A 115,343-nucleotide genomic window follows, 5' to 3' on the forward strand; every position below is an offset into this window, starting at 1 on the left:
CGAGCCGGTGCTTGAGGCTGCCGGTCGGGTGGGTGGACTCGTCCTTGAGATACAGGTCGATGCCCCACTTCTCCGGCAGCGGGAAGCGGAGCAGGTGCGTGTCGGCCGAGCGGTTGGCGTCGGCCTGGACCTTGCGGACGGCCTCTTTCAGCCAGCCGCGGTAGGCGGCATCACTGTGGTCGACGTCGAGGGTCACGCCGGTCGGGGTCTGTTCGGAGGTCTTCACGGCGCTGCTCCTCAGGGGTGTCGTCCACGGCGGTTCGCGCGGCCGTCGCACCGATCATAAGCAGGTTCTGCACGCTTCTCACCTGCATAAACGCAGCTTTGAGCACCTCAAAGGCCACGCTGGGGGTGGCACGGGGGGCGCATACGCGCAAGTGCCGCGGGCGCCCATGCCGACCGTGACGTGCGCACTGGTGCTCCGCGTCGGGTGCGGGCAGACTGCACCGGACGGGAGGCGGGCCCGGGCAGGACACCGGTCCGGAACGGGACTCGAGCCCCGTACGAGGACGCACACTGGATCGACGCACACTGGATCACGAAACGAGCCGGCCACTGCCCATGTGGGATCGCGGCCGGCACCGACGCGCACGAGGGGGCGGGACGGCATGGCGGAGCCGGAGTTCACGGCCACGGGCGTGCGGATCGGGAAGCGGCTGCGCTCGCTCACCCGGGCCGGACAGGTCCGGATCAGCGGCGGCAGGCTGGAACTGCTCACCAGTTACGGCAGCGAGATCGACAGCGCGCCGGTCCAGGCGGTGCGCGCGTCCCGGCCCTGGTTCGCCGCGGAGGACCGGGCACTGGCGGACCTCAACGGCAAGCGGTACCTGCTGACCCTCGGCGACCACGACCCCGCGCCGGGCGAGCCGGGTCCGCCCGCGGCACGCCGGTTCATCGAAGCGGTGCGCAGGGCTGCGGGGCGTAATCGCTGAGCTACGAAGAGTTGCGGTACGGCGTCCCTTGCGTCACGCTGGTCTCACGTCACTCTGGGTTTACCGGCGATAACGCTGCGAACCAGCCCGCCGGCCATGACAGCAGGCGGCAGTTTCACGCACGCATCCTGCTGGATCCGTACGTTCGTGTTCTTCCCACCTCACGTCGGGGAGTCGCAGCCGTGATCAGTCACCCAAGCAGACACTGCACGGTGGAGCTCCAAGCCCTGCCGTCGCGGATCGGACAGGTCCGCAGAATCGTATCGGCACAGTTGCGCTACTGGCATCTGGACACTCTGATCGACCGGGCCGCGCTCGGTGTGACCGAGTTGCTGACCAACGTCCACCAGCATGCGCAGCCCGACAAGATGTGCACCGTGGAGATAGAGCTGCTGCTCGACCGGCTCATGGTCTCGGTGCACGACCACGACCCGCGGCTTCCCGAGGTCGGCGACGCCGACACGCTCGCGACCTGTGGGCGCGGGCTGGCGATGGTGGCCGCCGTCAGCGAGAGCTGGGGGGTCAGGCCGGACGGGCAGTCGGGCAAGGTCGTGTGGTTCACGCTGCCGACGCCTGCGAGGGCGAGGGCGGAGGCGGGGGCGGCTTGTCCGCCGCGGCGGGTGGTGCGGGAGACGGCGGGGGCCGCTTTGGGGGAGGTTGAGCGGGTGGTTGATGCGGGGGTTTGAGGGGGGTGGGGAATTGCTTGGGCGCCGGGAAGGGCTCTATGCCGTTGTAGGGACGGCGATCTGGCTGTGGCCGTCGCGCTGTGTTGGATGGCTCGGTCGCCTTCGGGGGCGCTTGATGCCGGTGTCGAGACGGCGATCGTGCTCAGCGCTTCGCGCCTCCGCGCGTTCGCCGTCTCGACACCGGCGCGCCCCCTACGGCTCCCTCGCGGCCGACGCGTCGGACCAGTGCACGTTGGTGGGCCCTCGCCGTCAGTCGAGGCGAGGGCCCACTGGGCGTGACGTGAGCCCTTGTCGTTACTCGGTGGCGATTGCCCTCAGTACGTCCAGGCGGGCTGCTCGGCGTGCCGGGCGTAGGCCGGCCAGGGCTCCGGCTGCGAGGCCTACCAGAGCTACTACCGCCAGTTGCAGTGGGGGCAGTGCGAAGGCGAAGGCGCTGTCGCTTGCGCCGTCGGAGGCCTTGACCAGGACCCAGCCCAGGAAGGCGCCGAGGGTGAGGCCGCCGACTGTGCCGAAGGCGGCGACGAGGATCGACTCCCAGCGGACCATGGCACGCAGCTGGGGGCGGGTCTGGCCGACGGCACGGAGGAGGCCCAGTTCGCGGGTGCGTTCGTGGATCGCCAGGGTGAGGGTGTTGGCTATGCCCAGGAGTGCGATGAGGACGGCGAGGGCGAGCAGGGCGTAGATGAGGGTGAGCATCATGTCGATGCCGCCTGCCGCGGACTGCGCGTACTCGTCGCGGGTCTGGACTTCCGGGCTGCCGTACTGGTCGGCCACCTTCTGCACCGCGGCCTTGCCCGCGTCCGTGCTCACGCCGTCCTTGAAGGAGACGGCGAGCAAGGTGTCGGCGTCCTGGGTGCGGTGCGGGGACCAGGCGGCGCGGGTGATGACGTAGTCGCCTGCGATTTCGGACTGGCCGTAGACCGCGCGGACGGTGAAGGTCTCCTTCTTGCCGTCGGTGAAGGTGAGTTGCGTCTTGTCGCCGGTCGTGAGGTGCTGCTTGCCGGCCTCGCTGCGGGTGAGGGCGATGCCGTCGGTGCCGAGGTCGCGCAGGGAACCGTCGACCTTGCCGAGGTCGAAGGTGCGCTCCAGGGCGATCGGGTCGGTGACGGTCAACGCCCGTCCCTTACCGTCCACTTCGGCGACGCCGCGGCCGAGTCCTACGGCCGTGTCGACCTCGGGGAGGTCCTGGACGGCTCCGGCGAGACGGGGGCTCAGTCCGCTGCCGCCCGCCCCGAAGGACGGGGTGCTCACGGCGATGTCGCCGGCGAAGGACCGTGACACGGTCTGGTCCATGGTCGCCTTCAGGGAGGCGCCGAACACCGTGAACAGCGAGACCACCGCCACGCCGATCATCAGGGCACTGGCGGTCGCGGCCGTCCGCTTGGGGCTGCGCAGGGCGTTGCGCCGGGCGAGGCCGCCGGTGACGCCGCGGAGACGGTCGAGCGGTCCGCCGAGGATGCGTACGGCCGTGGAGGAGGCGACCGGGCCGAGGACCACGAAGGAGACCAGGGCCAGGACGGCGCCGGTGGCGGCCAGCCAGATGGACGGGGTCATCAGGACGCCGGTGAGCGTCACCGCGACGGCCAGGGCGGCGAGGCCCGAGCCGAGGACGGCGCGGAGGCGGGAGGCGCCCGAGTGGTCGACGGAGGTCTCGCGCAGCGCGGCCAGCGGTGCCGTGTGGCCGGCGCGTACCGCGGGCAGCAGGGCGGAGCCGAGGCAGACCACAATGCCCACCGCGAGCGGCAGCAGCATGGACAGCACGCTGATGACCAAGTCGCCCTCGGGGAACGGGAATCCGATCGCCGGGAACAGTGCCTGCAGTGCGGCCGCGATGCCGATTCCGCCCGCCAGTCCCGCCAGCGAGGCGGTCACGGCCACCACGGTCGCCTCGACCAGGGTCGACGCGGTCACCTGGCGGCGGGAGGCGCCGAGTGCGCGCAACAGGGCGTTTTCGCGGGTGCGTTGGGCCACGACGATCGCGAAGGTGTTGTGGATGGAGAAGGTGGCGACGAGCAGGGCGATGCCGGAGAACACCAGGAGGAGGCTGGTGAAGATGGACAGGAACTGGCTGGAGATCATCTCCGTGTTCTCCTCGGCCGACTCCTGACCGGTGATGGCCTCGACTCCGCCCGGCAGTACGGGAGTCAGTCTGTCCACCAGTTCTTGCTCGCTCACGCCGGGGCCTGCTCGCACCAGGATGCTCGACGCCTCACCTGGCCTGGCTGTCAGGTACTTCTCTGCGTCTGCGCGCGTCATGCCGGTGTAGGTCACCTGCGCCATGCCGTCCTCGCCGCCGAAGGTCGCGAGGCCGACGATCGTCACCTGTACGGGGTCGGGTGTGCGCAGGACCGTCGTGTCGCCGATCTTCAGGTCGCCGCGCTCGGCGGCGCCGCGGTTGACGACGACCTCGCCGGACTTCTCCGGGGCGCGGCCTTCGGCGAGTTCGTACGAGTTGAGGTCGGGGTCGGTGATCCAGTTCCCGGCGAGGGTGGGCGGGCCCGCGCCTCCGACGGGGTCGCCGTCCTTGCCGACCAGCTGGCCGGCGCCCTGGATGTCGGGCACGGCCGCCGCCACGCCCGGGACCTGCTCGACGCTGTCCACCAGGTCGGCGGCGACCGGCTCTCGCACGCCCTCGCTCTCGCCGGGTGTGGTGATCGCGTCGGCGCTGCGGACTACAGCGTCGGTTCCGCTCGTCGCGTTGCCGAACATGGTGTCGAAGCTGGCGCGCAGCGTGTCGCCCATGACGAGCGTCCCGGCCAGGAAGGCCACGCCGAGGAACACCGCGAGGAACGTACCGGCGAAGCGGCGCTTGTGGGAGCGCAGGGAGGACACGCTCAGACGTACTGAGGCGTTCATGAGGGCACCTCGAAGGCTTTCAATCGGTCCAGGATCTTGTCGGCGGTCGGCGATTCCATACGGTCGACCAGGCGTCCGTCGGCGAGGAAGACGACCTCGTCGGCGTGGGCGGCGGCGGCCGGATCGTGGGTGACCATGACGACCGTGCGGCCTATCTGCCGTACGGCGCGGCCGAGCAGGCCGAGGACTTCCTCGCCGGAGCGGGAGTCGAGGTTGCCGGTCGGTTCGTCGGCGAAGACGACGTCCGGTTGTCCGGCGAACGCCCGGGCCACGGCGACACGTTGCTGCTGGCCGCCGGAGAGTTCGGAGGGCCGGTGGTGCAGCCGGTCGCGCAGGCCGACGACGTCGATCAGCGCGTCGATCCACTCCGGGTCGCCCTTGGTGCCCGCCAGGTCCAGCGGCAGCGTGATGTTCTCGGCCACGGTGAGCGTCGGCACCAGGTTGAACGCCTGGAACACGAAGCCCACGCGGTCGCGGCGCAGGAGGGTGAGGCGGCGGTCGTCGAGGGAGCCCAGCTCGGTGTCGCCGATGAAGGCGGCTCCCGAGGTGAGGGTGTCGAGGCCGGCCGCGCAGTGCATCAGGGTGGACTTGCCGGACCCCGAGGGGCCCATGATCGCGGTGAAGCGGCCGGCCGGGAAGCCGACGCTCACGCCGTCCAGGGCGCGCACGGCGGTGTCGCCACCGCCGTACACCTTCACCGCGTCGACGACTCGTGCGGCCGTGCGCACGTCGGTCGTGACCGTCATGCCGCACCGCCCTTGCCCGCGTGGCGGCCGAACTGCTCGTCCAGGACGGAGAGCCGGCGCCAGTACTCGTCCTCGTCGATCTCGCCGGAGGCGAAGCGCCGGCCGAGCATGGCGATCGGCGAGTCGCCGGACGGGCGGTGGTCGTCCATCGGACGCCACGGTCCACGACGGCCGCGCCGGACGGTGCGGCGCAGGAGCGTGATGGCGCCGACGACGACGGCCGCCCAGATCAGCGGGAAGAAGAGGATCCACGGGCCGGGTCCGCCGTCCCAGTTCGCCAGGGTCTGCATTTCGGTTCATCTCCCTAGAGGGGTCTTCCGGTGATGTCTCGAGACTGGCTCCGGGGAGGGGTCCGGGTCGTCGTACGGCCAGCGGCAGTGCGTGTACCTCCCCGGGAGTACGGCGGCTCTCTCGTGCTGCTCCACAGGACCTCGACTTCTGTAACTACTAGTATGTACAGTGAGTGCATGAGCACCCCGGAGCGACTGATCGAGTCCACCCGTGAGCTGCTGTGGGAGCGCGGTTATGTGGGCACCAGCCCCAAGGCGATCCTGGAGCGCGCGGGCGCCGGACAGGGCAGCATGTACCACCACTTCAAGGGGAAGCCGGACCTCGCGCTGGCCGCGATCCGGCGGACGGCCGAGGAGATGCGGGCTACCGCCGAGGGAGTACTCGGCGGGCCGGGGACTCCGTACGAGCGGATCGAGGCGTATCTGCGGCGCGAGCGCGATGTGCTGCGCGGCTGTCCGATCGGCCGGCTGACGATGGATCCGGACATCATGGCCGAGGCCGAGCTGCGCGCGCCGGTCGACGAGACGCTCGACTGGCTGCGCGAGCGGATCGCCGGGATCGTCGAAGAGGGCCAGGAACACGGCCAGTTCGCGCCCTCGCTGAACGGCGAGGAGATCGCGGCGGCCGTCGTCGCGACCGTTCAGGGCGGTTACGTCCTGGCCCGCGCGTCCGGGTCGCCCGCCGCGTTCGACGCGGGCGTACGAGGGCTGTTGTCGCTGCTCGCGCGCGACGAGACCTGCTGAGGAGACGTCGATGCACGCGATGCAGTACGAGTTCACCCTGCCCGCCGACTACGACCTGGGCGTCATCCGCTCCCGGGTCGCCCGCGTCGGGCATCTGCTCGACGACTGGGAGGGCCTCGGCATCAAGGCCTACCTGATGCGCGAGCGCGGGGTGCATGGTTCGCCGGTCAACCAGTACGGGCCGTTCTACCTGTGGAACACCCTGCGGGGCATGAACAGCTTCCTGTGGGGTGGTGCCTTCCAGGGGCCGGTCGACGACTTCGGCCGGCCGCGGGTCCACCAATGGACCGGGCTCGCATACGAGGAGGGCGGCGCCGCCGACTCCCCCGCCGTGTCCGCTGTGCGGCGGCGCCGGCCGGTGCCGGACGGTGTGGAGTTGGCCGCGTTCATGGCGGACGCGGTGGGCGAGACCGAGCGGCTGGCCGCTCAGGACGGTGCGGTCCTGGCGGCGGCCGTCGTCGACACGCGCGCGTGGGAGCTCGTCCACTTCTCGCTCTGGGGGCACGACACGCCGAAGGCCGAGGGGGAGGTCTACGAGGTGCTGCATCTGTCGGCTCCGGGAAGGGGCGAGTTGCAGCGGGGGCGGCAGTGGTGACCGCGGTTCGTACGGTTCTCGGGGATGTGCGGCCGGAGGAGCTTGGGGTCGTCGACGCGCACGATCACCTGTTTCTCCGCAGTCCGCGACTGCCCGGCCAGGAGCTGAACGACGCCTCGGCGGCGCGGGCCGAGTTGGAGGCGTTCCGCGCGGTCGGTGGATCGGCCGTCGTGCAGTGGACGCCGTACGGCATGGGGCGGCGGGCCGCCGATCTGCCCTCGCTCTCCCGGGAGTCGGGGGTGCATGTCGTCGCCGCGACCGGGCTGCACCAGGCCGTCCACTACGACGACAGGATGCTCGCCGAGCTGCGCGGCAGACTCGCCGACGTCTTCTTCACCGAACTGACGGAAGGCATCGGGACGTCGGGCGTGCGCGCCGGGTTCATCAAGGTCGCGGGCGGGTTTCACGCGCTGGATGCGCACGCCCGCTGGGCGATGGGCGCGGCGGCCGAGGCGCATCACGCGACCGGTGCGGCCATCGCCGTGCATCTGGAGCTGGGCACGGGTGCGCTCGACGTACTGGACCTGCTGTGCGGCGAGTTGGCGGTACCGCCGGAGCGGGTCGTTCTCGGCCATCTCAACCGCTCCCCCGACCTCGTCGTGCACCGCGAGGCCGCGTCCGCCGGCTGCTACCTCGCCTTCGACGGGCCGTCACGCGCCAACCACACCACGGACTGGCGCATGCCGGACGCCGTACGGGCTCTCGCCGACGCCGGCTTCGGCGACCGCATCCTCCTCGGCGGCGACACGACGACGGCCGCCGCCCGCTCGGTCAACGGCGGCCCCGGCATGCCGTATCTGCTGCGCCGCGTGCGAACGCGGCTCGAAGTCGCGCTGGGCGCCGAGCTGGTGGGTCGGATCCTGACGGACAATCCGGCCCGCGCCTTCGCCCGGCCGGCATCGAAGGAGCACCGCTGACATGCCCCTCGTCCGCATCGACGCCCTCGGCGCCGACCCCGACCGCCTCGACGCGCTCGGCCGCGCCGTGCACGACGCCCTCGTGGAGACCATCGGCATCCCGTCCGACGACCGCTTCCAGATCCTGGTCGGCCATGACGGCACCACGAGCACGCTGCGCTACGGCGACTACTTCGGCGTCCACCGCGACGACGGCATCGTCTATGTCGCCATCACGCTGCGCGCCGGACGCACACCCGCGCAGAAGCAGTCGCTGTACCAGCGGATCGCCGAACTCGCCCACGACTACGCGGGCACCGAGCCGCGGAACGTGTTCGTCACCCTGACCGAGAACGCGTCGATCGACTGGTCGCTGGGGCACGGGGTGGCGCAGTACGCCGTACAGGACTAGGCCACGGCGATGTCCACGGACGGCCGGAGCTTCGCCGCCGCGGCCAGGGCCTCGTGGACGGGGTGGGTGTCGAAGGCCGTCAACAGGGCTGTGTCCGCCAGGTGTTGGGCGGCGGGGTAGGCGATCTGCTCGTATGCGGCCTGGAAGCGTGGGCCCCAGCGGCGGGCGCCGAGGCGGGCCGTGCGGGAGCAGTTGTCGACCATGTGGGCGACGTCCCGGGCGTGCATGTACGGGAGCAGCGAGTCGACGGCCTCGATGACCGACTCGTTGACGATCTCCGACCAGGGGTGGCCGCGCTCGGCGAACTCATCGATCTGCGCGGTCATGGTGGCGACGAAGACGCCGGCGGTGAACGGGTCCACGGGCAGGTCGCGTTCGGCCCGCCGGGACCGCACCCGCTCCCCCGCCGCCCACATCGGCGAGCCGCCGATCTCGCTCATCGGGCGGGCGCCGAGCCGCCGTTCGGCCAGGATCACGCTGCGCAGCTCGGTGCCGTCGGCGACCTCGTCGTAGATCTCCGCGACGATCTCACGGGCCGGTCGGTACGTCGCCGAGTACGCGCGGTCGAAAGCATCCCGTCCGGTCGCGTCCAGCCCCTCGCGCACCGCGCGCAATCCGGCGCGGGAAATCGTGCGGGCGATCGGGCCGGTGACGTTCTCGCAGGACCGTTCGTACGCCGTCACCTCGTCGTCCCCGGCGAGGCGGCAGCGGGTGTACAGGCTCTCGACGATGCCGTGGACGGCCCCGAGGAGGACGGCGCGTTCGCCGACGATGTCGGAGAGGTACTCGCTGTCCAGCGTGGTGCGAAAGGTGTACGGCGAGCCGAGCGCCACGGACCAGCCGAGCGCGAGGTCCGTGGCCCGGCCGTCGGGGTCGGCGTGCACGGCGAAACTGCTGTTGATCCCGGCACCGTTGGTCTCCGCGCCCTGCTGGTACAGGCGCCGCACGGAGTCGCCCATGCCCTTGGGGCACACGGCGATCACCGGGTGTCCGGGCGGGAAGTCGCCGCCGGTCTCGCGGAGATGGCCGAGCAGAAAGCCGTGCGAGAGGCCGATCGCGGCGCCCGGCTGCAACGCGCTGAAGATCTCCGGGTGATGGGCGGCGAGCGCGGCGTCCGCGATCAGTAGGATCACCAGATCGCTGTCGGCGGTCACCGCGAGCCAGTCGCCGAGCGTGCCGCTGTCCTCGGTGAAGCCGTGAGCGCGGGCGTCGGCGGCCGAGCGGGAGCCGGGGCGCAGTCCGACGGCGACCCGGATGTCCGTCCCGGCCAGCGAGTCCCTCAGGTTGAGGGCCTGGGCGCGACCCTGCGGGCCCCAGCCGATGACGCCGATGCGCCGCACGCCCGCGAAGGCCTGCGGCAGCAGCGGGAAGAGGTGCCGGCCGCCGCGCAGGACGGTCTCCGTGCCGCCGGGGACGTCCATGTTTTCGAGCGGGAAGACGCGGGAGGTGTGCGTGGTCGAGGTCATGGTGGAGTTTGTAGGCTCACGACGAATGTTGCGGCAAGCGCAACTTGTGCAGCGCGGTGTTGCGTGCAGCGAAAGGGCCAGGTGGCGGGGTGCGGGACGACCATCGGGAGCTGCGGCTCTTCCTGCATCTGGCGCAGACGCTGAACTTCGGCCGGACGAGCCTCGACTGCCATGTCAGTCCGGCGACGCTGACGCGGACCGTGCAGCGGCTGGAGGCCGATCTCGGGCACCGGCTGTTCGACCGGGGGCCGCGCGGGGTGGCGCTGACGGCGCAGGGGCAGCGGTTCCGTGAATACGCCGTCCAGGCACTGGAGTTGTGGCGCTCCTACCGGGAGGAGCATCCCGATCCGGCCGAACTGACCGGCCACCTGGCCGTGTTCGCCACGGTGACCGCCTGCCAGGCGCTGCTGCCCGACCTGCTGGCTCCGTTCCGCACGGCCCACCCCCAGGTGCGGCTCGATCTGCGGACCGGCGACGCGGCTGCCGCGCTGGCCCGTCTCGACGAGGGCGAGGTGGACGTGGCCGTCGCGGGGATCCCGGCCAGGCTGCCGGAGCCGCTGGTGAGCCGGACGGTCGCGGTGACCGAGCTGGTCCTGGTCACCGCGCGGGAGCGACCGGCCCCGGGGCTCGACGGGCCCTTCGTCCTGCCCCACCGCGGTCTGGTCCGCGAGGCCGCCGACCGCTGGTTCCGCGCCCGTGGGACGACACCCGACGTGGCCTGTGAACCGGACGGTCACGAGGGGCTGCTGACGCTGGTCGCCCTGGGCTGCGGCACGGGCGTGGTCCCGCGCCTCGTACTGGAACACAGTGCGGTGCGCGAGCGGCTGTCGGTGCTGCCCGCGGATCCGCCGCCGGAGCCGTTCCCGATCGGGTTGTGCGTGCGGCGGGCGGATCTGCGGCGGCCGTTGGTGGCGGCCTTGTGGAGCCTGACGGGCTGAGCTGTGGTCCGGCGGCCTACCAGGGCATGGGCCCGTCGATGTCGACGTAGCCGCCGGTCCGGCCGTCGGGGCCCGTCTGTGCCATGCGGACGATGATCTCGGCGCCTTCCTCGACGGTCTGGGTGCCGGCGTGCCCGTTGAGGTCCGTCGCGGTGAAGCCGGGCTCCACGGCGTTGATCCGCATCTCCGGGAACGCCTTCGCGTACTGCACGGTGATCATGTTGACCGTGGCCTTGGACGCCGGGTAGGCGACGCCCTGGTAGTGGTATGCCGGATCGGCCGGGTCGGCCACCCTGGTCAACGAGGCCAGGCCACTGCTGACGTTGACCACGACGGGGGCGGCGGAGCGCTGGAGCAGCGGCAGGAAGGCGTGGGTGACGCGGACGACGCCGAAGACGTTCGTCTCGAACACAGTGCGCAGCGTGTCGGCGGTGAGCTCCGCGGCGCCGGGCACGCTGTTGTCCTCGCCCCGCTGTTCGATGCCGGCGTTGTTGACCAGGACGTCGAGCCCGCCGTCGGCCTCGATGGTCTTCGCGGCTGCCTGGACGGAGGCGTCGTCGGTGACGTCGAGCTGGATGAACCGGGCGCCGAGCTGTTCGGCGGCGCGGCGACCGCGCTCGGCGTCGCGGGCACCGACGTAGACGGTGTGGCCTGCGGCGAGGAGTCGGCGGGCGGTCTCGAAGCCGAGGCCCTTGTTGGCTCCGGTGATCAGTGTCGTTGTCATGGCTCCACGTTCCGACGAGGCCAGGTGGACAGCCAGATGACGCTTCTTCCTGGGACTCCCAGTACCAGGCAACCGCTCGGCCGACGCGGTTGACTGGGGGCATGACGACGACGGAACTGGGGCGGGCGCTGCGCCGCTGGCGAGACCGGGTCGCTCCGGAGAGCGCCGGACTGCCCACCGGTGGTCAGCGGCGCGCGGCCGGGCTGCGTCGCGAGGAACTGGCCCTGCTGGCGGGGATCTCGGTCGACTACGTCACCCGCCTCGAACAAGGGCGGGCGGCCAACCCCTCCGGACAGATCGTCGAAGCCCTGGCCCGGGCGCTGCGGCTGACGGGGGACGAGCGGACGTACCTGTTCCGGCTGGCCCGGCTGGTGCCGCCGGGTCCCGAAACCGTGCCCGCGTACATCACGCCGAGCGTGCAGCGGCTGCTGGACCGGCTGGTGGACACCCCTGTCGGCGTCTCCGACGCGGCCATGACGCTGCTGGTGACCAACCCGATGTATGCCGCGCTGATGGGCGATCCCTCCGGCCGGCGTGGCTTCGAACGCAACGGGGTGTGGCGCAACTTCCTCGGCGCTCCCACCCGGGTCCGGCACACCCCGGACGAGCGGCGCGCGTTCGAGATCGGCATGGTCGCCGAACTGCGGGCAACGGCCAGTCGGTATCCCGCCGACCGGCAACTGCGGCGCCTGATCGCGGAGTTGCGTGCGGGCAGCGAGCGGTTCGCCGAGCTGTGGGACGCGGGTGTCGTCGGCCGACTCGAGGCCTCGCGCAAGACGATCGAGCATCCTCAGGTGGGCCTGCTGACTCTGGACTGCGATCTGCTCCGGGTCGAGGGCAATGATCTGCACATCCTCGTGTACTCGGCCGAACCGGGCACCGAGGCCGCCGAGAAGCTGGAGCTGCTCTCCGTCCTCGGCACCCAGTCACTCGCGGGCTGAGCGCTCCGCGGGAAGTGCCGCGATTGGCCGTCTGGCGTCCGCGGGACCAGTGTGGCTGGTCGCGCCCACGCGGCGGAGCCGCATGTTCAAAACAGCCCCGCGCCCCTTCGGGGCGCTGCCGAACCGCAGCCGACTCAACCGGAGCCGCTCAGGGCCCCCAGCGGATCGTCCAGCACCGGCTGCCACGCCAGCTCCGCCGCACCGACCAGGCTGTTGTGGTCGAGCGTGCACGCCAGGATCGGCACGCTGCCGCTCTGCCCCCACAGACTGCGGTCGGCGACGACGGCACGCAGCCGCTCCGGGTCGGCTTCGAGCAGGGTGCGGTGCAGTCCGCCGAGGATGATCCGGTCCGGGTTGAGGATGTTCACCAGGCCCGCGAGGCCGAGGCCGAGCCGGTCGATCAGCTCCTCGGTCGCCGTACGGACGGAGAGGTCGTCGTACTGGTTGCGGATCAGGTCGTTGGACTGCTGCACCAGCGACACCTCGGGGCCGGGTTCGCGTCCCGCCACGGTGAGGAAGGCCAGCGGGTCGGCCTCGACGTCGAGACAGCCGCGGCTGCCGCAGTGGCAGGGGCGGCCCTCCGGGTTGACGGTGAGGTGGCCGACCTCCAGGGCCAGGCCAGAACTGCCGGTGTGCAGACGGCCGTCGAGGACGAGTGCGCCTCCGACGCCCCGGTGCCCGGTGGCCACGCACAGCAGATCCCGGGCGCCGCGTCCCGCGCCGTGCCGGTGTTCGGCGAGCGCGGCGAGGTTGACGTCGTTGCCCGCGAACGCCGGTCCTGTGATCTGGGCGGCGCGTACGCACTCCGCGAAGATCCGGCGGACGGGCGCGCCCACGGGCCAGGCCAGGTGCAGCGGGTTCAGGGCCAGACCGTCCGGTTCGGCGACCGCGGACGGCACGGCGAGCCCGGCGCCCACGCAGCGTCGCCCGGTCGTGCGCAGCAGGTCGGCGCCCGCCTCCACCACGGATACGAGGACCTTCGCGGGGTCGGCGTCGACGGTCTCGCAGCCCGGCGCGGTGGCGACGATCCGGCCGCCGAGCCCGACCAGTGCCGCCCGGAACCCGTCGGCGTGCACCTGTGCGGCGAGGACGACCGGCCCGTCCTCGGCGACGGACAGCCGGTGCGAAGGCCGCCCCTGCGAACCGGCCGCGGCGCCGGGCCGGGCGTCGACCCGGATCAGCCCCAGCGCTTCCAGCTCGGCGGCCACCGCGCCCGCCGTCGCCCGTGTCACCCCCAGCTCCGCGGTGAGCACGGCCCGGGTCGGCGCCCGCCCGGTGTGCACGAGCTCCAGCGCGGGCCCGAGCGCACCCCGCCCCCGGTCCAACCGCGTCCTCGAGGTGGTCCCTTCCCCCGCCGGCCGGGGGTCCGCCTTCCCGCTCATGACGGCGAGTCTCCCATGATCCGCAGGTCGAGCGGCTACAGGCCACTGACTCTGAGCGTGACGTTCAACCGCCCGGTCAGGCCCAACTCGGGCGGTGCCGTGCCCGGGTACACCCGCGGCACTCCGTGGTAGGCGAGCCGGGACGGTCCCCCGAACACGAACAGATCGCCACTGCGCAGTTCGACGTCCGTGTACGGCCGGGCCCTCGTCTCGGTGTTGCCGAAGCGGAACACGCACGTGTCGCCGAGGCTGAGCGAGACCACCGGCGCGTCGGATTTCTCGTCGCTGTCGCGGTGCATGCCCATGCGGGCGTCGGCGTCGTAGAAGTTGATCAGTGCGATGTCACACATCACAGCCGGTTCGCCCAAGGCGTCGCGCACCGCCCGGCGCCCCCATTCGCCCAGCCACTCCGGGAACGGCTTCACGGGCGCACCGTCTCCGTCGACGACCGTGCGGGCATAGCCGTACGGATACCAGTGCCAGCCCAGGCAGACCTGCCGGGCGGTCATCGTGCCGCCCCCGGGTGTGCGGACCGTGCGGAGGCCGGCGGGCGGACGGGCCCACTCGCGGCAGGCATCCAGCAACTCGCGCTGGCGCTCCGCGTCCAGCCAGTCCGGCACGTGCACCGCGCCGGGCGCGACCTCCGTACGGGCCCTGGGGAACAGCTCGGGGTCCATGTCTCCATCCTGCCGGAACGGCGCGGGGCGCTCCGCGGGGAGTGCCGTGATGGGCCGTCTTTCGTCTGCGGGCTCGTCGTGGCTGGTCGCGCCCACGCGGCGGAGCCGCATATTGATGCAGCCCCGCGCCCCTTTGGGGGCGCTGCCCTACCGCAGCTGGCTTCACCAGGGGCGCTTAGTCTGGTCGCACGATGAACGACCGTATGACGACGCCCTGGGGCGAGCTCGCGCTGGCCCGCTTCCCCGAGGACCCGCGCGAGAGGCTGCGCGCGTGGGACGCCTGCGACGACTATCTGCTGAGGCACCTCGCGGACGAGGAGGTCCCGCTGTCCGGCACGGTCGTGGTTCTCGGCGACCGCTGGGGCGCCCTGGTCACGGCGCTCGCGGCGCATCGGCCGGTGCAGATCACGGACTCGTACCTCGGCCAGGAGGCGACCCGCGCCAACCTCGCGCGCAACGACGTCGAGCCCGGCGCCGTCACCCTCCTCACCACCCAGGATCCGCCGCCCGCCCGGGTCGACGTCCTCCTGGTCCGGGTGCCGAAGAGCCTGGCGCTCCTGGAAGACCAGCTGTCGCGTCTGGCGCCCGCGGTGCACGAGGGCACGGTCGTCGTCGGTACCGGCATGGTGAAGGAGATCCACACCTCCACGCTGCGGCTGTTCGAGCGGATCCTGGGCCCGACCCGCACCTCGCTCGCCGAGAAGAAGGCCCGGCTCATCTTCTGCACGCCCGAGGCCGCCCAGGAGCCGCCCGCCACCCCCTGGCCGCACACCTACACGCTCCCCGACGACATCGGCCCGGCTTCCGGTGCCACCGTCGTCAACCACGCCGGCGTGTTCTGCGCCGAACGGCTCGACATCGGCACGCGCTTCTTCCTGAAGCATCTGCCGAACGACACCGGCGGCGCACGCGTCGTCGATCTGGGCTGCGGCAACGGTGTCGTCGGCACGGCGATCGCGCTGGCCGATCCCGAGGCCGAGGTGCTGTTCACGGACGAGTCGTTCCAGGCCGTGGCCTCGGCGGAGGCGACGTACAAGGCGAACGGGGTATCGGGGCATGCCGAGTTCCGGGTCGGCGACGGGCTGGCGGGGGTGCCCGCCGACAGCGTCGACCTCGTGCTCAACAATCCGCCGTTCCACACCCACCAGGCGACGACCGACGCGACGGCGTGGCGGATGTTCAGCGAGGCGCGGCGCGCGCTGCGGCCCGGGGGTGAGCTGTGGGTGATCGGCAATCGGCACCTGGGCTACCACGTGAAGCTGCGGCGGTTGTTCGGCAACAGTGAACTGGTCGCCAGTGACCCGAAGTTCGTCGTGCTGCGAGCCGTCAAGGAGTAGGTGCCGTGGACGTGTCCGACGAATCGGTGCGGGACTTCTACGACGAGCTGGCCCCCGACTACCACCTGATCTTCCCGGACTGGGACGCGAGCATGGCGCGCCAGGCGACGGTGCTGGACGAGCTGATCCGGTCGCGTCCGGGAGCGGGACCGCGCAAGGTCCTGGACTGCTCCTGCGGAATCGGTACCCAGGCGATCGGGCTGGCGCGGCTGGGCCATCAGGTCGTCGGCAGCGACCTGAGCCCCGTGGCGGCCGCACGCGCGGTCGCCGAAGCCGCCGCTCGTGGCGTACGCCTTCCGGTGGCCGTCGCGGACATGCGGCGGCTGCCGTTCACGCCGTCCGCGTTCGACGTCGTCGTCTGTGCCGACAACGCGTTGCCGCATCTGCTGTCGGCGCGGGACGTCGAGGCGGCGCTGACGGGCATCCGCCGGGTGCTGCGCGAGGACGGGTTGCTGGTGCTCACCGTCCGGGACTACGACGAGGCCCGACGGACCAAGCCCACGGCGCCCCCTCCCCAAGTCTCGCGCACCGGGGACGGTGAGGTGATCACCTTTCAGCTGTGGCACTGGCACGAGGACGGCGAGCGCTACGACCTGGAACACTTCCAGCTCGTCCCGGCGGGCGACGGCTGGAGTGTGCGCGTGCGTCGAACCACCTACTGGGCGCTGACCCGCGGGCAGTTGACCGACCTGGTGACCGCGTCCGGCTTCACGGACGTCACTTGGCACGCTTCGTTCTACCAGCCGTTGCTCACCGCCCGCCCAGCACCCGGATGATCTCCGCGACCGTCCGTACCATCGCCTCCCGCCCCACACTCAGGTACTTCCGCGAGTCGACGGCCTCGGGGTGGGCGGCCAGGTACTCCCGTATCGCGCCGGTCATGGCGAGGTTGAGGGCGGTGCCGATGTTCACCTTGGCGATGCCGCCCGCGACGGCCGCGGTGAGTTCGGGGTCGGGCACGCCGCTGGAGCCGTGCAGGACCAGCGGGACGTCCAGGACGGCGGCGAGGCGTTCGAGGAGGGCGTGGTCGAGGGTGGCCGTGCGGGTGGTCATGGCGTGGGAGCTGCCGATGGCCACCGCGAGGGCGTCGACTCCCGAGTCGGTGACGAAGGCACGGGCCTGAGCGGGGTCGGTGCGGGCGCCGAGGGCGTGGGCGTCGAGCGGCGGCGCTCCGTCCTTGCCGCCCACCTCTCCCAACTCGGCCTCGATCCACAGCCCTTGGGCGTGCGCCCAGTCGACGGCGGCCCTGGTCGCCGCGAGGTTCTCCTCGTACGGCAGCCGCGACGCGTCGTACATCACGGAGCTGAACCCGGCACCCGGCGCCTGCCGCAGCAGGTCGTCGCTCTGGACGTGATCGAGGTGCAACGCGACGGGTACGGCGGCTCGTTCGGCGGCGGTGACGGCGGCGCGGGCGAGGGGAAGCAGGCGCCCGTAGCGGAACTTGACCGCGTTCTCGCTGATCTGGAGCACGACGGGAGCATCCACGGACTCCGCGCCGGCGATGACGGCCTCGACGTGTTCCAGCGTGATGATGTTGAAGGCGGCGACCGCGGAGTGGGCTGCGGCAGCCCGGGTGACGAGTTCGCCGGTGGTGGTGAGGGGCACGGTGGGTCCCTTCAGTCGGCGAGGATCACCGAGCGGGTGAGGTGTCGGGGCCGGTCCGGGTCGAGGCCGCGCGCCGCGGCGACGGCGACCGCGAGCCGCTGGGCGCGGACCAGTTCGGCGAGCGGGTCGAGATCGCCGGCCACCCACAGTCCGCCGGTGGCCCGCACCTGTTCGGCCAGGCCCTCGGGCGGCTCCCCGAGCATCCAGGTGGCGGTGCCATGGGTAGTGATGCTGATGGGGCCGTGCCGGTACTCCATCGCCGGATAGGCCTCGGTCCACGACAACGAGGCCTCGCGCATCTTCAGTCCCGCCTCGTTGGCCAGCCCCACGGTCCAGCCGCGGCCCAGGAAGGTGAACTGCGTGCAGTCGACGAGCCCTTCGGGCAGCGGGGTGGCGAGCGCGGTGCGGGCGTCGGCCACGACGGAGTCGGTGTGCAGGCCCAGGTGGGCGCGGAACAGGGTCAGCGCGGTGGTCGCGAACCGGGTCTGCACGACGGACCGTTCGTCCGCGAAGTCCAGGACTACGACGTCGTCGGCGGCCGTCATGACGGGCGTGCCGGGGTCCGCGGTGATGGCCATCGTGCGCGTGCGGCCCTTCAACCGCCCGAGCAGTTCCAGGACTTCGGTGGTGGTGCCGGAGCGGGTCAGGGCGACTGCACGGTCGTACGAGCGGCCGCACGGGAACTCCGAGGCGGCGAACGCGTCCGTCTCGCCCTGCCCCGCCCCCTCCCGCAGCCCCGCCGCCGCCTGCGCCATGAAGTACGACGTGCCGCACCCGACGATCGCGACCCGCTCCCCCGGCGCCGGAAGCACTTCTCCGTGCCGGCCGGCCTCCGCCGCGGCCCGCGTCCAGCACTCGGGCTGGCTGGTCAGCTCGTCCTCGACATGAGTCATGCCGTACCTCTCCCGCGCCTTGATTGTTCTTGCAAGATATAGCCAGTTTTCGAGCACAATCAAGCAATCGCGCGAGATGGGTGTGCGCTAAGGTCGCCGGAAGATCGAGGGACGGAGGGTGCGGATGTCGCGGGACGCCCGCTGGAAGGCGCTGCTGGAGCTGCTCGTCGAGCGCGGCCGGCTGGACGTCGAGGAGGCGGCGGCCGAGCTGGCGGTGTCGGCGGCGACGATCCGGCGCGACTTCGACCAGCTGGCCGAGCAGCAGATGCTCGTACGTACCCGGGGTGGCGCGGTCGTGCACGGGGTGTCGTACGAACTGCCGCTGCGCTACAAGACCGCCCGGCACGCCTCGGAGAAGCAGCGGATCGCCAAGGCGGTCGCCGATCTCGTCGCGCCCGGCGAGGCGGTGGGGCTGACCGGCGGCACGACCACCACGGAGGTGGCCCGCGCGCTGGCCGTACGCAGTGATCTCACGTCCGGCTCCCCCGCGCTGACCGTCGTCACCAACGCGCTCAACATCGCCAACGAGCTGGCCGTACGCCCCCAGTTCAAGATCGTGGTGACCGGCGGGGTCGCCCGGGCGCAGTCGTACGAGCTCATCGGGCCGCTCGCCGACGGTGTCCTCGGCCAGATCACGATCGATGTGGCCGTGCTCGGCGTCGTCTCCTTCGACGTCACCCATGGCGCCGCGGCGCACGACGAGGCGGAGGCCGCGATCAACCGGCTGCTGTGCGAGCGGGCCGAGCGCGTGGTCGTCGCCGCCGACTCCAGCAAGCTGGGACGGCGGGCGTTCGCCCGGATCTGCGCGGCCGACGCGGTGGACACGCTGGTCACGGACACGGCGGCCGGGCCGGAGACGGTGCAGCGGTTCGAGGAGGCCGGGATCCAGGTGATCGCCGTCTGACGCCGTGACCGATTGTCCCGACAGCGCGCACCGGACGGATCTAGGCTGACTGTGACGCGGTGCGAGCCGGGCCAGGGAGGCTGCGGTACGGGGCGGGCCAGGGAGGCTGTGATGGACGGGACACCGAGCGATCAGGGCGTACCGGGGACTTCGCGGTATCTGCCGATCGCCGAGCACGGGCTGATCGGCGATCTGCGCAGTGTCGCCCTGGTGGGGACCGACGGAACCATCGACTGGTACTGCTGCCCGTCCTTCGACGCACCCAGCGTCTTCGCCGCGATCCTGGACACGGAACGGGGCGGCGCCTTCGAACTCGCCGCCGCGGTGCCGGCCCAGACCAAGCAGTTCTACTTCCCGGACACGAACGTCCTGATCACCAGGTTCTTCACCGAGGAAGGCGTCGGTGAGGTACAGGACTTCATGCCGATCGGCCACGAGGCCGAGGAGGTCGCCCGGCACCGGCTGATCCGGCGGGTGCTGTGCGTACGCGGCTCCATCCCGTTCCGCGCGCGGGTGGCGCCCCGCTTCGACTACGGCCGCGCCCCGCACACCGTGCGCATGCAGGGCGACGTGGCGGTCTTCGCCTCCGACGGCCTGTCACTGGGGCTGACCGCGACCGTGCCGCTGGAGGCCGACGGCCTGGACGCGCGCGCCGACTTCAAGCTCGCCGAGGGCGAGTCGGCGGTGTTCGCGCTGGACCAGGTCGGCGGCACCGTGCATCCGCGCCGGTGCGCGCGCACCGAGGCTGAGAGCCAGTTCGACAGCACGGTGGCCTACTGGCGGCGCTGGCTGTCCCAGTCCGAGTACCGGGGCCGCTGGCGGGAGATGGTGCACCGCTCCGCGCTCACCCTGAAGCTGCTCACCTATGCGCCGACCGGGGCGATCGTGGCCGCGCCGACGACGAGTCTGCCCGAGCAGATCGGCGGCGAACGCAACTGGGACTACCGGTACGTGTGGGTGCGCGACGCCGCCTTCTGCGTGTACGCCCTGCTGCGGCTGGGCTTCACCGGCGAGGCCGAGGCGTTCATGAAGTTCGTGACCCGGCACGTCAGTCCGGGCGACGGCAAACCCTCGGGCCCGCTGCAGATCATGTACGGCATCGACGGGCGAACCGACCTCACCGAGCATGAACTCAACCACCTCGAAGGGCACTTGGGGTCCGCGCCGGTGCGGATCGGGAACGGCGCGGCCGAGCAGCTCCAGCTCGACATCTACGGCGCGCTCATCGACTCGATCTACCTCTACGACAAGTGGGCGAAGCCCATCTCCAGCGACCAGTGGGACGACGTGTGTGCCCTGGTGGACTGGGTCTGCGAGAACTGGGACCAGCCCGACGAGGGCATCTGGGAGACCCGCGGCGGCCGTAAGAACTTCCTGTACTCACGCCTGATGTGCTGGGTCGCGATCGAGCGGGCCATCCGCATGGCCAACCGGCGCGGTCTGCCCGCCGACCTGGTCCGCTGGCGCGGGCACCGGGACACGATCTACCGGCGGATCATGAAGCGCGGCTGGTCCGAGACACGGCAGGCGTTCGTGCAGTACGAGGACAGCGACGTACTGGACGCGGCCGTACTGATGATGCCGCTGACGAAGTTCATCGCCCCGACCGACCCGAAGTGGCTGTCCACGCTCGACGCCCTCACCCACGACCTGGTCTCGGACTCCCTCGTCTACCGCTACGACCCGCAGGTCAGCCCGGACGGACTGCGCGGCGACGAGGGCACGTTCTCGATCTGCTCGTTCTGGTACGTCGAGGCCATGGTCCACGCCGGCCGGATCGACGAGGCACGTCTGGCCTTCGAGAAGATGCTCACGTACGCCAACCATCTCGGCCTGTACGCCGAGGAGATCAGCCACACCGGCGAGCAACAGGGCAACTTCCCGCAGGCGTTCACCCACCTCGCGCTGATCAGCGCGGCCTTCAATCTCGACCGCGCTCTCGGCTGACTTCAGCCGTCCATACGCCGCACCAGGCTCTTGGGGCGCATGTCGGTCCAGTTGGCCTCGATGTGGTCCAGGCACTCCTGCCGGGGTGCCGGGCCGTGGACGACGCTCCAGCCGGCCGGTACCTCGACGAAGTCGGGCCACAGGCTGTGCTGGCCCTCGTCGTTGACGAGCACGGAGTAGACGCCGTCGGGGTTCTCGAAGGGGTTGGTCATGCCGGTTCCTTTCGTTGCAGGTGAGTTGTCTTCGGCTCTTCGGCAGCCCGGTCCACCAGCGCCCCCAGTGCCCGGAACCAGCCCTCGGCCAGGTCGCGTACGGCCTCCTCGGGCAGTACTCCGGGCGCGAAGGTCCAGTGGGCGGTCAGTTCGGGGCCTTCCGGCCGGTCCTCGGTCAGGGCGTTGACGGTCAGGGCGTGGGACAGCGGCATACCGGGGTCGGCTTCCAGATCCGCCGCGTCGGCCTCGGGGGCGTACGACCAGTCCGTGGCCTCGGGGACACCGAAGCGCCCCATGTAGTTGAACTCGATCTGCGGCCGCTCGAGTTCGGCCAGTACCGGCCCGGTCTCGGGGTTGAGATGCCGGAGCAGGCCGTGGCCGATGCCGCCCGTCGGCGCGGCGGCCAGGTGCTCGCGGATACGCGCCAGGGCCATGTCGAGAGCGGGTCCCCCGGCGAGCGCGTCGGCGAGGTCCAGCGTGCCGGTGTCCAGCCGGACCGGCACGACGGTGGTGAACCAGCCCACCGTGCGCGAGAGATCGGCCTCGCCCGCCAGCTCCTCCTCTCGCCCGTGCCCTTCGAGGTCCACGAGGACCGCACCACCGGACGCCGCCCCGCGCCATTCGGCGACGGCGAGCGCGAGGGCGGTCAGCAGGACGTCGTTGACGCTCGCCCCGAAGGTGGCCGGCACCCGGCTGAGCAGGGGTGCCGTACGGTCGGCGGGCAGGGTGAGGGACAGGTGCCGGGAGGCGGCGGTGACATCGCGTTCCGGGTCGAGGGGCCGCAGCAGCGGGAGGGGTTTCCCCTCGGCCAACACCGAGGTCCACAGTGGCAGTTCGTCCTCGCGGGCGGGGTCGACGGCGCGTGCAGCGAGCAGTTCGGACCAGCGCCGGAACGACAGGTCGACCGGTGCGAGCGCGGGCGTCCTGCCCTCGCTGACGTCGCGCCAGGCGGCGGCGAGGTCGGGCAGCAGTACGCGCCAGGACACGCCGTCCACGACCAGGTGGTGGATCAGCAGCAGCAACCGTCCGGGCGTGTCCGGACCGGCGTCGAACCAGACGCCCTGGATCATCCGCCCGGCATCCGGGTCGAGGCGGCTCTGCGCGGCACGGGCGTGTTTGGCGACCGTTTCCCGGAGCGCCGCCTCGTCCGCGCCCCGGACGTCGGCGCGGGCCACCCAGGAAGCTGCGGGCATGCTGCCCGGCGGCGGCACGTGCAGCGACCACCGTCCGGTCCGCTCCAGCCGGGCCCGCAGCAGGTCGTGCCGGTCGGTGACGGCCTGGAGCACGGTATGCAGCCCGGCCTCGTCCAGGGCGGCGGGGGTCTGTACGAAAGCGGCCTGGTGGTAGCCGGCGATCGGACCGCCCAGCTCCCGCAGCGCATGCATGATCGGCGTCAGCGGCACGGTGCCGGAGCCGTCGTCGTGAGCGGGCCGTGTGAGCTGCGCGGCGTCCAGTTCCACCGCCACGGCGGCCAGCGCGCCGACCGTACGGTGCTGGAAGACCTGCCGTGGAGTGATCCGCAGGCCGGCCGCGCGGACCCGGCTGACCAACTGCATGGCGACGATGCTGTCCCCGCCGAGAGCGAAGAAGTCGTCGTCGGCCCCGGCCCCCGGCAGGCCGAGCACCTCGGCGAAGCGGGCGCAGAGGGTGCGCTCGACGTCGTTCGCGGGCTCCCGGCCGCCGGTCACGAGCGTGAACTCGGGGGCCGGCAGCGCCCTGCGGTCGAGCTTGCCGTTGGACAGCAGCGGCAGTTCGTCGAGGACCACGACGGCGGCCGGGACCATGTAGTCGGGCAGCGCCGCCGCGGCATGGGCCCGCAGTTCGGCGGGATCGGGGCTCGGCACGCCGCCCGCCGGCACGACGTACGCGACCAGCTGCTTGGTCCTCGGCCGGTCCTCGCGGGCGACGACCACGACCTGGCCGACCGCGTCGTGCCGGTCCAACACGGCCTCGATCTCCGCGAGTTCGATGCGGAAGCCGCGGATCTTGACCTGGTCGTCGGCGCGGCCCAGGTATTCGAGCGTGCCCTCGGCCGTCCAGCGGGCCAGGTCACCCGTGCGGTACATACGGGAGCCGGGAGCGCCGAACGGATCCGCGGTGAACCGCTCGGCGGTCAGCCCGGGGCGCCCCAGATAGCCACGCGCCAGGCCCGCCCCCGCGAGGTACAGCTCGCCGGTGACGCCCGGCGGCACGGGCCGCAGCCGGCCGTCGAGCACATACGCCCGTGTGTTGCCGACCGGACGCCCGACCACCGGCCGCTCGCTCTCTCCGATCCGGGCGGCGAGCGCGTCGACGGTCGCCTCCGTCGGCCCGTAGAGGTTGAAGGCCTCCGTGCCGGGCAGCGCGGCCAGCTCGCTCCACAGCGCGTCCGGCACGGCCTCCCCGCCCACGCCCACCACCGCCAGCGGGCACTCACCGTCCTTGATCAGCCCGTACTCCGCCATCTGGGCCAGGAACGACGGCGTCACCTCGATGAAGTCGACGCTCTGGGCGCGGATGGCCGCGGCGGTCAGTTCGGGGTCGCGGCGCGTCTCGTCGTCGAGGATGTGCAGCGCGTGTCCGTCGAGCAGCCACAGCTGTGGCTGCCAGGAGGCGTCGAAGGAGAACGACCAGAAGTGCCCGACGCGCAGATGCCGACGCCCGGTGCCCGCCTTGGCGAGGTCGTGCAGGGTGCGGCGGTGGCTGTGGAAGAGGTTGACCACGCTGCGATGGCAGACCACGACGCCCTTGGGGCGGCCGGTGGAGCCTGAGGTGTAGATGACGTAGGCCGGGTGGTCCGGGTCAGGGCCGACCGGGTTGCCGCAGCCGGAGTGCGCGGCCAGTCGTACGACGGTCTCCTCCGCGTCGAGCGCCAGCCGAGCCACGCCGTAGCTGTCCGGCAGTCCCGCGGCGAGTGCCTCGGTGGTGAGAACCAGCCGGGCCCCGGCGTCGTCCAGCATGGCGAGGACACGCTCGGCGGGCAGGTCCGCGTCGAGCGGCAGATAGGCCGCTCCCGACTTGAGCACGGCGATCATCGCGACGATGAAGTCCGCGGTGCGGGGCAGCGTCAGGGCGACGATCTGCTCGGGTCCGGCGCCGTGCTCGGCCAGCAGCCGGGCCAACCGGTTTGCGTGGTCGTTGAGTTCGGCGAAGGTCAGCGTGACGGGGCCCGCGACCACGGCGACGGCGTCCGGGGTGGCGGCTGCCTGGGCCTCGAAGAGCCCGGGGACGGTGGTCGGGGCAACCGGGAGGGCGGTGTCGTTCCAGGTCTCCAGGAGGGTGTGGCGCTCCTCGGGGGTGAGGATGTCGACGCGGCCCACCGCCTGATCCGCATCGGCGGTCATCGCCTCCAGCAGCCGGACCATCGCCGCGCAGAGCCGTTCGGCCGCCGCGGTGTCGAACAGGTCGGTGCGGTACTCGGCGGTCAGTCGCAGCCGTTCGGCGGGCTCGACGGCCCAGGCGAAGGGATAGTGCGTCGAGTCCCGGTGGTCGCGGACCTCGGTCCGCAGCCCCTCCTCGGCCCCGAGTCCGGCTCCGCCCCCGTCGGGGTACGACTCGAAGACCACGAGCGTGTCGAACAACTCCCCCAGCCCGGCGCCCCGTTGGATGTCGGCGAGCCCGAGGTGCTGGTGGGCGATGAGCCTCGACTGCTCGTCCTGGAGCCGGTCCAGGAACGCCGCCAGCGTCTCGCGCTCGTCGATCCGGACCCGTACGGGAACGGTGTTGATGAACAGCCCGATCATCGACTCCACACCGCTCAGCTCCGGTGGCCGCCCGGAGACGGTCGCTCCGAACACCACGTCGTCGCGCCCGGTGAGCCGGGACAGGACGATGCTCCAGGCGCCCTGGACCAGTGTGTTGACGGTCAGACCGCGCGAACGGGCGAACGCGGTCAGCGCGTCGGTCACCTCCGGCGTCAGCAGCGTGGTGAGCGTCTCGGGAACGGCCGGGGCCCTGCCGGAGTCGGCGGGCACCAGATGCGTCGGCTCTGCCAGACCGTCGAGCGCCTCCGCCCAGGCCGCCGAGGAGGCGTCCGTATCCTGCCGGCCGAGCCACGCGAGATAGTCCTTGTACGGCACCGGGGCCGGGAGGTCGACTCCCGCGTACAGCTGGGACAGCTCGCCCAACAGCCGTGGCACCGACCAGCCGTCGAGCAGCAGGTGCTGGTGCGACAGCACGAGCCGGTACCGCTCGGGGCCGACCTCGACCAGCATCAGCCGCAGCAGCGGCGGCTCCGCGGGCTCGAACCGGCGGCGCTCCTGCGCCAGCAAGGAGGTCCACCGTTCCTCACGGGCCGCGGCGTCCAGCGCGCTCAGATCCACGTGCCGCCACGGCAGTACGGCTGTATGCGGTACGACGGCGACCGGGCGCCCCGAGGACAGGTACCGGAAGCCTGCCCGGAGGTTCCCGTGCCGGTCGAGCAGCGTCTGCCCGGCCCGCCGCAGTCGTACGGCGTCCAGCGGGCCGTCGATGTCGTACGCCACCTGCACGGTGTAGACGTCCGGCCCCTCGTCCCCGGAGTCGAACGCGGCGTGGAACAGCAGCCCCGCCTGGAGCGGCGACAGCGGCAGCACCTCCGCCGCACCCAACCCGGCGGTCTCGGCCCGCTCCTCGTCGCTGAGCGCGAGCAGCGAGGCGTCCGACGACGCCGTCCCGCCCTCGCCGTCGCCGTCGAGCACTCGGGCGGCGGCGGCCAGCCCCGCGGCGGTCTTGTGGCGGAAGACGTCCCGCGGGCTGACCACCAGCCCGGCCGTCCGCGCACGTGCGACCAGTTGCATGGCGACGATGCTGTCCCCGCCCAGCGTGAAGAAGTCGTCGTCCACTCCCACACGGCGCAGATTCAGCACGTCCGCGAAGAGACGGCACAGGAGTTCCTCGCGCGGGTTGCGTGGGAGGGTGTCGGTGGTCTCGGCCTCGAAGTCGGGGGCGGGCAGGGCCCGGCGGTCGAGCTTGCCGTTCGGAGTGAGTGGCAGTTCGTCCAGGGCGACGAAGGCCGCGGGGACCATGTGATCGGGCAGCGCGGCGGCGACGTGCGCCCGCAGCGCACCGGAATCCGGAGTACGGCCGGGGGCCGGGACGACGTACGCGACCAGCTGTTGCTCGCGGGCGACCACACTGACGTGGGCGACGGTGTCGTGGCGGGCGAGGGCGGACTCGATCTCGCCGAGTTCGATGCGGAAGCCGCGGATCTTGACCTGGTCGTCGGTGCGGCCGAGGTATTCGAGCGTGCCGTCGGGGGTCCAGCGGGCCAGGTCTCCTGTGCGGTACATGCGGCAACCCGGAGCGCCGTAGGGGTCGGCGACGAAACGGTCCGCGGTCAGGCCAGGCCGGTCCAGATAGCCGCGCGCCAACTGCACGCCCGCCAGGTACAGCTCGCCCGCCACGCCGGGCGGAACGGGACGCAGGGCCGCGTCGAGGACGTACACCCGGGTGTTCCACACCGGACGGCCGATCGAGACGTGATCGGTCACTTCGATGGCGGTGACGTCGACTGAGGCTTCCGTCGGGCCGTACAGGTTGTGCAACTCGGTCGGCGGCAGGGTGGTGTGGAAGCGGGCGGCGAGGTCGGAGGAGAGTGCCTCGCCACTGCACAGGACGCGACGCAGGCTGGAGCAGCTGGTGGCGGTGGGCTCGTCCAGGAAGGCGCGGAGCATCGAGGGCACGAAGTGGGCGGTGGTGATGCCCTCTTCCTGGATCAGCTCGGCCAGATAGGCAGGGTCCTTGTGGCCTTCGGGCTTCGCGACCACAAGGGTGGCGCCTGTGATGAGAGGCCAGAAGAACTCCCACACCGACACGTCGAAGCTGGACGGGGTCTTCTGCAACACCCGGTCGTCGGCGGTCATCCCGTACTCGCCCTGCATCCACAGCAGACGGTTGACAATGGCCGCATGCGGGACGACGACACCCTTGGGGCGACCGGTCGAACCCGACGTGTAGATGACGTAGGCGGGACTCAACTGATCGTAGGCGGAGGGCAGTTCACCGCCCGGTCCCTCCGGCAACCCGTCCCGGACGACACACACCGGACGAGCATCCGCCAGCATGAAATCAAGCCGCTCCTGCGGATATTCGACGTCCAGCGGCAGATAGGCCGCTCCGGCGCGATGCGTCGCCAGCAGGGCGACCACCAGATCGACCGAACGGGGCAGGGCCACCGCGACGGTCCGCTCGGGACCGGCCCCCATCCCGGCCAGTACGCGAGCGGTGTGGTCAACTCGCGCATCCAACTCCGCGTACGTCAGCCGCTGCTCACCGAAGACCAGGGCGACGGCCTCGGGTGTGCGTTCCACCTGAGCCCGGAACAACTCGGGGAGGCTGGTCGCGTGGATCTCACGGGCGGTGTCGTTCCACACCTCGACGACCGACCGCCGCTCCGACTCCCCCAACACCTCCACATCCCGCACCGGCACATCCGGATCGGCCGCCACCTGCTCCAGCAACCGCACCAGACGCCCCGCCAGCAGCTCGACCGTCTCGTGGTCGAACAGGTCGGAGCCGTACTCGATCCAGCCCTGGATACCGGACCCGTCCGACTGCTCGATGAAGTCGAAGCTCAGGTCGAACTTGGCGCTCTCCTGCCGGAGCGGTTCGCGGCGTGCGGACAGGCCCGGGAAGTCGGGGGTGCTGCCGGGGTCGCCGAGGTAGACGACCATGACCTGGAAGAGGGGATGCCTGGCCAGTGAGCGGGCCGGGTTGATGGCCTCCACGAGCCGTTCGAACGGCAGGTCCTGGTGTTCATAGGCGGCCAGGTCGGTGTCGCGTACCCGGTCGAGCAGGTCGGCGAAGGTGGGTGTGCCGGAGAGGTCCGTGCGCAGGACCAGCGAGTTGACGAAGAAGCCGACCAGGTCTTCCAGGCGTTCGTCGGCGCGGCCCGAGATGGGCGCGCCGAGCGGGATGTCGTCGCCGGCGCCGAGACGGTGCAGCAGCGCGGCGGTGGCCGCCTGGAAGAGCATGAACATGCTGACGCCACGCCGGTGCGCGAGGCCGCGCAGGTCCCGCTCCAGCTCACTGTCGAGGCTCAGCCCGACGGCTCCGCCCGCGTGGCTGCCCTCCTGTGGGCGCGGCCGGTCGGTCGGGAGGGTCAGCTCCTCGGGAAGTCCGGTCAACGTCTCCTTCCAGTAGGCGATTTGCCGTGCCTGGAGGCTGCCGGGGTCGGTGTCGTCGCCGAGCAGCCGGTGGTGCCACAGGGTGTAGTCGGCGTACTGCACCGGCAGCGGCGCCCACTCCGGCTCACGGCCCTCGCTGCGGGCGCGGTAGGCGATGGCCAGGTCCCGCCACAGCGGGCCGTCCGACCACTCGTCGCCGGCGATGTGGTGCAGGACCAGCAGCAGGACGTACTCCCGCTGCGTCAGCTCGAAGACATGGACGCGCAGCGGGAGTTCGCGGTCGATCTCGAAGCCACGCCCGGCGGCCTCGGCCAGTCGGTCGGGGAGGTCGGCCTCGGACACCTGCTCGTGGTGCACCGGTATCGCGACGTCGGCACCGTCCAGGACAAGCTGGCGGGCGACTCCGCCGTGTTCCGGGAAGACCGTGCGCAGGCTCTCGTGGCGGACGGCGAGATCCTGGACGGCGGCGGCGAGGGCGTCGCGGTCCAGATCGCCGGTCAGCCGCCAGGCCGCGGGGATGTTGTACGTGGCGCCGGGGCCCTCGATCCGGTGCAGCAGCCAGAGCCGTTGCTGGGCGAAGGACAGCGGCAGCGGCTCCGGCCGGTCCGGCTGATCAAGTGCCGGTCGTGCCATGTCACGTCCCGCGGAACCCGCCACGCGCTCGCCGAGCCGGGCCGGTGTGGACGCCTCGAAGACCGTACGGACCGTCAGTTCGGCGCCCAGCGCCGTGCGGACCCGGCTGACCAGCCTCATGGCGAGGAGTGAGTGACCGCCGAGCATGAAGAAGTCGTCGTCGACGCCGACCCGTTCTAGGCCCAGCACGTCCGCGAACAGCCCGCAGAGGATCTCCTCGTGCGGGGTGCGCGGCCGGCCGTCGCTCGTTCCGGTCGTGAAGTCGGGGGCGGGCAGGGCCCTGCGGTCCAGCTTGCCGTTCGGGGTGAGCGGCAGCGCGTCCAGGGTGACGAAGGCCGCGGGGACCATGTGTTCGGGCAACGTGGCGGCCGTATGCCGACGCAGTTCGCCGCGGTCGGGGGTGTGTCCGGCGGCGGGTACGACGTACGCGACGAGCCGTTGGTCGTGCGCGACTACGGCGGCCTGGGCGAGGCTGTCGTGCCGCATGAGCACGTCGGCGATCTCACCGAGTTCGATGCGGAAGCCGCGGATCTTGACCTGGTCGTCGGTACGGCCGAGGTATTCGAGCGTGCCGTCGGAGGTCCAGCGGGCCAGGTCGCCCGTGCGGTACATGCGAGAGCCCGGTACACCGAACGGATCCGCCGTGAACCGCTCCGCGGTCAGCCCCGGCCGGTCCAGATAGCCGCGCGCCAACTGCACGCCCGCCAGATACAGCTCACCCGCCACGCCGGGCGGAACCGGACGCAGGGCCGCATCGAGGACGTACACCCGGGTGTTCCACACCGGACGGCCGATCGCGACACGGTCCGTCACCTCGACGGCGGTGACGTCGACCGAAGCCTCCGTCGGCCCGTACAGATTGTGCAACTCAGCCGGCAGCAGAGCACGGAAACGGTCCACGACCGCCGCCGGAAGCGCCTCCCCGCTGCACAGCACCCGGCGCAGCCCGGTGCACGCGACCGCAGTGGGCTCCTCCAGGAACATCTGGAGCATCGAGGGCACGAAGTGCACGGTGGTGATGCCCTGTTCCTGGATCAGCTCGGCCAGGTAGGCAGGGTCCTTGTGCCCCTCGGGCTTGGCGACCACCAGCGTGGCACCGGTGATCAGCGGCCAGAAGAACTCCCACACCGAGACGTCAAAGCTGGAGGGGGTCTTCTGCAACACCCGGTCGTCGGCGGTCAGCCCGTACTCGCCCTGCATCCACAACAGACGATTCACGATCCCCGCATGCGGGACGACAACGCCCTTGGGACGACCGGTCGAACCCGAGGTGTAGATGACATATGCCGGACTCAACGGGTCGTAATCAGACGGCAGTTCACCCTCCGCCCCCTCCGGCAACCCCTCCCGCACCACACACACCGGACGAGCATCCGCCAGCATGAACTCCAGCCGCTCCTGGGGATAGTCCGCGTCCAGCGGCAGATAGGCGGCCCCCGCACGCTGCACGGCCAGCAACGCGACGACCAGGTCGACGGAGCGCGGCCGCGCGACCGCCACCGTGCGCTCCGGCCCCGCCCCCATCCCGGCCAGCACACGGGCGGTGCGCTCGACCCGCGCATCCAACTCCGCGTACGTCAGCCGCTGCTCACCGAAGACAAGCGCCACCGCATCCGGCGTACGAGCCACCTGAGACCGGAACAACTCGGGAAGGCTGCTCGCCTCCACCTCGTGCGCGGTGTCGTTCCACACCTCCACGACCGACCGCCGCTCCGACTCCCCCAACACCTCCACATCCCGCACCGGCACATCCGGATCGGCCGCCACCTGCTCCAGCAACCGCACCAGACGCCCCGCCAACTGCTCGGCTGTTTTCTCGTCGCACAGGTCGGCCGCGTACTCCAGCAGCAGCGTCAACCGGTCCGACTCGTCGACGAAGGTGAAGTGGAGGTCGAACTTGGCCATGCCGGTGTCCATGTCGAACCAGTCGGTCGGCATGCCGAGCACGTCGGGGTCGCCGTCGGGGCGGTAGTGGTAGCCGAGCATGACCTGGAAGAGCGGGTTGCGCCCGGCCGTCCGGGGCGGGTTCACGGCCTCCACGACCTGGTCGAAGGGGAGATCCTGGTACTCGAACGCCTCCAGTGCCGACTCGCGTACCCGACTGATGAGTTGACGGAATGTCGGTTCGCCGGACAGGTCCGTACGCAGCACGAGCGTGTTGACGAAGAATCCGACCAGGTCGTTCAGCGCGTCGTCCGTGCGGCCCGCGATCGGCGCTCCGAGGGGGATGTCGTCGCCCGCGCCGAGACGGTGCAGCAGCGCGGCGGTGGCCGCCTGGAAGAGCATGAACATGCTGGTGCCGGTCGCCGTGGACAGTTCGCGCAGTGCCCGGTCCATGTCGGCGGGCAGCTCCAGCCGGACCTTGCCGCCGCGCCCGGTGGGCTCGTCCGGGCGGGGGCGGTCGAGCGGCAGGTGCAGTTCTTCGGGCAGGCCGCGCAGGGTGTCGGTCCAGTGGGCGAGTTGGGTCTCACCGATCCGGCCGAGCAGGTCCTGCTGCCACAGGGTGTAGTCGGCGTACTGGACCGGCAGCGGCTCCCATGCTGGTGCCTGGTTCTGCCGCCGTGCCTGGTACGCGGTGGTGAGGTCGGCGAGGAACGGGCGGTCGGACCACTCGTCGGTGGTGATGTGGTGGAGTACGACGGCTACCACATGGTCGGCCGCGCCGAGCATCAACACCTCGCATCGCAGGGGCAGTTCCCGGCCGAGGTCGAAGGGGCGGCGCTGGGCCGTCTCGATCAGGGCGGGCAGTTCGTTCTCGGTGCAGTCGGTCACGGAGAACGCCGGTTCGGCGTCGGCCGCCGGGACGATCAGCTGGTACGGCTCGCCCGCGTGCTCGGGGAACACCGTGCGCAGGGCCTCGTGGCGGCCCGCCACGTCCCGTACGGCTGCTCGGAGGGCGTCGAGGTCGAGGTCGCCGTGGAGCCGGAAGACCAGGGGGAAGTTGTAGGCGACGCCGCTGCCGGTGATCCGCTCGACGAGCCACAGCCTGCGCTGGGCGGCGGACAGCGGGATGCGCTCGGGGCGAGCCGCCGGAGCGACGGCCGGGCGGGCGGGGCGTCCGCCGTCCGCGCGGAGCGCGAGCAGTTCGGCGGTGGGTGCCTCGAAGAGGTCGCGGATGGCCAGCTCGGCGCCCAGCTCCGTGCGGGCCCGGCTGATCAGCCGGGTGGCAAGCAGGGAGTGGCCGCCCAGGTCGAAGAAGCCGTCCTCGGCGCCGACTTCGGGCAGGCCGAGCACCTCGGCGAAGAGCCGGCAGAGCACCTCCTCCTGCGGGGTGCGCGGTCCGCGGCCGGTGCCGAGCGCGACGGCCGGTTCGGCGTCCGGCAGGGCGCGCACGTCCAGCTTGCCGTTGTCGTTCATGGGCAGCCGGTCGAGGGTGACGAAGGCGGCCGGGACCATGTAGTCGGGCAGGTGCTGCTTGAGGTCGTCGCGCAGCCGCCGGATCAGGCTGTTGGCGCCGCGCGCGGCGGTCGGCTCGTTGGCGTACGGGGCGGTCCCGCCGCCCGGCCGGTACAGCCCGGCGGTGACGCCGGGTGCCCCTTCAGCGTCGGGCAGGAACACAGCGTCGTAGGTGCCTGGTTCGCGGGACCAGGTGGTCAGCACGCACGCGCCGAGGTCATGCAGCGTCTCCGGGTCCACTCCCCCTGCGGCTCCCACGCGGGCGTCGGGGATGCCGGTGAGGCGCAGGGGTTCGGTCGTGCGGGCCAGGTCCGCCAGGTCGAGGCCGGCGCTGTACTCGATCACCGGGATCTCGTGCAGCCGCAGGTCCGGGTCGCCGGCGTACAGGATGGCGTCGTAGCGGTGGCGGGTGAGTTCGTTGTGGTGGCGGGCGCGCTTGGTGCGCAGGTCGACGCCGTGGCCGAGGGTGCTGAAGTAGTCGGGGTCGACGAGGAGTTCCTTCTCCAGGCGCAGGCCGCGCTCGACGGCCCGTTCCAGGCCGTCCTCGGGGACCCCCTTGGCCTTTTGGATCTCCGTCTGGAAGGTGCGGGCGAGCCGCAGGTTGCGCACGTCACCGACGAACAGTGCGCCGCCGGGTGCCAGTAGGCGCATGGCGCCCTGGATCACCGAGGTCAGGTAGTCGACGCTCGGGAAGTACTGGATGACGGAGTTGATGACGATCGTGTCGAAGTAGCCGTCGGCGGGCAGGCCGCTGCAGTCGTCGGCGGGCTGGGCGCGGAGAGTGACCTTGGCGGCCAGATCAGGGTCCTGGCGCAGCTCTTCGCCGATCTTGCGGATGACGGGGGCGGCGAAGTCCGTGGCCCAGTAGGCCTCCGCCTCGGGGGCCAGCCTGGACAGGAGCAGGCCGGAGCCGACGCCGATCTCCAGGATCCGGCGGGGCCCCAGCGAGCGGATCCGCGCGACGGTGGCCTCACGCCACTCGTGCATCTCCTCGAAGGGGATGGGCCGGCCGTCGTACGAGGAGTCCCAGCCGGCGTAGTCCTCGGTGAAGACGGCGGTGCTGATCTCCTCGTACTCGTCGGAGTAGATCTCCTGCCACTCGCCGACCTGGTCGCGCTCGGCGGTGTCCCGGTCGTCTCCGGTGAGCCGGGCGGGGACGACATAGCCGACGAGCCGTTCGTCGCGGACGAGTACGGCGGCGTGGGCGACTTGCGGGTGCCGGGCCAGCGCGGTCTCGATCTCGCCGAGTTCGACGCGGTAGCCGCGGATCTTGACCTGGTCGTCGGTGCGGCCGAGGAAGTCGAGGTTGCCGTCGGGGCGGCGGCGTACCAGGTCTCCGGTGCGGTACATGCGCTCGCCGGGTTCGCCGAACGGGTCGGCGACGAACCGCTCCGCGGTCAGTGCGGGCCGGTCGAGATAGCCGCGGGCCAGGCCGATACCGGCGATGTACAGCTCGCCGGGCACTCCTTCGGGCACCGGGCGCAGCCAGGCGTCCAGGATGTGGGCGCGGGTGCCGCGGATCGGCCGGCCGACGGTCGGGGTGGCGCTGTCGAGGGTGCCGCCGCCGAGCGTGTTGATGGTGTACTCGGTGGGCCCGTAGAGGTTGTAGCCGTACGTTCCCTCCGTGTCGCGGAGCCGGTTCCACACGGTCTCCGAGACGGCCTCGCCGCCGAGCAGCACGAGCGGCGGGCGGTGTCCCTCCAACAGGCCCTGCTCGATGAGCAGATGGGCGTAAGTCGGGGTGACGTTCACGACGTCGACGCGATGAGTCTCGCAGTACGCGACCAGGGCCTCGGCGTCGCGCCGCAGCTCCTCGTCGCAGATGTGCACCTCATGTCCCTCGACCAGCCAGAGCAGTTCCTCCCACGACATGTCGAAGGCGAACGACACGGTGTGGGCGATGCGCAACCGCCGTCCGCCCGCCGAGGCGATGGCCGGTGCGAAGATCTCCCGCTGGTGGTTGAGCTGCATGTTGGTCAGCCCGCGGTAGGGCGTGACAACGCCCTTCGGGCGGCCGGTCGAGCCGGAGGTGTAGATGACGTACGCCGGGTGTTCCAGGCTGAAGGTCCGCCGGTCCAAGTGGCCCGGACAGGACGCCAGTTCGGCGGCCACCGCCGGGTCGTCCAGTAGTACCCGCGGAGTGTCGGAGGAGGTCAGGCGCGCGGACACCTCGGCGTTCGACAGCAGCATGGCCGGGCGGGCGTCGTCGAGCATCACGGTGAGCCGGTCGTCCGGGTAGTCCAGCTCCAGCGGCAGGTACGCGGCGCCCGTGCGCAGGACAGCGAAGAGCGCGACGACCATCTCCAGGGAGCGGGGCAGGCCGAGGGCGACGACCCGCTCGGGTCCGGCGCCGCGGGCGAGCAGCAGATGGGCCATGCGGTTGATGCGGGTGTCGAGTTCGGCGTACGTGAGCGTCCGGCCGCCGAAGACGACGGCCGTGGCGTCGGGGGTGGCCGCGGCCTGGTCCGCCAGCAGGTCGGCGATGGTGTCCTCGGGGTCTGGCACCCGGCCTTCGGCTCGCTCGCGCTCCAACTCCCTGTGTTCCGCGGGCAGTAGAGGGTCGAGCCCGCCGACCGCGGCATCGAGATCCTGGGTGAGCCGGTCCAGGAGCAGGGTGAAGCGGTCGAGCAGGTTCTGGGCCTCGGGGCGGGCCACGACGTCGGCCCGGTGGGTCAGGGTCACCTGGATGGAGCGGCCCGGGGTGACCACGAGGTTGACGGGATAGTGGGTGGCGTCGACATTGGCGACGGCCGTGGCGCCGTGCCGGTCGCTCAGCTCGGCGAGCCGCTCCTCGGTGTCGCTGTTGCGCAGCACGAAGAGCGTGTCGAACAGCCGCCGGTGCCCGGTCTCGGCCTGCAGCACGCCCAGGCCGAGGTACTCGTACGGCATCACGTCCAGCCGCTCGTCCTGGATGCGGCGCAGCAGCCCGAGCACCGGTTCGGCGGGGTCGTAGGCGATCCGGGCGGGGACGGTGTTGAGGAACATGCCGATGACGTTCTCGATCTCCGGCACCTCGCTGGGCCGGCCCGCGACGGTGGTGCCGAAGACCACGTTGGTACGTCCGGTGGCGCTCGCCAGGGTCAGGCCCCAGGCGGCGTTGAGGACGGTGTTGAGGGTCAGTCCGTGGCGCCGGCCGATCTCGCGCAGCCGCTCGCCCACCTCATCGGGGACGGAGACCTCCAGGCTCTCCGGGATGTCGGGCGCGAGGCCCTGGTCGGTGGCTGCTAGCAGGGTGGGTTCGTCGAGTCCGGCGAGGGCGGTCCGCCAGGCGTCGGTGGCGACGGCGGTGTCCTGGACCTCCAGCCAGGTCAGGTAGTCCCGGTAGGAACCGGGGGCCGGCAGGTCGCTCGCGTCGCCTGCGGACTCGTACAGGGCGAAGAGCTGGTCGAGGAAGAGCCAGGCGGACCAGCCGTCCCACAGCAGGAGGTGCCGGCCGACGATCAGCCGGTCGCCCCGCTCGGTGCCGAGCCGGACGAGCAGCATCCGGAACAGCAGGGGCGAGGTCAGGTCGAAGCGGCGGGTGCGCTCCGCGTCCGTCAACTCCCGCAGCCGTACGTCCTGTTCGGCGGCGGTCAGCCCGGACAGGTCGACCTCCTCGAGCGGGATCTCGGGATCGCGCACGATGAACTGCACCGGCTGGAGCAGTCCTTCGCTGGTGAATCCGGCGCGCAGGCTGGGGTTGCGCTCCAGCAGCACGCGTACGGCGGTGCGCAGCCGGTCGGTGTCCAGCGGCGTGGCGAGGTCGAAGGATTCGTGGACGGTGTAGACGTCGAGGACGCTGTCGTCGTACGTGGAGTGGAAGAACAGCCCTTCCTGGAGCGGGGCCAGCGGCCAGATGTCCTCAACCGGGTAAGGGCTGAGGCGGTGGACGCGCTCGGTCTCCTCGGTGGTGAGGGCGAAGGAGGAGCGCAGCTCTCGCGCGGCGGTGACCGGTGTGGCCGCCGCGGCGAGGGCGGCGGGCGTGCGGTGTTCGAAGACGTCCCGCGGGCCCAGGTCCAGGCCCGCCCGGCGGGCGCGGCTGGAGACGCCGATGGAGGTGATGCTGTCGCCGCCCAGCATGAAGAAGTCGTCGTCGATGCCGACCTCGTCGAGCTTCAGCACGGCGGCGAAGATCTCGGTGAGCACACGTTCGTGCGCGTTGCGCGGGCCGCGCGCCTCCGCCCGTACCGCCTGCGGCGCGGGCAGCGCGGCTCGGTCGAGCTTGCCGCTGGGGGTGAGCGGGAGGGCGTCGAGGACGACGTAGGCGCCGGGCACCATGGGGGCGGGCAGTTCGGCGGAGAGGGCGGCCTGGAGGTCGGCAGGCCGGGGCTGGGCGTCCCGAGGCGGGACGACGTAGGCGACGAGCGCGCCGCCGGTGACGGTGACCGCGGACTGGGCGACGTCGGGGTGCCGGGCCAAGGCCGCCTCGATCTCGCCGAGTTCGATGCGATTGCCGCGGATCTTGACCTGGCGGTCGGTACGGCCCAGGTACTCGATCACGCCGTCGGCTCGGCGGCGCACGAGGTCGCCGGTGCGGTACATGCGCGTACCGGGCTCGCCGTACGGATCGGCCACGAACCGCTCGGCGGTCAGGCCGGGCCTGGCGTGATAGCCGCGGGCGAGTTGGACGCCCGTCAGGTACAGCTCGCCCGGCACTCCTTCGGGCACCGGGCGCAGGCAGGAGTCGAGGACACGCAGGCCGGTGTTCCACACCGGGCGGCCGATGGGCACGGTGGTGCCGGGGGCGCCGTCGTACGCGTGATACGTGACGTCGACCGCGGCCTCGGTGGGGCCGTACAGGTTGTGCAGCGGCACACCGGTCAGCTCCCGCCAGCGGGCGGCGGCGGCGCCGGGCAGGGCCTCGCCGCTGCTGAAGACGCGCCGCAGGGACGCGGCCCAGGCCGGATCGGCGGTGATCTCCTCGGACTGGAGGAAGGCCTCCAGCATCGAGGGCACGAAGTGCAGGGTGGTGATGCCCTGTTCCCGGATCAGCCCGGCGAGGTAGGCCGGGTCGCGGTGTCCGTCCGGGCGGGCGAGGACCACGGTGGCGCCCTCGCACAGCGCCCAGAAGAACTCCCAGACGCTGACGTCGAAGCTGGCCGGGGTCTTCTGGAGCACCCGGTCGTCGGCGGTCAGACCGTACTGGCCCTGCATCCACGCGAGCCGGTTGACGATGGCCCGGTGGGTGACGACGACGCCCTTGGGGCGGCCGGTGGAGCCCGAGGTGTAGATCAGGTACGCCGGGTCGTCGGGGTGCGCCGGGGTGGGGCGGGCGTCGGGCACGTCCGCGTCCGGGGCGTCGAGCAGCAGCGCTTCGAGGTCCGGGGCCTCTGGTCGCGCCGGAGCCGGGCGGGCGTCGGGCACATCCCCCGCCGGGCCGTCAAGCAGCAGCGCTTCGAGGCCCGGGGCTTCTGGTCGCGCCGGAGCCGGGCAAGCGTCGGGCACATCCCCCGCCGGGCCCTCAAGCAGCAGGGATTCGAAGCCCGGGGCCTCTGGTCGCGCCGGAGCCGGGCAAGCGTCGGGCACATCCCCCGCCGGGCCCTCAAGCAGCAGGGATTCGAAGCCCGGGGCCTCTGGTCGCGCCGGAGCCGGGCAAGCGTCGGGCACATCCCCCGCCAGGCCCTCAAGCAGCAGGGATTCGAAGCCCGGGGCCTCTGGTCGCGCCGGAGCCGGGCAAGCGTCGGGCACATCCCCCGCCGGGCCGTCGAGCAGCAGCGCTCCGAGGCCGGGGACGTCGGGGAGCCGGGTGCCGGTCACGGTGACGACCGTCGTGGCGCCGGAGTCGGTGAGCATGTGGGCCACCCGGTCGACGGGATAGTCCACGTCGACCGGCAGATAGGCGGCACCGGACTTCAGCACGCCGAGCAGCGCGACCATCAGCTCGGCCGAGCGCGGTACGGCGACGGCGACGACCGTGCCCGGCCCGGCGCCCCGGGCGGCGAGCCGACACGCCAACTCGCCTGCGCGATTGTCCAGTTCGCGGTAGCTGAGGGGCTCGCCCTCGTACACGACCGCGATGGACTGCGGGGTGCGGGCCGCCTGCGCCTCGATGGCCGCCGCAAGGGTCGTCTCGGGCACCTGACGCTGCTCGCCCGTCAGGTCGGCTTCGAAGAGCTCCTCCGCCGACAGGAGTTCCAGACCCGCGGCGGTCTGTCGCGGGTCCGTGGCCACGGAATGCAGGATGCGGGAGAGCCGGTCCGCGATCCGTTGCACGGCCACGTTGTCGAGTCGGCCCACGTGGTACTTGAGGCGCAGGTCGAGCCGGCGGCCCGGCTTGACGATCAGGGCGAGCGGATAGTGGACGGCGTCGTGGAACTCGTGGCCGGTGAGCCGCAGGGTGCCGCCCGGGTCGGCGAGGCCGTTCGCGTGCGGGTAGTTCTCGAAGACGACGAGGGTGTCGAAGAGGTCGCCCGCGCCCGCGAGGCCGGCGAGGCGCTGGAGTTCGGCGAGGCCGAGGTGCTGGTGGTCCAGCAGCCGGGCCTGCTCGTCCTGAAGGCGGCCGAGCAGGTCGGCGAGGGTGTCGGCGGGGTCCCAACGGAAGCGGGTCGGCAGGGTGTTGATGAACAGGCCGACCATGGACTCGATGCCCTCGACCTCGGCATCGCGGCCGGAGACGGTGGTGCCGAACACCACGTCCTGCCGGGCGGTCAGCCGTCCGACGAGCAGGCCCCAGGCGCCCTGGACGACGGTGCCGAGCGTCACCCCGTGCTCCCGGGCGCGGGCCGCCAGTCGCGCGGTGACCTGCTCGGAGAGCTCGACGCGGATCTGCGCGGGCTCGACGGGCGACCCGTCGGCGGGCGTATCGACCAGCCGGGTGGGCTCCTCGACTCCGGCGAGCGCGGCGCGCCAGGCCGCACGCGCGGCATTCTGGTCGGCGGCGGCCAGGCGGCGCAGATAGGCCTGGTACGGCGCCGGTTGCGGCAGCACGGCCGGCGTGTCCCCGTAGCAGGCCATCAGCTCGCGGTGCAGCACCGGCAACGACCAGCCGTCGGCCACGATGTGATGGAACGTCAGCAGAAGGCGGCTGCGGTCCCCGTCGAGCCGGACGAGTGCGCAGCGCATCAGGGGCGGACGGGCGAGGTCGAAGCGACGGGCACGCTCGTCGGCGGCCACCGCCTCGGCGAGCTGTTCGCGGACGTCGGCGGCCTGGGCGGAGAGGTCCACTTCGCGCCAGGGCATCTCCAGCCCTCCGGCCACGATCTGCACGGGCTGCCCGTCGCCGCGCCGGCGGAAGCAGGCGCGCAGCGGGGCGTGCCGGTCCAGGACGCGCTGGGCGGCCCGGCGCAGTTGCTCGCCGTCCACCGGTCCGGACAGTTCCAGGGCCTGCTGGACGACGTATGCGTCACGGTCGGCGCCGTCGAGGAGGGAGTGGAAGTAGAAGCCCTGCTGGAGCGGGCCCAGCGGCAGCAGTTCCTCCACGGTGACCGGGAACTCGCCCTGGAGTTCGGCGAGTTCGTCGGCGGTGAGGTGGACGAGCGGGGCGTGGTCGTCGGTGTTCTGCTGTACGACCTCTCCCGCCGCCTCGGCGAGTGCGGCGACCGTGCGGTGCCGGAAGACGTCGCGGGAGCTGAGCCGCAGTCCGGCCCGGCGGGCGTGGACGAGGAGTTGGATGGCGGTGATGCTGTCGCCGCCGAGGGCGAAGAAGTCGTCGTCGATGGTGGCCGAGCGCAGGCCGAGCACGTCGGCGTAGGCCGCGCACAGAAGTTCCTCGCGGGCGTCCCGGGGCGGACGGCCGGAGCTGGCGGCGCCGTAGTCGGGGATCGGGAGCGCGGCGGCGTCGAGCTTTCCGCTGGGGGTGACCGGGAGGCGGTCCAGGGGGACGACGGCCGCGGGGACCATGTACTCGGGCAGTTTCTCCGCCACGTACGAACGCAGCGCCCTCATCAGGGAGTTGACCTCACGGAAGGGCGCGGGGCGGTTGGCGTGCGGGGCGGCGCCGGACGACCGGTACAGGGTGCCGCCCGGTATGTCGCCCGGGGCGAACACGATGTCCAGGCTGCCGTCTTCGGCGGCGCCGTTCCAGGTGATGGCGGTCCGGTAGCCGTACCGGGCTCCGAGCGCGTGGAAGACCTCGGGGTCCGGGGCATCGGCGGTACGGCTGCTGTCGTCGAGGGCGGACAGCGCGGCCAGGTCCTCGGCGAGGCGGGCGTTGGGGACGGCGGTGACCCTGAGCGGGGTGGCGCCGCCCTCGGCCAGCCGGGCTTCGAGTGCCTCCGGCCCGCTCCACGGGATCTCGTCGAGGTCGGCCTGCGCCAGGGCAGGGGTCTGCCGGCGCAGCACGACGTCGTACCGGTACCGCGTCAGCTCGTTGTGGTGAGGGCCCCGCTTTACCTGGATCTCGGCGTCGAAGCCTTCGAGGGCGGCGAAGTAGTCCGGGTCCAGGAGGAGTTCGCCCTCCCAGCTGATCGACCGCTCCACGGCCGCCCGCAGGGCCTGCTTGTCCTGCGGGTCGTCCGCGCGCCGGGTCTCGACGGCCGTGCGCAGGCAGCGCAGCAGGCGGGCGTTGCGTACGTCGCCGATGAACAGGGTGCCGCCGGGTGCGAGCAGCGTGTCGACGGCGCGGATGACGTCCGTGAGGTAGCCGGCGCTCGGGAAGTACTGGGCGACGGAGTTGAGGACGACGGTGTCGAAGTGGCCCTCGGGCAGTCCGCTGACGTCATGGGCGGGCCGGGGGCTCAGGCGGACCCGGTCGGCGAGTTCCGGTACGGCCTCGACCTGGGTCCGCAGAGCGCGTACGGCCTCCTCGGAGAGGTCGGTGCCCCAGTACTCCGCACAGCCCGGCGCGATGCGGCTGAGGATCAGGCCGCTGCCGACGCCGATCTCGAGCACCCGGCGGGGCGCCAGCTCCTCGATGCGGGCGACGGTCGCCGCGCGCCACTCGCGCATCTCCTCGACGGGGATGGGCAGCCCGTCGTACATGCTGTTCCAGCCCGCGAAGTTCTCGCGGACACCATGGTCGCGGTTGCCCTCGGATCCAGCCGCCGCGTACAGGAGTTCGTGGAGGTCCTTCCACTCCCGTACCTGCTCGGTCGTGTCGGGGACGGTGGCGCCGTCCAGCGCGGGGACGACGTACGCGGCGAGCCGCCGGTCGCCGGGGCGGTCCTCGCGGACCACCACCGCCGCCTGGTCCACGGCCGGATGGGCGCGCAGTACGGACTCGATCTCGCCGGGTTCGATGCGGAAGCCGCGGATCTTCACCTGGGAGTCGGCGCGGCCCAGGAACTCCAGGCGTCCGTCGGCCTTCCAGCGCACCAGGTCGCCGGTGCGGTAGAGGCGTTCGCCCGGCGCCCCGAACGGGTCGGCGACGAAGCGTTCCGCGGTCAGGTCGGGCCGTCCGAGGTAGCCGCGGGCGAGCCCGGCGCCGCCCAGGTACAGCTCGCCGGGGACTCCGGGCGGGACGGGCCTCAGGCGGGCGTCGAGGACGTAGGCCCGGGTGCCCGGGTCGGGGATGCCGATGGGCACGATGGAGCCGGCCGGGATGTCGGGGTTGCACAGGCCGAGGGTGGAGTTGGTGGTCGCCTCGGTGGGGCCGTACGCGTTGAACATCATCCGGCCGCGGGCATAGCGGCCGACCAGTTCGGGCGAGACCCGTTCCGTGCCCGCGAGCAGGGTGGCGGGCGGCAGTTCGACGTCCTCGGGCATGGCGGCGAGCAGCGCCGGCGGGAGGATCATGAACGTGATGCCGTGTGCGTGGGCGTAGTCGGCGAGCGGCGCGCCGGGCGCCCGCAGTTCGCTCGGTACGACGACGAGCCGGCCGCCGGACAGCAGGCCGAGGCACAGGTCCCAGAACGCCACGTCGAAGCTGGGCGAGGCGAACTGCAGCACCCGGCTGTGCGGACCGATCCCGAACCGTTCGGTCTGCGTGGCGATCAGCTTGGCGACGCCCGCGTGGGTGAGGACCACGCCCTTGGGGCGGCCGGTGGAGCCGGAGGTGTAGATCACGTAGGCGGTGTTGGTCACGGACAGCGTGCTGGGGTCCGGTCCCTGCGCCGGGTGCTCGGCCAACTCCCGTACGGTCTCTGGCGCGTCGAGGACCACGACGTCCATGCCGTCGCAGGGCGGGATGTCCGCCGCGACCTCGGCCGTGGTGACCAGGCAGACCGGGGTGGCGTCGGCCAGCATGTAGGCGATGCGGTCGGCCGGGTAGTCGGTGTCCACGGGCAGATAGGCGGCACCGGATTTCAGGACGGCGACTTCGGCGACGACGAGTTCGGCGGAGCGGGGCACCGCGAGGGCCACCACGCGCTCGGGTCCGGCGCCTCGCGCGATCAGGGCGTGGGCCAACCGGGCCGCGCGCTCGTCGAGTTCGGCGTAGGTGAGTGTGGCGTTCTCGAAGACCAGCGCGATGTCGTCCGGGCGGGTGCGGACCTGCTCGGCGAACATCGCCGGCCAGGTGCGCGGCGGGACGTCGTGGTCGGTGTCGTTCCACTCCCGCAGGACGCGGTGGGTCTCCTCGGCGCCGAGCAGCGCCAGTTCGCCGACCGGGACCTGCGGCCGGGCGAGACCGTCCGCGAGGAGGGTGGCGTAGTGATCCGCCATGCGCCGGGCGGTCGCGGCCTCGAAGAGGTCCGGCCGGTACGTCACCAGGACGTCTCCCGCGCGGACGTCGAGCGCCACGTCGAGGGAGCCGTCGCGCATGCCGCCGTACGCCGTGTTGAAGAACAGTCCGCCGCCCCGGGTGGGCTCGGGTCGCAACCGATCGATCAGCGTGGTGAGTTCGATCCGGTGGGCCCGGGCCTGCTCGGCCGCCTCGGTCACACGTCGTACGAGCGCCGCGAAGGGCGTGCCGCCGTCCAGAGCGATCCGGAGCGGCAGGCCCTCATACCCGAGGGTGATGTCGTGCCCGCCTCCGTAGCGGTGCAGCAGGGCGACACAGGCGGCCAGGAGTGTCGATGCGTCGGCCGTGACGTCCAGCGCACGGCTCAGCGTTCGGCGTTCCGCGTCGGGCCGGGCGGGGTAAGGAAAATCGGCGGGGAGAGGGGTCTCCAGCGGGAGGGGATCGAGTTGCCGCCGCCAGAATGCGGCCGCTGTTTCGTCGTCGGTACCGGACACACGTTCTTCGAAACCGGACACTGGTGACCGCGCCTCCAGAGTGTGGAACCGGCTCAGCCGGAGGACCACGGTGATACTAAGGTAAGGATTACCTAACCAAAAGACCCCTGTCTGGGCGACCCTGTTACCGACCACTACGATTAAGGTCTGCCTAACCTAAGGGAGTTGCCCGTTGGAGACCGCACGGTGACGCGGGGCAGAAGGGTTCGCCCTGTTCTCCTCGTCGCATCGCTGGGCGTGGTGCTGCTCGCGCTCTGTCTGCTGTCGCTCGCCCTCGGCGCCGCCAGCATTCCGCCGGACCAAGTGGTGCGCGCACTGTTCGGTGACGCACCGAGCCGGTTCGTGGACAACGTCGTCTGGTCGGCTCGGGTGCCCCGAACGGCACTCGGACTCACCGCAGGGGCGGCGCTGGGTCTTGCCGGGGCGCTGATGCAGGCCCTGACGCGCAATCCGCTGGCCGACCCCGGGATCCTGGGGGTCACCGCGGGCGCGTCCTTCGCCATCGTGCTGGCCGTGGGTGTGCTCGGACTCGGCTCGTTCTACGGGTACGTCTGGTTCGCCTTCGCCGGTGCGCTCGTGGCGAGCGTCCTCGTCTTCCTGCTCGGTAGGTTGGGCCGCTCCGGCCTGACCCCGGTCAAGCTGGCGCTCGCCGGGGTCGCGGTGACCGCGCTGCTGAACTCCCTCACCAGCGCGATCGCGTTGACCGACCCGGACGCGCTCGACCGCTACCGCTTCTTCACCGCCGGCTCGATGGCCGACCAGGACGGGGCGACCGTGGTGCGGATCCTGCCCTTCCTGGCCGTCGGTGCCGTGCTCGCTCTCGCCGCCGCGCCCGCCCTCAACAGCCTGGCTCTCGGCGAGGACGTGGCGGCCTCCCTGGGACGGCGGATCGGCCTCATCCGGCTCGGCGGCGTCACCGCGATCACCCTGCTGACCGGAGCGGCGGTGGCGGCCATCGGCCCGGTCGTCTTCATCGGCCTGGTGGTCCCCCATGTTGCCCGTGTGCTGGCCCAGTCGGCGGGCATCGGCCCGGACCACCGCTGGCTGCTGCCACTGTCCGCGGTGCTCGCGCCGAGCCTGCTCCTCGCCGCGGACATCATCGGCCGGATGATCGCCCGGCCCACCGAGGTGCAGGCCGGGATCGTCGTCGCCTTCATCGGCGGACCGTTCTTCATCGCCCTGGTCAGACGGCGCAAGCTCGCGGAGGCATGAGGATGACGACGACCTTCAAGTCCCTTTCGGCGAAATCCCTTTCGGCGCCGGTCCGGACCTACCGCCTGACCGTGCCGCCACTGTCCGGCATCATCCGCCCCCGTCTGGTGGCGGTGTGCGCGGTCCTCGGCGTCGGCGCCTTCTTCGTCTTCTGCTGGAGCCTGACGATCGGCGACTACCCGATCGCCTTCACCGACGTCGTGCGGGCCCTGGTCGGCTCCGGGGATCCCGGCACCGTGCTCGTCGTCCAGGAACTGCGGCTGCCCCGCGCCCTGGTCGGACTGCTGGCCGGCATCGCGTTCGGCGTCTCCGGCGGGCTGTTCCAGACGATGACCCGCAATCCGCTGGCCAGCCCCGACATGATCGGCCTCACCCAGGGCGCGGGCACCTTCGTGGTCGCGGGCATCGTGCTGGGCTGGGACGGAGGCCTCGGCACGCAGGCGCTCGGACTGCTCGGCGCGCTGACCACGGCCCTGCTGGTGTACGTCCTCGCCTGGCGCCGCGGCACCACCGGCTACCGGATCATCCTCGTCGGCATCGGCGTGTCCTGGATCTGCACGAGCGCCACCGACTATCTGGTGGCCAAGGGCGGCCGTTTCCAGGCCCAGGCCGCGCTCGGCTGGCTGGTGGGCAACCTCAACGGCCGTACGTGGTCCCAAGTCGGCCCCCTCGCCGTCGCGCTGGCGGTCCTGCTGCCGACGGCGCTGCTGCTCGGCCGGCTGCTGCGCACCCTCCAGCTGGGCGACGACGTGGCCACCGGCCTGGGCACGCGGGTACAACCCGTGCGCCTGGCCATCCTGCTCGGCGGAGTCGGTCTGATCGCCTTCGCCACCGCCGCCGCGGGCCCGATCGCGTTCGTTGCGCTCGCCGCGCCGCAGATCGCCCAGCGACTGGCGGGCACCGCCTGGCCACCCACCGTGGCCTCGGGACTGACTGGGGCGCTGGTGGTCCTCGGCGGCGACCTGATCGCCCGTACGCTGATCTCCGGCACGGAGTTGCCGGTCGGAATCGTCACGGGCGTGCTCGGTGCGCCCGTTCTGCTCTGGTTGCTCGTCCGCGCCAACCGCGCGGGTTCAGGAGGCTGATCCCATGTCGACCGACCGTATGCCGACCGATGCCGGACCGGCCGACGCGCTGCCCTTGGCCGACCCGGACCTGCGGGCGAGCGGTCTGCGCCTGGCGTACGACAACCGCCTGGTGGTGGACGGCCTCGACCTGGCCGTGCCGCCCGGCCGGATCACCGCCGTCGTCGGCGCCAACGCCTGCGGCAAGTCGACGCTGCTGCGCGCCCTGGCCCGGCTGCTGGCGCCCCGCGAAGGGGCGGTCCATCTGGACGGCAGGGCGATGCACTCGATACCGACGCGGGAACTGGCGCAGCGTCTGGGCATCCTGCCGCAGAGCCCGGTGGCGCCGGAGGGCCTGACGGTCATCGACCTGGTGAACCGGGGTCGTTCACCGCACCAGACCTGGTGGCGGCAGTGGTCGAAGGCGGACGAGCAGGCCGTGCGGCAGGCGCTGACGGCGACCGGTATGACGGACCTGGCGGACCGCCCCGTCGACGAGTTGTCCGGCGGCCAGCGCCAACGGGCCTGGATCGCGATGGCCGTGGCGCAGGGCACCCCCGTCCTCCTCCTCGACGAGCCCACGACCTATCTGGACCTGGCCCACCAGATCGACGTCCTGGACCTGATCACGGACCTCAACCGGCGTGAGAACCGCACCGTCGTGATGGTCCTGCACGACCTCAACCAGGCCTGCCGCTACGCCGATCACGTGGTCGCCATGAAGAACGGCCGGATCGCCGCCGAGGGCACTCCGGCCGAGGTCATCACGGCCAAGACGGTGGCGGACGTCTTCGACCTGGACTGCCGCATCACCCTGGACCCGGTCAGCGGCACGCCGATGGTGATCCCGATGGGACGCCATCACCAGGGCGCGCCGCTGCAGCCGATGGCACAGTCGGCGGACTGAGAACGCGGGACCCCGTCAGGGCCGCGCCGTCAGATACCCGCCCATCGTGCGGAAGTACTCCGACGCCGCAAGCTCCGTCCCGTCCTCCGTCCGTACCCGCTTGACCAGGAGTCCGTGCAGCCGGCCGGTCCGCGCCTCGGCACCCGCCACCACGACCACCCCGTCTCCCTCCCGGATGAAGATGCGCCCGGGCGTGCCGCCGTAGCAGCCCTGGGACACCTCCGCCTCGACGATGCGGATGCGTTCGCCGCGATGGTGGGTGAAGGCGTTGGGGTACGGGTCGGACTGTGCGCGCACCAGCCGGTCCAGGGCCTGAGCGGGCCAGGTCCAGTCGATGCGGCTGTCCTCAAGCGAGCGCTTGTGGAAGAAGCTGGCCCTGCTGCGGTCCTGCGGAATCCAGCGCGCCCGGCCCGAGGCGATCAGGTCCAGCGACTCGTGGACCACGGGGGCGATCAGGTCGACAGTGCGGTGGAAGAGGTCGGTGACCGTGTCGCGCGGGCCCACCGGGATCGCCCGCTGCAACAGGACGTCGCCCGCGTCGAGTTCGGCGTCCATGCGGTGCGCGGTGACGCCGACCTCACGTTCGCCGTTGATGAGCGCCCAGATCAGCGGGGAGAAGCCCGCGTAGGCCGGCAGCAGCGAGTCGTGGACGTTGAGCGTGCCGTGCGTGGGGAGGTCGAAGATCTCCGGTGGGAGCACCGTGCGCCAGTTGTTGGCGACGATCAGATCGGGCTCCACGTCCCGCAGGGCGGCGCGGAGTTCGGGGTCGTCGGGGCGGTTGCGCAGCAGTACGGGGATGTCGTGCTTCTCGGCGAGTTCGGCCACCGAATCGTCCCAGATCTTCTCGTACACGTGGTCGCTCTTGGGGTGGGTGACGGCCATGACCACCTCGTGATCGGACTCCAGCAGAGCCTGGAGCGTGCGGTGCCCCCAGGTCTGATAGCCGAACATGACGACCCGCATAGTCGATCCTCTCGTAGGACACACCATTGCAAGGTAAGGCTAACCTTATTTAACATCAGTGGCGCCTAGGGGAAGGGAAGTTGCGGTGAACGCACTGCACGACGAACCTGACGCCGTCCACGACGTGCTCGGAATAGGTTTCGGACCGTCAAATCTCGCACTGGCCATAGCAATCGAGGAACACAACGTCCAAGCCGCTCCCCACGAACGGATCCGCGCCGGATTCCTGGAACGCCAGGCGAGCTTCGGCTGGCACCGCGGAATGCTCATCGACGACGCGACCATGCAGGTGTCCTTCCTGAAGGACCTGGTCACCATGCGCAATCCCACGAGCGACTTCAGCTTCCTGTGCTTCCTTCGGGAGCGCGGCAGACTGGTCGACTTCCTCAACGCGAAGACCCTGTTCCCGCTGCGGATCGAGTTCCACGAGTACTTCGAGTGGGCGGCCACCCGGGTCGCGGACCTGGTCACGTACGACGCCGAGGTCCTCGCCGTGGAACCGGTCACCGCCGAGGGCGGCGAGGTCCGCTGGTTCGACGTGGTCAGCCGCGTACCCGGCGATCCACAGCGCACGGTGGTCCGCCGCACCCGCAACATCTCGGTGGCCGTGGGCCTGGAACCCCATGTGCCGCCCGACATAGCCCTCTCGGACCGCATCTGGCACAACAGCGAACTGATCCCGCGCACCCGCGAGTTGACCGGCCGGGGCGGATCGGTGCACCGCATCCTGGTCCTCGGCGCGGGACAGAGCGGCGCCGAAGCGGTCGACTACCTGCACCGCTCCTTCCCCGACTCGGAGATCTGCGCGGTCTTCGCCAAGTACGGCTACACACCCGCCGACGACAGCCCGTTCGCCAACCGGATCTTCGACCCGGAGGCCGTGGACGTCTACTTCCAGGCGCGGCCCGAGGTGAAGCAGTCCCTGTACGACTACCACCGCAGCACCAACTACTCAGTGGTCGACATGGACTTGATCGAGTCGCTGTACGCCACCATGTACCGCGAGAAGGTCCAGGGCCACGAGCGCCTCCAGCTGCGGAACGTGTCCCGCATCCGGGACGTGCGGCAACTGCCCGACCGACTCGAGGTCACCGTCGAGTACCTCCCCACCGGAGAACGGGAGGTGATCGCCTGCGATGTGCTGGTCCACGCGACCGGCTACCGCCCGCGGGAGCTCGACCCCCTGCTGGGCCGAACCGCGAAGCTCTGCCTGCGGGACGACAACGACGCCGTACGAGTCGGACGCGACCACCGCGTGGAGGCCGCACCCGAGGTCACCGCCGGTATCTATCTGCAGGGTGCGACCGAGCACACCCACGGCCTGACTTCCACCCTTCTCTCCACGACCGCCGTACGCTCCGGCGAGATCCTCGACTCCCTGCTCACTCACCGGCGCGGGGACGCGGGCGACGCCACTGGGCAAGATTCATCAAGTCAGAGTAGCCTCACCTAAGTTTTCAGCCTGTCGAGCGATTCAACGGTCGTCCGATCCCGGAGGGGTGCGGGTGGGTCCTTCAAATCCGTCGGGACGGGACGTCCTGAGACGGTCGATCAAGGGGCAGCGGCGCGATGTCGCGCTCGGCGCGCTCCTCGGCTCGGGACACCAGGCGGGCGAGGCGCTGGTGCCGGTCCTCATCGGTGTCGTCATCGACCGCGCCGTCACGGACTCCGACACCGGCGCCCTGCTGCGGTGGCTCGCCGTCCTCGCCGTGGTCTACACGGGACTCGCGCTCAGCTACCGCTACGGCGCCTGGTCCGGCGACCGGGCCGCCGCGCAGGCCGAACACGACCTGCGCATCACCCTCGTACGACGCGTCCTTCATCCACGCGGCGGAGCGGAGGAAGGCCGCCTGCCCGGCGCGCTCGCCAACGTCGCCACCGAGGACGCCAAGCGGGTCGGCGCCGTCAACATGGCACTGATGGCGGGAATTTCGGCCCTGGCCGGCATCCTTGCCTGCGCCGTCGTCCTGTTTCGGGCGTCGGTGACACTCGGCCTGGTCGTACTGCTCGGCACGCCGGTGCTGCTGTGGCTCGGCCACCTGCTGAGCAAGCCGCTGGAGTCCCGCAGCGAGGCCGAGCAGGAACGGGCCGCGCACGCCTCGGCCGTCGCCGCCGATCTGGTGTCCGGTCTGAGGATCCTCAAGGGCATCGGCGGTGAGTCGACCGCCATCACCCGCTACCGCACCACCAGCCGCGACTCCCTCCAGGCCACCTTGAAAGCGGCCCGCGCACAGGCCTTCCAGAGCGGCATGGTGCTGACCCTGACGGGCTGTCTGATCGCCGCCGTCGCCCTCGTCGGCGGCCGGCTCGCGGCCCACGGCGACATCAGTCTGGGCCAGTTGGTGTCGGCGGTCGGGCTCGCGCTCTTCCTGCTCGGCCCGCTGGAGGTGCTCGCGTGGGTCAACGCCGAGCTCGCCCAGGGGCGCGCCTCCGCCTCCCGGATCGCGGAGGTGCTAGCCGCCCCGCACACCGTCGACGCCGGCGAGGCAGCCCTCCCCCAGCCGGTGCGCGGCGCGGTCCGGCTCAGCGGCGTCAGCCTCGGCGGGCTGCGCGACGTCGACCTGGAGGTCGCGCCCGGCGAGCTGCTCGGCGTGGTCACGACCGACCCCGCCCAGGCCACGGACCTGATGCGCGCCCTGGCCCGGCAGACCGACCCGGACTCGGGCACGGTCGAGCTGGACGGCGTACCCCTGCGGGACCTGGATCCGGCTCAGTTGCGTACGGCGATGCTGGTGGCCGAGCACGACGCCGACCTCTTCGAGGGCACCGTCCACGACAACGTCACGGCGTCCGCCCCGGACGGTGCCGATCCGGAGCCGGCGATGGCGGCGGCCGGGGTGGCGCAGGTCGCCCAGTCCCTGCCGGACGGCGCCGACACGGCGGTCAGCGAACGCGGCCGGTCCCTGTCGGGCGGGCAGCGCCAACGGGTCGCCCTGGCCCGCGCCTTGGCCGCCGACCGGCCTGTTCTGGTCGTCCACGATCCGACCACCGCGGTGGACGCGGTCACCGAGGCGGGCATCGCCACCGGAATCCGGGAGATCCGCAAGGGCCGTACGACGATCCTGGTGACCACCAGCCCCGGGCTCCTGTCGGTCACCGACCGGGTCGTGTTGCTGGAGGACGGACGGGTCTGCGACACGGCTCCGCACGCCGACCTGATACGCCGTCATGAGTCCTACCGAGCGGCGGTGGTGGCATGACCGACCCGACCCCCACCCGCGAACTGCTGCCCACGGCGACGCCGGTCCGCACCCGGGCCGCGGTCCGTGAACTCGTCCGTCCGCACCGGCGCCTGATGCTCACCGCTTTCGCCGTGATGACCGCGGCGACCGGGGTCGGGCTGCTCATCCAGCCGCTGCTCGGCCGCATCGTGGACGTGGTCGCCGAGCACCGCCCGGCCGACGACCTCACCCTGCCCGTCGTCCTGCTGGTGCTGGTCGCCGTCGTGCAGGGCGGCGCCACCACGCTCGGTCTGTCACTGGTCTCCCGGCTCGGCGAGACGGTACTGGCGCAGTTGCGCGAACGGTTCGTGGAGCGGGCCCTGCGACTGCCCCTGGAACAGGTGGAGAAGGCAGGCTCCGGAGATCTCAACGCCCGGGTCACCCGGGACGTCTCGGTGGTCGGCGAGGCGGTGCGCAACGCGCTGCCCGAACTGGCCCGCTCCCTGCTGGCCATCGTGCTGACCCTGGCCGCGATGGCGGCGCTGGACTGGCGGTTCCTGCTGGCGGCCCTGCTCGCCGTGCCCGTCCAGGCGGGGACCGCACGCTGGTACGTACGCCATGCCGTCCCCCTCTACGCCGAGCAGCGCATCGCCATGGGGTCCCAGCAACAGCAGCTCCTGGACACCATCGCGGGCGCCGCAACGGTACGGGCGTTCCGGATGGAGGAGCAGCACGCCGCACACGTGACCAAGCGCTCCTCGGCCGCGGTGGCGCTGACCATGCGCGGGGTGCGGCTGGTGCTCGACTTCTACAACCGGCTGCACATCGCCGAGTACACCGGCCTCGCCGCCGTCCTCGTCACCGGCTTCCTGCTGGTGCGCGGCGACTCCGTATCCATCGGCACCGCCACGGCTGCCGCGCTCTACTTCCACAGTCTGTTCACCCCCATCAACTCGGCCCTCGTCCTGCTGGACGACGCCCAGTCGGCGACGGCGGCGCTCGCCCGGCTGGTCGGGGTCGCGGACGGACCGGCGACCGAGGCATCAACCGGAGCACCGAGTCCGTACGACCGTCCCGAGTCCGGCGCGGTGACGGTGACGGGCGTCCATCACGCGTACGAGCCCGGCCGTCCCGTCCTGCACGACGTGCACCTCACCCTCGCGGCCGGCGAACGCGTCGCCCTCGTCGGCGCGAGCGGCGCGGGCAAGACGACGCTGGCCAAGCTGATCGCGGGCGTGCACCGGCCGACCGCCGGCTCGGTACAGCTGAACGCTCCCACCGACGGCCTGCCCGTGGCCCTGGTGACCCAGGAGACACATGTCTTCGCCGGGCCGCTCGCCGACGATCTGCGCCTGGCGCGCGCCGACGCCACGGACCAGGACCTGCGCGCGGCACTCGCCAAGGTGGATGCGCTGGACTGGGCCGAGGCGCTGCCGGAGGGTCTGGCCACCGTCGTCGGCGAGGGCGGACACCGCCTCACCGCCGCCCAGGTGCAGCAACTGGCCCTGGCCCGGCTGGTCCTGGCCGATCCGCCGGTGGCCGTGCTCGACGAGGCCACGGCCGAGGCGGGCAGCACCGGCGCCCGCCTGCTGGAGAAGGCGGCGGAGCGGGCGATCGAGCACCGCACCGCGCTCGTCGTCGCCCACCGCCTCACCCAGGCCGCCGACGCGGACCGGATCGTCGTCATGGACGGCGGCCGGATCGTGCAGAGCGGAACCCACGACGAACTGTGCGCGACCGCGGGCCCCTACGCCTCCCTGTGGCAGGCGTGGTCCGGCACCCGCACACCCGTCGACGAGCCCCCCACGCCCCGTCCCAGCACCGACACAACCAAGAAGGACCATTGATGCTCGGCTCTCTCAGAGGCACCCGGCTCGCCGCGGCACTCGCCTCCGCGCTGCTCCTCTTCGTCACGGTCACGGCCTGCGGATCCGACGACGGCTCCGACACGGCGGGCTCGGAAGCCACCGGGTCCTCGAGCACCGCTTTCCCGGTGACCGTCCCGCACAAGTACGGCAGTACGACCATCAAGTCCGAGCCGAAGCGGATCGTCACGGTCGGTCTGACCGACCAGGACGCCGTGCTCGCGCTGGGCAAGGTGCCCGTGGGCACGACCGAGTGGCTCGGCGGCTACAAGGGCGCGATCGGCCCCTGGGCCACGGACAAGCTGGGCAGCGCGGCGGCCCCGACGGTCCTCAAGGACACCGGCACCGGCCCGCAGACGGAGAAGATCGCCGCGCTCAACCCGGACCTGATCCTCGCCGTCTACGGCGGCCTGACCAAGGAGCAGTACGACACCCTGTCGAAGTTCGCCCCGGTGGTCGCCCAGCCCAAGGAGTACAACGACTTCGGCGTGCCGTGGCAGAACCAGACCGAGATCATCGGCAAGGCGCTCGGCCAGGAGGCCAAGGCCAAGGACCTCGTCGCGGGCGTCGAGACCGACTTCAAGAAGGCGACCGACGAACACCCGGAGTTCGCCAAGTCCAGCGCCGTGATGGCGACGCCGTACGAGGGCATCTTCGTCTTCGGCAGCCAGGACCCGCGCTCGCGTCTGCTCACGGACCTCGGCTTCACCCTGCCCAAGGACCTGGACAAGGTCATCGGTGACGAGTTCGGTGCCAACATCAGCAAGGAGCGCACCGACCTGCTGGACACCGACGCGATCGTCTGGATCGTCTCCGACACCGCCAAGGACAAGGCCGAGCTGCGCAAGGACTCCCTGTACGCCGATCTGACGGTGGCGAAGGAGGACCGTGAGGTCTTCGTCAAGGAGAGCAGCGACTACGGCAACTCGGTCTCCTTCGTGACGGTGCTGAGCCTGCCCTACATGCTCGAGCGTCTGGTGCCGCAGCTCGCCGCGGCGGTCGACGGAGAGACCTCGACGAAGGTGACCGAGCCGACGTCCTGACGCTCCACCCGGACATGCGTGGAGGCCGGTCGCAGCAGCCGACCGGCCTCCGTCTCAGTGCCCGTGCCCTTCTGCTTCTTCGTGCGCGGGCTCTTCCGCCGTCGCCTGTCCGGCGTGGACCGTGAAGGCCGCGGTGTGGACGGTGCCCTCGTGCTTGAAGTCGAGGAACAGCCGGTAGGTCCCGCTGCTCGGTGCCGTGGCCGAGAAGGAGATGTTGGGGCCCGGCTTCGTCGAGGTGTTGGGGTGCACATGGAGGTAGGCGAGGTCGCCGGAGCGCAGGGCGACCAGATGGCCGTAGGCACCCAGGTAGGGCTGGAGGTCGGTGACCGGCCTGCCCTTGCGGGACACCGTCAGCTTCAGCTCGCTCTCGGTGCTCGGGCGCAGGCCGCCGGACAGCTCGACCTCGTAGCCGTCGACCCTCGCGGTGTCGCTGGGCGCGGGCAGTGGCTTCGGCTCATAGGGGCCCGCTGCCGCCAGGTCCGCGCCGAGGGTGAGGTTCTCCGCGCCCTTCTTCGCCGGGGTGAAGTCGGCGAAGACGCGGTAGCCACCCGCGCGGGGCAGTTCGACGGGGATGCTCCAGGTGCCGTCGGCGGCGCGGGTGGGGTGCAGACGGCGGTAGGTGATCAGGTCGCGTGAGGCCACGATGAGGTGCAGTTCCTTGTCGTGCTCGCGCCGGTAGGCGGTGACGGCGTCGCCGCCGGCGTCCCGGATCGTGAAGCGCAGCTCGCTCCGCTCCCCGGCGGTGACGCGCGGGGTCTTCAGGTCGAGGGTGTAGCCGCCTTCGGAGATCTGCAGTCCGCCGGCCGGTGCCGCTTCATGCCCGCCGTGGTCGTCCCCTCCCTCCGTTGCCGCTTCGGTGTGCGTGTCGTGCCGCGCGGGCGGGCGGTCTTCTACGACCGGGGCGACACCCTGGCCCACGCCGTAGGCGGTGCCGAAGGTGGCGGCCAGCGCGGCGGCGAATGCGGTGAGCTTCAGTGCGGTGCGCATGGTGTTCTCCGATCTCCGGGCTTCTCTGCGATCGACCATACCCCCAGGGGGTATGAAGTCAAGGCTTCGACGCGCTTTACTCTTGATACCCCGCAGGGGTATACATGACGACGGAAGAAGGATACCCCGACCCCGTATGCAGTCCAGGAGCGATGATGGCCAGTAACCAGGTCGAACTCGTCATCGGCGGCATGACCTGCGCCTCGTGCGCGGCACGCGTCGAGAAGAAGCTCAACCGCATGGACGGGGTCACGGCCACCGTCAACTACGCCACCGAGAAGGCCAGGGTCAGCTACACCGGTGAGGTCTCCGTCCCGGAGCTGATAGCCACGGTCGAGGCGACGGGGTACACCGCGCAGGAGCCCGCGCGGGCCGACCCCGAGCCCGAGCAGACCGACCATGAGCTCCGATCCCTCCGGCAGCGGCTGCTCACCTCGGTCGCGCTCGCCGTCCCCGTGATCGCGATGGCCATGATTCCCGCCCTGCAGTTCGAGAACTGGCAATGGCTTTCCCTGACGCTGGCGGCGCCCGTCGTGACGTACGCCGGATGGCCCTTCCATCAGGCGGCGCTGACCAATGCCCGCCATGGTGCGGCCACGATGGACACGCTGATCTCGGTGGGTACGTCGGCGGCGTTCCTGTGGTCGCTGTGGGCGCTGTTCTTCGGGACCGCGGGCACGCCAGGGATGACGCATCCCTTCGAGCTGACCATCGCCCGCGGAGACGGCGCCGGGAACATCTACCTGGAGGCCGCGGCCGGCGTCACCATGTTCATCCTGGCCGGGCGCTACTTCGAGGCCCGCTCGAAGCGCAAGGCGGGAGCCGCTCTCAAGGCGCTGCTGGAGCTGGGTGCGAAGGACGTCACCGTGCTGCGCCCGGACGGCCGCGAACAGACCGTCCCCGTCGCCGAGTTGACGGTCGGCGACCGCTTCCTGGTGCGTCCCGGCGAGAAGATCGCCACTGACGGGACGGTCGTCGAGGGCTCCTCCGCCATCGACGCGTCCATGCTCACCGGCGAGTCCGTGCCGGTTGAGGTGTCCCAGGGCGATCCGGTCACCGGCGCCACGGTCAACGCGGGCGGGCGGCTCGTCGTCGAGGCCGTACGGGTCGGCGCGGACACCCAGCTCGCCCGGATGGCCAAGCTGGTGGAGGACGCGCAGAACGGGAAGGCCGCCGCGCAGCGGCTCGCGGACCGGATCTCCGCCGTGTTCGTGCCGGTCGTGATCGCCCTGGCCCTGGGCACCCTCGGCTTCTGGCTGGGCAACGGCGCCGGGCTGACGGCCGCGTTCACGGCCGCCGTCGCAGTCCTGATCATCGCCTGCCCGTGCGCCCTGGGTCTCGCCACCCCGACCGCGCTGCTGGTCGGCACGGGCCGGGGCGCCCAGCTCGGCATCCTGATCAAGGGTCCTGAGGTGCTGGAGTCCACCCGCAAGGTCGACACCGTCGTCCTCGACAAGACGGGCACGGTCACCACCGGCCGGATGACGCTGCTCGCCGTGCACACCGCCGATGGAGGCGACGAGTCCGAAGTCCTGCGGCTGGCGGGCGCGTTGGAGCACGCCTCCGAGCACCCGATCGCCCGAGCCGTGGCCGACGGAGCACTGGAGAAGCTGGGCGCGCTGCCCACGCCCGAGGACTTCGCGAACGTGCCCGGTCTGGGCGTGCAGGGCGTCGTCGACGGCCACGCCGTCCTCGTCGGGCGGGAACGGCTGCTCGCCGACTGGGCGCTGGAGCTGCCCGAGGAGCTGAAGCGGGCCAAGTCCGAGGCCGAGGCGGCCGGGCGCACCGCGATCGCCGTCGCCTGGGACGGGGAGGCGCGGGCGGTCCTCGAAGTCGCCGACGCGGTCAAGGAGACCAGCCCGGAGGCGATCGAGCGGCTGCGCGGCCTCGGTCTGACCCCGATCCTGCTGACCGGAGACAACCGGACCGTGGCCGAGTCGGTCGCACGCCAGGTCGGCATCGCGCCCGAGGACGTGTTCGCCGAGGTACTGCCGCAGGACAAGGCCGCCGTCGTCAAGCGCCTTCAGAGCGAGGGCCGTTCGGTCGCCATGGTCGGTGACGGCGTCAACGACGCGGCCGCGCTCGCGCAGGCCGACCTGGGACTGGCCATGGGTACCGGCACCGATGCGGCGATCGAGGCGAGCGACCTGACGCTCGTACGAGGCGATCTGCGGGCCGCCGCCGACGCCGTCCGGCTGGCCCGACGGACCCTCGGCACCATCCGGTCCAACCTGTTCTGGGCCTTCGCCTACAACCTGGCCGCCCTGCCGCTCGCCGCGGCCGGACTGCTCAACCCGATGATCGCCGGCGGAACCATGGCGTTGTCCTCGGTGTTCGTCGTCGCCAACTCCCTGCGCCTGCGCACTTTCAGGCCCCTGGGGTGACGTGCCGTCGCGTTCCTCCAGCGTTCACAGCCCCCTCACACCCAGGTCGTCGTACGCTCCCCAGGGCCGCACTAGCGTCTTCGGGTCGCCCCCGAACCGAACAAGAGTGAGGTTTCGATGTCCTCAAGGCATGTCCTCGCCGGCCTGGCCCTGGTGCCGGCGCTCGCCTTCCCGGCGGCCGCTCACGCGACGACGGCGCACACCTCCGGGGGGTTGCACCACAAGCCCTCCTTCGACCTCCAGGCGCACCGCGGCGGCATCGGCATGACGACCGAGTCGTCCCTGGAGGGCTTCGGCAAGGCCCTGCGCCTGGGTGTGTCCACGCTGGAGCTGGACACCCAGATCACCAAGGACAAGAAGGTCGTCGTCACCCACGACCGGCAGGTCAGCGCCCAGAAGTGCAAGGACACCGCGCCGCTCACGCCGGGCGACCCGATGTACCCGTACGTCGGCAAGTACATCAAGGACCTGACACTGGCCCAGGTCAAGACCATGGACTGCGGCTACCAGCAGCTGCCCGGCTTCCCCGAGCAGGAGCAGATCAAGGGCCAGAAGATGGTCGAGCTCCGGGACGTCCTGAACCTGGTCAAGCGCTACAAGGCCCGGCAGGTCACCCTGAACGTCGAGACGAAGGTCGAGGCGGGCGCCCCCGAACAGACCGCGCCGCGCGAGCTGTTCGTGCGCCGGGTCTACGAGGAGATCCACCGCTCCGGCATCGAGCGCCAGGTCACCATCCAGTCCTTCGACTGGGGCGCCCTCAAGGCGATGCACAAGCTCGCGCCGAGGTGGCCACTGGTGGCCCTGACCAACTACGACTTCCTCCAGGTCGGCAAGGACGGCGCCTCCCCCTGGCTCGGCGGGATCGACGCCGACGACTACGACGGCGACTTCGTGAAGGCCGCCGACAGCATCGCCGGAGTCACCACCCTCTCCCCCAACTACGGCTTCCCGCAGAGCGGCAAGGTCGACGACCCGGGCTTCCGCTTCTACGCCGATCAGGCCATGGTCGACGCGGCGCACGCCCGGGGCCTGAAGGTCGTCCCGTGGACCTGCGACGACCCGGCGACCGTGGAAGCGCTGATGGACTTCGGGATCGACGGCATCATCACCAACTACCCCGACCGGGTACGGGAGATCATGGCCGAGCGCGGTATGCGGCTGCCCAAGGCGTACGGGCCCCGCTGATCGTCACGGTGGCGGGACCGGGGCATGTTCCCGGTCCCGTATCACGGGGAGTGCGGCTGTCGCCCGTTCCCTTGTCAGGGCTCCCGTGATCCTGCGGGCCAGGAGCGGGTCGGCCGGGAGGACGTGGGAGGCGAACCAGCGGGCGGCCGACGGGTCGGGGGACGGTTCGGCGAACTCCGCTCCCGCGTAGTCGTCGAGCGGCGGTTCGTAGACGTATCCGCAGACCATGCCGTTGGCGCACCAGACGTTCCACGAGGGCGTCGCGCTCATGGACCAGGAGCGGGACGCGGAACAGGGGCGGAGGTCCGTCGTGTGCCGCGCAGTCGCGCACCGCCCGGGACGCCCAGGCGGTTCCCGACAGCAGCGAGACACCGGCCCTGCGCCGGGTGAGGTCGTCGTCGAGCCGGGCCAGCCGCAGCACCAACTGCCCGCGGACGAAGGCTCCGTGGCGGTCCCGGAAGCCGTGCAGGTCGACGCGGACCCATCGCTCGTACGCGGCCAGGCTCGGCGCCTGACGTGCGCAGCCGGCAGCCGCGGGGCGTGCAGGGCCGTCCGGAACGCGTCGCGCTCCAGCAGCCCGAGGCGCCGCATCGCGCGCCACACCGGACGCACCAGATGCAGGGCGCGGACGGAGGAACGCGCGAGCGGTCGCAGCGTGACGGCCAGGTCGGCGCGCAGGCGACCCGGCACCAGGAGGTCGTCGCGCAGCAGCTCCAGCTCCCGGCGGGTGCGCGTCCTCGACGGCGAGGAATCCCCCGGCCGTCGCCGCGACATGCTTGGACAGGCTGAACGCGGACGCCTGACCGAAGGTGCCGATCCGCTGCCCGCCCACATGCGTGCCGATCGCGTGCGCCGTGTCCTCGATCAGCGGGATCCCCAACTGCTCGCAGCGGCGGCGCAGTTCGACGACCTGGTCCGGCATGCCGTACAGATTGGTGATCAGGACGGCGTCGATGTTCCGCCAGGTCGACTCCGGTACGGCGGCCGGGCCGGTGCAGGCCGGCCGCGAGGACAACGAAGAGGATCACGTCGTCGTTCACCGGTGACATCAGCACCCGTCCACCCGGGCGGCACCAGCGCCGCAGTGCCAGACAGAGAGCCAGCCGTGCCGAGGGCGTGTAGACGCATGCGCGTCCGAGTCGCCGTGTCATCATCGCGGCGAGCCGCGATCCGTACGGCATCGTCACCTGCTTCCGTCGAGGGGCCGTCGAACGGCCGCAGAAGGTCGTACGAAAGGGCGCGGTGCGCTCAGGCAAGCGCGTCGAGGAACGGGTTGGCGCAGTCGGGCGACTCGTCCATCGCCTCGTGCCAGGCCCGGCGCAGCGAAGGGCTCAGCTCTTCAGGTCTGTGAATGGTGATGTCCTGCTGCTCTTCGTGGATCGCACGGGCGACCCCTCCCCCGGTTCCCCCCTGACGCGGTCTCCGCGCCCTGCCCCCCCCTCGAACCGTCCGGCAGGGATCAAACGTCGCGAAACAGCACGCACCCTGTCAAGGGTGCCCACTGCAAAGGAACGGTACGTACCGGATACCCGTCGACCCGCCTCCGTTGATCGAATGAGTGTGCCGTTACCATCTGAGCGCTACCTAGCTCGAAAGAGATGGATCCTGTGACTGTCAACGAGGACTCGTTCACCAACTGGAAGAACCGCGAGGAGATCGCGGAGTCGATGATCCCGGTCATCGGGAAGCTGCACCGCGAGCGGGACGTGACCGTCCTGCTGCACAGCCGCTCCCTGGTGAACAAGTCGGTGGTGAGCATCCTCAAGACGCACCGCTTCGCCCGGCAGATCGCCGGCGAGGAACTGTCGGTCACGGACACCCTGCCGTTCCTGCACGCCATCACCGCGCTCGATCTCGGCCCCTCGCAGATCGACCTCGGCATGCTGGCGGAGACGTACCGGGCCGACGACCGGGGTCTGTCGGTGGCCGAGTTCACCGCCGAGGCCGTCGCCGGCGCGACGGGGGCCAACAAGATCGAGCGCCGTGAGCCGCGTGACGTCGTCCTCTACGGCTTCGGCCGTATCGGCCGCCTCGTCGCCCGGCTGCTGATCGAGAAGGCCGGCTCCGGCAACGGACTGCGGCTGCGCGCCGTGGTCGTGCGCCAGGGCGGCGAGCAGGACATCGTCAAACGCGCCTCGCTGCTGCGCCGCGACTCCATCCACGGCCAGTTCCAGGGCACGATCACCGTCGACGAGGCGAACAGCACGATCATCGCCAACGGCAACGCGATCAAGGTGATCTACGCGAGCGACCCGTCCGAGGTCGACTACACGGTGTACGGCATCAAGGACGCCATCCTCATCGACAACACCGGCAAGTGGCGAGACCGCGAGGGCCTGTCCCAGCATCTGCGCCCCGGCATCGACAAGGTCGTGCTGACCGCGCCGGGCAAGGGCGACGTCCCGAACATCGTGCACGGCGTCAACCACGACACGATCAAGCCGGACGAGCAGATCCTGTCCTGCGCCTCCTGCACCACCAACGCGATCGTCCCGCCGCTGAAGGCCATGGCCGACGAGTACGGCGTGCTGCGCGGCCACGTGGAGACCGTCCACTCGTTCACGAACGACCAGAACCTGCTGGACAATTACCACAAGGCCGACCGGCGTGGCCGCTCCGCGCCGCTCAACATGGTGATCACCGAGACGGGCGCCGCCTCCGCCGTCGCCAAGGCGCTGCCCGACCTCAAGGCCCCGATCACCGGCAGCTCGATCCGCGTCCCGGTCCCGGACGTCTCGATCGCCATCCTCAGCCTGCGGCTCGGCCGCGAGACCACCCGCGAGGAGGTCCTCGATCACCTCCGCGATGTCTCGCTCACCTCGCCCCTGCGGCGCCAGATCGACTTCACGAACGCCCCCGACGCCGTCTCCAGCGACTTCATCGGCTCCCGACACGCCTCGATCGTCGACGCCGGCGCCACGAAGGTCGACGGCGACAACGCGATCCTCTACCTCTGGTACGACAACGAGTTCGGCTACTCCTGCCAGGTCATCCGCGTCGTCCAGCACGTCTCCGGCGTGGAGTACCCGACCTACCCGGCCATGGCGGTCTGACCACCCGTCTTTGTGACAGTGCCGTGTCGGGTTGCGCACGGCACTGTCACTCTGGGTATCTGGCATGCGCGGCGGACCGCCCGGCAGGATGGCCGGGTGAAAGATCAAATAGCCCGGTCGGCCCTGCGCCCGGTCCGCGGAACCGCCCTTTGCGCCGTCGCCGCCCTCGTCCTCGTCGGTATGGCCTGGACGGCCCGAGCCGTCTGGCAGATCCGGCTCGCGACAGCGGGACAGCCGTCTTCCGGACCACCGGACCAGGGCGACGGCCAACACCGTCCGCTGACCGGCCTCGAGGACGCTTACCACATCGTCAGTTCCCTGGGAGACGCGGCCACGGTGGTCTGCGCCATCGCCTTCATCACCTGGCTGTGGCGCGTCCGGGACAACGCCTACGCCCTTTCGGCACAGCGGCCTCGCTACTCCTCGCCGTGGGTCTACCTCGGCTGGATCATCCCGATCGCGAACCTGTGGATTCCCCGCGCCCTCGTCGCCGACATCCACCGCACCGGCGCCCCGGAACAGCCGCTGCCGCGTGTCGTGAACTGGTGGTGGGCACTGTGGCTGGTCGGGATGGTCAGCGGGGTGGGGCTGATGTACACCGACTCCACGGACGAGGTCATCGCGCGTGCCTACTCCGATGTCGGGCTGCTGCTGGCGGCCGACGCGGCCATGGTGGGTGCGGCCGTGGCGGGCGCCCTGATGGTCCGTGCTCTCACTTCGGCGCAGGAGGACCGCCGGGCTGCCGGAGTCGCCGCGCTCCAGTGAGCCGAGGCTTGAGTCGGCACGGGAGTCGCCCCACCGGTACGCCCGCCGACGGCCCCCTACAGAGGGGCCCGTCGGCGGGCGGCTGCGGTCAGCTGCTGTGCTGGACGATGTCGACCATCCACGGGATGCCGAAGCGGTCCGTGCACATCCCGAAGATGTCGCCCCACATCTGCTTCTCGAACGGCACGGACACGGTGCCGCCGTCGGACAGCTTCTCCCAGTACCCGCGCAGCTCGGCGTCGTCGTCGCCGCTCAGGCTCACGGAGAAGTTGGTGCCCGGGTTGTTCGGCATCCCGGGCGGGGCGTCGGCGCCCATCAGGGTGAAGCCGCTCGGGGTCTCCAGCATGCCGTGCATGATCTTGTCGGCGTTCGGCGCGTCCGACTGCCCGAACTCGCCGTAGGTGTTGAGCTTCAGCGTGCCGCCGAAGACCTCCTTGTAGAACTCCAACGCCTGCCTGGCGTCGCCGTCGAAGCTGAGGTACGGGTTGAGGCGCGAGGCCATGGATCCTCCCGGAAATGTGGCTGAAAGCCGGTGCCAAGGACACTAGCGCGCGGCACTGACAACGGCCCGTCCCGCAGGCCCACATGGAGCACACACGGGCCGACGTCAGACGAGGTGAGCGAAGACGACGAGGTTCTCCGTGTAGTCCTTGGCGCTGCGGTCGTAGTCCCCGGCGCAGGTGATGAGGCGCACCTGGGCCTGCGGGGTGTCGGCGTACACCCGCTCGTCGGGGAAGCTGTCCTTCTCGAAGGTCTCCACGCTGTCGACCACGAACGTCGCAACGCGCCGGTCGGCTCGCTTCACCCGGAACCGGTCGCCCTTCTCCAGCTCGCCGAGTTCCGCGAACACGGCCGGAGAGGTCGCCGTGTCCACATGCCCGGCGATGATCGACGTACCCGCCTCCCCCGGGGACACCCCCTCGGCGTACCAGCCCACGAGATTGACCTCGTCCGCGGGCGGGGCATCGAGCTGTCCCGAGCGGCCGATGGCGAGGGGGGTGAAGGGCGCGTCGACCGAGATCTTCGGGATGCGCAGACGGATCGGCCTGGACCGCGGCAGGTGCTTTCCGGCTCGGAGGGACTCCGACGAGGACGAGGACGAGGGCGGGGGCGGGGGCGGGGGCGAGGACGATGTGGCGGCCGGTGCGGCATGGTGCGCGTGTCCGGTGCCGGACGGCTCGTCCTCACCGCCGAACAGGCTCACTGCCACGACGACCAGGGCAACCCCACTCCAGAAGATCGTCGCGAGTCTGCGGGATCCCAGCCACGCGGGCGCCGTTTCGGCGTCGGTAGGGGAAGGAGGGCTGGCTGCCATCGGACACCACCTCACTCGGGCACGGCAGCGGACTCATCTCGCGGGAAGGGCGAGCCGGGCCGCCGCGACGCGAGGGGGACGTGCGGCGGCCTCGGCGGTCATGTCGTCGGCATCGGACAGTCAGGCCGCGCCCTCGGGGGCCTTCTTGCGCCGCAGCGCGTACATGCCGGTACCGGCCACGCCCAGCATGGCCAGCCCGGCGGCCGTCACGCCCGGCGAGGCGAGCGCGCCGCCGCCGGTGTGCACGCCGCCGCGCGGCTTGTGGTGGTCGGACTTCCCGGACTCCTCGTGGTGCTCGCCGCGCCCCGACTCGTGGTCGTGCTCGTCGTGCCCCGACTCCCGGCCGTGATCGTTGTGATCGCCGTGCCCCGACTCCCGGCCGTGATCGTTGTGATCGACGTGCCCCGACTCCCGGCCGTGATCGCTGTGCTCCGAGTCGTGGTCGTGCTCACCGTCGTGCCGGTGGCCCCAGGAGTCCTCATCGCTCCGGCCATGGTCGTCCCGGTAGGTCTGCGGGTCGTGCTTGGGGTCCCTGGCCGTGCCCCAGTCGTCCTGGTTCACCAGGGCCAGCGCTCCGCCACCCGTGTGCATCCCGCCGCGCGGCATGTCGTGCCTGCTGTCCTTGTCGTGCTTCTTGCCGTAGGAAGAGTCTTCGTCGTGGTCCTTCTCCTTGCCGTAGGAGGAGTCGTCGCGGTCCCACTCACCCGTCGAGTCGGCGTAGGCGGGTGCGGCGATCGCGAGCGCGGCCGTGGCCGCGGCAGTCGCGACCAGCATGCGTGCAGAGCGCATCTGTGATTCCTTCCGTCACACCCGGGCAGCTGACGCTTCGCCAGCTGGGTGACCCGGCCTTGACGTGATCCACGGTCAGCCGAACCGGACCGTCCCACCATTCGAGGCGATCACACGGGTTACCCCCGCACCCCGGACGGCGGCATCCCGGACGCGCCCTCGCCCACCGGCCGCCGGGCCCTACAGCCGGGCTTCGGCCGGGTCCCAGCCCTGGCGGGGCACCGAAGCGAGGAGACGCCGGGTGCACGCGTGCTCGGGGCGCTCAGCACGCTCGAGGTCGGGCCCTGCTCGATCACGACACCCCGGCGCATCACCACGGTCTCGTCGGTGATGAGAGCCGGTCGCCGTCCGGCAGCCGGTAGGTCTTGCGCACGGCGTCGACGACGAGCAGGGGCGTGAGGATTTCCGTCACCGTGTACTCCCGGTGGCCTGCGCGGCCGGATCGAGCTGGTCGGACTGGGCAGGGACATCGAGGTCCGGCAGGTCGGGCAGACGGCGGCACGCTGCCACGCCGCCGCCCGGGACCGGGAGCGGCTCCGGCTGCCAGGTGTCGCAGGGCGGTTCGGCGCGTGCGCGCCGGGGGGCGAAGGGGCAGCCGGGGAACGTGTCCGCGAGCGATGGCGGGCGGCCGGGGATCGGGGCCAGGGGGCGGGTCGACTCGCCCAGCTCGGGTGAGCACGCCGGCAGCCCGCGGGTGTAGGGGTGCCGGGCGTCGGAGAAGAGACGGTGCGCCTCCTGCTCCTCGGCGACGCGGCCCGCGTACATGACGTACACGCGGTCGCAGTAGGCGGCGGCCAGGTGCAGGTCGTGGGTGATGAACAGCAGCCCCAGGTCGCGCTGCTCGCGCAGGGTGTGCAGCAGGGCGAGGATGTCGGCCTGTGTGGTGACGTCCAGCGCGCTGGTGGCCTCGTCGGCCAGCAGCAGCGCGGGCTCGGTGGCGAGGGCGCCGGCGATGACGACGCGCTGCAGCATGCCGCCGGACAGTTCATGGGGATGCTGCCGGACGTGTCGTTCGGGGTCCGGCAGGCCTACGGCGTCGAGGAGTAAGGCCCTGGAACGAGCGGTCACGGTGCTGGCCGAGTCCCGCGAGGTGCTCTGCTGCGGAGTGGCCGCCTGCGAACTGGCGGCACGCCACCTGGCCCGCTCCCTCGGACGCGTCGGACGCCGGGCCCGCTTCGTCGGAGACACCGGCGTCGCCCTCGCCGACGCGCTGCTCGCCCTCGGCCAGGGCGACGCCGTCGTGATCTTCCAGCCGGGACGGGAGCTGTCCGAACTCACCGTGCTGGTCGAACGGGCCCGGGCGGTCGGCGCCAGGTCGTCTTCGTCACCGACGAACTGAGCGAGGCCTTCGGAGACCGCGTCGACTCGGTCCTCCTCGCCCCCTACACCCCGACCGGAAGCACCAATGACGTGCTCACCGGCCTCGTCATCTGGGACGTCTTCCTGCTCGCCCTCACCACGCTCGACGAGACGTCCGCGGTCGAGCACGCCCACCAGCTCGACGCTCTGCGCGGCCAGTTGCTCAACCCAGGGGGCGCACGCGGTGACACGTTGAGCCCTGTATGCGCCCCGCGTATGTGGGTAAGAATGCGCCAAAGAAGTGATCATGTGGCCGAGGTGTCCTGGCGCCTCCACCGCCGCCAACTTTCCGGGAAAGCAGGTCGGTTGCCGTGCAGTTGCGTCTGCCTACGTCCATACCCGAAGTACAGGAGTGCCTGGCCGACGGGGCGGTGCCGATCGGCGGGGCGACTCTGGTGTGGGCCGCCTGGCAGCGGGACGGCTTCCCCGAACTGGCGGTGTCGCTGCGCGAGCTGCCGGAGGCCAACACGATCGGGGCCGAGGAGCTGGGCGCGGCCGTCGTGCTGCATCAGATCGACGACCGGGTGCCTGAGGTGCTGCACCGGGCGGCGGCCGGTGTCGGGACGGGGGCGGTGCGCCGTGCGGCCACGGTCGGCGGCAACCTGGTCGGCAGCACGCTGCGCTGTCTGCTGCCCGCCGCAGTCGTACTGGACGCCCGCGCGGTGGTGCTGGAACCGGAGGGGCACTTCGAGACCGACCTCTCCGATGTGCTGGCCAAACACCATCTGCTGGTCGGCCTGCGCTGGAGTGCACCGATCATCAGCGGCTACCGCAAGCTGGACGCCGAAGCGGGCGGACCGCCTCCGTTCGTCGTCGCCTCCGCCCTGCACGCCGACGACGGCGGCAACCGACTGCGCGTCGCCGTCCGCGACGGCTACGAGGTCCTCAGCGGCACCGTCGCGTGTGCCGAAGACAGTGCGGACGTGCTCGACACCCTGCACCGCACCGACCTCGGCACACTCGACCCCACCGCCTGGGAGACGGTCCGCCGGCACGTCACCGAACTGCTGACCCGCTCCGTCGGCGGGTGATCAGGCCCCGCTCTCCGGGTCGCAGCACCCGTCGCGCCGCATCTGGCGACTGACCTCCAGCCAGTCCTGGGCAGCGGACGCCCGGTACGGCTGCGCGGAGCCGAAGGCGTCGACCAGGTCCGCCTGTTCGAAGAGGATGCCGCCGCGCAGGACCGCGACCGTGCGGATCAGGGTGGCGAAGTCGGTGAACGGGTCACCGTCGACGAGGGTGAGGTCGGCGAGCTTGCCCTCCTCCACCGTACCCAGATCGTCGTCGGCACCGAAGACCCGTGCGGGCAGCAGAGTTGCGGTGCGCAGCGCGTCGGCCGGTGACAGGCCGGAACCGTGCAGTGCGCGCAGGGCCAGGTGCAGATGCAGCCCGACCGGGACGAGCGGCTGGTCCGTGCCCAGGGCGATCATGCCGCCGCCGGCCAGGATGCGCCGGTAGACATCCATCTCCCGGGACAGCGTTGCCAGTTGGGCGTCGGTGGGCGGCAGCCCGGCCTGCTGCCGTACCAGCGCGGTGTCCCACGGCGGCATCATCGCGGTGACGCGCGGGTCGTCCGCGAGCGCGGGGTCGGCGCCGAGCAGGGGCGCTGCGGTGAACGGCGTGGCCACGAGGTGAAAGTCGGCGCGTGTGTAGATCTCCATGACGTCCTGGTAGGAACGCCCTGTTGCGGAGGTCGCATGTCCGAACTCCAGCCGCTGCGTGGCCTGCAGATGGGTCGTCAGGTCCTGGCCCAACTGCACGCCTGGAGTGCACAGATGGCTGCCACTGCGAACGCCGAGCCGTTTGTGCCCGAAGTCGGCGGCCTCCTTCATCACCCACCCCGGGGCCCGTACGTACGTCTTCACGAAGTCCCAGTCCAGCGCGGCCCCGCGTGCCAGCGAACGGCGCAGGCCCTCGGGGGTGCGGTGGGCCCTGCCCATGCTGTAGGCGACGCGCGGCCCGTCCAGGAGTTCGCCGGTGGCCAGCAGGCGGGGTCCGGCGAGGGCCCCTGCGGCGACCGCCTCCCGGATGCGGGCCTGCTCGTAGGCGAACCCGCCCAGCGAGACGGCCGTCGTGACGCCGTAGGCGACTTGGAGGGCGGTCTGGCGGCCACCGTAAGTCGACTGCCAGGGGTGGGTGTGCGCGTCCCACAGGCCCGGGATCACGGTGCGGTCGCTCGCGTCGACGCGGCGCGCGGCGGGGCGGCTGCCGCGGTGCGGTGAGACCTCTGCGATACGGCCGTCGCGGATCACGACATCGATGTCCTCGCGCACTTCGGACCCGGTGCCGTCCCAGAGGCGGCCCGCGTGCACGACCGTGTCGGCCGGGCTCGGTCTGCGGTAGTCGAGAGGGACGCGGACGGTACGGGACTTGCCGGTGCCGATGTCGATCAGGCGCAGGGTGCCCGCGGAGAGGTGGAGGAGGGTGCGGGCGTCGGCGGACCAGGAGGGGTGGTCGGCGGGTTCGGTGGTGAGTTGGCGCGGCTCACCGTCGGGGGTGCCGTCGGGCCGGACCGGCAACAGCCAGAGCGCCGACTCGGCGACCACGGCCATCCAGCGGCCGTCCGGGGACCAGACGGGCCCGGAGTCGTAGCGGTCCGCGAGCGAGGTGTGCGGGGCGAGGGCGTGCAGGACGGCTGTCCCGGTGGTGGTGTCGACGACCCGGATGAGGTTGTAGCCCTCACGGAAGCGCTGGCCCAGGCGGTTGCGGTCGCACAGCGCCACGTACCGGCCGTCGGGCGACCAGCTGGGGCGGCCGGGCAGTCCGCCCGCGCCGAGGGGAGCGGCAAGGACCCGTTCGGCGCCGTCCGGCAGACCGCGCACCACGAGGTTGCCGGACATGTCCAGGCAGGCCAGCCGCGTCCCGTCCGGCGAGAGCGCCGGGAAGACCCGGCCGCCCTCGGCGAGCACGCTCTCCTCGCCGGAGCCGAGGTCGTGGCGCCGCACGGCGAGCAGACCGTCCCGGTCGTCCGCGTACACCAGCGCCCTGCCGTCGGGCGTCCATGCCGGCGCCAGCACATAGCGGGTGGCGGGGACTTGGAGGACCTTGCGCGGTGCGCGACCGCCCGTGGTGTCGGCGGTCCACAGCGCGTTCAGCGCGGCGAAGGCGACGGAGCGGCCGTCCGGGGACAGGGCGGGCAGGTGCAGCGCGCGGACAGGACGGGTGCCGACGCCGTCGAAGTCGTACGACTTTCCGCGGTAGCGGGGCCGGTCCACGGGCAGCGTGGCCGTGAACGCGATCTCCTCGCCGTCGGCCGGGCTGTCAGGGTCGACCAGGCGGAAGTGACCGTCGATGTTCAGCAGCAGGCGCTCGCCGTCCGTCCAGCGGGGCGGCGCCGGGAGGACGTCGCCCGCGAGGGCGACCGGTTCGCCGTCGACGACCAGGGTGCAGGAGGCCGCGGGCGAAGCCGTGGTGCGCAGGTGCGCCAGGCGCCCGGTGGGCGAGACGGCGGGGGTCATCAACTGGGCGCCGGAGTCGTCGGTGTGCTCGGTGGCGACCGGGCCCGAGCCGTCGGCGGCCACCGACGCGACGGTGTTCGCGCGGAGGGTGCCCGTCTCGGTGACGGCCGCACGGACGAACAGCACCCGCTCGCCGTCCGGCGACCAGGTGGGGTCGAAGTCCTCCCACCGGGTGCCCTGTCCGGGACCCTCCTGGCCGGGGCTCCCGGTGAGCCGGGTCAGCGCGCCCGTGCGCACATCCACGACCCAGATGCGGTACGGGGCACCGCTCACGGTGTCGCCGCCGCGCTCGGACGCGAACGCGATCCGCGTGCCGTCCGGCGACCAGGCCGGGCCCCGGTCGTCCCACGGCCCGTCGGTGAGCTGCCGCAGCCCGGTGCCGTCGGGGCGCAGCGTCCAGAGGTGGAAGCCGCCGCCTCGGTAGGCGCACACGACGAGGCGGCTGCCGTCGGGCGAGTACTGCGGGCGCGTGGGTTCGAGGCCGGGCGGGGTGAGCGCGACGGCGGCGCCTCCGCCGCGCGGGACGGACCAGAGAACGTTCTGGACCTCGGCGATCAGCCGGTCCCCGGAGGGGGCGAGGGTCGCGGAACCGCCTGTTGCCGCGGTGAAGGAGAGGGTCGTCGTACCGGACGCGGCGGTCGCGACAGGCGCGGTGACGGTGGCGAGCGCCGTGGCCGTGGCGGTGACTTGAAGGAATCTACGACGGGAGAGCGGCCCGGAACGGGGGGCGTCCAAGGTGCCTTCGGTGTCCAAGAGAGCTCCCAGTGCACGGAGTTGGTGTGCCGGACAGGAGAGACCACTGAGGGCAACGTACGGGGCGGTGCCCGCTTGCGGACCCCGCCCCGACGTATCTCAGCCGATCTTCACTCCTCAGCGCTTCCTGTAGGCCGCGGTGACCTCGACCTCCACCAGCCAGCCCTTGACGGCGAGGGAGGCCACCTCCATCGTGGCCCGCGCCGGGCGGGCCTTGTTGGCGAGCACCGGCGGTTTCGGGGCGGAGGTGCCCATGGGCACCGGCACCACCTGATGTGTCGTCAGGTCGATGTTGGCGAAATACTGCCGGTAGGCGCGGTTCCAGCCCGCGTAATCGGCGGTCTCGGCGCCGGGCGGCTTCATCAGATAGCACTTCATCGTGATGACGTCCGCCGGAGTGACCCCCGCGGCCTCCAGGTTGGCCTTGATGTTGCGCAGCACGACAAGCGCCTGTGCCTCGGTGATCGTGACACCTTCGGCGCCCTCGGTGAGGGACGGGTCTGTGTAGTACTCCGGAGTGCCTTGCGGCGCCGAGGGGTTGAGCGCGGAGGGCCCGAGACCGCTGCTCTGGTACACGGCCACCTCCCCGCCCATCGCCACGCCGTTCGCGATGGCCGGGTTGGACTGGCCCCCGGGCAGCATGACGCGCACCTCCTTCGAGCCGGGCCACCAGCCCCGGGCGTCGGCGAGCGCGGTGCCGCCCGTGAGGAGCGACGCAGTCAGGGCCGTACCGATGACTGCCTTGGTACGCCGGTTCATACGGCCATCACCCTCTCGTGGATGTCGGTCACGACCTTGCGAGCCGAGGTGAACGCACCGTGCTGCCAGGCGATGACGTGGCTGAGCCAGTCGCCGGCGAAGTACACATGTCCTGCGGGCTGGTTGAGAAGCGTGTACTCGGGTCCGTTCTGCGAGGGCCAGCCCACCCAGCCGGCCTCGATGTACGGGGTCCGGTGCCAGGCCACGCTGAAGGAGCGGTCGAGTTCGGTGCGGTACTTCTCGCCGTGGATCTTCACACCGCGGCTCACCGCCCGCGCGAGGCGTTCTTCGTGCGGCAGGGCGCTGTACGCGAGGGCGTTCGCGCCGAAGTTGTAGTAGCCGATGAGGGTGCCACGGCGCCCGAAGTGGCCGTGGGACGGGTACCAGATGGTGGCCAGGTCCGTGTCGGTGGGCGTGATGCCACCGTAGATGTGCTCGTGAGTCTCCCACCAGCGGCTGCGGTACTCCAGGCCGATCTTGCCGACGGGTGTCGGACTCGGGTACTTCAGCGCAGCGGTGACGTCGGCGCCGAGGTTGTGCTTGATGCGGGCCATGACCATGGGCGGCACGGCGGCCACCACGAAGTCGGCGTGGCGGGTGCGGGTCCGGCCCTGGGCATCCTTGTAGGTCACGTCGGCGCCGTCCGCGAGGTTCTTCACCTCCAGCACCTTGGCGCCGTACGTGATCCGGTCCCGTCCGATCGCCTCGGCCAGGGCGTACGGGATGGCGTCCATGCCGCCCACGGGCTGGAACATGAGCATGGCCTGGTCGTAGCCGAACTCGAACGAGAAGCGCTGCCCGACACCGCTCGCGATGACGTCCGACAGCGAGGGCACCGCCCCCAGGACCGTGCCCTTCTCGAAGGCGGCGCCCGGCTCGACGGAGTAGCCGCGCCGGTCGGTGCCGGTGTAGGCGTAGCCGTCCGCCTTGCCCTTGATGGCGCCGAAGTTCTGCAGGAAGGCGATCAGCCGCTCCTTGTCGGCGGCGGTGAGCTGCGCGTCGAGGGCGCCCTGGTCGGTGGCCTTGGCGAGGAGTTCGGAGACATAGCCGTAGACGTCGGCCTTCGCGGTGCGCCAGCGGATCGGCTGTCCCGCGAGGGCGGCGCTGTTCTCGTGGTAGATGTACGCGTTGGCGTTCTGGTTGGTGAACACCTCGACGGGGACGCCGAGTTCGCGGCAGTACTCGAGCGTGACGTGCGACTGGGGCAGCCGGGCGGGCCCTGCGTTCATGTACTGCCCCTTGGAGAACGACGCGGTCTGCCTGCGGCCGTCCAGATCGGTCAGGGTCGTGCCGCCACGCACCGTCCAGTTGCGGCCGCCGGGCCGGTCCTTCGCCTCCAGGATCCGGCAGTCGTATCCCGCCTTGCCGAGTTCGTACGCGGTGGCCAGACCGGCGATGCCGCCGCCGAGGACCAGGACCTTCTTGGCACTGCGCCCGCTGAGTGCGAAGTCGCTCTGCCGGGGCGCCCGGTACTCCGCGGCCCGTACGTCCGGCACCGGCGCGAGGCCCAGCACGCCCATCGCCGAGTAGAGCATCCCCGCGCCGCCTGCGATCCCCACGGAACGCAACAGGTCCCGCCGAGATGCCATGGATCTCTCGTCCGCCATGCACTCCTCCCAACCCGCGCGCCCGCGATCCGGACGCGACGTCGTCCGATCAACCCGGTCACGTGGGGGGCGAGTTGTTGCTGAGACCGGAGGAACCCCATGAGGGTCCGTCAGGGGTGTTACAGCGCCATACCAATGACGTATCCGTGGCATGAGCATGCGAGCGGGGCGGACGTCATGGGGAGCCGGCCGCTGCCTTAACCTTTGGCAGGTGAACGCACCAGGGGACATGGTCGACGGACGCTTCGAACTGCTCGGGCGGCTCGGCAGCGGGGGGATGGGCACGGTATGGCGGGCCCGGGACACCGTGCTGCATCGCGAGGTCGCCCTCAAGGCCGTACGCCCGGACGCCGAGGACTCTCCCGTCGTACGCGAGCGGGTCATGCGCGAGGCGAGGGCACTGGCGCGGCTCAACAGCCCGCATGTGGTGACGGTCCACCAGATCATCGAGGCGGACCCCCACCCGTGGATCGTGATGGAGCTGGTGCCGGGCATTTCGCTCCAACAGCGGCTGGCCGACGGTCCGTTGGTCCCGGTGGAGGCGGCGCGTATCGGCCGTCAGGTGCTCTCCGGTCTGCGCACCGCGCACGCGGCCGGCATCCGGCACCGGGACGTCAAACCCGCGAACATCCTGCTCGCCCCCGACGGCACCGCCGTGCTCACCGACTTCGGCATCGCCGCCCTCCAGGGAGCGACGGCGCTGACGGCCACGGGCGAATTCGTCGGCTCACCCGAGTACATCGCTCCCGAATGCCTCCGCGGGCGCGACAACGACCCGGCGTCCGACCTGTGGTCCCTGGGGCTGGTCCTGTATGTGTGCGTGGAGGGCGTGAGTCCGCTGCGCCGCGCGAGCACGCTCGGCACGCTGGCCGCGGTACTAGAGGACCCCGTGCCCCCACCAGTGCGCTCCGGCCCTCTCGCCCCCGTACTCCAGTCCCTCCTGGTACGCGACCCGGCGGCACGCCCCCGCGCCGAGCAGCTGGACGCGATGCTGGCGCAGGTCGAGTCCGGCACCGCACCGCACTGGGCGCAGCCGACGCTCACCGCAGCACTGACACCGACCACTACTCCAACTCCGCCTCCGGCGCCTGTGGTGACGCCCGCACAGCAGGACCCCACCCGCCCTGAGCTGTCGGCCCGTCGCCGTACTCCGGTCCTCGTCGCCGTGGCCGCCGTCGTGGCCGTCGGTGCGGCGGTGGCTCTCGCCCTCGCCCTGCCCGGCGCCGGCTCCGGCGACGAGGAGAAGAAGGCGGGCGCGGAGCGCGGCGCCACCGCGAGCACGCCCTCCGCTCCGGACGCCCGTACCACTCCGAGCCCTACTCCGACGCCCGTACGGACACCTTCCGCCGCACCGCCCGGGTCCGCGTCGCCCTCCGCACCGGCCGGTGACAGCGGCTGGATCGCCCAACTCCACTCCGAACCGCTCTCGACGGGCACTGCAGCCCGCGATCAACGCCTTGCCGCGATCCGCGAGTCGGTGCCCGAGGCCGTCTACGTCCGCAGCGACGACTTCGCCTCTCTCCGCCCCGGCTACTGGGTCTTCTACGCCCCGGGCCCGTTCGCCGACGGCCGGGCGGCACTGTCCTTCTGCGCCGAGCGCGGACGTACGACGCCGAACACCTGCATGGGCCGCTACCTGAGCACCAGCCCGGCCGACTTCGCTCTCCAGTGCCGGCCACCGGAGACCAGCCCTACAGGCCGCTGCACCCGCGCCACCGGCTGATGGGCGGCCTCAGTACCGGTCGGTCAGCCGGCGTCCCAACGTCCGTAGCCGGTCGGTGAGTTCGGCCGGTTCGAGGACGTCGAGGTCGAGGTTGAGGTAGGCAAGCCAGCGGGCCGCCCAGTCGAGGTCGTCGGAAGGGTCAACGGCAAGCACGGGCTCGGGCCCCATCGGCTCCTGCGGCGGAGGCGGCCCAAAAGCGAACGCCTCCCGCACCCCGTCCCAGCGGTCCGTCGGCCGCGGTCATGGCCTCCGGAAACTCGCCACTGCTCATAGCCGACTCCTCGAGGGACCGCCGCCCGGTTCCCGGAGCAGCCGGGAGTGTTTCCTCTCTGTGAACCATATTTCGCTCAGCGAACCAAGGAAGGGCCCGCAGGCACGAAATTCGATTGCCCGGCCCGCCCTGCCCGCTTAGCGTGCCGCCCGTGGGAATCAATGCGATCTCGATCACCGGTCTTGGCCGGGGCTGCGCGCACGCCATGCGGCTGCGCCGCGCCCCCGGCGCCCTGACCGGCCCGGGGAACCACGCCCGCTGACGCTTGCACCGTAGGGCGCACCCCTTCACTTCCTCCTGTCTCCGGTCGGGGCCTTCGTCTGCCCGTATGCCCTTCACGGAAGACAAGGACCGCAGGCCATGGCCCGCCCCACCCGCGCCGCCCGCGCGCTTTCGCAGAACTTTCTCGCCGACCGCGCCACCGCCGACCGCCTCGCACGGCTCGCCCTCCCGCATCCGCGGCGGGACGCCCTCCTCGTCGAAGTGGGGGCGGGACAGGGCGCGTTGACCGCGTCGCTCGGACCCCGCTGTGGTGAGCTCCTCGCCTACGAGATCGATTCGCGACTCCTTCCGGCGCTGCGGGCCCGCTTCCGCAGCGCCCCCCATATCCGCGTCATCGGCGGCGACTTCCTCGCCGCACGGCCCCCGCGGACACCCTTCTCCGTCGCCGGGAACGTGCCGTTCTCCCGTACCGCGGACGTCGTCGACTGGTGTCTGCGGGCCCCCGCGCTGACGGACGCCACCCTCCTCACCCAGCTTGAGTACGCCCGTAAACGCACCGGGGACTACGGCAGTTGGACCCTGCTGACGATCCGGAGCTGGCCGCGCCACGAGTGGCGGTTTCTCGGGCGCGTCGCCCGGACCAGGTTCCGGCCGGTGCCCCGGGTCGACGCCGGAATCGTACGCATCGAGCGCCGCCGCACCCCGCTGCTCGCCCCGGACGCGTGCGCCTCGTGGTCGCGCCTGGTCGAGCTGGGTTTCTCGGGGGTCGGCGGCTCGTTGCACGCGTCGTTGCGGCGCGCTCACCCCGGGCGCCGGGTCGACGCGGCGTTCCGGTACGCGCGCCTCGATCCGCGCATGCTCGTGGGTGCGGCCTCACCGGGGCAGTGGCTGCGGCTGTATCAGGTGCTCGCGGCCGATTGACGCGCCGGTGCCGCACGGGCCGCGGTATCAACTTCCGGGTAAAGCAACCTTCAAGCGATCCGGACCCTCATACCTGGGCAGAGGGCGAGCGCATGGGGAGGAGTGTTCGTTGGACGGTATCGAGACTTCCGCCATGGGCGCCGACGCGTCCGAGGGCGGGCCGGATCGGCGGGGGGTGTCGCGCCGGGGGTTCATGGTCTATTCGCTAGCCGCGTCCACGCTGACCGTCGCGGCTCCCCTCGGCTGCGACGCGCCGCTGGCCGAAGGTGCGGAGCAGAGGGCACAGGGTGCGCGCGGGGCTTCCGACGTCGTCGTGCGGGGCACCGACGGGGAGATGCTCGTCCTGGAGGTCACCGAGGCGAACAAGGTGGTCGTACGGCTGCCGCGGGTCGAGGTCGGTCAGGGCATCACGACCGCGGTCGCCATGATGATCGCCGAGGAACTGGACGCCCGGCTGGCGGATGTGCGCATCCCGCTCGCCGACGCCCGCAGCCAGGGCAATCAGTACACGGGTGGTTCGAACTCGGTCAGCTCGCTGTACGGGCCCGCGCGCAACCTGGCCGCCACCGCACGCGCCCGGCTGGTGACCGCGGCCGCCCGGCGCTGGGGCCTTCCGGCCCGCACCCTGCGTACGTGGAACACCATGGTCGTCGCACCGGACGGACGTACGGCCACGTACGGCTCGCTGACCGCGAGCGCGGCCGGAATCCGTCGGCCGGCGGTCTCCAGCAAGCCGAAACCGGCGTCCCGGCACCGGGTGATCGGGCGGCCGGCGACCCGGATCGACGCGCGGGACATCGTCACGGGCAAGGCGAAGTACACCGGAGATCTGTCGGTGGCCGGAGCGAAGCCGACCGTGGTGGCCCGGCCGCCGACGATCGGCGGCAAGGTCGTCTCGGTGGACTCGCGGGTGGCGCGGGCGATGCCGGGTGTCCTGAAGGTCGTCAAGGTCGACACCGGTGTCGCCGTCGTGGCGGACTCCTTCCATCACGCCTTCAAGGCCAGGGACGCCCTGCGCATCACCTGGGCTCCCGGTCCGCTGGCCCGACTGTCCGACGCCGCGATCCGCGCCCGGCTGCGGGCCGCCGTCCCCGCGCTCGGGGCTCCGCCGCGGGGATCGGCGCAGGTGGAGGCCGAGTTCGAGTTCGCCTTCGTCGGCCATGCCCCGATGGAGGTACTGACCACGGTGGCCGATGTGCGGGCCGATCGCGCCGAGCTCTGGTTCTCCTCCCAGACCCCCATGGACGCACGGGACAGCATCGCCTCAGCCGTCGGCCTGCCGGCATCGAAGGTGAAGGTCCATGTCCTGCGGGGCGGCGGCTCGTTCGGGCGGCGGCTGAACTACGACTTCGCGATCGAGGCGGCCCTGATCTCGAAGGCCGCCCGCCGGCCGGTGAAGGTGATGTGGAGCCGCACCGACGACATCCGGCACGGCAGGATGCGCCCGGCCTCCCACCACCGGATCCGCGCCAGCCACGCGCGCGGCCGGGTGGTGGCCTTCGCCCATGCGACCGCGTCGGTGAGCGAGTCGTACGACGGACTTTCCGCTCAGGGCGCCGCGGCCCCGCTCCCCAGCGACAGCGGCCTCTACAACTTCGGGCGTATTTCAGGGGATTCGGGCTCGGTGGAGCTGGCGATGCCGCTGGGCGCCTGGCGCTCGGTGGACTCCGGGACGACACGGACCGCGGAGGAGATCGTCGTCGACGAGATCGCCCGGAGCCTGGGCAAGGATCCGGTCGCCTTCCGTCGTACGACACTCAGGAGCAAGTCCGTCAAAGCCGTACTGGACAAGGTCACCACCGCCGGGAACTGGGGCCGGGCCCTGCCGGACGGCCGGGCCCAGGGTGTGGCCGTGCACGAGGAGTACGGCTCCTGTGTGGCCTGTCTGGTCGAGATCGACGCCACCGATCCGAAGCGGCCCCGGGTGACCAAGGTCGTCATGGCGGCCGACGTCGGCACGGCCGTCAACCCGCGCGGTCTCCAGGCCCAGCTCATGGGCACCGCGATCGACGGCATCTCCACCGTGCTGCGGGCCGGACTGCACATCGACCGGGGCGCCGTCCGCGAGGGCAGCTTCGCCGACTTCCGCTACGCACGCCAGCAGGACGCCCCGCTCCACTTCGAGGCGCACATCCTGCCCTCCCGCCGGGAGCCCGGCGGAGCCGGCGAACTCGGTGTCCCGGCCGCGGCCGGCGCCGTCGCCAACGCCTACGCCCGCGCGACCGGGACCCGGCCCCGCCGCTTCCCGATCAACTTCTGAGAAGGTGCCGATGCCGTCCTACTCCTTCATCCTCAACGGCAAGCCGGTCACCGTCGAGGCACCGGCCGACATGCCGCTGCTGTGGGTGCTGCGCGATCTGCTGGACGTGACCGGCCCCAAGTACGGCTGCGGGGTCGGTGTCTGCCGTGCCTGCACCAGCCATCTCGACGGCGCGGAGATCCAGCCGTGCGTCGTCCCCGTGGCCGACTGCGCGCAGCGTGAGGTCACCACCATCGAGGGCCTGGCGGACGGTGACCGGCTGCACCCCGTCCAGCAGGCCTGGCTCGACATGGACGTGGCGCAGTGCGGCTTCTGCCAGCCGGGCCAGATCATGACCGCGGCCGCCCTGCTGAAGCGGACGACCGATCCGAGCGACGCGGACATCGACCGGATCGAGAACGTCTGCCGCTGCGGCACCTACTCCCGGATCCGTGAAGCGATCAAGAAAGCAGCTGCCGAAGAGTGACCGCGGCCGGCGCCGTGGTCAGGCACACCGGTTGGCGTGCTTGATGTCGAGGACGAAGCGCTCCGGGGAGTGCAGCTTGAAGGTCTTGTAGACGGGCTTGGAGTTGAAGGCGGCTCCGAAGGTGACCACGGCCTCGAAGTCACCGGTCAGGGCGAGCCCCTTGAGCTTGGGCAGATGGATCTTCAGCAGCTTGGGCCCGCGGTAGACCGACTGGCCCGCCTCGTTGTGAGCGGCTGCGGGAGAGAGCTTGATCTCCAGGAAGTACTTCCCGGCGAGCGGGACCTTCTTCCCGGAGCCGTCGTAGCGGAGTTCCTTCACCGGCTTGACGGTGACCGGGGGCATGGCGCCCCGGACGTCGATGACCAGCCGGTCGTAGGTGCAGTGCCCGCCCCATCGTGCGTTGACGACGAGGGCGACGGGGGGTGCCTGGGCCGAGGCCGAGGCGGGAATCGTGGTGCCGGCGGCGGTGAGCAGGACGCCCACGGCTATGGCGGTACCTCTTGGACGGTTGTGCATGACGCCCCCCGATCTTTCTCTTGAGGGGACAGAGGATTCTCATCAGTGGTGACACCCGAGTGGGGCCCAGGGTTGTGCCGCTCCCCTCAGTCGTCCGCGGGCAGTTCCACGGGCATGGCGATGACGTCCACAAGGGCGCCGGCGCGCAGTGCGGTCAGCGCGAGCGGGCGCCCGATGGCGTCCTCCAGCATCAGGCGCTGGAGCGTCTGCGCACTGGTCACCGGCTCACCGCCGGCGGTGATCAGCAGGTCACCGGTGCGCAGTCCGGAGCGGGCGGCGGGAGAGGCGGGCACGACCTCCACGATACGCAGGCCGGAGCGCCGACCGGTCCGCTGCCGAAGCGACGGTGGCAGCGGTGCGGGGATGCCGGCGACACCGAGACAGGCGCGGCGGACTCTCCCGTCCGAGAGAAGGGCGGCGACGATCTGGCGGCTGTTCGCGTTGACCGGGATGGCGAGGCCGAGTCCGACCTCGGCGATCGCGGTGCTGATGCCGACGACCCTTCCGTCGGCGGTGGCGAGTGCGCCGCCCGAACTGCCTGGGTAGAGCGTGGCGTCGGTCTGGACGACGTCGTCGATGATGCGGGTGGCGGCCCCGGCGCTCGTGGGCAGCGACCGCCCCAGGGCACTGACCACACCGGCGGTGACGCTGCCGGCCAGTCCGAGCGGGTTGCCGACGGCCACCACCAGCTGCCCGACGCGCAGCCCGTTGGCCTCGCCGAGCCTGGCCGGGGCCGGGGTCGGTCCGTCGGCGCGGATCACCGCGAGGTCGGACAGCGGATCGGCGCCGATGACGTGGAAGGGCGTCGTCGTGCCGTCGGCGAAGGACGCCGTACCGGCGTCGGAGTGCCCGACGACATGGGCGTTGGTGAGCAGGAAACCGTCGTCGGTGAAGACCACCGCGGAGCCGGTGCCCGCCACGAAGCGCCCTCTGAACCTGCGGTGCGCGACGTTCACGGCCGCCACCTTCGGCGTGAGTTCGGCGGCGACCGAGGTGACGATCAGGGAGTAGGCGTCGAGCGCGGACTGCTCCATGCCGGAGCGGTCGGGCTCGGAGACTGTCTCGGCCACGAGCGGATCCTTCCGCTTGCCCAAGGGGACTGATTACATGCTTACACCGTGTCCCCATAAAGGGGAGCGGTCGTCACTCCGCCGACCGTGCGGAAGTCAGCACGCCGATCTTGTCGACGCGGTGTTCCGGGTTGCCCCTGTCGTCGCGCCAGTAGTTTCCGGCCGCGTTGTCCTCGGGTGTCAGGCAGGTCGAGATGGTGATCACGGCCTGGGTCGGGCGCTTGCCCGGGAAGCCGGGCACCGCCGCCCGCTGCTCGGCGAGCGAGCGGGCGGAGCGGAAGGAGGTTGTTCTGGTGTCGGTGATCTCGTACTCATAGCGCGTTCCGCCCGACGTGACGACGACCGGGTCGCCCTCTTCAAGAGTCGGGAGCAGGCGCAGTGGGCCGCCGACGGAGAGACGGTGGGCCGTGACGAGGTAGTTGCCGACCTCCCCGGGACCGACACCGCCCTGCCCGCCGTACGGGCTTGCAGCGAAGCCGCGGTTCTGGATCCGGGTGCCCGGCCAGTCGTCCGTCGTGCCCTCGTACGGGACGACACGCAGGTTCTCGACGCCGATCGCCTCGATGGTCAGCCAAGCAGTCTGACGCTGATTGCCGGTCCTGGGCGGAGCCGACTGGGACGAAGGGGATTCCACCGGGGGTTCAGCCGATTTTGTCGCAGGGGACGTCGCTTCCCGCGCACCCGTCTGCTCGCCGGTCGTGCCCCCGCCGCCGGAGCAGCCGAGGAGCACAGCGATACCGACGCCGGCGAAGAAGGCGGGACGAGCTCGGGAAAGGGCCATGACACTCGGGAAACGTACGAGAGCCGACCGGGTGTTCCCGCCGCCCGCTCAGACCCTCAACGTTGCCCACACGGCGTTGCCACCGGTGCGTCTGGACCGATCGACTCCCCAGGTGTCGGCCAGCTGATCCACGAGGAACAGTCCGCGACCGCCCTCGTCGTCCGGGCCGGATTCGCACGGAAGCAGACCATGGCACAGGTGATTGCGGTCGTGCACTTCGACCCGTAGGCACCTGTCCGGGACGAGCCCGAGGCCGCACAGGATGCGCGTGCTGAGTGTGTGCCGCACGGCATTGGTCGCCAGCTCGGACAGGAGCAGGACGGCGTCCGCGCACAGCTCGCCCGGCAGCTGCCACGCGATCAGCCGCGCACTCATCGAGCGGCGGGCCACCCCGACGCTGGAACGGTGGGCCGGGAGTTCGAGCCAGTGGGTCCGGTCCGGGCTGAAGGCGTCCAAGGACAGCGGGGAGGAGGTCGTGTGGGGGGACACGGGTTCGCCTTCCGTGGGGAGCGGAGGAAGGTCGCCGTGGGTATCGGCGCTTGCCAACTTCCATGGAGGCATGGGAGTTGGCGATGAAGCGACTCGTGTGTGACGAGGCGATTCACACAAGTAACTATGCTCGCACCCTAGTTCAAGCTGCAACCAGCTCCCTGATAATTTCAGTCAGCCGGTATCGGTCTGGCCGCATCATCAAGCCACTGTCAGACTCGAACTGGTGACAGCCCCTCAGGAGGTACGGCGTGAGCGAAGGTCGTTCGGGCGCGGGCGCCACGGGTGCCCCCACCGTTCTCCGCATGATCCTCGGCCGACGGCTGCAAGAGCGCCGGCTGGAGGCCGGCGCGTCGCTGGAGGACGCCGCGAAGGCCCTGCGCGTGAAGCCGCTGACCATCCGCAGACTGGAGAAGGCCGAGGTCGCTCTCAAGCCGCTCTACGTGGAGAAGCTGCTCGAGACCTACGGGGCCGACCGGCAGGAGATCGACGAGTTCGTCGTCCTCGCCGAGCGGGCCAACGAGCCCGGCTGGTGGCATGCGTACCGCGATGTGCTGCCCAACTGGTTCAGCGCCTACGTGAGTCTGGAGACCGGCGCCAAGACCCTGCGCACCTATGAGCCGCACTACGTCACGGGGCTGCTGCAGACCGGCCGCTACGCGCGCGAAGTGCTCAGCGGGGGTTTCCCGGGGGACGGCGACGAGGACCTGCAGCGCAGAGTGGACCTGCGGTTACGTCGCCAGGGCCTGCTGGACAGACCCGACGCACCCACGCTGTGGGTGGTCATGGAGGAAGCCGTACTGCACCGGGTGGTCGGCGGCCCCGAGGTCATGCGGGAGCAGATCGACCGGCTCCTGGAGGTCTCGGAGTCGGAGCACGTCAGCGTCGATGTCGTGCCCTTCACCGCCGGTGCCCATGTCGGGGTGTGCGCCCCGTACACGTATTTCCGGTTCGAGGAGCCGGAACTGCCCGACATCGTCTACACGGAGATCCTGTCCGGTGCCATGTACCTGGACCAGCGCTCCGATGTCGCGGCGCATCTCGAGGCGCACAACCGCATGTCCCTGCTGACGTCCGACGCGGACAGCAGGGCACTCCTGAACCGGATGCGCAAGGAGTACTCATGACCACCATCGACGGGCACGTCTACAACGGGATGCCCGCGTCGGACCTCGGCGAGCAGGGCTGGGAGTCTCCGTGGAGCGGCCCCAACGGGGGCCAGTGCGTGCAGACGAAGCAACTCGCCGACGGCCGCGTGGCGCTGCGGCAGTCGACCGATCCCGCCGGTCCCGCGCTGATCTACACCCCGGCCGAGATCGCCGCGTTCGTCGCGGGGGTCAAGCGCGGCCTCGCCGACCATCTGGCCGCCGGCTGAACCCTCTCACCAGCGGGAGGACCCGAGCCGGCCCCGGCCACGACCTGCCCGACGCCCCCACGTACCACACGAAAGGGACAGGATGACCAACCCCCACGCCGCCCGGGACATCGACACCAGCAGGCCCCACTCTGCCCGGATGTACGACTACTACCTCGGCGGCAAGGACCACTTCGAGGTGGACAAGAAGGCGGCCGAGACCGTGGCGGCGGCCTACCCCGGCATCTTCGTCTGCGCCCGCGAGAACCGCGCCTTCATGCACCGCGCCACCCGCGTCCTCGCCCAGGAGCACGGCATCCGCCAGTGGCTGGACATCGGCACCGGCATCCCCACCGAGCCGAACCTGCACCAGGTGGCCCAGTCCGCGGTCCCCGAGGCCCGGGTGGTGTACGCCGACAACGATCCCCTCGTCCTCAAGTACGCCGAGCGCCTGATGCGCAGCACGCCCCAGGGCCGCACCACGTACATCGAGGCCGACGTCAACAGCCCGGACGCGCTGCTGAGCGCCCCCGAGCTGGCCGAGGTCCTCGATCTGGACCGGCCCGTGGCCCTGTCGCTCAACGCCCTGATGCACTTCGTCACGGATGCCCAGGACCCGTACGGCATCGTGAACCGTCTGCTGGCCGCTCTCCCCTCGGGCAGCGCGCTGGCCCTGAGTCACTGCACCCCCGACTTCGACCCGGACACCTGGCAGAAGGTCACCGACATCTACACGAACGCCGGCACGCCGGTGCAGTTCCGCGCCCAGAAGGACGTCGCCCGCTTCTTCGACGGCCTCGACCTGCTCGAGCCCGGCATCACGGTCGGCCACCGCTGGCGCCCGGACGACGAACCCAGCGCCTCGGACGCCGAGGTCAGCCTGTGGACCGGGGTGGGCGTCAAGCCGTAACTGTGCGGCGGGCAGCACCGCTGTGGTGGATTCTGTAGCCGATGCCGATCGTATGTGCCGTTGCCGTCCTGGCCGTCGCGAACCTGCTCAACAACTGGCTCGCGCGGAACCCCGTCATGTACGTGATCACCTGCGTGACCGCCACGGCCGTCCTGCTGATGATCGCCCGCTGGGACGGTCTCACCCCGGCCGAGCTGGGACTGGACAAGGCGGGGATCCGCCGAGGACTGCGATGGGCCCCTGTCCTGGCCGGAGTCGTGCTCCTCGTCCTGCTTCTCGCCCTGGCCGTTCCGGCGGGCCGGGAGGCGTTCCGGGACGCCCGGGCGGCCGACCTGTCCGTGGGACGGCTGCTGTGGGGAGTGCTGGTACGGGTGCCGTTCGGCACCGTGCTGCTGGAGGAGACCGCGTTTCGTGGCGTGCTGTGGGCCATGATCCGGCGCCACCGCGGCACCGTGTGGGCCACGACGGTGTCATCGCTGCTGTTCGGGCTCTGGCACCTGCTGCCCTCCCGCGGCCTCAACCGCTCCAATGCCGCTGTCGGCGCGGCCTTCGGAGAGGGCTCGGCGGCCGTGGCGGCAACCGTCGCCGTGGCCATCGTCGTCACCGCCGTCGCGGGGGTCGTCCTGTGCGAGCTGCGCCGCCGCTCGGGCAGCCTGCTGGCGCCTGTGGCCCTGCACTGGTCGGTCAACGGCTTCAGCTACGCGCTCGCCTGGGCGGCGGCGCGGTGGTGGCTCGACAGCTGACAGCCCCGCCCTCGGTGGATTCCTGAGGGCAGGGCTGGTCGGGCGGCTTCGGCCTCGGCTGAGTCACCGGGTCCGGCGGGCAAGGCGCCGGGCAAGCAGGGGAATGATCACGGCGGCGGCCACGACGTGCGACACGGCGAGGACGATCTGGGTGGAGGTGGCCGTGTGCGGGGCGGCGGCGGGGCCGACCAGGGACAGCGCGGTGAGCGCCACCGTGATCACCACGAACGTACGAGCCGGCCGCTTGGCCCAGCGAGCGAGGACCACGGCCAGGACGATCCCGGCGATCGCCCAGAACAGCACGCCGCCGACGAAGCCGCCCACCGGGATCTCCGCGGCCTCCTTCTCGCCGGGACTGGCCGCCTCCATCGGGACGCCCGCCGCCCGGCAGACGAGGGCGAACACCTCGGTCACGACAGCGCCCGCGAGGGTCGCCAGGACACCCACCAGCCACACGGGGCGCGTGTCGGCAGAGCGGGTCGTGGACGGGGACTGGGCGAGGGCCTGGGTCTGGGGCGCGGTCACGCTCATGGGAATGTCTCCTGTTCGGGCTCGGTATGCCTTTCATGGAGGTAGACCACGCGACACCACAGAACTAAGCGGTCACCGGGGCACGTTCTGAAAAGACCCGTCGTTGAAGGTGCTGGCGCTCCAGGGATTGTCATCCGCGGGCAACGATCGGGTCGTTGCCCCTCAGAGGGCGTAGCGGACGAGCCACTCGTCCTCGTTGTACGCGTCTCGCGCCGGATCCGGCGCCGTGGCCGGCCGCTCCTCGACCGTGTCCTCCAGGCGAACCCGGTCCGGCAGTGCGCCGAACCGCGCCCGGCGCGCCGTCTCGGCAGCGCCCACGTTCGTCTCTTCCTGGATCATCTGGTCCTCCCCGTTTCGAGCCTCACCCGTCCAACTCCTGGCGATACGGCGATGTTCCCCAGAGATGGGGCTGCCGCGGGCGAAGCCTGGGCCCGTCACACATGGTGTGCGCCTGGACCGGTTCGGTCCGGACGACGCCGTCCGCCTACCGGCTCCGGGTGCGCCGGCGGCCGACGCTCACCCCGGACCGCAACTGCCCCTGAAGCACCCGGAACTGGACCAGCGACCGCGGTCCGCTGCCGGAGCGTGCCCGGATCGAGCGGCTCCTCGATCTCCCTGCGCGGGACTGGACGCGGCAGGACACCTGGATTCACAGTGGTCGCCGAGCCCGCTTCCTCGACACGGCGGCCTTGAGGAGGCGACGGAAGGTGGGGCATTCCATGTGGCTCGGCGCGGGGCAGGCGGCGGCGTGCCGCAGGGAGTCACGCAGGACGGCCAGTTCACGGATCTTCCGGTCCAGCTCGTCCGCCTTGGCCGCGAGCATCTGGCGGTCGATGCGTGGCTGCCCGTCCGGGGCGAACATGTGCGCGATCTCGTCGAGCGAGAACCCCGCCGTGCGGCCCATGGCGATCAGCGCCAGGCGCTCCAGTACGCCGGGGTCGTACTGGCGGCGCAGGCCCCGTCTGCCGACCGAGGCGATCAGCCCTTTCTCCTCGTAGAAGCGCAGCGTCGAGGCGGGGACCCCGGCGCGCTGCGCCACCTCGGCGATGTCCAGGTCTGTCACCCCTTGACTTCAAGTCCGCTTGAAGTAGAACGCTGTCATCCCGGCCCGACGAAGGCAAGCAGAGGAGACGATCATGGACGTCACGCGCAGGACCGACGAACAGGCGGCCCGTTGGAGCGGTGCCTCCGGCCACGCCTGGGTCGAGGCACAGGCGGTGCTGGACGAGCTGCTCAGGCCTTATGAGGACCTGCTCGTCGAAGCGGTGTCCGCCGAGCGCGGCGGCCGTGTGCTCGATGTCGGCTGCGGCACCGGCAGCACCACGCTGGCCGTCGCACGACGCCTCGGGCCGGCGGGCCACTGCGTCGGCATCGACATCTCGGAACCGATGATCACCGCTGCCCGGGCACGCGTCGAGCGGGAGGGCACACCGGCCTCCTTCATCCACGCCGACGCACAGGAGCACCCGTTCGAACCAGCCACCTTCGACACCGTCATCTCGCGCTTCGGCGTCATGTTCTTCAACGACTCCGTCCGCGCCTTCGCCAATCTCCGGCGCGCCGCCCGGGACGGGGGCGAGCTGCGGTGCATCGCGTGGCGCGGCCCCGCGGAGAATCCGTTCATGACGACCGCCGAACGCGCCGCGGCACCGTTCCTGCCGAACCTCCCCGCCCGCCGTCCGGACCAGCCGGGGCAGTTCGCCTTCGCGGACCGTGACAGGGTCCAGCGCATCCTGGAGGAGAGCGGGTGGACCGGGATCGACATCCGGCCGATCGATGTGGAATGCACCCTGCCGGAGAGCGAACTGGTCCCTTACTTCACCCGCTTCGGTCCTGTCGGCCAAGTTCTGCCCGAGGTGGACGAGCAGACCCGGGCCCAGGTCGTCGAGACGGTCCGCGCCGCCTTCGCCCCCTTTGTACAAGGCGCGGAAGTCCGCTTCACCGGGGCCTGTTGGTTCATCAGCGCCCAAGCCTGATGTCGGGGCCGGTGCTCGCGAAAAGTTTCGTGTATCCACCATCCCTTCTCCGGGCACGGGCGGTTGACGCATAGTGATGGCGCTGTTCTACGGGCCCGACGAAGGAACCAGATGACGCGGAAGAACGCCCTGATCGTCCGAGGCGGATGGGAGGGGCACCAGCCGGTCAAAGCCACGGAGCTGTTCCTGCCCTTCCTGGAAAGCAGTGGATACGACGTCCGGATCGAGGAGTCGACCGACGTGTACGCCGACACCGCCGCGATGGCCGGCACCGATCTCGTCGTGCAGTGCGTCACGATGTCGGAGATCACGGCCGAGCAGCTGGCGGGACTGCGCGCGGCGGTCGAGGCCGGCACCGGATTCACCGGATGGCACGGCGGCATCGCCGACTCGTTCCGCGCCTCCTCGGACTATCTCCACCTGGTGGGAGGGCAGTTCGCGACCCACCCGGGCAAAGAGCCCTGCGAACGCCGGGGTGTTCAGGAGGACAACTACCTTCCCCACACCGTCACCCTCACGGAACTCGGCCGCGAACACCCCATCACGGCCGGCATCGAGGACTTCGACCTCTGCACCGAGCAGTACTGGGTGCTCCACGACGACCTCATCGACGTACTGGCCACCACCACCCATCCCACCCGGCCGTGGCAGCCCTGGGACCGACCGGTCACCTCACCCGCGGTCTGGACCCGCCGCTGGGGCGCCGGGCGGATCGTGGTGACGACACCGGGGCACAGCCTCGACGTGCTGGAGAACCCGAACGTCCGCACCGTCATCGAGAGGGGCATGCTGTGGGCGACGCGCACCGCATCGGCGTCATAGGGCTCGGCGTCATCTCCCGCGCGTACCTGGACACACTCGCCGGCCATCCCGCCGTGCGCCTCACCGCGGTCGCCGACCTCGACGCCTCCCGGTCGGCCGCTGTCGCCGCCGAACGGCCCGGCGTCGAGGCGCTGACCGTCGAGGAGTTGCTGAGCAGCCCGGACGTGGACACGGTGCTGAACCTCACTGTTCCCGCCGCGCACGCCGAGATCGCTCTCGGCGCCATCGGACGCGGGAAGAACGTCTACGGGGAGAAACCCCTGGCCGCCGAGTTCGTCGACGCGCACGCCGTGCTGGAGGCCGCCGCGAAGGCCGGTGTCGGTGTGGGGTGCGCCCCGGACACCGTCCTGGGCACCGGCATCCAGACGGCGCGGGCCGCGGTGGAGGCGGGAAGCATCGGACGGCCCCTGTCCGCCTCGGCGGTCATGGTCACCCCGGGGCACGAACGCTGGCATCCGCACCCCGACTTCTACTACACCGCCGGGGGTGGCCCGCTGCTGGACATGGGCCCGTACTACCTCGCGTCCCTGGTCCACCTGCTGGGTCCGGTGCGTGCCGTGATCGGGGCGGCCGGCCGACTGCGCGCCGAGCGCGTGATCGGCTCCGGGCCGCGCGTGGGCGAGCGGATCCCGGTCGAGGTGGACACCCATGTCTCCGGTGTCCTGGAGCACGCGAGCGGGGCCCTGACGACGCTCACGACGAGCTTCGACGGCGTGGCCACCACCGCCGCGCCGATCGAGATCCACGGCGAGACGGGGACCCTCACGGTCCCGGATCCGAACCACTTCGACGGCGAGGTGCGGCTCCACGAACTCGGCGGCACACAGTGGCGCCCGCTCCCGCCGTCGGCGGGCTACGCCGCCGGCGCACGCGGCATCGGCCTGCTCGACTTCATCGCCGCCGACGGACAGCGGGCGCCCCGCGCGAACGGTGATCTCGCCCTGCACGTGCTGGAGACGATGAGTGCCCTGCTCCGCTCGTCCGCCGAGGGGCGGCGCATAGAGCTGACCACATCGGCAGAGCCGCCCGTCCTGGTTCCGCTGACGGCCACGGCGGAGTGGAGAGGATCGGACGCTCCATGACGCCGACGCGCGTCAGTCCACGGGCCACGTGTGCGCGGGCGCGTTGAGGTGCATGTAGTCCATGTACGTCGTCGTCATCTGCCGTAGCGCCTCCCGCCGGTCCGAGGCGAGGCCCTTCTGCAGGTGGTGCACCGTCTCCGCCTGCCACAGGGCGCCGTTGCGGGCGGTGACACAGCGCTGCTCGATGATGCCCAGCATGGGTTCACGCCAGGTCGCGTCCAGGCCGGCCAGCTCCAGGCCGCGATGGGCCAGCGGCAGCAGGCGCCGCAACACCAGTTCCGTGACCGGCACTTCGCCCATGCCGGGCCAGTACAGACGGGCGTCGATGCCGTCACGGGCCGCGGCGTGGAGGTTCTCCTCGGCGACCGTGAAGGACATCCGTGTCCAGACCGGCCGGTCCTCGTCGACCAGGGCGCGCGTCAAGCCGTAGTAGAAGGCGCCGTTGGCGATGACGTCGGCCACGGTGGGGCCGGCGGGCAGGACCCGGTTCTCGATGCGCAGATGCGGCCCGCTGTCGGTGACGGCGTAGACGGGGCGGTTCCAGCGGTAGATCGTGCCGTTGTGCAGCGTCAGTTCGCCCAGTTGCGGCACGCCTCCCGCGTCGAGCGCCTCCTGCGGGTCCTCGTCGTCGCACAGCGGCAGCAGCGCCGGGTAGTAGCGCACGTTCTCCTCGAAGAGGTCGAAGACGCTGGTGATCCAACGTTCTCCGAACCACACGCGCGGTCGTACTCCCTGGGCCTTGATCTCCTGTGGGCGGGTGTCGGTGGCCTGCTCGAACAGGGGGATACGGGACTCGCGCCACAGTTCCCTGCCGAAGAGGAAGGGCGAGTTCGCCGCCAGGGCGATCTGCACGCCCGCGATGGCCTGGGCCGCGTTCCAGTAGTCCGCGAACTCCTTCGGGTCGACCTGGAGGTGGAACTGGGTGCTGGTGCAGGCCGCCTCGGGGGTGATGACGTCGGCGTACATCGACAGACGCTCCACGCCGTCCACCCGGATCCGCAGATCCTCGCCCCGCGCCGCGAAGATCTGCTCGTTGAGCAGCCGGTACCGGGGATCTCCGGAGAGGGCGGCCTCGCCCACGTCCGCCTCCCCCAGCGTCGGCAGAATGCCGATCATGATCAGGTGCGCGCCCACGGCCGAGGCGCGTTCCTCGGCGTGGTTGAGCGCGTCGCGGATCGCCTGTTCCCAGGCGCCGGGGCCGCCGGCCGTCAGTCGCCGGGGCGGGATGTTGATCTCCAGGTTGAAGCGGCCCAGCTCGCTCGACCAGGCGGGGTCGGCGATCGCCTGGAGGACCTCCGTGTTGCGCATCGCCGGCCGCCCGTCACCGTCCACCAGGTTGAGCTCTATCTCCAGCCCGACCTGGGGGCGCTCGCTCTCGAAAGCCGACTCGCGCAGCATCTGCGCCAGCACATCGAGGCAGGTGTGCATCTTCTCCCGGTATCGACGCCGGTCCTCCCGCGTGAACACAAGGGCCGGCACATCACGTCCCATCGTGTCCTCCCGAGTTCCCTCGGCGGATACCTGTGCTCCCAGCGTCGCACCTCCGGCGGAACCGGGACAGTCAGCCCAAAGCCGCAGTCCGTGCGGAGGCCGCACATCGCCTCGTCGATCACAGAGCGTGCTCGTCCGCAGCGCACACGGTGAGCTTGCCCGGGAGGGGTCCCGGGGGCGGCCGGTTAGAAATGCCGGGCGGGTTCCCCCTCGACGACAGGAGGTCCAACTGATGAGCACGAGTATGCGCCGACGCGCCGCGACGACCGCCGTGACACTGACCATGGCGGGCGCACTGGGGTTCGGGGTGATGACGCCGACGGCGTCCGCCGCGCCGGGGCCCTGCTATGACGGACGGTGCAACATCACCGTGAAGGCCCCCAAGACCATCAAGGTCAACGCACGGAAGTTCGGGTTCGGGAAGCTGAAGGTCACCAGCGTCAGCTCCCGTGCCGTCAAGTTCTCGGCCACCTCGGGCGGGACGCACCTGAGCGGCAGCACCAGCCCGGGCGGCACCGTCAAGTTCAACAACCTGAAGATCTGGGTGAAGTCGGTCTCCGGCAGCAAGGCCAAGCTCGGCCTGTTCCCCACCCGGTCCTGACCTTGATGCTGAACCCCGGCGCCGTCGACCGGCGCCGGGGTTCGTTTCCGCACCACCGTGATGTCAGGAGTGGGTGACCTTGATGCCGGAGATGCGGACCTCGCCGTAGTTCTTGGCGCTGCACGGGTCGGAGTTGTCGCAGTTGGCCTGCGTGTAGGCCCCGGCCTTGAAGTAGTTGGTGTCGCCGTCGTGGGAGATCGTGGTCTCCAGCTGCCCGTTGTAGTACACGTCGATCTTCCCGTCCTCCGCCACGAACTTGGCCTCGAACTCCGTGCCCAGTTCATAGTCGTCGGTGACGAGGTGATGGTGGCGATCGTCGCCCTCGGTGACGTAGAGGCTGCTGCCTTCGAGACGGAAGACCGTGACGTCGTCGTCCCCGCCGTGGACCTGCGCGCCGACCAGGTACGGCCTCTCCTTGGGCAGGGCCATGAACGCCTCGTCGACCACGAGCGTGTGGGTGCCCTCTGTCGTGGACCACTCGGCCTCGTCCTCGCCGCCGTCGGTCATCTCCCGCAGTTCGGCGCGCGGATAGCTGGAGCCCCCGGTCGTCACGCCGTTGACGGCGGCCCGGAACCGGACCGCGTCGCAGTCGCCGCTGACCCGGAACCACGGGGACGCGGAGAAGCCCTTCAGCTGGGGCTGGGTGATCTCGGTGGGGTCCTCGTCCTCGCCGGTGGGCAGGGTCAGCTTCCAGTCGCTCAGGTCGAGGACGTCGGACGGGGCTGCGCACTGGGCGGCCGCCCGCTCCTGCGCCGCCGCCGGAGCGGCGGGCTGCGCGGACAGCGTGAGCGCGGCGGTCGACACAGCCGTGACGACGCCCGCCAGCACGTTGGTCGGAGTGCTTGGCATGGAGGGTTTCCTCCCTCTCTCGGATGCTCGGTTCTGGCCGTCCCGTACGGTATGGGTCGTCGGCGGGACGGGTCCCGAAGCACCTCCGCTTCACTGTCGACCATGGCCGAAAGCCCCAGCCACCCCACCTCCCTCCCCCTCATCGCCTCTACGCTTGCGTGCGACTGATGGAGGCTCTGGGTAGACACTGCGTACGGCCCGTCCGGCGCAGTAAGTTCGATCCGTGCGCACGGCCGCGGTCGTATGCGTTCTGGACTCGAACGAGGGGGAAGATCCGTGCGTTCCGGGGACGAGTTTGCCGGTCGCTATGTGCTGAGGGAGGTCATCGGCGCGGGGCGGAGCGGTGACGTGTGGCTGGCCCACGACTCGGTGGTGGGACAGGACGTCGCGCTGAAACCTGAGCGGGTCGACGAGGACCGCGAGACCGCGGTCCGACGCCTGCTGGGCGAGCCGCGCGCCATGGCCAAGTTCCGCGACCATCCGCACGTGGTGACCCTGTTCGACGTCGTGACCGTGCCGGCGGACGGCGAGGGGTCGGACACCTACTGGTTCGTCATGGAGTACGTTCCCGGCGGCGGCCTGGACCGACTGCCCCCGGTCTCTCCGGTGCGGGCCGCCCGCATGGGTGCCCAACTCGCCGACGCGCTCGCCGCGTTGCACGAAGCAGGCATCGTCCACTGCGACGTCAAGCCCGCCAACATCGGCCTCAGCCGCCGCGGTGCGGCGAAGCTGCTGGACTTCGGCGCCGCGTACCGGGTCGGCGGCACCGACACCATCACGGCCAACGGACCCTTCAGCTTCACTCCGGACTACGCCGCCCCCGAGCTGGCGCGGGGCAATGTGCCTCGGCCCGCCTCGGATGTGTTCTGCCTGGCCACCACCCTGTACGCGCTGGTCACCGGTTCACCCCCGCGCGGCGGCGAGACCGAACAGGACGGTGACCGCTGGGAGGACGGGGACTCGCAGGACACCGACCGTCTGCGGTACTGGAAGGCCGAGCAGGGCGTCGTCGAGATGGACGCCGACGCCGTGGGACCGCTGTACCCCGTGCTCACCGCCATGCTGCAGCGCGACCCCCGGCAGCGCCCCGACGCCGTCGAGGTCAAGCGGCTCCTGGAAGCCGTCGCCGGACCGGAGTCGGACACCACGCAGGACAGCGCCCGGCGCCCGTACCGGCGCGGCCGGCTGCTCGCCGCGGCTCTCGGCCTCAGTGCCGCGCTGGCGCTGGGGCTCATCGCCCTCCCCGACGACGGGGACGGCCGGCCCGCCGCCGACGGGACCGACCCGAGCCAGGGGGCGCAAGGCGCCGCCAACGCCAAAGCGTCGGCCCTGATCGGCGATCCGCACACCGCCGACGTGTGCGCCCTGGCCGACCCCGACGCTCTCGACCAGTTCGGCACCGCCAAAGTCGACGTGGACTACGGGAACTTCGACCGCTGCGACATGCTCGTGAGCGTCGACGACAAGACCCGGATCGATGTGTCGATCCAGCTGCGCCGGGGCTCGCCGCCCGAGACGTCGAAGCCCTCCAGCACCATCGGGAGGATCGGCATCCGGGAGGAGGAGGCGGAGAGCGACGAGTGCAAGCTGCTGCTGACATCCGACGGCGACACCGAGGACACCCTCGTCGGAATCCGCGTCAACATGGGCGACGGGTCCGTGAACGGCGGCAACGCGACGCTGTGCACGGTCGCCAACAAGGCCGCGGAGAGCGCCGCGAACATCCTCGACAAGGGTCCGGTCCCCCGTCGTGACCCCGGCTACAAACGGGCGTCACTGGCGTGGGCGAACGCCTGCGAACTGCTCGACGCCAAGGCGCTCTCCGTCGTTCCCGGCCTCAAGGTCGACGTACCGGTCGTCGGGGTCGCGGACTGGAGCTGCGAGTGGTCGAGCGATGTCGACGGCCTGGACACGGAGATCGCCTTCTTCCGTGACCAGCCGAGGTCCGCGGCGGACGGCGCCGACGAGGTCACGCTCAGCGGATACCGCACGGTCATCGAGCCGGGCGACGACGGCGACGCCTGTTCTGCCTTCGTCGAGTACCGCCAGTACAGCGGCCAGGACGCTGAGACGGCCGCCGAGATGGTGCGCCTGGACGTCGGCGGCGAGCGCTCCACGGACCAGCTCTGCGGGATGGCCACCCGACTCGCCGGCTCCGCCGCCACCGCACTCCGCGCGCAATGACCCGGAGGGCGGGGCTCAGGGCGCGGAGTCCGGCCAGGTCGCCTCGTCCTCCATCAGGTCCAGGTCCGGCGGGACGAGTGTGGTGGACTCGACCAGCCCCTTGAGCAGGTTGTGCAGCAGGCCGTTGTCCGCGGGGCGGCCCTGCGCCTTGTCGTGCATCAGCGGGTACTTGAAGCCGGTGCGGTCCAGGCGGCGGCGTACGGCCTCCACGCGGTACTCGATCTTGCGCTCGTTCCAGCGCGCGTCCGGGCACAGATACGCCAGCTGCTTGGCCGCCATCGCATAGGTCAGAGGGCGCGGATCCTCCTCGTAGAGCAAGTACCGCTGGCCGAGCACGACCAGGAGCAGCCGTTCGTCGTCGTCGAGCGCCCAGGTCTCCGGCCGCGCGGTCTCGGCGCGCCGCCGCGACACCGGCCCCTGGTCGTCGTGGCTCGCCACATACAGCTCGACCAAGTGCTCACGGTAGCCGGAGCCCTTCACGAACAGGGGCGTGTAGCCGGTGGCGAGCGGGATCGGCTCGGAGGTGAGGTGCATCATCCGGCCCCGGGGCAGCCGGACGAGCTGCTGTCCGATGTTGCGCAGCCACCAGTACCCCTGGCGATACGTCAGCTCGCCGTGCCGGCGGCTCACCCGCAGGTCGTCCACGCCGACGCCCAGGTCCACGTCCGGCTTCTCGCCACGGCCGAAGGAGACCGTCAGGCCCGGCCGGGGCGGGGCGCTGAGGTCGCCGGTGACCGAGCGCACATGCAGCGTGCCGGGCTGGGTGGGCGCGACTCCGCGCGCCAGGCTGGCGGAGGGGGTCATCGCGGTTCTCCTTGGATCGGGGGCGTTCTCGACACGCGTACGGGCGCAGTTACAGGATCCGGCATCACCTCCGGGACCCCTCCCCAAAACGCCCCCGTATAAAAGGAGCGACGGCCTGTGGGTCAGTACGCCGGTTTCAGCGCTCCGCCGGGGAGTTGCTTGCCGTCCTCCCGGGCGACACTGCACAGCACATGGCGGAAACCGGCCTCCCACTCCTCGTCCGTGGAGTACCAGCCCCACATCTCGTGTCCCTCCCCGCGGGCCCAGTTGACGCCGTACTTCTCCTGGCACAGGTCTCCCTTGTCGACGCTGTCCGCCGAGCCGTCGCCCGAGGCCCAGGTCCAGCCGACGATCTGCTCATGGTGGGGCTCGTCGCAGTTCACGAGGGTGTCGGTGACCGTACCGTCGTCCTTCTCCTTGGAGTTGATGCAGTCCCCCGGGCCCAGCTGGGTGACGTACACCTGGTCGCCGAACTTGCGGAAGTGGCCGAGCGGGCCGCCGATCGTGGCGTTCTTCAGGAAGAGCAGACAGGCCGCGGCCGGCGGCTCGCTCTGCCCGGTCTCGGGCATGAGGACGTACAGCAGCGGGTCGGCCATGGTGCCGCGCAGCTCCGCGGTGCGCCGGGTGCACTCGCTCCGTACGTCCTCGGTGCCGTCCGCCGCGACCGTGGTGATGACCTGTCCCTCGGGGTCGTCGTCGTAGCAGTCGACGAGCTTGAGGCCGGGCCGTCCCTTGTAGTCCTGGTCCTTCCAGTCGGCGTCGACGCACTGGCCCGGCGTGAGCTCCTCGCGCAGCCGCACCTGCTTGCCGTACGGGTATGCGCCGCGGGTGATCGACGGGGAGGGAGTCGCGACGGCCTTCGCCTTGACGTCGGGCGTCTTCACGGCGTCCCCGGGGTCGTGGAACGTGGTGGCGCCCAGCGCGAACCCTGCGCCGCCGACCAGCACGGCGGCGAGCGCCAGCACCACGGTGGTGCGCCCGGCCGGCGTACGGGAGGCGGGGGTGCGGGGTTCCTGTGTCTCGCTCGCGGACGGCTCGGGCAGCGGGACGCTCGCCGTCCCGGTCGCTGCCGCTTCGGCGAGCAGTTCGGCCGCCTCCGCAACCGGTATACGGTCCGCCGGGTCCTTCGCCAGCAGGCCCATGATCACGCGGCTGAGCGGTTCGCTCGCCCGCTGCGGCACGGAGGGTTCCGTGTTCAGTGCGGCGAGGAGGGTGGCATCGAGCGTGTCCCGCTCGAAGGGGGCGGTGCCCTCGACGGCGGCGTAGAGCGTGACGCCGAGCGAGAACAGGTCGGACGCGGCAGTCGCCTCACCGCCGGACAAACGCTCCGGAGCCACATAGCCCGGCGTACCCACGACCATGCCGCTCTGGGTGATCCGGGTCTCGCGCAGCCGCAGCGAGATGCCGTAGTCCGTGAGCAGGACCCGGCGGTCGGCGACGCCCGAATGGTCCGGCGCCAACAGGATGTTGGAGGGCTTCACATCACGGTGGATGATGCCGAGCCGATGCCCGGCACAGAGCGCGTCGAGCGCGGCGGCCCCGATCCGGGCCACTTCGTCGCTCGGCAGCGGGGCGCGCTCCTTCAGTACGGCGCTCAGGTCGCGCGTCCCCGGCAGGTACTCCATCACGATCCACGGGCGGTCGTCGGCCTCCACGACGTCGTACACCGTGATCACGTTCGGGTGCTCGCGCAACTGCGCCGCCTTCAGGGCCTCCTTGCGGCCCCGGCCGGCGGGGTCGCCGAGGGCGGCCTCCGAGGTGTGCGGTACGTCGATCTCCTTGACCGCGACCTGCACCCGCAGTTCCTGGTCCTCGGCCAGCCACACGCTTCCGCCACCGCCGGAACCCAGCCGCTGCCGCAGCCGGTACCGCCCGGCGATGACCTGCTCCCGCTCCCCTGCCACCAGCGTCTCTCCCCTCGGCCGTACGCGCGCCACGTCACAGAGCGCCCCGCCATGCTCACCCCGTCCGCCCGGGAGCCCTCCCGAAAACGGTGACGAACCACGGTTGATGACGGAGCGTCAGGTTCTGTACGCCCCTCACCTGTTGATCAGGGAACGGAACGCGGCCCGCACATCGGACGTCGACTCGCTGACGTACCTGCTCGACAACGGGCCCGGGTCGATATCGCCGCCGGTGAAGTACCTGATGACCGCGGGGCAACTGCTACCACTGATCTGGATCTTGCGGTTGGCGACGAGCTTGCCGGTGCGCAGCTCGTAGACCTTCACCGGAAGCGCGATCTTGTAGAAGGTCACATAGGTGGTGGCCCCGGAGGACCGGGCCCGGTACGGGCAGGTCTCGACGGAGCTGCCGAAGGTCTCCTCGCCCATGCAGACCACCAGGACGGCGTCGGTGGGGTCGTTGGCCTTCCAGGAGCCGGGAAGTTTGGCCGAGTAGTCCTCGCCGTACTCGTCGTGGCCGTAGTAGAGGGCCCGGTTGGCGCCCTTGCTCAGGGGCTTGGCGCCGCTGTACTTCGCCGGGTGGGAGCAGTACTCGGGCTGCGAGTCGGTGCCTCCCGCTAGGAGACTGCGGACGTTGGCCAGCTCGATGCTCAGCGTGGCCTTCCTGGCTCCCTTCCGGGCCCTGGCCGCGAGCCCGTCGTCCGGGTACTGGTCCAGCAGCCGCTCGTAGTGCGCGCGGGCCTGCCTCCAGTCGTCGGTGTCCATCAGATCGTCGCCGCATTCGACGAGCGCGGCGGGCGCGGTCCGCCGGGCCGTCTCGGCGGACCGGTCGAGTATGTCGTGGCTGCTCTCGCGGTCGCGGAGCCAGTAGGTGAGGGTGACGGTGTCGCAGGGGTCCTCTGCGGGCAGGGCGCGCAGGAAGTCGTTGAGGGTCGCTTCGACCGTCTTCTCGTTGCCAGGTTCGGCGAGGACGGAGGCGAGCGTCTCGAAGCCCCGCTCCAGTGCGCCGGTCTCACCGGTCAGCGAGGAGGCCAGCTGCGCCCGGGCCGTATCCAGCCGACGGCAGTCCTGGACGACCTCGTCACCGCGGGCGCTCAGCGGGGCGTCGGCGACGCGGTGCCCGAACCACACCCTGTCCTGGGCGGCCGACACCCCAACGCAGTCGCCGCTCTCGCGAGCCTCGGTGACACTCCCGCCGATCCTCGACGCGTCGTACCGCAGCAGTCCCGCCGTCAGCAGCACCGGCAGCGTCACCGCGAGCGCGACCAGACGCTGACCGCGCACCGCGCCGCCCCGGCCGGCACCGGCACGCGCCAGGAACCAGCCGTGCACGGTGACGGCCACCCACCACACCAGCACCACGATCTCGTACGACGTCCGGGCGGTCGACGCGAGCAGCGAGACGACCACGACGGTGACGGCGACGGAGAACACGGCGAGGCCCCACCGCCGCAGCATCAGATAGCCGACGCCGAGCAGCGAGGCGTTCCCGAGCGCGACGGCCAGCGGATCGTGCGCCCTGGCCCCGTTCGGCTCGGGCTCCCGCACCACGTAAGTCGATTCATCCATGCTGATCTCTTCCCGTTCCGTGGGGTGGCCTGGAGCGGCCCCAATCCGGCACCGATGCGTCAGGAAGCGATGTACTCCCACTTCTTGGTGGCCGCGCAGTCCTCGAACCCGAAGCGCTTCGCAGGCGATGCGATCTCCTTCGCCGCCTGCTCGTTGATGGACATCTGCATCATGAGCAGCACGTCCTGTCCGGGCCGGAAGTTCTCGAACTGGCCACTCAGGTCCTCGAGCCCGCCGATGTAGACGCCGAGCTTGCCCAGCCAGGCGTCCAGGTCCTTCTGGCCGGTCTCCGGCTTCGGCATCTTGCGGACCTGTGCGCGCAGGTCCTTCAGCAGGACTGCTCGTTCACGCAACTTCCGTACGTCGCCCACACCCACGCCCTCGCCGTACGCGAGGTCACCGGTGAACCGGTCGTTGATCTCACGGCACGTCTCGTCGGCGCTCCGGATCAACTCCTGTTTCGGTGAGCCCGGTCCGGAGGAGCAGCCGGCGACGACCGGCACCACCAGCCCCATGACAGCGGCTGCGACACGCATGACCTTAGGCATGCCGTCACGATGGCGCGTCCCGTCCGGGAAGGGTCCCGGGCCCCTGGCCGGAGGATCCCGGGCACGGCCCGGCGCCGCCGGCTCCGGGCCGCAGGACCAGAGAACGAGGAGGGCACGATGACTGGCTCAGCGGACGAGGACCACCCGCCGGAGCGGCTTCCGGCCGAGCGGCCTGGACACGTCAACGGGGCCGCCGCGCTACTGATCCTTTCCGCACTGATCAGTGGCACCATCGCCGTGAACGACCCGGCGATGACACAGTTCGTGTATCTGCTCCTCTTCATCACGATCGGTGCGGCCCTCCGCTTCTGCCGCGGCGGGCGCACGGCCCGTGTCGTCGCGACGGTGACGGCCGTGGTCTTCCTGTTCTTTCTGGGCCCGCATGTGCTGTGGGGACTGTCGGACCCTCGCGGCCCGTTCAGTGAGGAGTACGCGATACGGGCCATCCTCGCCATCGTCACGGCCGGCATCGGCGTAGGTCTCCTCCACTCACCGCCGAGCAGTGCCTACTTCCGATCGGCCCGGCCCCGTACCGCCCGCCGGTGAGGGGACGAAAACAAGCCAACAGGCGTTAAAACACGGGCAGGTTGGGGGCGCCGGTGCACAGGAGACGAGGCCCGAGGAATAGCGTAGGCGGCCACGACTGATGTTCGACGGTTTCGTGGTTGTCACTACGTACGCGCAGGAGCGTCCATGACTGATGAGGCAGCGAACTCCGAGCAGGAGACGCTCTCCAAGATCGACACCTCCGTGCCGCAGTCGGCCCGGATCTGGAACTACTGGCTGGGCGGGAAGGACAACTACGAAGTCGACCGGGTGGCCGGTGACGCCTTCCGCGAGATCTTCCCCGGCATCGAGACCGGCGCCCGTGCCGCCCGGTACTTCCTCGCCCGCGCCGTGCGTCACCTCGCCGCCGAGGAGGGCATCCGGCAGTTCCTGGACATAGGCACCGGGCTGCCCAACGTGGACAACACCCACGAGATCGCCCAGCGGGTGGCCCCCGAGTGCAAGATCGTCTACGTCGACAACGACCCGTTGGTGCTGGCACACGCCCGCGCGCTGCTCACCAGCACCCCGGAAGGGGTCACCAACTATGTCGACGCCGACCTGCGCGAGCCGAGCACCATCGTGCGGGAGGCCGGGAAGACACTGGACTTCGACCAGCCCATCGCTCTGATGCTGATGGGCATCCTGGGTCACATCGAGGACTTCGACGAGGCACGCTCGATCGTGCGGCAGCTGGTGGACGCGCTGCCCGCCGGCAGCTACCTCGTGCACTACGACAGCACCAGCACCAGTGAGTCGTACGTCAAGGCCATCCAGCAGTACAACGAGGGTGGCTCGATCCCCTACATCCTTCGCAGCCCCGAGCAGATCGAGCGCTACTTCGACGGTCTGGAACTGCTCGAACCGGGCGTCGCGTCATGCTCGCGCTGGCGCCCCGACGCCGCCGCCTGGGGCCTGCCCGCGGAGGTGCACCAGTACGGCGGTGTCGCCCTCAAGCGCTGACACCTGCCGGTCGCCGGCCCGTGGATCAGGTTTCCTGGAGGATGCGATGGAGGGTCGTCGCAGTCTCGTCCGGTGATTCGGCCTCGACCACCAGGCGGTTCATGACATCCCAGTAGCACTCGATCTCGGCGGGCCTGTCGGGGTAGAGCGCGGTGGTGAGCTGCTCGAGGTAGACCACGTCGGGCAGCCGGCCGCCGGGCAGCCGCAGGATGGTGACCGGACCGCCTTCCGCCGCGTAGCCGCCGGTGCGGAACGGCATGATCTGGACCGTGACCCGCGGGAGTCCGCAGATCTCGATGAGATGCCTGAGCTGGGCGCGCATCGTGCTGATGCCGCCCACCGGGCGACGCAGCGCCGCCTCGTCGATCACGGCCCAGAACTGAGCCCCCGGACGGCGGTGCAGGATCCGCTGGCGGGTCATCCGCAATCCGACTCGCCGGTCGATCTCCTCCGCACCGGCACCCGGGTGGGCGAGCCGGATGGCGGCGCGCGCATAGCCGGGGGTCTGCAGCAGGGCGGGAACGCGTTGGACCTCGAAACAGCGGATGAGGCTCGCCGACTGTTCGGCCCCGAGGTAGGTCTGCATCCAGGTGGGCACCACGTCGTTGTAGTACCGCCACCAGGCGGGGGTGTTGGACTCTTCGGCCAGCGCCAGCAAGGTGGCACGTTCGGCCTCGTCGGTGACGCCGTAGAGGGTGAGCAGATCGGCCACGTCCCGCAGCTTGAACCCGTGGCGGCCGCCCTCCAGTCGGCTGATCTTGGACCGGGAGGCGCGGATCACATGCCCCGCGGCCTCACGCGAGATGTGCCGCTCCTCCCGCAGCCTGCGCAACCGTGCGCCCAGCACCAGCCGCGGCACTACGGGGCCGGCCGACCCGCCGTCCCCTACCGCACTGTCGGACGGGGTACGTGCGGCCTCTTTCATACCCATCGGCATTCTCCCTGCGGTGAACGCAACTCTGCACACCTACAAGCGCGGCAGCCAGCCATCCTAGGGGCTGTCCGGTACGCGATCTCCGAATCGCGCCAACCGGCTTGCCCGCAGGGAGAGTTGGGCGGCGTCAGCGCAGTCGGCGCGAACCCGGGCGGGACTCGAACAACGAGTGGCTCCGGCGGACGTCGCCCGCCGAGTTGTGCTACGGTTTCTGCGTTGCAGTTGTGGTACCCATGAACCTATGTGCGCCTGACGGGAATGTTTCTCCATCAGGCGCATTAGTTGTTTTCCCGGCATCTCCGGATGGGGCCTCTGCCTACAGAAGGAGAAAGTCATGGCACAGGGAACTGTGAAGTGGTTCAACGCCGAAAAGGGTTTCGGCTTCATTCAGCAGGACGGCGGCGGCCCGGACGTGTTCGCCCACTACTCGAACATCGCGACCCAGGGCTTCCGTGAGCTGCAGGAGGGCCAGCGGGTCTCCTTCGACGTCACGCAGGGCCAGAAGGGCCCGCAGGCGGAGAACATCGTCCCCGCCTGATCGCCGCTCGCGTATCCGCTCACCGGGGTCCGCACCATCAGGGTGCGGACCCCGGTGAGTGCTGTTTCCAGTGTGTTTTCCAGGAAGGCAGGCAACCGCAATGTCCCGCAGGCCCAATAAGCCGAACCGGCGCTCGTCGTCACCCCCACCGCCCGCGGCGTCGCCCAGGGAATTCCGGCTGCCGGAAAACACCACACCCGCACTTCCCGCCGTCGAGGACTTCGCCGGTCTGGACATGCCCGCGGGACTGCTGAAGACCCTTACCGCGCAAGGTGTGACCACCCCCTTCCCCATTCAGGCCGCCACCCTGCCCAACTCGCTCGCCGGCCGTGATCTGCTGGGCCGTGGACGCACCGGCTCCGGCAAGACCCTCGCGTTCGGGCTCGCGCTCCTGGCCCGCACGGCCGGGCAGCGCGCGGAGCCCAAGGCACCTCTCGCCCTCGTGCTGGTGCCGACCCGCGAACTCGCCCAGCAGGTGACGGAGGCGCTGACGCCGTACGCGACCGCGGTGAATCTCCGGCTGGCCACCGTGGTCGGCGGACTGTCGATCACCAAGCAGGCCGGTACGCTCCGGCGCGGCGCCGAGGTCCTCGTGGCGACGCCCGGCCGACTCAACGACCTCGTGGAACGCGGGGACTGCGTGCTCGGCAGCGTCCGCATCACGGTGCTCGACGAAGCCGACCAGATGACCGACATGGGCTTCCTGCCGCAGATCACCAAGCTGATCCAGCAGGTACAGCCCGACGGGCAGCGCCTGCTCTTCTCGGCCACCCTGGACCGCAACATCGACCGCTTGGTGCAGCGGTTCCTGACCGACCCCGTGGTGCACTCCGTGGATCCGTCCGCGGGAGCGGTGACCACGATGGAGCACCACGTGCTCCACCTCCTGGACGAGACCGACAAGAAGGCGGTCACCACGCGCATCGCGGCCCGTGACGGCCGGGTCATCCTCTTCCTCGACACCAAGCGGTCCGCCGACCGGCTCGCCAAGCGGCTCCTGGCCGTCGGTGTCCGCGCGGCGGCCCTGCACGGCGGCCGGTCCCAGCCGCAGCGCAACCGCACCCTGGATCAGTTCAAGAACGGCCAGGTCACCGCGCTGGTCGCGACGAACGTCGCGGCCCGCGGCATCCACATCGACGACCTCGACCTCGTCGTGAACGTCGATCCCCCCACCGACCACAAGGACTACCTCCACCGCGGCGGCCGCACGGCCCGCGCCGGCGGCTCCGGCAGCGTGGTCACCCTGGTCCTGCCCGACCAGAAGCGGGACGTCACCCGTCTCCTGTCCGACGCGGGCATCCGCCCCCGTACCGCCCGCATAACGTCGAGCGACCCCCACCTGTCCACCATCACCGGCGCCCGTGAGCCTTCCGGCATCGCCGTCACCCTCCCGGTCCCCCAGCCGGAGACACCGACAGCCTCCCGCCCGAACCGCAAGCCCGGCACCGAGTCCGGCAAGCGCTCCGACCGCCGCCGCAGAAATGGCAACGGCGCGGCCGGAGGAGCGACCGGTGCTGCCCCCGGCACGGCCGGCCGGAACCCGGACCGCCGAGCCACGGACACCGCCTCGACCGGTGCCGCCTCCGGCAAGGCTCCCCGCCGATCGGGCCGCCGATCGACACCCACCGGTACCACCACCAGCACCACCGCAACCGGAGCCTCCGGCGCCCGCCGCGCCTCCGCACCCCGGAGCAGCAGGCAACGCTCACCCCGTTGATCACCTGACGCCGGCGTTCGCCGGCGCTGTGCGACCGTCGCCGAGCACAATCGGGTTGAGCAGCCCCCCGGCACAACTGCAGCCCGGGCGCGCGCCCTCGTGGGGCTGCTGTTGCGCGTCCGGGCTGCGATGGCCGTTCAGGCCGAGTTGACGGGGTTGTTGCGGCTTATGGGGCCGCTACGCGACGGAGTACGAAGCCACCCGCCTCGCGGCCGTTACGGCTGGGACCGCAACGCGCTGAAACCTGCGCATCGACCCCTCGACGCCTGTCTAGCGGGAGATGTACGGAAGGGCGAACTGATCGACAGCCTGCTCCGGCGTGGAGTGCCCACCCTTGTCGCCGTGCTTGTCACCGTTCGGCGCGTCCCACGAGGCGACGGCGTTGGACTGCGAGACAGCCACCGCGGTGATGTCCGTGGCGTCCTTCTCCTTTTCGTGGCCGCCTGCGAAGCTGACGCCGGCACCGAAGGTGGACAGCCCCGCGATCGCTACCGCCACGACCGCAACACGCTGAATCTTGCGCATAGTTTGACCCTTTCTTACGTGGGCAGTTGCCCTCGCTTGGTTACGTAATGTGATGATAAGCACACAACGCGTAGCCGTATTGGATCTCCGCCGCCTCCGCGTGCCGTGTCGGATCAGAGCGAGCCCCAAGTGCCGTTCGAGGGCCGGACATCGACGCCCGGCGTGAGCTGACAACCCGTCAGGAGTTCGCGACCCAAGCGCGCTCATGCGTTACGGCGTCAGGGTGCTTTCGCCGCAAGATCGCCGAGTTCGGCGCGCCACACCGGCTCTTCTATCACTTTTCCTTCTAATCTTCGGTCACGGTACGAAGTCGATCTTTCACGGATCGCACCCACCTCACTCACCGGAGATGACATGCACAAGCTTCACAAGGCTGCCGTCCTGGTCGCCGCTCTCAGCAGCGTCGGGCTCCTGGGCGCGGGCACCGCCAGCGCCAACGGCGGCGAGGGTCACGGCGGCAAGGGCGGCGGGAACTACAGCGTCCTGCAGAGCACCGAATGCAAGTCGCACGACCTGAACCTCGACATCCTCGGCCAGGTCGGGATCCTCAACGGCCTGCTGGGCCAGGGACTCAACGGCGAGGGCAACTCGGGCGGCCAGGGCACCCACCTGGGTTCGGACATGGGCTGCAGCAACAGCGCCTTCTAAGCACCGTACGGTCGCGCAGGCGGCCGAGAGCAGAAAACAGATCCCGGCACCGGACCTCAGGCCCGGTGCCGGGATCTCTCATCTCAGGAAGTCCGACAGGCCCTCCAGGAGCCGGTCGACGTCCGCGGTGTCGTTGTAGGGCGCCAGGCCGACGCGGAGGCCGCCGGTGTCCGAGAGGCCGAGTCGGCGGGACGCTTCGAGGGCGTAGAAGGAGCCGGCGGGAGCCTGGACACCGCGTTGGGCCAGGAAGCCGTACGCGTCGGTCGTGCTGTGGCCCTCGAAGGTGAGCAGCAGGGTGGGGGTGCGGTCGGCGGCGCGGGAGTGCACCGTGACCTGCTCCAGGGTGGACAGTCCCTTGTCGATCTGCGCGCGCAGGACGTTCTCGTGCTCTTCCAGCGCCGCGGACGCGGCGGCCAGCCGCTCGCGGCGAGACCCGGTGGCGTCGGTGTCGAGGCCGGCGAGGAAGTCGACGGCGGCGCGGGTGCCCGCCAGGAACTCGTAGGGCAGTGTGCCGAGTTCGAAACGTTCCGGGACGGCGTCCGTCGAGGGCAGCAGCTTGTCCGGGTGCAGGCTCTCCAGCAGCTCGGGCCGGGCGGCGAGGACGCCGTGGTGCGGGCCGAGGAACTTGTACGGGGAGCAGACGTAGAAGTCGGCACCGAGCTGTTCGACGTCGACCAGGGAGTGGGCGGTGTAGTGCACGCCGTCGACGTGGAGGAGCGCCCCGGTCTCGTGCACCGCACGGGATATCGCGGCGATCGCGGGCCGTGTGCCGATCAGGTTGGAGGCGGCGGTGACCGCGACGAGCCGGGTCCGCTCGGAGAGCACGGCGCGGATGTCCTCGACGCCCAGCTCGCCGGTCGCGGGGTTGAAGTCGGCCCACCGGACGGTGGCGCCGGCCTGCTCGGCGGCCTGGATCCAGGGGCGGATGTTGGAGTCGTGGTCGAGTCGGGTGACGATCACCTCGTCGCCCGGCGACCAGGTCCTGGCGAGGGTGCGGGAGACGTCGTAGGTGAGCTGGGTGGCGCTGCGGCCGAAGACGATCCCGGCCGGTTCCGCGCCCAGCAGGTCCGCCAGGGCCCGGCGGCTCTCGGTGACGATGGTCTCGGCATTGCGCTCCCCGGGCGTGATCCGGCCCCGGTTCGACAGCGGCTGCGCCAGCGCGTCGGCGATGGCCTGGATGACCGGCCGGGGTGTCTGTGTGCCGCCGGGACCGTCGAAGTGCGCGATCCCGGCGCTCAGGGCGGGGAACTGCGCACGGAGAGCGGCTACGTCGTACGTCACGGAAGCTCCTGTCGATGCTCGGGCACGGCGGGGGTTCGGCCGACCGGGACCTCGTCGAGCCGATGACGACGGTAGTTCACGAGACCGGCAACGCGAACCGCCGCTCCCCGAGGAACAGCCTGGTGTCAACGCGCGCTCGACCACGCATCCGGGCGGGGTGCCAGCACCGCGGAGACCACGGCGTCGGCCGATGCCATGACGTCGGCCACGAAACGAAGGCGGCCGATGCCGAGTCGGCGCAGTGCTGAGCCGTGGTCGACGGCGACGACGAGGCAGACCACGAGGAGGAGCACTCGCCACAGGAACATCACCGGGCGGCGTATCGGGCGGGGCAGTTCGGCCAGGGAGGTGTGCAGTCGCTCGCAGTGGAAGGGGACGTGGCGCTGCTCGTCGGCGAGGATCCGTCCCGCCACGTCCGAAGTGAGCGGGTCATCGGCGCCATCGCGCAGGGCACGGTAATAACGCAGCGCCACCACTTCCGCGATCATCAGCACCAGCAGTTCCATGCGCAGGCCCATGAGTCGCCGCAACCGTACGAAGACGGTGTCGCTCCAGTGGCCGGTCAACGTCGGTACGCCACCTGCGGCCAGCAGCCGGGCGAGCAGACGGGCGTGGTTCTGTTCCTCGGCGACGAAGAGCCGGACCGCCCGCGTGTAATCGGCGTCGCCGGCCTGGTCCGCTTTGGCGACGAGGTTGGCGCCGTCGCCGTCCTCGCCGATCTGGAAGCGCTGAATGCTCGCCGAAAGCGCCGGATGCAGCGTCGCCCCTCGCCCCCAGTCCGGGTCCCCATCGGCGTCCCGGCGCTCCCGCTCGTCCTCGAACCGCTGCGTCCACTTGGCGAATCCATCCGTGTGCACCCGGTCACTCCTCTCCCGGACACGGCCATCGTGCCCTGGAGAGAGACGACGCCTGGCGGGCACCGAACCGTTCCCTGCGGAAGCCGAACGGCGATGGCCAAGTACGGTCCGGGCCGGTCCGGCAGACGCACGCCCGCCCCCGATCACACCCCTCGGTGATCGATCCCCAGCAGACTCGCCGCAGCCCTGATGTCCGCCGCGTGGTGGCCGACCGACAGGGACCAGTGATGGCCGACGCCCGTGGCGCTCCATGCGTCGACCCACTCGCCGGGGTCCCGGCCGAAGTCGACCCGGCTGGTGGTGTTGCCGATCTCCAGGAGCGGTCCCGGGACGACGGTGCCCTCGGAGGTGACGAAGGACAGGCTGCCGTCGGCGTCCTGGCCGAGGCCGAGGAGGGTGACGGGACCGGGCTGGACGTCGAACTCCACGCTCACGCCCCAGCCGCGCTTGCCGTGGTAGACGCCCAGCCCGCGCAGCAGCGGGTCGCGGGCGCTGACGGCGAGGTGGCCGGGGCCGTCGTGGCCCATCTCCACCACGCCGTCCTCGAAGTTCAGGGCCTGGATCTCGGTGAACGAGCCGCCGGAGCCCACGCTCTGGGAGGCGAACTGGGCGACGCTGGTGCGCAGTTCGTACTCGCCGGCCGCGGGCACGCCCCGGGCGGTCAGCAGGGAGGCGCCGAGGATCATGCCGGCGCCGAGCCGCTCGTGGAGTTCCCCGCCGAGGCCGCGATGATAGTAGGCGAGGGTGTCGAGGCCGAAGTCGTCCACGAGCCGGTCGAGGGCGACCGACACGGTCGCTCCCCAGGCGAAGTCCTCGTCCACCACGCTGTCGTCGAGGGTGAAGACCTGCCGTGCGAGCGCCATGCGTTCGCGGGTCTCCGTCTCGGTCACCTGCTCCACCCGGTGCCGCAGATCGTCGAACTCCAGCACCTCCGTGTGCGAGCCGAACGTCGTGGACAGCAGTGTGGGGTCGGTCGACACGTCGAGCATCCCCGGATACAGGTGCCCCATGAGGCCGTGCCGGGCGTGCCGCAGGGCCGCGCGGACGTGCGCGGCACGGATCCACTGCTCGATGCGCCGCCAGGCGTTCTCCTGGCGCAGCCAGCCCGAGACCGACCGGAACGGGATGCCGGCGCGGCGGAAGACATTGCCGACCTCGGGCACCGGGCACTGTCCGCAGTAGGCCAGCCAGGCGCCGGTGTCGAAGGACGTGTGGTCCATCCGCTCGGTCGGCTGGAGGTCGATGACCAGGACGGGGGCGTGCGAGCGCTGGGCGATCGGCAGCACCATCGACGAGGTCAGATACGTCGTCAGGAACAGCACGATCAAGTCGCAGTCCGCCCGGCGCAGCTTCTCGGCCGCCGCCGCGCCTTCCTGGGCGTCGGAGATGAACCCGACGTCGGTCACCTCCGCGTCCATCCGCCGGAAGCGGTCGGCGACGTAACGTGCCGACTCCCGCAGTTGCGGAAGGAGTCCGGGGAACTGCGGCCAGTATGTGCCGAGCCCGCCGGCCACGAGTCCGATCCGGGTGCGGCGCCGGGCCGCCGGGGGAAGCAACTCGCGTAGCCGGGCGGCCCGTTCGGCGGTGCGGCCCGTGGTCGTTGCCGTCGTGGGGGCGGTCGTAGCCATGGCTGGTGCTCCTTTGTGACGCCGACGGGGTGGGCCTTGGCTCAGGCGCTGGCGATCCGCAGGTCCTTCCGGGTGCGGGCGGCGCTGGGCGAACGCGGGACGAGGACACGGACGATGTAGGCGCCGGCGAAAGCGGCCAGCGCCATGCAGGCGGTGATGGACCAGAGCAGGACGGCCGGGCTGTGGTCGACCAGGGCAGGGGTGAAGAACGCGGCGACCGCGAACACCCCGCGCGACAGGGCGTAGGTGAGGCCCTGGGTGGTGCCGCGGGTGTCCGCGGGCAGGGTGAGCTGCGACCAGACCTTGTAGCTTGCCTCTCCGGCGAAGGGGTTGGAGAGCTGGTAGAGGACGAAGAAGACGAGCATGCCGGCCAGGGCACCGGCGGTCAGGGACGCGATCACGAAGGCGAGGACCTGCACGGCGGCGGCCACGTAGAACAGCCGGTCGCGCCAAGGGCTGTCGGCGACACGGACGAAGGCGATGGTCAGCAGTACCCCGATCGGGATGAAGGCCAGGTTGATCCCGGTGGCCAGGCTCTGTGAGGCGTCGCTGACGGTGACCAGCAGATAGGTGCCGAACTGGCCGAAGGTGTTGGCCCCGAGCCCCCAGGTGACGTAGAAGACGAAGGTCGCGGCCATCGGCAGCAGGGCGGCTCGCGTCCACACGTTCTTCAACGCGATGCCGCGCGGGCCGGCCGCGTCCTCCGTCTGCTGTGCGGCGGCCTGATCCTCCTCCGCGACCTGCTCGGGCGACAGCTTCAGCCGGGAGCGGAGGTGCCAGGTGACCAGTGCGGCGAGGGCCAGTTGGCCGGTGATGATCCGGGCTCCGGTCATGCCCGTGGTGGACAGGACGAAGCCGAGGAAGATGGCGACGGTGATGCCCAGCATCCACATGACCTGGGTGAAGGCCACGAGACGTCCGCGGGCCCGGGCGGGGGCGGCGTCCGAGACCACGGCCAGGGACGTCGGCAGGTCGGCGCCCGCCGCAAGTCCCGCGATGAGCACCCCGGTCAGGAGGACGATGTCGTCGGGCGCCAGTGTGATGACGAGCGCGCCCACCGCGAAGCAGAAGATGTCCCAGTTGTAGACACGGCGACGCCCGAACAGATCGGCGAGCCGTCCGCCGACGAGGGAGCCGACGGCGATGCAGATGGTGACGATCGCGCTGATCGCGCCGGCCATCCACACGCCCATGTCGTAACTGTCGCGGTAGATGGCCAGGTTCACGGAGATGCTGACGATCAGTCCGGCGTCGAGGTAGGAGGCCATGCCCGACAGGGCCGCGGCCTTCCACAGGTGCTTGGGGACGGGTTCTTCGGCCATGATGCGACTCCGTCGTCTCGTGACATCGCGGTTCCGGGCCGGATCGCAGAGAATATAGGGCGCGAAAAACGTTCCAACAAGATGCCTCGCAGATATCCGTGGCATGTCGCCCACCACGTCCGGCGCTCCCTGGGCCATGGCGCGAACCTTCCATGTCCCCTACGGTGGTCGCCATCTAAAAACGTTTTAGGGGAAGGACCGCACCCGTGCTCTCCCCAGAACTTCAGCGGCTGTTCGAGGATCCGCCCCACGACTTCGGCCCCACCCCCTTGTGGTGGTGGTCGGGCGCCGAGGTCACCCGTGACCGCCTGGAATGGCAGATGCGGGCGTTCGCGGACGGTGGCGTCCACAACCTCGTGGTGATCAACCTGGCGCCTACGGGCCCGAGTTTCGGGGCCCGCGCCGATGAACCTGCGTGGTTCGGCGAGGAGTGGTGGGCCCGCTTCACCGACGCCTGCGAGATCGCCGCCGAACTCGGCATGCGCCTGTGGTTCTACGACCAGATCGGGTTCTCCGGCGCCAACGTCCAGGGCGGCGTCACCCGACGGCACCCCGAGGCCGCGGGCCTGGCCCTGCGCACCCGCACGGCGGCCGTGCACCGGGGCGCGGTCGCCCTCCGGGACGGCGAGACCCTGGTGGGCGCCTACGACGCCGACGGCCGACGCCTGCCTGATCCGGTCGCGGTCGCGGACGGCACCCAGGTGCAGCTGATCATCGCGGTGCCCACGGCGTTCGACTACCTGGACCCGCATGCCGTAGGCGCGTTGATGGACGCCGTCCATCACGAGTACGACCGCCGTGTGCCGGAGTACCTGGGCAACGTCATCGCGGGCAGCTTCCAGGACGAACTTCCGGGCACGAACTCCTGGAGCCGCCGTTTCCAGGAGGAGTTCCACGTCCGGCGCGGCTACGACCTGCTCGACCATCTGCCGGCCCTGTTCGGCACCCGTACCACGGAGCGGACGGCGAAGGTCCGCGCCGACTACTACGCGGTCCGCGCGGAACTCACCGAAGAGGCCCTGTTCCGCCCGCTCGCCGACTGGCACCGCGAGCGCGGCATGCTCCTGGGCTGCGACCAGAGCAACCCGGCCCGCGCGGGCTACCCGGCCCAGTCGACGCAGCTCTACACGGACTACTTCCGTACCCACCGCTGGTACAGCGCCGCGGGCAGCGACCACCACGGCGACGCCAAGGTCCACTCCTCGATGGCGCACCTCTACGGCCACGAGCGCGTCTGGATCGAGGCGTTCCACTCCTCCGGCTGGGGCGGCACCCTGGAGGACACCTACGACTGGCTGCTGCCGTTCCTGCGCAGCGGTGCCAACCTCTACAACCCGCACGCCAGTTACTTCGGCACCGCGGGCGGCTGGTTCGAGTGGGCACCGCCCGCCACCGACTGGCGACAGCCGTACTGGAAGCAGTACCCGGCCTTTTCCCGGGCCGTGGCCCGGATCTGCTCGATCATGTCCTGGGGAAGCCACGAGGCCGACGTGGCGGTCCTGCACCCCACCGCCACCATGCAGTCCCTCCTCCCCCTGGACGCACCCGTCCACCACTTCGGCGACGGCCGGCTCGGCGCCCCGCACACCGACGCCGACGAGACACAGCGGCACTACCTGGACCTGTGCGGCACCAACGACTGGCGGTGCCCCCGCGCAGGCGCCCTGGATCGGCGCCGCGTCTCGTTCGACGTCATCGACGACGACTCCCTCCAGCGCGCCAAGGCCGCCGACGGGGCCCTGCGGATCAGGGATCTCCGGTACAGCGCGGTGCTGTTGCCTTCGGCGAGCGTCCTGGAGGAGGAGACGGCACGCCGGCTGACCGAACTGCTCGATGCCGGCGGGCGGGTCGTGGTCGTGGGGCGGCCTCCGGCGACGGCCGCCGGACTTGCCGGTGACGACTGGGTCGTAGCGGCGCTGCTGTCCCATCCACGGCTGGAGCGCGTGCACGACGCCGAAGCGGGCGCGGCGGCGGTGGCCGACTCGGCCGGACATGCCACCGGCGAAGTGCCGCTGCTGGTCAGGAGGAAGGGGAACGCGGCGGTCGCCCTGGTGACGGGGGCGTTCCCCGACGCCTGCGTACGTGAACCGGGCGCCCGGAACCACACCACCGACCCCTCGCGCTACGCCCGCACCTCGTCCGTCACCGTGCGCGCCCCGGTCACCGAGGCCGAGGTCTGGAACCCGGCGTCCGGTACCCGGAGCCCGGCACGCGTCACCGTCTTTGAGGACGGAGTGTCGACCATCGAGGTGTGTCTGGACGGCGCCCCTGCCGTGCTCGTCGTATGGCACGAAGGCGCGGCGACCAGCCGCGGGGCCGTGCCTCCTGGGTCGGACGAGTCGATCATCGATGTCTCGACCGGCTGGCAGGGCCGTCTGATCCCCACCATGGACAACCGGTGGGGCGATCTGGCGCTGCCCGCAGGGTCGTCCGTGGCCGAGCCGCAGATCTGGGACATGGCGTGGACGGAAGCCGAGGCGCCGGACGCGGTGTGGCGGCGGACGCGCGCCACTTACGGCAACCGGGTCCGTGTCCTGCCGCCCGTTCCCGCCGCCGACGCCCCCGAGCCGCTCGACGCCGAGTCCGTCGAGCGGGTTCTGGACGGCGAGTTGCCCCTCGCGCCCGGGTGGGATGTGGCGGTGTACTCGTCGAGCCGTGGGATCCCGGAGCCGGGCGGGCTGCTCGGCACCAAGGGCCTGGTGAACGAGGAGTTCGTACGCGTCCCCGTGCCCGCCGGCGGAACGGTCTCCCGGGTCCGGGCGATCGTGGAGGCCGATCACCGGGGACCTGCCGAACTGCACGTCGCCGCGGAAGCGGTCAAGCGCGTGTGGTGGGACGGCGAGTTGCTGGAGACGGGGTGCGGGTATCTGGCCTCCGCGCCGGTGACGGTGGCCCGCGCTCGCCATGTGCTCGAGTACGAACTGTCCGACGCCCAGGGCCGGCCGTCGGCGATCTCGGCCGCCGCCGATACACCGCTGGGGAGTTACTTCTGCCTGTCCGAGCCGGACGGATTCGCGGCGCGGCCCCGGTTCATGCGTCTGCCGGACGGAGTGTCGCCGAACGGCCCGGTGACGTACCGCGCGCGGCTCCGCCTGGCCCGCGACGGAGTGCGGGCGGTGCTCGTCGTGGGTGCCGCGGCGGCGGTCACCGTGCTGCTCGACGGCGCTGTCGTGGCGCGGCAGGAGAAGGTGGAGTACTACGAGGCGGACTGGGGCGCGGTGCCGATGTTCTTCCGCCACGAGGTGGCTCTCGGGGCGGGTGAGCACGTGCTCGACGTCGTGGCCGACGGCGACCGGGAGGCGGTGTTCGTCGACCTGGTGGCGCAGTCGACGGCACTGGTCAGTGGCGCCGGCTGGGAGGCGGAGTCGGGCGACTGGCACGGACGTACCGTCGAAGACACCGTCAGACGCGGCGAGTTGCAGCACTGCCACGCCGCCGTGCGGTCGCATCCCTTGCCGGACACCGAGTGGCTCAGCGGCCCGCCGGTGCTCGGCAGCCGCATGCTCCCCCTGCGGTCCACCGACGACGTGCATGCCTCAGCACAACGCTTCCGATTCACCGTGCCCCCGGGCACGGTCTCGATCGATCTGCCGCTGGCGATTCCCGCGCGGGTGCACGTCGGCAACGGCACGGAACGCCCCCTCGACGGCCAAGTGCTCACGCTGGACCGGCCGTTGGGGGAACTCACGGAGCTGGAGGTCGTCACCGCGCCCACGGCCCTCCTGCGCGGGGGCGCCGCGTGGCGGGGGCCCGCGCGGGTGCGTACGGTGCCCGAGCCGCTGGCTCTCGGGGACTGGAGCGCGCGGGGACTGGGCGGTTGGAGCGGGGGCGTGGCCTACGCGCGGATGGTCTATGTGCCGCCGGGGCCGGACCCCGTGCTGGATCTGGGACGGGTGCGGGGCAGCGTCGAGGTCGCGCTGGACGGGGAGGTGGTCGGCGAGGCGTTCTGCGCGCCGTACCGCTTCGCGCTGCCCGGCGCCGCTGGGCGCACCGTGCGGATCGAGGTGACCGTGTACAACACCCTGGCGCCGTATCTCGCCGAGGCGACACCGACCGCCTGGGCCTTCCCGTCCCAGCTCGCGTCGGGTCTGCTGGGACCGGTGACGTTGCGGATTCCGCGCCCGTGATCAGAGGTCGGCCGGCGGCAGCGTCGAGTCCCGTACGACGAGGCCGGGCGCGAACACCCGGGTTTCGTGGACGTGTTCGGCGCGGGCCTCGATCTCGTCGAGCAGCATCTCGACGGCCGCCCGGCCGAGCTCCTCGACAGGCTGCCGGACCGTCGTGAGGGTCGTCGCCCCGAAGCTCGCGATGTCGAGGTCGCCGTAGCCGACCACCTGCACGTCCTCGGGGATGCGCACGCCTCGGTCGGTCAGTCCGCGGCACAGTCCCGCGGCGAGGAAGTCGTTGGTGCAGAAGACCCCGTTGGGCAGCTCGGCGAGCTGGTCCGCGATCTTCATGCCGTACGCCACCGTCATCTCCTGGGCGACGACCTGGTCGCAGCGCGCCTCCCGTCGGCTGCGCACCGCCTGCCGGGCGCCCTGGTAGCGGTCGGCGCACTGGCGGATCCCGCGCTCTCCGTTGACGACGAGGATGTCCCGCGCCCCGCGGTCCAGCAGGTGCTGCACGGCGATGCGCCCGCCGGCGATGTCGTCGACGGAGGCGGAGCAGCCTTCCCGCTCCGGTATCGCGCGGTCGGCCAGGACCAGCGGGATGCCACGATCGCGCAGCCGGGTCAGCCGCCCCGGATCGGCGCTGAGCGGAACGACCACGACACCGACGGCACGCTGCTCGACGAGCATGGTGAAGTAGCCCTGTTCGCGCTCCGGCGCGTCCCCGCTGTGACAGAGCACGAGCGCATAGCCGTGGTCGTACGCCGCGTCGGCGGCGCCCCGTGCGATGCGCGCGTAGAAGGAGTTGGCCACGTCGGGCAGGACCAGCCCGATCGAGGACGAGTGCCCGGTGCGCAGGCCGGAGGCGCCGGGGTGGGGGACGTAGTCGAGCGCCGCGATCGCGCTGCGGACGCGTTCGGCGGTCTGGGCGTTGACCCGCTCGGGCCGGTTGAGCACGTTCGACACCGTGGACACCGAGACGCCTGCCGCGGCGGCGACCTCCTGAATGCGGGCGGGGCGTGCCGAAATGGCGTCCACCCCCTCGCTGTGGCAGCCGTGCGACCAGGCACGACAGTGGTCCTCATGGGCGCCGCAAGTATAGCGCGGCTGCGCATAAAACGATTTTCCGTACGGATTCGTTCCCGGCCGGCGACCCGAGGGCCGAGGCCCGTGGAGGGGGCCGGTGTGCCCGGCCCCCTGCCTGGGTCAGCCGCGGGTCAGGGTGACCTTGTACTCCCGGGTCTGTGAGCCGTCTTCGCTGGTCACGGTGGCGACGTATACCGTCCTCGCCTCCTTGCGGACCGTCACCGTCGCGTACGGGTCGCGTGCCGTGGCCGTGACCTGGGCCCGGTCCGGGCGGTCGGTCGTCACGCGGTGGTCGGTCTTCTCGGGGTCGAAGCCGGTGACGGGGACTCCGGCCACCTCGATCGACGCGGCCCCGGCGTCCGAGGAGACGCCGGGCGCCTTGGCGTACACCTCGATCTCGCCGAGGGTGATGTAACCGCCCGGGGGTGCCGTCATGACCACGCGCACCGCGTTCACCGGTCCGTCGGCCGTCACCGGGACGTCGACGACGGGTGTGCCCTCGGTGCCGACGTCGACGGAGTCGCTCGCGTCGGTCCAGGTGCCGTCGGCCTGCCGGACCTGCACCTTCAGGGACTGCGCGATGCTGACGTTGCCGCCGTCCCGGTGGAAGTGGGTGACGACGCGGGTCAGGTCGCGGGCCTCAGGCAGCGTGAAGGTGATGGTGTCGGACGGGTTCTTCGTGCCCGACTTCCAGTTGGACCAGGCCTTCTCGGTGAGGTCGCCGTTGCGCAGGCGGTCGGCGGAGTAGCCGCTCTCGGTGAACGTGGCGCCGACCGTCACGTTCTCCTCGCGCGCGGCGTTCGTCTGGCGGGGTTCGGTGACCTGGACGCGTGCGGTCGCCGGGACGGTGGTGCCGTCGGGGAGGCGGGCGGTACCGCGCAGGGTCGTCACCCCGGCGTCGTCGAAGGCGCCGTCGGGTGCCGGGTCCCAGGTGACGGGGAGGTCGGGGGCGGCGCCGTGCCTGCCGACGCCGACGACCGTGGCGGGCAGGTCGGGCCGTCCGCCGGTGTAGGTCTTGGCGCGGGCGGGGAGGGTGGAGGCGATCGTGTCGACGGTGACGACCGCTTCGGCAGGGATGGTGCGCCCGCGTACGTCGGTCGCCTCGCCCTTCACGCGGACCGTGCCGGGCGTGCGCCACCGCGAGT

88 protein-coding genes and 1 pseudogene (2 of these 89 cut by a window edge) are annotated in these 115,343 nt (G+C 71.1%); 44 read left to right on the forward strand and 45 right to left on the reverse strand.

Features of this window, described 5'->3' with window-relative positions; genetic code table 11:
- Positions 1–226, reverse strand: the 5' portion of a protein-coding gene (locus QQY66_RS04100) for a PLP-dependent cysteine synthase family protein (protein WP_301977644.1). 899 nt of this gene lie to the left of the window's left edge; only the first 226 of its 1,125 coding nucleotides appear in the window; it begins with the start codon at positions 224–226; its stop codon lies off the left edge, out of view.
- A gap of 382 nt (positions 227–608) precedes the next feature.
- Here QQY66_RS04100 and QQY66_RS04105 point away from each other — a divergent pair, with 382 nt between their 5' ends.
- Together QQY66_RS04105 and QQY66_RS04110 are read left to right on the forward strand one after the other, a co-directional pair.
- Positions 609–932: a hypothetical protein gene (locus QQY66_RS04105; RefSeq protein ID WP_301977645.1), complete on the forward strand. Its 324-nt coding sequence runs from the start codon at positions 609–611 to the stop codon at positions 930–932.
- Between the two features lie 182 nt (positions 933–1,114).
- Positions 1,115–1,618: an ATP-binding protein gene (locus QQY66_RS04110; protein WP_301977646.1), complete on the forward strand. Its 504-nt coding sequence runs from the start codon at positions 1,115–1,117 to the stop codon at positions 1,616–1,618.
- Between the two features lie 294 nt (positions 1,619–1,912).
- Here the strand turns inward: QQY66_RS04110 and QQY66_RS04115 are convergent, their stop codons facing one another.
- The 3 genes from QQY66_RS04115 to QQY66_RS04125 are packed head-to-tail and all read right to left on the reverse strand — an operon-like array spanning position 1,913 to position 5,510.
- The gene (locus QQY66_RS04115; RefSeq protein ID WP_301977647.1) at positions 1,913–4,474 is read right to left on the reverse strand and encodes an ABC transporter permease; all 2,562 of its coding nucleotides are present in this window, start codon (positions 4,472–4,474) and stop codon (positions 1,913–1,915) included.
- Entirely contained in the window at positions 4,471–5,220 is a 750-nt protein-coding gene (locus QQY66_RS04120) for an ABC transporter ATP-binding protein (RefSeq protein WP_301977648.1), read from the reverse strand. Before QQY66_RS04120 ends, QQY66_RS04115 begins: the two co-directional genes overlap by 4 nt.
- Entirely contained in the window at positions 5,217–5,510 is a 294-nt protein-coding gene (locus QQY66_RS04125) for an SHOCT domain-containing protein (protein WP_301977649.1), read from the reverse strand. Before QQY66_RS04125 ends, QQY66_RS04120 begins: the two co-directional genes overlap by 4 nt.
- A 162-nt stretch (positions 5,511–5,672) precedes the next feature.
- Here QQY66_RS04125 and QQY66_RS04130 point away from each other — a divergent pair, with 162 nt between their 5' ends.
- Genes QQY66_RS04130 through QQY66_RS04145 form a run of 4 tightly spaced genes read left to right on the forward strand, consistent with a single transcriptional unit; the run spans position 5,673 to position 8,157 of the window.
- The gene (locus QQY66_RS04130) at positions 5,673–6,254 is read left to right on the forward strand and encodes a TetR/AcrR family transcriptional regulator (RefSeq protein WP_301977650.1); all 582 of its coding nucleotides are present in this window, start codon (positions 5,673–5,675) and stop codon (positions 6,252–6,254) included.
- A gap of 10 nt (positions 6,255–6,264) precedes the next feature.
- Positions 6,265–6,849 carry a DUF4865 family protein gene (locus tag QQY66_RS04135; protein WP_301977651.1) on the forward strand — a complete coding sequence of 195 codons (585 nt, stop codon included), beginning with the start codon at positions 6,265–6,267 and terminating at the stop codon, positions 6,847–6,849.
- On the forward strand, positions 6,846–7,766 hold the full coding sequence (locus QQY66_RS04140) for a phosphotriesterase (RefSeq protein WP_301977652.1): 921 nt from the start codon (positions 6,846–6,848) through the stop codon (positions 7,764–7,766). The genes QQY66_RS04135 and QQY66_RS04140 overlap by 4 nt, the downstream gene beginning before the upstream one ends.
- Before the next feature lies 1 nt (position 7,767).
- Complete coding sequence (locus QQY66_RS04145) at positions 7,768–8,157, forward strand: tautomerase family protein (RefSeq protein WP_301977653.1); 390 nt, start codon at positions 7,768–7,770, stop codon at positions 8,155–8,157.
- Here the strand turns inward: QQY66_RS04145 and QQY66_RS04150 are convergent.
- Complete coding sequence (locus QQY66_RS04150; RefSeq protein WP_301977654.1) at positions 8,154–9,623, reverse strand: ketol-acid reductoisomerase; 1,470 nt, start codon at positions 9,621–9,623, stop codon at positions 8,154–8,156. The two genes, QQY66_RS04145 and QQY66_RS04150, sit on opposite strands and share 4 nt — an antisense overlap.
- Positions 9,624–9,712: 89 nt before the next feature.
- On the opposite strand from QQY66_RS04150, the gene ilvY reads away from it, so the two are divergent.
- Positions 9,713–10,561, forward strand: a complete 849-nt coding sequence (gene ilvY, locus QQY66_RS04155) for an HTH-type transcriptional activator IlvY (RefSeq protein WP_301977655.1) — start codon at positions 9,713–9,715, stop codon at positions 10,559–10,561.
- Between the two features lie 16 nt (positions 10,562–10,577).
- On the opposite strand, the gene QQY66_RS04160 is transcribed toward ilvY, so the two are convergent.
- Positions 10,578–11,285 carry an SDR family oxidoreductase gene (locus QQY66_RS04160; RefSeq protein ID WP_301977656.1) on the reverse strand — a complete coding sequence of 236 codons (708 nt, stop codon included), beginning with the start codon at positions 11,283–11,285 and terminating at the stop codon, positions 10,578–10,580.
- 101 nt (positions 11,286–11,386) lie between these two features.
- Here QQY66_RS04160 and QQY66_RS04165 point away from each other — a divergent pair, with 101 nt between their 5' ends.
- The gene (locus QQY66_RS04165; RefSeq protein ID WP_301977658.1) at positions 11,387–12,226 is read left to right on the forward strand and encodes a helix-turn-helix transcriptional regulator; all 840 of its coding nucleotides are present in this window, start codon (positions 11,387–11,389) and stop codon (positions 12,224–12,226) included.
- 134 nt (positions 12,227–12,360) lie between these two features.
- Here the strand turns inward: QQY66_RS04165 and QQY66_RS04170 are convergent, their stop codons facing one another.
- Both QQY66_RS04170 and QQY66_RS04175 read right to left on the reverse strand, forming a co-directional pair.
- Positions 12,361–13,608, reverse strand: coding sequence for an ROK family protein (locus QQY66_RS04170; RefSeq protein WP_301977659.1), 1,248 nt, complete (start codon positions 13,606–13,608; stop codon positions 12,361–12,363).
- A 35-nt stretch (positions 13,609–13,643) separates the two neighbouring features.
- Complete coding sequence (locus tag QQY66_RS04175; protein ID WP_301977661.1) at positions 13,644–14,285, reverse strand: alpha-ketoglutarate-dependent dioxygenase AlkB; 642 nt, start codon at positions 14,283–14,285, stop codon at positions 13,644–13,646.
- Positions 14,286–14,476: 191 nt separating this feature from the next.
- Between QQY66_RS04175 and QQY66_RS04180 the strand changes: the two genes are divergently transcribed.
- On the forward strand, positions 14,477–15,622 hold the full coding sequence (locus QQY66_RS04180) for a methyltransferase (protein ID WP_301977662.1): 1,146 nt from the start codon (positions 14,477–14,479) through the stop codon (positions 15,620–15,622).
- A gap of 11 nt (positions 15,623–15,633) precedes the next feature.
- The gene (locus QQY66_RS04185) at positions 15,634–16,398 is read left to right on the forward strand and encodes a bifunctional 2-polyprenyl-6-hydroxyphenol methylase/3-demethylubiquinol 3-O-methyltransferase UbiG (RefSeq protein WP_301987159.1); all 765 of its coding nucleotides are present in this window, start codon (positions 15,634–15,636) and stop codon (positions 16,396–16,398) included.
- Here QQY66_RS04185 and QQY66_RS04190 read toward each other — a convergent pair.
- Positions 16,373–17,227 (reverse strand): class II fructose-bisphosphate aldolase, encoded by an 855-nt coding sequence (locus QQY66_RS04190; protein WP_301977663.1) that lies wholly within the window; start codon positions 17,225–17,227, stop codon positions 16,373–16,375. The two genes, QQY66_RS04185 and QQY66_RS04190, sit on opposite strands and share 26 nt — an antisense overlap.
- An 11-nt stretch (positions 17,228–17,238) precedes the next feature.
- On the reverse strand, positions 17,239–18,120 hold the full coding sequence (locus QQY66_RS04195) for an SIS domain-containing protein (RefSeq protein ID WP_301977664.1): 882 nt from the start codon (positions 18,118–18,120) through the stop codon (positions 17,239–17,241).
- Positions 18,121–18,244: 124 nt separating this feature from the next.
- On the opposite strand from QQY66_RS04195, the gene QQY66_RS04200 reads away from it, so the two are divergent.
- Together QQY66_RS04200 and QQY66_RS04205 are read left to right on the forward strand one after the other, a co-directional pair.
- Positions 18,245–19,024 carry a DeoR/GlpR family DNA-binding transcription regulator gene (locus QQY66_RS04200; protein WP_301977665.1) on the forward strand — a complete coding sequence of 260 codons (780 nt, stop codon included), beginning with the start codon at positions 18,245–18,247 and terminating at the stop codon, positions 19,022–19,024.
- 111 nt (positions 19,025–19,135) lie between these two features.
- Positions 19,136–20,971: a glycoside hydrolase family 15 protein gene (locus tag QQY66_RS04205; RefSeq protein ID WP_301977666.1), complete on the forward strand. Its 1,836-nt coding sequence runs from the start codon at positions 19,136–19,138 to the stop codon at positions 20,969–20,971.
- 2 nt (positions 20,972–20,973) lie between these two features.
- Here the strand turns inward: QQY66_RS04205 and QQY66_RS04210 are convergent, their stop codons facing one another.
- On the reverse strand, positions 20,974–21,183 hold the full coding sequence (locus QQY66_RS04210; protein WP_301977668.1) for an MbtH family protein: 210 nt from the start codon (positions 21,181–21,183) through the stop codon (positions 20,974–20,976).
- Positions 21,180–43,328: a non-ribosomal peptide synthase/polyketide synthase gene (locus tag QQY66_RS04215; RefSeq protein WP_301977669.1), complete on the reverse strand. Its 22,149-nt coding sequence runs from the start codon at positions 43,326–43,328 to the stop codon at positions 21,180–21,182. Before QQY66_RS04215 ends, QQY66_RS04210 begins: the two co-directional genes overlap by 4 nt.
- Before the next feature lie 186 nt (positions 43,329–43,514).
- Between QQY66_RS04215 and QQY66_RS04220 the strand changes: the two genes are divergently transcribed.
- Genes QQY66_RS04220 through QQY66_RS04230 form a run of 3 tightly spaced genes read left to right on the forward strand, consistent with a single transcriptional unit; the run spans position 43,515 to position 46,511 of the window.
- Positions 43,515–44,540 carry an iron ABC transporter permease gene (locus tag QQY66_RS04220; RefSeq protein ID WP_301977670.1) on the forward strand — a complete coding sequence of 342 codons (1,026 nt, stop codon included), beginning with the start codon at positions 43,515–43,517 and terminating at the stop codon, positions 44,538–44,540.
- Between the two features lie 2 nt (positions 44,541–44,542).
- Complete coding sequence (locus QQY66_RS04225) at positions 44,543–45,625, forward strand: iron chelate uptake ABC transporter family permease subunit (RefSeq protein ID WP_301977671.1); 1,083 nt, start codon at positions 44,543–44,545, stop codon at positions 45,623–45,625.
- Positions 45,626–45,674: 49 nt separating this feature from the next.
- Positions 45,675–46,511: an ABC transporter ATP-binding protein gene (locus tag QQY66_RS04230; RefSeq protein WP_301987160.1), complete on the forward strand. Its 837-nt coding sequence runs from the start codon at positions 45,675–45,677 to the stop codon at positions 46,509–46,511.
- A 15-nt stretch (positions 46,512–46,526) separates the two neighbouring features.
- Here QQY66_RS04230 and QQY66_RS04235 read toward each other — a convergent pair whose 3' ends face one another.
- Positions 46,527–47,474 (reverse strand): methionyl-tRNA formyltransferase, encoded by a 948-nt coding sequence (locus QQY66_RS04235; protein ID WP_301977673.1) that lies wholly within the window; start codon positions 47,472–47,474, stop codon positions 46,527–46,529.
- 85 nt (positions 47,475–47,559) lie between these two features.
- Here QQY66_RS04235 and QQY66_RS04240 point away from each other — a divergent pair, with 85 nt between their 5' ends.
- Genes QQY66_RS04240 through QQY66_RS04255 form a run of 4 tightly spaced genes read left to right on the forward strand, consistent with a single transcriptional unit; the run spans position 47,560 to position 53,543 of the window.
- On the forward strand, positions 47,560–48,927 hold the full coding sequence (locus QQY66_RS04240) for a lysine N(6)-hydroxylase/L-ornithine N(5)-oxygenase family protein (RefSeq protein ID WP_301977674.1): 1,368 nt from the start codon (positions 47,560–47,562) through the stop codon (positions 48,925–48,927).
- A 52-nt stretch (positions 48,928–48,979) separates the two neighbouring features.
- Complete coding sequence (locus QQY66_RS04245) at positions 48,980–50,674, forward strand: ABC transporter ATP-binding protein (protein ID WP_301977675.1); 1,695 nt, start codon at positions 48,980–48,982, stop codon at positions 50,672–50,674.
- Positions 50,671–52,482, forward strand: a complete 1,812-nt coding sequence (locus tag QQY66_RS04250) for an ABC transporter ATP-binding protein (protein WP_301977676.1) — start codon at positions 50,671–50,673, stop codon at positions 52,480–52,482. Before QQY66_RS04245 ends, QQY66_RS04250 begins: the two co-directional genes overlap by 4 nt.
- A complete protein-coding gene (locus tag QQY66_RS04255; protein WP_301977677.1) occupies positions 52,482–53,543 on the forward strand; it encodes an iron-siderophore ABC transporter substrate-binding protein in 1,062 nt (353 codons plus the stop codon). Before QQY66_RS04250 ends, QQY66_RS04255 begins: the two co-directional genes overlap by 1 nt.
- Positions 53,544–53,597: 54 nt before the next feature.
- Here the strand turns inward: QQY66_RS04255 and QQY66_RS04260 are convergent, their stop codons facing one another.
- Positions 53,598–54,530, reverse strand: coding sequence for a hypothetical protein (locus QQY66_RS04260; protein WP_301977678.1), 933 nt, complete (start codon positions 54,528–54,530; stop codon positions 53,598–53,600).
- 152 nt (positions 54,531–54,682) lie between these two features.
- Here QQY66_RS04260 and QQY66_RS04265 point away from each other — a divergent pair, with 152 nt between their 5' ends.
- Together QQY66_RS04265 and QQY66_RS04270 are read left to right on the forward strand one after the other, a co-directional pair.
- Positions 54,683–56,914 carry a cation-translocating P-type ATPase gene (locus QQY66_RS04265; RefSeq protein WP_301987161.1) on the forward strand — a complete coding sequence of 744 codons (2,232 nt, stop codon included), beginning with the start codon at positions 54,683–54,685 and terminating at the stop codon, positions 56,912–56,914.
- A gap of 117 nt (positions 56,915–57,031) precedes the next feature.
- Complete coding sequence (locus QQY66_RS04270; RefSeq protein WP_301977679.1) at positions 57,032–58,099, forward strand: glycerophosphodiester phosphodiesterase family protein; 1,068 nt, start codon at positions 57,032–57,034, stop codon at positions 58,097–58,099.
- Between the two features lie 3 nt (positions 58,100–58,102).
- Here the strand turns inward: QQY66_RS04270 and QQY66_RS04275 are convergent, their stop codons facing one another.
- Both QQY66_RS04275 and QQY66_RS04280 read right to left on the reverse strand, forming a co-directional pair.
- Entirely contained in the window at positions 58,103–58,873 is a 771-nt protein-coding gene (locus QQY66_RS04275) for a hypothetical protein (RefSeq protein WP_301987756.1), read from the reverse strand.
- Positions 58,874–58,892: 19 nt separating this feature from the next.
- Positions 58,893–59,021 (reverse strand): annotated as a pseudogene (locus QQY66_RS04280) (DegT/DnrJ/EryC1/StrS family aminotransferase); the annotation flags it as partial.
- Between the two features lie 685 nt (positions 59,022–59,706).
- Between QQY66_RS04280 and QQY66_RS04285 the strand changes: the two are divergent.
- Together QQY66_RS04285 and QQY66_RS04290 are read left to right on the forward strand one after the other, a co-directional pair.
- Positions 59,707–61,152 (forward strand): glyceraldehyde-3-phosphate dehydrogenase, encoded by a 1,446-nt coding sequence (locus tag QQY66_RS04285; RefSeq protein WP_301987162.1) that lies wholly within the window; start codon positions 59,707–59,709, stop codon positions 61,150–61,152.
- Positions 61,153–61,248: 96 nt separating this feature from the next.
- Positions 61,249–61,917 (forward strand): DUF4328 domain-containing protein, encoded by a 669-nt coding sequence (locus tag QQY66_RS04290; RefSeq protein ID WP_301977680.1) that lies wholly within the window; start codon positions 61,249–61,251, stop codon positions 61,915–61,917.
- Positions 61,918–62,005: 88 nt separating this feature from the next.
- Here QQY66_RS04290 and QQY66_RS04295 read toward each other — a convergent pair whose 3' ends face one another.
- The 4 genes from QQY66_RS04295 to QQY66_RS04310 all read right to left on the reverse strand — a co-directional run bounded on the left by QQY66_RS04295 (position 62,006) and on the right by QQY66_RS04310 (position 65,209).
- A complete protein-coding gene (locus QQY66_RS04295; protein ID WP_301977681.1) occupies positions 62,006–62,419 on the reverse strand; it encodes a VOC family protein in 414 nt (137 codons plus the stop codon).
- 105 nt (positions 62,420–62,524) lie between these two features.
- Complete coding sequence (locus QQY66_RS04300; protein WP_301977682.1) at positions 62,525–63,232, reverse strand: class F sortase; 708 nt, start codon at positions 63,230–63,232, stop codon at positions 62,525–62,527.
- 120 nt (positions 63,233–63,352) lie between these two features.
- A complete protein-coding gene (locus tag QQY66_RS04305) occupies positions 63,353–64,021 on the reverse strand; it encodes a hypothetical protein (protein ID WP_301977683.1) in 669 nt (222 codons plus the stop codon).
- A 408-nt stretch (positions 64,022–64,429) separates the two neighbouring features.
- A complete protein-coding gene (locus QQY66_RS04310) occupies positions 64,430–65,209 on the reverse strand; it encodes an ABC transporter ATP-binding protein (RefSeq protein WP_301987163.1) in 780 nt (259 codons plus the stop codon).
- Here QQY66_RS04310 and QQY66_RS04315 point away from each other — a divergent pair.
- Positions 65,091–65,360 carry a hypothetical protein gene (locus QQY66_RS04315; RefSeq protein WP_301987757.1) on the forward strand — a complete coding sequence of 90 codons (270 nt, stop codon included), beginning with the start codon at positions 65,091–65,093 and terminating at the stop codon, positions 65,358–65,360. The two genes, QQY66_RS04310 and QQY66_RS04315, sit on opposite strands and share 119 nt — an antisense overlap.
- Before the next feature lie 331 nt (positions 65,361–65,691).
- On the forward strand, positions 65,692–66,411 hold the full coding sequence (locus QQY66_RS04320) for an FAD binding domain-containing protein (protein ID WP_301977684.1): 720 nt from the start codon (positions 65,692–65,694) through the stop codon (positions 66,409–66,411).
- Here the strand turns inward: QQY66_RS04320 and QQY66_RS04325 are convergent, their stop codons facing one another.
- The 3 genes from QQY66_RS04325 to QQY66_RS04335 form a co-directional block, all read right to left on the reverse strand.
- Positions 66,412–69,591 carry an amidohydrolase family protein gene (locus tag QQY66_RS04325; RefSeq protein WP_301977685.1) on the reverse strand — a complete coding sequence of 1,060 codons (3,180 nt, stop codon included), beginning with the start codon at positions 69,589–69,591 and terminating at the stop codon, positions 66,412–66,414.
- A gap of 117 nt (positions 69,592–69,708) precedes the next feature.
- Entirely contained in the window at positions 69,709–70,350 is a 642-nt protein-coding gene (locus QQY66_RS04330; RefSeq protein WP_301977686.1) for a Rid family hydrolase, read from the reverse strand.
- Positions 70,347–71,957, reverse strand: coding sequence for an FAD-dependent oxidoreductase (locus QQY66_RS04335; protein ID WP_301977687.1), 1,611 nt, complete (start codon positions 71,955–71,957; stop codon positions 70,347–70,349). Before QQY66_RS04335 ends, QQY66_RS04330 begins: the two co-directional genes overlap by 4 nt.
- 211 nt (positions 71,958–72,168) lie before the next feature.
- Here QQY66_RS04335 and QQY66_RS04340 point away from each other — a divergent pair, with 211 nt between their 5' ends.
- On the forward strand, positions 72,169–73,680 hold the full coding sequence (locus QQY66_RS04340; RefSeq protein ID WP_301977689.1) for a serine/threonine-protein kinase: 1,512 nt from the start codon (positions 72,169–72,171) through the stop codon (positions 73,678–73,680).
- Positions 73,681–73,689: 9 nt separating this feature from the next.
- Here the strand turns inward: QQY66_RS04340 and QQY66_RS04345 are convergent, their stop codons facing one another.
- Entirely contained in the window at positions 73,690–73,848 is a 159-nt protein-coding gene (locus QQY66_RS04345; protein ID WP_301977692.1) for a WYL domain-containing protein, read from the reverse strand.
- Positions 73,849–74,311: 463 nt separating this feature from the next.
- On the opposite strand from QQY66_RS04345, the gene erm reads away from it, so the two are divergent.
- The 3 genes from erm to QQY66_RS04360 all read left to right on the forward strand — a co-directional run bounded on the left by erm (position 74,312) and on the right by QQY66_RS04360 (position 77,820).
- Positions 74,312–75,094 carry an ErmE/ErmH/ErmO/ErmR family 23S rRNA (adenine(2058)-N(6))-methyltransferase gene (erm, locus tag QQY66_RS04350; protein WP_301977693.1) on the forward strand — a complete coding sequence of 261 codons (783 nt, stop codon included), beginning with the start codon at positions 74,312–74,314 and terminating at the stop codon, positions 75,092–75,094.
- 193 nt (positions 75,095–75,287) lie between these two features.
- Positions 75,288–77,354: a molybdopterin cofactor-binding domain-containing protein gene (locus QQY66_RS04355; protein WP_301987165.1), complete on the forward strand. Its 2,067-nt coding sequence runs from the start codon at positions 75,288–75,290 to the stop codon at positions 77,352–77,354.
- A gap of 10 nt (positions 77,355–77,364) precedes the next feature.
- Complete coding sequence (locus QQY66_RS04360) at positions 77,365–77,820, forward strand: (2Fe-2S)-binding protein (protein ID WP_301977694.1); 456 nt, start codon at positions 77,365–77,367, stop codon at positions 77,818–77,820.
- 18 nt (positions 77,821–77,838) lie between these two features.
- Here QQY66_RS04360 and QQY66_RS04365 read toward each other — a convergent pair whose 3' ends face one another.
- From QQY66_RS04365 to QQY66_RS04380, 4 genes are all read right to left on the reverse strand, one after another.
- On the reverse strand, positions 77,839–78,336 hold the full coding sequence (locus QQY66_RS04365) for a hypothetical protein (protein WP_301977695.1): 498 nt from the start codon (positions 78,334–78,336) through the stop codon (positions 77,839–77,841).
- Positions 78,337–78,422: 86 nt separating this feature from the next.
- Complete coding sequence (locus tag QQY66_RS04370; RefSeq protein WP_301977696.1) at positions 78,423–79,406, reverse strand: S1C family serine protease; 984 nt, start codon at positions 79,404–79,406, stop codon at positions 78,423–78,425.
- Between the two features lie 73 nt (positions 79,407–79,479).
- A complete protein-coding gene (locus QQY66_RS04375) occupies positions 79,480–80,187 on the reverse strand; it encodes a sortase (RefSeq protein WP_301977697.1) in 708 nt (235 codons plus the stop codon).
- A 48-nt stretch (positions 80,188–80,235) separates the two neighbouring features.
- Entirely contained in the window at positions 80,236–80,676 is a 441-nt protein-coding gene (locus QQY66_RS04380; RefSeq protein ID WP_301977698.1) for an ATP-binding protein, read from the reverse strand.
- Positions 80,677–80,927: 251 nt separating this feature from the next.
- Here QQY66_RS04380 and QQY66_RS04385 point away from each other — a divergent pair, with 251 nt between their 5' ends.
- From QQY66_RS04385 to QQY66_RS04400, 4 genes are all read left to right on the forward strand, one after another.
- Positions 80,928–81,803 (forward strand): helix-turn-helix transcriptional regulator, encoded by an 876-nt coding sequence (locus QQY66_RS04385; RefSeq protein WP_301977699.1) that lies wholly within the window; start codon positions 80,928–80,930, stop codon positions 81,801–81,803.
- Complete coding sequence (locus QQY66_RS04390) at positions 81,800–82,051, forward strand: DUF397 domain-containing protein (protein WP_155059665.1); 252 nt, start codon at positions 81,800–81,802, stop codon at positions 82,049–82,051. The genes QQY66_RS04385 and QQY66_RS04390 overlap by 4 nt, the downstream gene beginning before the upstream one ends.
- An 82-nt stretch (positions 82,052–82,133) precedes the next feature.
- The gene (locus QQY66_RS04395; protein ID WP_301977701.1) at positions 82,134–82,940 is read left to right on the forward strand and encodes an SAM-dependent methyltransferase; all 807 of its coding nucleotides are present in this window, start codon (positions 82,134–82,136) and stop codon (positions 82,938–82,940) included.
- Between the two features lie 41 nt (positions 82,941–82,981).
- Positions 82,982–83,683, forward strand: a complete 702-nt coding sequence (locus QQY66_RS04400) for a CPBP family intramembrane glutamic endopeptidase (protein ID WP_301977702.1) — start codon at positions 82,982–82,984, stop codon at positions 83,681–83,683.
- Between the two features lie 63 nt (positions 83,684–83,746).
- Here the strand turns inward: QQY66_RS04400 and QQY66_RS04405 are convergent, their stop codons facing one another.
- The 3 genes from QQY66_RS04405 to QQY66_RS04415 form a co-directional block, all read right to left on the reverse strand.
- A complete protein-coding gene (locus QQY66_RS04405; protein ID WP_301977704.1) occupies positions 83,747–84,214 on the reverse strand; it encodes a DUF6069 family protein in 468 nt (155 codons plus the stop codon).
- Between the two features lie 162 nt (positions 84,215–84,376).
- Complete coding sequence (locus QQY66_RS04410; protein ID WP_301977705.1) at positions 84,377–84,553, reverse strand: hypothetical protein; 177 nt, start codon at positions 84,551–84,553, stop codon at positions 84,377–84,379.
- 310 nt (positions 84,554–84,863) lie between these two features.
- On the reverse strand, positions 84,864–85,277 hold the full coding sequence (locus QQY66_RS04415) for a helix-turn-helix domain-containing protein (protein WP_301977706.1): 414 nt from the start codon (positions 85,275–85,277) through the stop codon (positions 84,864–84,866).
- Positions 85,278–85,350: 73 nt separating this feature from the next.
- Here QQY66_RS04415 and QQY66_RS04420 point away from each other — a divergent pair, with 73 nt between their 5' ends.
- From QQY66_RS04420 to QQY66_RS04430, 3 genes are all read left to right on the forward strand, one after another.
- Positions 85,351–86,190 (forward strand): class I SAM-dependent methyltransferase, encoded by an 840-nt coding sequence (locus QQY66_RS04420; protein WP_301977707.1) that lies wholly within the window; start codon positions 85,351–85,353, stop codon positions 86,188–86,190.
- Between the two features lie 111 nt (positions 86,191–86,301).
- Positions 86,302–87,012, forward strand: a complete 711-nt coding sequence (locus tag QQY66_RS04425; protein ID WP_301977708.1) for a ThuA domain-containing protein — start codon at positions 86,302–86,304, stop codon at positions 87,010–87,012.
- Positions 86,982–88,094, forward strand: coding sequence for a Gfo/Idh/MocA family protein (locus QQY66_RS04430; protein ID WP_301977709.1), 1,113 nt, complete (start codon positions 86,982–86,984; stop codon positions 88,092–88,094). The genes QQY66_RS04425 and QQY66_RS04430 overlap by 31 nt, the downstream gene beginning before the upstream one ends.
- A 12-nt stretch (positions 88,095–88,106) precedes the next feature.
- Here QQY66_RS04430 and QQY66_RS04435 read toward each other — a convergent pair whose 3' ends face one another.
- The gene (locus QQY66_RS04435; RefSeq protein ID WP_301977710.1) at positions 88,107–89,585 is read right to left on the reverse strand and encodes a glutamate-cysteine ligase family protein; all 1,479 of its coding nucleotides are present in this window, start codon (positions 89,583–89,585) and stop codon (positions 88,107–88,109) included.
- Positions 89,586–89,817: 232 nt separating this feature from the next.
- Here QQY66_RS04435 and QQY66_RS04440 point away from each other — a divergent pair, with 232 nt between their 5' ends.
- The gene (locus QQY66_RS04440; RefSeq protein WP_301977711.1) at positions 89,818–90,186 is read left to right on the forward strand and encodes a hypothetical protein; all 369 of its coding nucleotides are present in this window, start codon (positions 89,818–89,820) and stop codon (positions 90,184–90,186) included.
- Between the two features lie 63 nt (positions 90,187–90,249).
- On the opposite strand, the gene QQY66_RS04445 is transcribed toward QQY66_RS04440, so the two are convergent.
- Positions 90,250–91,035 (reverse strand): polysaccharide lyase family 7 protein, encoded by a 786-nt coding sequence (locus QQY66_RS04445; protein ID WP_301977712.1) that lies wholly within the window; start codon positions 91,033–91,035, stop codon positions 90,250–90,252.
- Between the two features lie 276 nt (positions 91,036–91,311).
- Between QQY66_RS04445 and QQY66_RS04450 the strand changes: the two genes are divergently transcribed.
- Positions 91,312–93,219: a serine/threonine-protein kinase gene (locus tag QQY66_RS04450; RefSeq protein ID WP_301977714.1), complete on the forward strand. Its 1,908-nt coding sequence runs from the start codon at positions 91,312–91,314 to the stop codon at positions 93,217–93,219.
- Positions 93,220–93,234: 15 nt separating this feature from the next.
- Here the strand turns inward: QQY66_RS04450 and QQY66_RS04455 are convergent, their stop codons facing one another.
- From QQY66_RS04455 to QQY66_RS04470, 4 genes are all read right to left on the reverse strand, one after another.
- Positions 93,235–94,023, reverse strand: a complete 789-nt coding sequence (locus QQY66_RS04455) for an FHA domain-containing protein (protein ID WP_301977715.1) — start codon at positions 94,021–94,023, stop codon at positions 93,235–93,237.
- A gap of 122 nt (positions 94,024–94,145) precedes the next feature.
- Positions 94,146–95,927, reverse strand: coding sequence for a serine/threonine-protein kinase (locus QQY66_RS04460; protein ID WP_301977716.1), 1,782 nt, complete (start codon positions 95,925–95,927; stop codon positions 94,146–94,148).
- A 135-nt stretch (positions 95,928–96,062) separates the two neighbouring features.
- The gene (locus tag QQY66_RS04465; RefSeq protein ID WP_301977717.1) at positions 96,063–97,496 is read right to left on the reverse strand and encodes a tol-pal system YbgF family protein; all 1,434 of its coding nucleotides are present in this window, start codon (positions 97,494–97,496) and stop codon (positions 96,063–96,065) included.
- Between the two features lie 59 nt (positions 97,497–97,555).
- Positions 97,556–98,044 (reverse strand): hypothetical protein, encoded by a 489-nt coding sequence (locus QQY66_RS04470; RefSeq protein ID WP_301977718.1) that lies wholly within the window; start codon positions 98,042–98,044, stop codon positions 97,556–97,558.
- Between the two features lie 117 nt (positions 98,045–98,161).
- Here QQY66_RS04470 and QQY66_RS04475 point away from each other — a divergent pair, with 117 nt between their 5' ends.
- Together QQY66_RS04475 and QQY66_RS04480 are read left to right on the forward strand one after the other, a co-directional pair.
- A complete protein-coding gene (locus QQY66_RS04475) occupies positions 98,162–98,590 on the forward strand; it encodes a hypothetical protein (RefSeq protein ID WP_301977719.1) in 429 nt (142 codons plus the stop codon).
- A 147-nt stretch (positions 98,591–98,737) separates the two neighbouring features.
- Entirely contained in the window at positions 98,738–99,553 is an 816-nt protein-coding gene (locus tag QQY66_RS04480; RefSeq protein WP_301977720.1) for an SAM-dependent methyltransferase, read from the forward strand.
- Positions 99,554–99,578: 25 nt separating this feature from the next.
- Here the strand turns inward: QQY66_RS04480 and QQY66_RS04485 are convergent, their stop codons facing one another.
- Positions 99,579–100,484: a helix-turn-helix transcriptional regulator gene (locus QQY66_RS04485; protein WP_301977721.1), complete on the reverse strand. Its 906-nt coding sequence runs from the start codon at positions 100,482–100,484 to the stop codon at positions 99,579–99,581.
- 337 nt (positions 100,485–100,821) lie between these two features.
- Here QQY66_RS04485 and QQY66_RS04490 point away from each other — a divergent pair, with 337 nt between their 5' ends.
- Together QQY66_RS04490 and QQY66_RS04495 are read left to right on the forward strand one after the other, a co-directional pair.
- Positions 100,822–101,025 (forward strand): cold-shock protein, encoded by a 204-nt coding sequence (locus tag QQY66_RS04490; RefSeq protein WP_023544341.1) that lies wholly within the window; start codon positions 100,822–100,824, stop codon positions 101,023–101,025.
- Between the two features lie 100 nt (positions 101,026–101,125).
- A complete protein-coding gene (locus tag QQY66_RS04495; RefSeq protein ID WP_301977723.1) occupies positions 101,126–102,742 on the forward strand; it encodes a DEAD/DEAH box helicase in 1,617 nt (538 codons plus the stop codon).
- Positions 102,743–103,012: 270 nt separating this feature from the next.
- Here QQY66_RS04495 and QQY66_RS04500 read toward each other — a convergent pair whose 3' ends face one another.
- Entirely contained in the window at positions 103,013–103,267 is a 255-nt protein-coding gene (locus QQY66_RS04500; RefSeq protein ID WP_301977724.1) for a hypothetical protein, read from the reverse strand.
- A 354-nt stretch (positions 103,268–103,621) separates the two neighbouring features.
- Here QQY66_RS04500 and QQY66_RS04505 point away from each other — a divergent pair, with 354 nt between their 5' ends.
- On the forward strand, positions 103,622–103,915 hold the full coding sequence (locus tag QQY66_RS04505) for a hypothetical protein (RefSeq protein ID WP_301977725.1): 294 nt from the start codon (positions 103,622–103,624) through the stop codon (positions 103,913–103,915).
- A gap of 78 nt (positions 103,916–103,993) precedes the next feature.
- Here the strand turns inward: QQY66_RS04505 and QQY66_RS04510 are convergent, their stop codons facing one another.
- From QQY66_RS04510 to QQY66_RS04525, 4 genes are all read right to left on the reverse strand, one after another.
- Positions 103,994–105,196: a cysteine desulfurase-like protein gene (locus QQY66_RS04510; protein ID WP_301977727.1), complete on the reverse strand. Its 1,203-nt coding sequence runs from the start codon at positions 105,194–105,196 to the stop codon at positions 103,994–103,996.
- A 125-nt stretch (positions 105,197–105,321) separates the two neighbouring features.
- Positions 105,322–106,053, reverse strand: coding sequence for a ferritin-like domain-containing protein (locus tag QQY66_RS04515; protein ID WP_301977729.1), 732 nt, complete (start codon positions 106,051–106,053; stop codon positions 105,322–105,324).
- A gap of 143 nt (positions 106,054–106,196) precedes the next feature.
- A complete protein-coding gene (locus QQY66_RS04520) occupies positions 106,197–107,681 on the reverse strand; it encodes an L-fucose/L-arabinose isomerase family protein (RefSeq protein WP_301977730.1) in 1,485 nt (494 codons plus the stop codon).
- A gap of 41 nt (positions 107,682–107,722) precedes the next feature.
- Positions 107,723–109,003 carry an MFS transporter gene (locus QQY66_RS04525; protein ID WP_301977731.1) on the reverse strand — a complete coding sequence of 427 codons (1,281 nt, stop codon included), beginning with the start codon at positions 109,001–109,003 and terminating at the stop codon, positions 107,723–107,725.
- Positions 109,004–109,209: 206 nt separating this feature from the next.
- On the opposite strand from QQY66_RS04525, the gene QQY66_RS04530 reads away from it, so the two are divergent.
- Positions 109,210–113,130: a glycosyl hydrolase gene (locus QQY66_RS04530; RefSeq protein ID WP_301977732.1), complete on the forward strand. Its 3,921-nt coding sequence runs from the start codon at positions 109,210–109,212 to the stop codon at positions 113,128–113,130.
- Here the strand turns inward: QQY66_RS04530 and QQY66_RS04535 are convergent, their stop codons facing one another.
- Both QQY66_RS04535 and QQY66_RS04540 read right to left on the reverse strand, forming a co-directional pair.
- Positions 113,131–114,150: a LacI family DNA-binding transcriptional regulator gene (locus QQY66_RS04535; protein WP_301977733.1), complete on the reverse strand. Its 1,020-nt coding sequence runs from the start codon at positions 114,148–114,150 to the stop codon at positions 113,131–113,133. It abuts the gene before it with no gap.
- Between the two features lie 168 nt (positions 114,151–114,318).
- Positions 114,319–115,343: the 3' portion of a glycoside hydrolase gene (locus tag QQY66_RS04540; protein ID WP_301977734.1), read on the reverse strand. The gene runs 2,134 nt beyond the window's last position; only the last 1,025 of its 3,159 coding nucleotides appear in the window; the start codon falls outside the window, past its right edge — the gene reads right to left on this strand; it ends in the stop codon at positions 114,319–114,321.

Origin of the sequence: Streptomyces sp. DG2A-72 (assembly GCF_030499575.1) — a bacterium.
Lineage (GTDB): Bacteria > Actinomycetota > Actinomycetes > Streptomycetales > Streptomycetaceae > Streptomyces.

Bases quoted from the DNA above. Each gene is read 5' to 3' on its own strand.
- QQY66_RS04365 (WP_301977695.1), bottom strand. From the start codon at position 78,336: ATGCACAACCGTCCAAGAGGTACCGCCATAGCCGTGGGCGTCCTGCTC.
- QQY66_RS04395 (WP_301977701.1), top strand. From the start codon at position 82,134: ATGACCAACCCCCACGCCGCCCGGGACATCGACACCAGCAGGCCCCAC.
- QQY66_RS04300 (WP_301977682.1), bottom strand. From the start codon at position 63,232: ATGGCAGCCAGCCCTCCTTCCCCTACCGACGCCGAAACGGCGCCCGCG.
- QQY66_RS04105 (WP_301977645.1), top strand. From the start codon at position 609: ATGGCGGAGCCGGAGTTCACGGCCACGGGCGTGCGGATCGGGAAGCGG.
- QQY66_RS04135 (WP_301977651.1), top strand. From the start codon at position 6,265: ATGCACGCGATGCAGTACGAGTTCACCCTGCCCGCCGACTACGACCTG.
- QQY66_RS04260 (WP_301977678.1), bottom strand. From the start codon at position 54,530: ATGCGCACCGCACTGAAGCTCACCGCATTCGCCGCCGCGCTGGCCGCC.
- QQY66_RS04150 (WP_301977654.1), bottom strand. From the start codon at position 9,623: ATGACCTCGACCACGCACACCTCCCGCGTCTTCCCGCTCGAAAACATG.
- QQY66_RS04420 (WP_301977707.1), top strand. From the start codon at position 85,351: ATGGACGTCACGCGCAGGACCGACGAACAGGCGGCCCGTTGGAGCGGT.
- QQY66_RS04490 (WP_023544341.1), top strand. From the start codon at position 100,822: ATGGCACAGGGAACTGTGAAGTGGTTCAACGCCGAAAAGGGTTTCGGC.
- QQY66_RS04205 (WP_301977666.1), top strand. From the start codon at position 19,136: ATGGACGGGACACCGAGCGATCAGGGCGTACCGGGGACTTCGCGGTAT.
- QQY66_RS04410 (WP_301977705.1), bottom strand. From the start codon at position 84,553: ATGATCCAGGAAGAGACGAACGTGGGCGCTGCCGAGACGGCGCGCCGG.
- QQY66_RS04270 (WP_301977679.1), top strand. From the start codon at position 57,032: ATGTCCTCAAGGCATGTCCTCGCCGGCCTGGCCCTGGTGCCGGCGCTC.
- QQY66_RS04235 (WP_301977673.1), bottom strand. From the start codon at position 47,474: ATGCGGGTCGTCATGTTCGGCTATCAGACCTGGGGGCACCGCACGCTC.
- QQY66_RS04225 (WP_301977671.1), top strand. From the start codon at position 44,543: ATGACGACGACCTTCAAGTCCCTTTCGGCGAAATCCCTTTCGGCGCCG.
- QQY66_RS04305 (WP_301977683.1), bottom strand. From the start codon at position 64,021: ATGCGCTCTGCACGCATGCTGGTCGCGACTGCCGCGGCCACGGCCGCG.
- erm (WP_301977693.1), top strand. From the start codon at position 74,312: ATGGCCCGCCCCACCCGCGCCGCCCGCGCGCTTTCGCAGAACTTTCTC.
- QQY66_RS04200 (WP_301977665.1), top strand. From the start codon at position 18,245: ATGTCGCGGGACGCCCGCTGGAAGGCGCTGCTGGAGCTGCTCGTCGAG.
- QQY66_RS04115 (WP_301977647.1), bottom strand. From the start codon at position 4,474: ATGAACGCCTCAGTACGTCTGAGCGTGTCCTCCCTGCGCTCCCACAAG.
- QQY66_RS04465 (WP_301977717.1), bottom strand. From the start codon at position 97,496: ATGGATGAATCGACTTACGTGGTGCGGGAGCCCGAGCCGAACGGGGCC.
- QQY66_RS04275 (WP_301987756.1), bottom strand. From the start codon at position 58,873: ATGTCGCGGCGACGGCCGGGGGATTCCTCGCCGTCGAGGACGCGCACC.
- QQY66_RS04520 (WP_301977730.1), bottom strand. From the start codon at position 107,681: ATGGCTACGACCGCCCCCACGACGGCAACGACCACGGGCCGCACCGCC.
- QQY66_RS04400 (WP_301977702.1), top strand. From the start codon at position 82,982: ATGCCGATCGTATGTGCCGTTGCCGTCCTGGCCGTCGCGAACCTGCTC.
- QQY66_RS04505 (WP_301977725.1), top strand. From the start codon at position 103,622: ATGCACAAGCTTCACAAGGCTGCCGTCCTGGTCGCCGCTCTCAGCAGC.
- QQY66_RS04345 (WP_301977692.1), bottom strand. From the start codon at position 73,848: ATGGGGCCCGAGCCCGTGCTTGCCGTTGACCCTTCCGACGACCTCGAC.
- QQY66_RS04125 (WP_301977649.1), bottom strand. From the start codon at position 5,510: ATGCAGACCCTGGCGAACTGGGACGGCGGACCCGGCCCGTGGATCCTC.
- QQY66_RS04160 (WP_301977656.1), bottom strand. From the start codon at position 11,285: ATGACAACGACACTGATCACCGGAGCCAACAAGGGCCTCGGCTTCGAG.
- QQY66_RS04265 (WP_301987161.1), top strand. From the start codon at position 54,683: ATGATGGCCAGTAACCAGGTCGAACTCGTCATCGGCGGCATGACCTGC.
- QQY66_RS04440 (WP_301977711.1), top strand. From the start codon at position 89,818: ATGAGCACGAGTATGCGCCGACGCGCCGCGACGACCGCCGTGACACTG.
- QQY66_RS04390 (WP_155059665.1), top strand. From the start codon at position 81,800: ATGACCACCATCGACGGGCACGTCTACAACGGGATGCCCGCGTCGGAC.
- QQY66_RS04480 (WP_301977720.1), top strand. From the start codon at position 98,738: ATGACTGATGAGGCAGCGAACTCCGAGCAGGAGACGCTCTCCAAGATC.
- QQY66_RS04405 (WP_301977704.1), bottom strand. From the start codon at position 84,214: ATGAGCGTGACCGCGCCCCAGACCCAGGCCCTCGCCCAGTCCCCGTCC.
- QQY66_RS04355 (WP_301987165.1), top strand. From the start codon at position 75,288: ATGGTCTATTCGCTAGCCGCGTCCACGCTGACCGTCGCGGCTCCCCTC.
- QQY66_RS04335 (WP_301977687.1), bottom strand. From the start codon at position 71,957: ATGGCGGACGAGAGATCCATGGCATCTCGGCGGGACCTGTTGCGTTCC.
- QQY66_RS04455 (WP_301977715.1), bottom strand. From the start codon at position 94,023: ATGACCCCCTCCGCCAGCCTGGCGCGCGGAGTCGCGCCCACCCAGCCC.
- QQY66_RS04425 (WP_301977708.1), top strand. From the start codon at position 86,302: ATGACGCGGAAGAACGCCCTGATCGTCCGAGGCGGATGGGAGGGGCAC.
- QQY66_RS04485 (WP_301977721.1), bottom strand. From the start codon at position 100,484: ATGGGTATGAAAGAGGCCGCACGTACCCCGTCCGACAGTGCGGTAGGG.
- QQY66_RS04170 (WP_301977659.1), bottom strand. From the start codon at position 13,608: ATGAGCGGGAAGGCGGACCCCCGGCCGGCGGGGGAAGGGACCACCTCG.
- QQY66_RS04375 (WP_301977697.1), bottom strand. From the start codon at position 80,187: ATGGCCCTTTCCCGAGCTCGTCCCGCCTTCTTCGCCGGCGTCGGTATC.
- QQY66_RS04525 (WP_301977731.1), bottom strand. From the start codon at position 109,003: ATGGCCGAAGAACCCGTCCCCAAGCACCTGTGGAAGGCCGCGGCCCTG.
- QQY66_RS04120 (WP_301977648.1), bottom strand. From the start codon at position 5,220: ATGACGGTCACGACCGACGTGCGCACGGCCGCACGAGTCGTCGACGCG.
- QQY66_RS04445 (WP_301977712.1), bottom strand. From the start codon at position 91,035: ATGCCAAGCACTCCGACCAACGTGCTGGCGGGCGTCGTCACGGCTGTG.
- QQY66_RS04470 (WP_301977718.1), bottom strand. From the start codon at position 98,044: ATGCCTAAGGTCATGCGTGTCGCAGCCGCTGTCATGGGGCTGGTGGTG.
- QQY66_RS04330 (WP_301977686.1), bottom strand. From the start codon at position 70,350: ATGAACCGGCGTACCAAGGCAGTCATCGGTACGGCCCTGACTGCGTCG.
- QQY66_RS04255 (WP_301977677.1), top strand. From the start codon at position 52,482: ATGCTCGGCTCTCTCAGAGGCACCCGGCTCGCCGCGGCACTCGCCTCC.
- QQY66_RS04180 (WP_301977662.1), top strand. From the start codon at position 14,477: ATGAACGACCGTATGACGACGCCCTGGGGCGAGCTCGCGCTGGCCCGC.
- QQY66_RS04250 (WP_301977676.1), top strand. From the start codon at position 50,671: ATGACCGACCCGACCCCCACCCGCGAACTGCTGCCCACGGCGACGCCG.
- QQY66_RS04175 (WP_301977661.1), bottom strand. From the start codon at position 14,285: ATGGACCCCGAGCTGTTCCCCAGGGCCCGTACGGAGGTCGCGCCCGGC.
- QQY66_RS04360 (WP_301977694.1), top strand. From the start codon at position 77,365: ATGCCGTCCTACTCCTTCATCCTCAACGGCAAGCCGGTCACCGTCGAG.
- QQY66_RS04495 (WP_301977723.1), top strand. From the start codon at position 101,126: ATGTCCCGCAGGCCCAATAAGCCGAACCGGCGCTCGTCGTCACCCCCA.
- QQY66_RS04145 (WP_301977653.1), top strand. From the start codon at position 7,768: ATGCCCCTCGTCCGCATCGACGCCCTCGGCGCCGACCCCGACCGCCTC.
- QQY66_RS04210 (WP_301977668.1), bottom strand. From the start codon at position 21,183: ATGACCAACCCCTTCGAGAACCCCGACGGCGTCTACTCCGTGCTCGTC.
- QQY66_RS04435 (WP_301977710.1), bottom strand. From the start codon at position 89,585: ATGGGACGTGATGTGCCGGCCCTTGTGTTCACGCGGGAGGACCGGCGT.
- QQY66_RS04475 (WP_301977719.1), top strand. From the start codon at position 98,162: ATGACTGGCTCAGCGGACGAGGACCACCCGCCGGAGCGGCTTCCGGCC.
- QQY66_RS04295 (WP_301977681.1), bottom strand. From the start codon at position 62,419: ATGGCCTCGCGCCTCAACCCGTACCTCAGCTTCGACGGCGACGCCAGG.
- QQY66_RS04500 (WP_301977724.1), bottom strand. From the start codon at position 103,267: ATGCGCAAGATTCAGCGTGTTGCGGTCGTGGCGGTAGCGATCGCGGGG.
- QQY66_RS04165 (WP_301977658.1), top strand. From the start codon at position 11,387: ATGACGACGACGGAACTGGGGCGGGCGCTGCGCCGCTGGCGAGACCGG.
- QQY66_RS04195 (WP_301977664.1), bottom strand. From the start codon at position 18,120: ATGACTCATGTCGAGGACGAGCTGACCAGCCAGCCCGAGTGCTGGACG.
- QQY66_RS04130 (WP_301977650.1), top strand. From the start codon at position 5,673: ATGTACAGTGAGTGCATGAGCACCCCGGAGCGACTGATCGAGTCCACC.